The organism is Arthrobacter sp. 10N410 (assembly GCF_056394945.1).
The window spans coordinates 56,863-155,920 of the sequence record NZ_JBFTIP010000006.1; the positions used below are offsets into that span (position 1 = coordinate 56,863).

Here is a 99,058-nt window from a genome sequence, read left to right on the forward strand (position 1 = left end):
GTCCTCCTCGTAGATGGTGGGGATGGCTGCTTCGCCGCGCTGGAGCCGGTTGACCACGGCCGGGAGCTCCTTCATGCTGTCGGCGTGACGCTGCCGCGCCCGAACGACGCCTTCGGGCCCGGTCCAGCCGGGCAGCAGCTCGCCGTTCTTGATGAACTGCTGCAACAGCTGCCGGTCGTTGCCGTCGTCGTCCGGGTGGTGCCCGATGCCGACGATTTCCTGGCTGGCGGTGCCGCGCTCGTTGAGCCTGCGCAGCGCGTATTTGCGGCCGCCCTTGCTGGTCTTGTTCTTGGCCGCCTTGGCTACCGGAACGAACGCGCCGGAGTCGTCGGTGCGGCTGACCAGCTTGTAGACCATGCTCGCCGTCGGCGCGCCGGAGCCGGTCACCAGCGAGGTGCCGACGCCGTAGGAGTCCACCGGGGCGGACTGGAGTGCGGCAATGGCGAATTCGTCGAGGTCCGAGGTGACGATGATCCGGGTGTTCTCGTTGCCCAGCTGGTCGAGGAGTTGCCGGACCCACTGCGCCTGCGCCACGAGGTCGCCGGAATCCAGCCGGACCGCGCCCAGCTTGTCGCCGGCCAGTTCGACGGCGGTCCGGACGGCCGCTTCGACGTCGTAGGTGTCCACGAGCAGCGCGGTGCCGGCACCCATCGAGGCGATCTGCGCCTCAAAAGCCTCGCGCTCGGTGTCGTGCAGCAGGGTGAAGGAGTGGGCGGCGGTGCCCACCGTCTTGATCCCGTAGCGCCGGCCGGCCTCGAGGTTTGAGGTGCTGTCGAAGCCGGCGATCACGGCGGCGCGTGCGGCCGCGACGGCGGATTCCTCCTGCGTCCGGCGGGAGCCCATTTCGACGCAGGGCCGGGTGCCAGCGGCCGTGATCATGCGGGAGGCCGCGGACGCGATGGCGCTGTCGTGGTTGAGGATCGAGAGGATGTACGTTTCGAGGATGCAGGCCTCGGCGAAGGTGGATTCGACGATCAGGATGGGGGAGTTGGGGAAATATGCTTCGCCCTCGGCGTAGCCCCAGATGTCGCCCGAGAAGGAGAAATTGGCCAGGTACTCCAGGGTTTCCTCGTTGACCACCTTGGTCCGGCGCAGGAAGTCGATCTCGGCGTCGCCGAAGCGGAAGTCCGCGATCCCCTCCAGCAGCCGGCCGGTGCCCGCCACGATCCCGTAGCGCCGGCCGTCCGGCAGTCGCCGCGCAAAGGCTTCGAACACCGACTTGCGGTGGGCGGCGCCGGAATGCAGGGCGGCCTGCAGCATGGTCAGCTCGTAGTGGTCGGTGTACAGGGACGTGCGGGGATGGTCCCAGCCAGCTGAGGTGCTCACAAATTCACTCTAGTGCGCCTCCCCATAGAATAGACAGATGACCCTCAGTGTTGCGCTCGGCCCTGACACCCAGGAGAGCACCCAGACCGGAACGGCGTCGTCGACCGACGTCCTGACCGCCCCGGACATCCCTTGGAACCTCGTGATCTGGAATGATCCGGTAAACCTGATGAGCTACGTGAGCTACGTCTTCCGCAGCTACTTCGGCTATTCCGAGGCGAAGGCCAACAAACTCATGCTGGAGGTCCATAAGAAGGGCCGCTCCATCGTGGCGCACGGCAGCAAGGAGCAGGTCGAGCAGCACGCGGTGGCGATGCACGGCTACGGCCTGTGGGCCACCGTGGAGAAGGCAAGCAGCGGCCACGGCGGCAACGGATCAGGCAAGGGCAAGGGAAAACGTGGCTAAGGCGTTCAAGTACGGACTCAAGGGCATCACGGGCTACCTGGAGCCGGCCGAGCGGGATCTGCTGCGCAGTCTTTTCGACGACGTCGTTTCCATGCTGGAGCCGGAGGAACGGGCCAACCAGGATCCGCTGGCCGCGCTCGTCGGGCTGGACACAGAGGCCCGCGAGCCGTCGGACCGCGCCCTGCGCCGGCTGCTGCCCAATGTCATGAAGGACGACGACAAGGCCTCCCTGGAGTTCCGCCGGTACACCGAGCGTTCGCTGCGGGAGAGCAAGATCGGCGCGTTGAAGGCTGCAGCCCTTGGCCTGGACAAGGACGAGCTGGTGCTGACGCCCGCGGACGCCCGGCACTGGTCCACCGCGCTCAACGACGTACGGCTGGTGCTCGCCGAGCGGCTCGACATCCGGGACGACGCTGACGCCGAGCACGTCCACCGGATGCAGGACTGGTCGCAGGCTGAGGACGTCGAAAGCTACCTGGCCCTGGTCTACAACTTCACTACCTGGCTGCAGGAGTCCCTGGTCCAGGCGATGCTGGCCTCGCTCGAAGCCTAGGCCCGTGTGACCCATTAGACACGAGTCGCTCGACACAATGTGATGGCCGCGCCTATGGCGAAGCCCTATCCTCGAATAATCATGACTTCAGCATCGAGCACGGATCCGGCAGCGGAAGCTGCGGCGGAGACCGCAGCGGGCAGCACCGGGGATGCCCGGCCGGGGGAGCGCCCGATCGGCGTCTTCGATTCCGGCGTCGGCGGCCTCACGGTGGCACGGTCCATCATCGACCAGCTGCCCAACGAATCCATCCTGTACGTCGGTGACACCGCCCACGGGCCGTACGGTCCGCTGCCCATCGCCGAGGTCCGCGCCAATGCGCTCGGCGTGATGGACGAACTGGTCGATTCCGGCGTCAAGCTGCTCACCATCGCCTGCAACTCGGCGTCCGCCGCCGTGCTCCGCGACGCGCGAGAACGGTACACCGCCCGCTACGGGATCCCGGTGATCGAAGTGATCCAGCCGGCCGTCCGTCGTGCGGTCGCGGCCACCCGCAACGGCCGGATCGGCGTGATCGGCACCTCGGCCACGGTGGGCTCCCGCGCCTACGAGGACACCTTTGCGGCAGCACCGGACCTGGACATCACCTCGGTGGCCTGCCCGGCCTTCGTCTCCTACGTGGAGGCCGGCATCACCACCGGGCCGGAACTGCTCGCCGTCGCCCGCGAATACCTGGCCCCGCTCACGGCGGCAGGCGTGGACACCGTGGTGCTGGGCTGCACCCACTACCCGCTGCTTACCGGTGTGATCTCCTTCGTCCTCGGTGAGGACGTCACGCTCGTCTCCAGCGCGGAAGAAACCGCCAAAGACGTGTACCGTGCGCTCGCGTCGCGCGGCCTCGAGCGCACCGGCACGACCGCCCCGGAGTACAACTTCATCGCCACCGGCGACGCCGCGCAGTTCGAGCACCTCGCCCGCCGTTTCCTCGGCCCCGAGGTCCTCAGCGTCCGCCACGTGGACCACGTGGCCGCGCAGTACCCCACCGGCAGCCTCGCCCGGATCACCCCGGAAATGATCGCCGCCGCGCAGGCCGGCGCCGGCCGGCCGCGGATCTCCAACTTCGTCTCCACCGATTTTGTCGCCTCCGACGCGCCGCCGCTGACCGGCCTCCGGAGGTCCGGCCTGTGAAGCTGACCATCGTGGGCTGCACCGGGTCCTTTCCCGGACCCGGCTCGCCGGCGTCGTGCTACCTGCTGACCGCGCACGACGGCGAGCGGAGCTGGAAGATTGTGCTGGACCTGGGCAGCGGAGCACTTGGCGCCATCCAGCGGTACACCGACCTTGAGGACATCGACGGGATCTTCCTGACGCACCTGCACCCGGACCACTGCATGGACCTGTGCGGGCTGCACGTCGCGGTTCGCTGGAAGCCGGGCGGCTGGGGACGCGGCCGGATCCCCGTCTGGGGGCCCGCCGCCACTGCGGACCGGATGGCCACGGCCTACGGCCTGGATCTGGAGCCGGGCATGCACGAGGAGTTCGACTTCAGCAACTGGTCCGAGCGCAAGCCCGTGACCATGGGCCCGTTCACCGTGACCCCGTTCGCGGTGAACCACCCGGTCGAGGAGGCCTACGCCCTGCGGGTGGAGGTCACCGAACCGGACAAGGACGGCACCCCGGTTACCCGGGTGCTGGGCTACTCGGGGGACACCGACTCCTGCGGCGGCCTCGAGGACGCGGCACGGGACGCGGACCTGTTCCTCTGTGAGGCAGCGTTCGAGGAAGGCCGCGACGACGGCATCAAGGATGTGCACCTGACCGGCAAGCGAGCCGGCGAAGCGGCCGTGGCTGCCGGGGCGCGCAGGCTACTGCTGACCCACATCCCGGTCTGGACCTCCCCGACAAAGGTGATGGCGGAGGCCAAGGAGGTCTTCGGCCAGCACGTGGCCGTCGCCGTCGCGGGCGTGCACTACACCGTCTGAACTGACGCCGTGGGCGGCGCGCACCGCCAAGTAGATATGCTGGAAGGCATGACTTCCGAAGCCCTTACTGCCCCCGTCATCCGCGCCGATGGCCGCACGCCCGACCAGCTCCGCCCGATCAGCATCACCCGTGGCTGGTCCAAGCAGGCCGAAGGTTCCGCCCTGATCGAGTTCGGCAACACCCGGGTGCTCTGCACGGCGTCGCTGACCGAGGGCGTGCCGCGCTGGCTCAAGGGCGAGGGCCGCGGCTGGGTCACCGCCGAATACGCCATGCTGCCGCGGGCCACCAACACCCGCTCCGCCCGCGAGTCCGTCAAGGGCAAGATCGGCGGCCGCACGCACGAGATTTCCCGCCTGATCGGCCGCTCGCTGCGCTCCATCATCGACACCAAGGCCCTCGGCGAAAACACCATCGTGCTGGACTGCGATGTCCTGCAGGCGGACGGCGGCACCCGCACGGCCGCCATCACCGGCGCATACGTCGCCCTCGCCGAAGCCATCCGCTACGCACGCGAGAACAAGCTGATCGCCCGCAACGCCCAGCCGCTGGTGGACACCATCGCGGCCGTCTCGGTGGGCATCATTGACGGCGTGCCGATGCTGGACCTGCCGTACGTGGAGGATGTCCGCGCCGAGACCGACATGAACGTCGTGGTCACGGGATCGGGCAAGTTCGTCGAGGTCCAAGGCACCGCCGAGGGCGCGCCATTCGACCGCGACGAGCTCAACAAGCTGCTGGACCTGGCCCTGCTCGGCACGGAGCAGCTCGCCGCCATCCAGCGCGAAACCCTGGCCGAGGCCCCGTGAGCGGCGCCCCGTCAGGCAACCAGCCGAACCCGCCGGTCCTGGTCCTCGCGACCCACAACCAGGGCAAACTGCGGGAACTGCGCGAACTGCTGCGCGGCCAGCTTCCCGGACTCGACGTCGACACGCAGGTGGTGGACGCGGGCGCCGTCGGTGCCCCCGACGTCGTCGAGACCGGCGTGACCTTCGCGGAGAATTCGCTGCTCAAGGCCCGGGCGGTGGCGGAGGCCACGGGCCTCGTCGCGATCGCCGATGACTCAGGCCTGGCGGTCGACGTCCTGGGCGGCGCCCCGGGCATCTTCTCCGCCCGCTGGGCAGGCCGGCACGGGGACGACGCCGCGAACCTGCAGCTGCTGCTGGACCAGCTTTCCGACGTGCCTGACGAATACCGCGGCGCGGCCTTTGTCTGCGCGGCGGCACTCGCCGTGCCTGGCCTGGCCGGCGAGGAAGCGCGCGAAGTGGTGGAGTACGGCCAGCTGGAAGGCACGCTGCTGCGGGAACCGCGCGGGGCGGGCGGCTTCGGCTACGATCCGGTGCTCCAGCCAAGCGGCCTGGACCGCAGCTGTGCTGAACTCAGCCCGGCGGAGAAAAACGCGATCAGCCACCGCGGCCATGCGTTCCGGGCGCTGCTGCCGGCGATCGTGGAGGCCCTGGCCGGCCGGTAGCGTCTCTGCGCTGGATAGCGTCTGCGCTGGACAACGTAAAAGGATGGCGCCCCACAGTGTGGGGCGCCATCCTTTTGGGCAAAGGCGGGGAGCGCAGCGGCCGGGGAGAACCGGGGGCTACGGGGTCTTGCGCTCTTCCTCGGGCTCGTGCTCCTCGATGAATTCCTCGACCAGCCCGGTGCCGTACTTTTCGGCCTGGCGCTTGGCGATGAGGCCACGGATCACTTCAATGCCGATCGGGATGACCGAGAGCAGCACGATCGCGATGAAGATGATGTCCAGGTTGTCCCGGACCCACGGCACCTTGTCGCCCAGCAGGTAGCCCAGCAGGGTCACGCCGCCGCCCCACAGCACGGCGCCGATCACGTTGTAGATGAAGAACTTGCGCTTGCTCATCTGGGCCACGCCGACGATCACCGGGACAAAGGTCCGGATGATGGGGACGAAACGGGCCAGGATGAGCGCCTTGCCGCCGTGCTTCTCGAAGAATGCGTGGGCGCTCTCGACGTTCTCGCGCTTGAACAGCTTGGAATCTGGCTTGTTGAAGATGGCCGGACCGGCCTTGGAACCGATCAGGTAACCGGCCTGGTTGCCGATGATCGCGGCAACGACGATCAGCGCGACAAACGCCCAGATGTTGAACTTGATGGTGTCCGTCGCGACGAGCAGCCCGGCGGTGAACAACATCGAGTCACCGGGCAGGAAGAAGCCGATCAGCAGCCCGGTTTCGGCGAAGATGATGCCGCAGACCAGGACCACGACCCACGGCGCGAGGGCAGGGTCGGCCAGGAAAACCTGGGGGTTAAGCCAGTCGGGCAGGAACGAGGCCAGGTGCGGCTGGACCGGTCCGGCGCCTCCGAAGGTGGTCACGGCGAAGTCGTGCAGGGTGTAAGGGTTCACCTATCTAGGGTACTTGACCGGGTGCAGCCGGTTCCGGCGCTAAAGTTGGAGCGTGGGTTTGGACTTTACAGCGATCGACTTCGAGACTGCGAACGGCTTCCGCGGTTCGCCGTGCGCCGTCGGCCTGAGCAAGGTGCGCGGCGGCGTCGTCGTCGAAGAGGCCTCCTGGCTGATGCGGCCGCCCGCGAACCACGACGCCTTCGACCACCACAACGTCCGCATCCACGGCATCCGGCCCGAGCAGGTCGCCGGCCTGCCGCGCTTCGGTGAACTGTTCCCCGAGATCGGTGCCTTCATTGGCGACGACGTGCTGGCCGCCCACAACGCCGCCTTCGACCTGGGCGTGATCCGTTCCGGCCTGGAGGTCTCCGGCCTGCCCGGCCCCGCCTACGACTACGTCTGCACCGTGATGCTGTCCCGGCGCTGCTACTCGCTGGTGTCGAACTCGCTGCCGTACGCCGCGGAGGAGGCCGGCGTGCCGTTGCTCAACCACCACGACGCCGCCGAGGACGCCCGGGCCTGCGCCGGCATCCTGATCGACATCGCGGCCCGCAACGGCGCCGCCAGCATCGCGGAACTGTACCTCTCGCTGGGGCTGGCCGTGTCCCGCCAGCCTGCCTTCGATCCGCGGCGCGACCCGCTCTCCAAGGCCACTAGGTCCGCCCTCGAGGCGCTCGCCGCCGGACAGGGCGCGGCTCCGGCCACCCGGCCGTTCCGTCCCGGCTGGCCGGACGAGGGCGCCAACCCCGTGCCCAACGCCGGGGCCGAACCGGACCACCCGCTGTTCGGACAGACCGTGGTGTTCACCGGAGAACTCGCGATTCCGCGGCCCGAGGCAAAACTGCGCTCCGCCGAACTGGGGGCCCGGCCCGAGAGCCGCGTCACCGCCCGCACCACGGTGCTGGTGGTGGGGGACGGCTTCGTCGCGGCCGACCTGCGTTCGGGCCGGCTGACCGGCAAGGCGCGTCGGGTCCTGGAACTGCATGACCGCGGCCAGCGGATCGAGGTGCTCTCGGAGGGGGAGTTCCTGCAGATGGTGGGCGGCCACGTTCACTCCCTGACGTAGGCGCTAGGTCATACGGCGCAACAATCATTTCGCCCGGGATCGGTCCGCTCCTAGCCTTGAACGATGAGCAAACTGATCTCTTCACCCGCCCGCGCAGCAGAGGCTCCCGCCGCTGACCCGCGCGGCGAAATCGACTGGGCCAAGGTCTTTGCCTTCCCCAATCCGGTGAACGAGTACTCCGCGCGGATTACCGCGGCTCTCGTGGTGCTGCTGTCCCTCGTGACGCTCCTGACCGGCTCCGGCTGGGGGCTGGCGGTCATCGCCGCCGGATTCTGGCTGCGGGTGCTGTTCGGGCCGCGGATTTCGCCCTTCGGCGTGCTCTCGGTCAAGGTCCTGACTCCGCTGCTGGGCAAGAAGCGGCTGGTTCCCGGGCCACCGAAGCGCTTCGCCCAAGGCATCGGAGCGGCCCTGTCCACCGCGGCTGCCATCCTTTTCGCCGCGGGCCTGGCGCCGGTGGCCTGGGTCCTGCTCGTGGCCCTGATCGCCGCCGCCTCGCTGGAGGCCTTCGCCGGCTTCTGCCTCGGCTGTGCGATCTTCGGGCTGCTGCAGCGCCGCGGACTCATCCCCGAGGATGTCTGCGAAGCCTGCAACAACATTTCGCTCAGGCGCCCGTAACCGCCGCCAGCCGTGCGGCCATGCCCCGAATGACGTCGGGGGCCTCGAGGGCCGCCAGCCAGTCCGCCGGCAGGCATTCCTCTCCGTAGTGCGCGCCCAGGATGTTCCCGGCGATCGAGGCGGTCGAATCGCTGTCGCCGCTGTGGTTCACCGCCACAGCGATCGCTGCCCGGAAGTGCTCCTCGGGGCTGGCGGCCGCCGCCGTCGTCGCCGGTGCGGTGGCCAGCACGGCATACACGCCGACGGCGAGTGCCTCCTCGGCAGCCCAGCCTTCGCCCAGTTCCCGCACCAGTTCCTCCGCGCCGAGCAGGCCCCCGGAACCTCCGCTTCCGGCCCCGGGCGCTGCCGCCGCGGCCAGGCGCAGGGACGCCGTCAAGCGGTCGACCAGGGCCGGATCGGGCTCCTCACCCTTCGGCAGCGGGCCGTCCTGGAGCTGCGAGAGCGCGGCGCCAGCCGCCTCATGCAGGTCCTTGCCGCTGACCAGCGCATGGATCAGCAGGCTGAACACGCCGGCGCTCTGCCGGGCCGCGGGGTGCCCGTGGGTCAGCGACGCCGCGTCCGCACTCATCTTGTAGACCGCGTCCGCCGGGACGTAGGGGATGAGTCCGAACGGCGCCGAGCGCATCACCGTGCCGCAACCCTTGGACTCCGGGTTGACCGGCCGGTACACGGTTCCCATTTCCCCGGTGGCGAGGCCGCTGAGGCAGGCATTGCCCGGGGCGCGGCGGTGCCGGAGCACAGCGTGGCTGTCTATCCAGCGCGGCGGCTGGAAGGGGGCGGAGTCCGGGAGTGCCTCGCCCTGGCTGCCGAGCCAGCGCAGGTAGGCAAGCCAGAGGCAGGCATTCGTGTCCGCCGCCACGCCCGAGTTGGCCCACTCGAGTGCCTCCAGCAGGCCGTCCACCGTGTACAGCGTCATCTGGGTGTCGTCGGAGAAGTGGCTGACGCCGTCGAGCCCGGTGAAGTCCCGCAGTCCTTCCGGGCCGTAGGTGGCGCGGATCTCGTCGATTTTCGCGAATTCGACGGCGTAGCCCAGCGAATCCCCGAGCGCGCCGCCCAGCAGGCAGCCGTGGATGCGGGACTCATGGGACGGCGCCGGGGCGGCCGCCGGGGTGCTGCCGGGCTCAATGCTCATACCTCCAAATTTACCCCGGTGCCCGGCCCGCACGGGAACGCGGCGCCCGGCTGAGCCGGGTAGGGTGCTGGTGGTGCCAGGTTCGTCATGGCCGCGGCCCCGGACAAAGGACGGACAAGGGAGAGTGATGCGCGAACCAGCGTGGCGGAAGACCGGCAGCACGCCCGACTACAGGTTTACGCTGGCCAACGAGCGGACCTTCCTGGCCTGGGTCCGGACCTCGCTGGCCCTGATCGCCGGCGCGCTCGCCATCGATCAGCTGGCGCCCAACATCGCCCCGGGGCCGGTGCGCATCGCCATCTGCGTCGTGCTGGCGGTCCTCGGCGCCGGACTGGCCGCGCTGGCCTACCACCGCTGGGGCCGAATGGAAGCCGCGATGCGCAACAACCGGGAGTTGCCCTACTCCGGGCTGATGCTGGTCATGACCGTCGGCGTCGCCATCGCCGCGCTCACCATCGCCATCCTGATCTTGATCGCACGGTGACCGTTCCGCCGCAGGGCCCCGGGCTGCAGCCGGAACGCACGACTTTGGCCTGGGGCCGGACGCTGCTGGCCCTCGTCGTCGCGGATTTGTTCATCTGGCGCACCTGGGCGCTGTCCGGCCCGGGGGACCAGGCCGCCGGCCGCTTCGACTCCCTCGGCCTGTGTGCCGCAGCGGCGCTCGGGTCCACGGTGGTCCTCTTTGTCTGCGTCCGGGTGCGCTCCCGGCAGCTGCGCAGCTCCACCGACGCGGCCCCGGCGGCGCTGATGATCAGCGCGACGGCGGCTGTCCTGGCGCTCGCCGCGAGTACGGTGGCGGCGATTGCGCTCGGGACGTAGCCGCCGCCCGGCACGGCGGGGCTCCAGCGAACACCCAGCCCCCGCTGGCAGACTCCAAGCAGACCATGACCCCCAGCCAAAGGAACTCCGCGCCATGACCAAGCCAGTGCACGCCTCCGAGCCGGACGTCGCCCAGCCGGCCCTCGTACCCGATGACCGACAGCCGGGCCTCATCGCCCGGCTGTCCGCCGAGGCACTGGGGACCCTGTTCGTCGTGGTGGTGGGCCTGGGTGTGCCGCTGTTCGCCGTTCCGCAGTACAACCCGATGTCCGCCTCGCTGGCGGCGGGCCTGGCCCTCACGGCGGCCATGCTGGCCTTCGGCTACCTGTCCGGCGGCCATTTCAACCCCGCGGTCACGGTGGGCAACGCGATCGCCGGCCGGATCAGGCCGCTCGACGCCGCGGCCTACCTTGGCGCGCAGCTGGTGGGCGCCGTGCTCGGGGCGCTGACGCTGTTCGGCGTGCTGCGCACGGTTCCCAAACTCAACGGCACGCAGACGGCCTTCGACACGGTCGCGGCGGGTTTTGACAGCCGCTCGGTCATCCAGGCTCCGATGGCCGGTGTACTGCTGGTCGAGGTGCTCGGTGCCGCCCTGCTGGTGGCGGTCTATCTCGGCACCACCGCGGGACGCAACCCGGCCAAGGCCGCTGCGCCTTTCGCCGTCGGCCTGAGCATGGCCGTGCTGCTGCAGCTGGGCCAGAGCATCGGGAACGCCCCGTTCAACCCGGCGCGTGCCACGGCTTCCGCGCTCTTCAGCAGCCCGGACGCCCTGGGCCAGCTGTGGCTCTTCTGGGTGGCCCCGCTGGTCGGCGCCGCGGTTGCCGGGCTGGTGTTCCGGGGGTTCGCGAGCACCTCGGTGCGGGCCGGCGCGGTATCCGGCGGCCCGGAGCGGACCAGCGGGTATGCCGACGTCGACGACGACAGTCTTGACGAGCCCGGCGAGCCCAACAACGCGGCCGACGCGGGGGACGCCGTACCCGCAGCGCCGGCGACTTCCGCGACGCCCGCGGATGAGGCCCGCGACTTCTTCGACAAGCGCACCCTGTAACGTCTGTCACCCCTGGCGCCGGGCCGGTGCGCAATAGTGTCGGTGGCAGCCGATAGCGTAGTGGCATGCGGTTATTGCACACCTCGGACTGGCACCTGGGCCGGTCGTTCCACGGCGTCGGGATGCTTGACGCCCAGCGCGCCTTTATCGACCAACTCGTCGGCGTCGTCCGCGAAGAGTCGGTCGACGTCGTCCTCATCGCCGGCGATGTGTACGACCGTGCGCTGCCCGGCGTCGACGTCGTGGGCCTGCTCGACGACGCACTCGTGCGGCTGAGCGGCGCCGGGGCGAAGGTGGTTTTGACCAGCGGCAACCACGACTCGGCCATCCGGCTCGGCTTTGCCTCCCGCCTGCTCGAACGCGGGGGAGTGCACCTGCGCACCCGGCTTGCCGAGCTGGACACCCCGCTGCTGCTGCCGCTCTCGAACGACGCCGGGGCGAACGGCGCCGGCGCGGACGAGGACAACGGACCGGTGCTGGCGATCTACGGCATCCCCTGGCTGGAGCCGCGGCTGGTCGCCGCGCAGCTGGGCGTCGAGACCGCCAGCCACTTCGAGGTGACGCGTGCCGCCACCGGGCTGGTCCGCGCCGACATCGCGGCCAGGTCCAAGACCCGGACCGTCCATTCGGTGGTGCTCGCCCACACCTTCGCCAGCGGCGGCATCAGCTCCGACAGTGAACGGGACCTGAGCATCGGCGGGGTCGGCGCGGTGCCGCTGGACCTCTTCGACGGCTTCAGCTACACCGCGCTGGGGCACCTGCACGGCCGGCAGTCACTCTCGTCCGCGGTCCGCTATTCGGGCTCACCGCTGGCCTACTCGTTCTCCGAAGCGAAGCACCAGAAGGGCGGCTGGCTGATCGACGTCGACGCCACCGGCGTCACCGCCGTCACGGAAGTCCTGTGGGAAGCGCCCCGCCGCCTCGCCACGTTGCGCGGCAAACTGGAGGAGCTGCTCACCGACGAGGCGTTCGCCTGGGCCGAGGGCGCCTACTGCCAGATCACGCTGACCGACGCGCAACGCCCGAACCAGGCCATGGAGCGGCTGCGGGCGCGTTTTCCCGACACCCTCGTCCTGGGCTTCGACCCCGAGGGCGCCGAAGCCTCGGCCAAGACCAGCTACAGCAGCCGGCTGGCCCAGGCCGGGGACGACCTCTCGATCTGCTGCGGGTTCCTGGAACATGTCCGCGGCCGCGCCGCCGACGAGGCCGAGTCCGGAGTCCTGGCCGAAGCCCTCGAAGCCGTCCGACTGGAAGGGGTTTCCCGGTGAGGATCCACCGCTTGGAACTTTCCGCGTTCGGCCCCTTCGCGGGCACGGAGCACATCGACTTCGACCGGCTCAGCACGCACGGTCTCTTCCTGCTCAACGGCGCCACCGGCGCGGGAAAGACCAGCGTCCTGGACGCCATCTGCTTTGCCCTCTACGGCTCCGTGCCCGGCGCCCGGCAGGAGGGCAAGCGGCTGCGCAGCGACCACGCGGACCCCGCCGCCGAGCCGCGAGTCACCTGCGAGTTCTCCGCCCAGGGCAGGCACTTCGAAGTTTCCCGGACGCCCGCCTGGAACAAGCCCAGCGCCCGGGGCAAGAACGGGTTCACCGAGCAGAAGGCCAACACCCTGCTGCGGGAACGGATCGACGGCGAGTGGCTGGAAAAGTCCGGCCGCAACGACGACGCAGGTGCGGAAATCACCGCCCTGCTGGGCATGGACCGGGAGCAGTTCACCCGGGTGGTGATGCTGCCCCAGGGCGACTTCGCTGCCTTCCTGCGCTCCAAGGCCTCCGACCGGCTGGTGCTGCTCCAAAGCCTCTTCGGCACCCAGCGCTTCGAAGCGGTGGAACAGGAACTGGGCCGGCGCGCCGCCGCGGCCCGCACCGAGGTGGAAAGCCTCAACAACAAGCTCGAACTGCTGCTGGCCCAGGCCGAAGCGGAAACCGCGGGCCTGGGCGTCGAGCTGGACGGGGCACCCGGCCGCGACGACGCCGACCAGCTGCTGGCCTGGCTTGAGGCCAGCGCCGGCTCGGCCGCCGGGGAACGCCAGGCCGCCGCGGTCGAGTCCGAGCGGGTCGGCGCCGAGTTGGCCGCCCTTCTCGAGGGCACGGCGGCGCGCGCCGCGCGGCAGGCAAAACTTGCGGCGGCCGAGCGCCGCCGCGCCGCCGCCGAAGCGGCGGCCCCGGAGCTGCGGAAGAAGACCGCATTACTGGAACAGCACCGGAAAGCCGAAGTGCTTGGCGGCCAGCTGCAGGCGGTAGACAGTGCCGAGGCGGCCGAGGAACGCGCGGCCGCGGCCGCCGCCGGCGCGGCTGCGGAACTGCGGGCCGCGGCGCTCACCGACCCGGAGCTGGCCGCGCTGCCTGCCGCGCCTCCGGGTTCCGACGGACCGGCCGGCGAGTCGCTTCTCGAAGGATCAGTGCTGCGGAGCGAGCTCGGCCGGCTGCGCTCCCTCCGTGCCGTCCTGGAGGAACGGCTGCCGGACGAGGACCGTCTTGCCGTCCTGATCGGCCGCAGCGCCGAACTGCAGCTCACCCTGGACGGACTGCACACGGCCAGCCGATCCGGCGCCGCAACCCTCGACGCCCTGCGCGCCGAAACCGCCGAACTCCTTGCCGCTCTGGCTCCGCTCGAAGAACTTGCCGCCGAAGTCCAGTTGCGCACCAAGGAAGCCGCCGCCGCGGAAGAGCTGGTCGCCATCGTGGCCCGCCACGCTTCCGCCGCGGAGAACTGCGCACGGATCACCGACCGCCACCGCGTGGCCCGCGACAGCCACCAGGACCGCCGGCAGCGCTGGCTGGACCTCCGGGAGGAGCGGCTCGCCAATGCCGCCGCGGAACTCGCGGCCCAGCTGCTCCCGGACCAGCCGTGCCCGGTCTGCGGCAGCGCCGAGCACCCCGCCCCCGCTCCGGCCGCGGCGTCCGCGCTGGCCATCGCCGAGGCTGAAAAGACTGCGCAGGAGGACGCCGAGGCGGCCGAGGCTGTGCTGTCGGCGCTGGAGCGTGAACTCGGCGAAGCCCAGCAGGACCTCGCCGTGCTGGCAGCCCAGGGCGGCGACACCGAGCCTGACGTGGCCCGCAGAGAGGCCACACTGGCGAAAGAGCGGTCGGCCGAAGCCACCCGCGCCGCCGCAGAGCTGGCGGCCAACCGGGCCCGGCGTTCGGAGCTGGACGAGGAGATCCTGGCCGCGGAACAGGCCCGGACGGCGGCCGCTTCCGGGATCGCCCAGACCGAATCCACCATCAGCGAGGTCCTCGGACAGGTCGAGGGCCTTGAGGCCGCCTTGGCGGGCCTGCGCGCCGGGCACGCGAACCTCGGCAAGCGCCTCGTCTCTGTTCGCGAAACGACGGCCCTGCTCGAACGCGCCGACGCGGCCGCCGGCAGCCTTGAACAGGCCCGCGCGCGGACCACCGATGCGCGTGCCCAGCTTGAGCGGGCCCTCCCGGACGCCGGCTTCGAGTCGGCGGACGCGGCCCGATCGGTACTCCTGCCGGCACCGGATGCGGCCGGGTTGGAAGCCGCCGTCCGTGCCGGGCAGGACGAAGCCGCCCGGCTTACGGAACTCTTTGCCGGTGAGGAACTCGCCTTGGCCGCCCGGGAGCTGGCCGCGGACGGCCCCGTGGACGGCGCCGTTCTCGATCAGCTCCGGGCCGAGTGTGCGTCGGCGGAACGCAAGGCCCGGGAGGCTGTACTGGCCTCCGGGCTCGCCGGGAAGTCGGTGCAGACCCTGGGCCGGATCTCCGCCGAGTATGCAGAGCACGCGGCTGCCGGCCGGGAGCCCCGGGAACGGGCAGCGCTGTGGACCGCCGTGGCCGAGGCGGCCCGCGGCGGCGGAGACAACAACTACCGGATGAGCCTGAACAGCTACGTGCTCGCGGCCAGGTTGGAACAGGTGGCGGCTGCGGCCTCGGAGCGGCTGATCGGCATGAGCGACGGCCGCTACACCCTGCAACACACCGACGCCAAGGCAGCCCGCGGGCAAAAATCCGGGCTGGGCCTCGAAGTCGTGGACCAGTGGACCGGCCAGCGCCGCGACACCGCCACGCTCTCCGGGGGCGAGTCCTTTATGGCGTCGCTCGCCCTGGCCCTCGGCCTCGCGGACGTGGTGCAAATGGAATCCGGCGGGGTGGACATTGAGACCCTCTTCGTGGACGAGGGCTTCGGCAGCCTCGACGAACAGTCCCTCGAACAGGTCATGGACGCGCTCGAAGGGCTCCGCGACGGCGGCCGGGTCGTGGGCCTCGTGAGCCACGTCGCGGAAATGAAGCAGCGGATCACCACCCAGCTCCAGGTGGTCAAGGGCCGGAACGGATCCACCCTGCACATCTCCGACGACACCCCGGCCTGAGGCCCGCCGGCTCGGGTACAATCGGAGGGTTACCGGGTCGCGCGCATCGGGAGGAGGGACGATGCGCACTATCGAACGAACCCGGAATCATGAACCCTTCACCGTCTTCCACGACGTCCCTTTCCGCTGCGCCCGCGGCAGCCCGCAGCGGCGGCCGCTTTGCCCGGCTGCCCCTGCTCGCCGGCCGGAGTTTCATCCCGCTTGGGCTTTTCGCCCGTCTCCCGCTGGCCATGCTGACCGTCGGCGCCCTCACCCTCGTCACCGCAGTCACCGACTCCTATGCCGTGGGCGGCGCCGCGGCCGGCGCCGTCGGCATCGGCTCGGCACTCGGGGCCCCGGTGCTGGGCGCCCTCGCCGACCGGCTGGGCCAGCGCCCCGTCCTGCTCTTCTCCGCCGTCTTCAACGCGGTCGCCGTGACCGCCCTGATCCTCGCCGCATACCTGGTCCCGGGCGGCCGGGAGCTGGCCGCCGCCGTGCCGGTGCTTGCCGCGGCTTTCGTGGCGGGCGCCAGCTGCCCGCAGGTCGGCCCGCTGGCACGGGTCCGCTGGATGGCGCTGAGCTCCCGCGGCGGCGGACACGCGGAAGACCTGGACACGGCCCTGTCCTATGAGAGCACCGCCGACGAGCTGACCTTTGTGCTGGGCCCGGCGCTGGTGGGCATCCTCGCCAGCCTCCTCAGCCCCTGGTTGCCGATCGCGCTGGCCGCCGCGCTCACCCTCACCCTGGTTCCCGCGTTCGCCGTGCACCCGACGCACCGCGCGGTGCCGCGCACCCCGGCCCGGAGCCGCGCGGCCGCGGCCGCCGCACGACAGCAACGGAGAGCCCTCACCACCGGGCAGCGCGCGGCAACCTTCGCCGCCGTCGGGTTGCCGGTCCTGGCCATGGTCTGCATGGGCACCTTCTTCGGCTCGACCCAGACCTCCCTCAGTTCCTTCGCGGCGAGCTTCGCCACCTCCGAGCTGGCCGGACTGCTCTACGCGGTGATGGGCCTGAGCTCCGCCGCCGCGGCGCTCTCCGTGGCGTACTGGCCGCGGCGGTTCAGCGTCAACGCCCGCTGGCTGGCCTGCGCGGCGCTGATGACCGGGCTCGCGGCCCTGTTGCTCCTGCCCTCGACGGCGCTGCCGATGATCCTGGTGCTGCTGGTCCTGGGCCTGCCGGTGGGTCCGCTGATGGTCACCGTGTTCGCGATCGGCGGCGTCGTGGCCCCGGAGGGGAAACTTGGCACGGTGATGACGGCGCTGGCCAGCGGCATTGTCGCCGGCACAGCGCTGGGCTCGTCCATCGCCGGCCAGCTGGCACAGAACTCCGGCTATTCGGCCGCGTTCCTGGTTCCGGTCTGCGCCGCGGCGGCGCTGTTCCTGCTCGGCGCGGCAGCCGCCGTCGTCCTCCAGCGCCGAAACCGGGCGGCCGCATGACCCCAACTGACTCGCAGTTGTTGTCGTTTTGCGGGCTGAAACGACAACGACTGCGAGTCAGTTAGGTGATCTAGAGCTGGGAGCCGAGTTTGAAGCCGCGCTCCTCGCCTGGTTCACGGGTGTAGGCGAAACCGTCGGCGCCGACGGTGACGGCCATCTCGCTGCTGTCGGTGCGGATCACGAGCGGCTGCGGCTTGCCGTCGAGGTCCAGGACCAGGGAGGCCTCGGTGTACCAGCTCGGGACCACGGGGTTGCCCCACCAGTCGCGGCGCTGGTTGTCGTGCACGTCCCAGGTCACCGTGGGGTTGTCCGGATCGCCGGTGTAGTAGTCCTGGGTGTAGATCTCCACGCGGTGGCCGTCGGGGTCCAGGATGTAGAGGTAGAAGGCGTTGGACACGCCGTGCCGCCCGGGTCCGCGCTCGATCCGGTCCGAGATCCGCAGCGCGCCCATCTTGTCGCAGATCTGGATGATGTTGTGCTTCTCGTGGGTGGAGAAGGCGATGTGGTGCATCCGCGGCCCGTCGCCGCCGGTGAGGGCGGTGTCGTGCACGGTCTGCTTGCGGTGCATCCAGGCCGCGTAGGTGACGCCGTCGGAGTCCTTGATGTCCTCGGAGACCCGGAAGCCCAGGTCCTCCAGGTACTTCCGGCCGCGCGGGACGTCGGGGGTGACCTGGTTGAAGTGGTCCAGCCGGACCAGTTCGCCGGCGCTGTAGAGGTCGTAGCGCTGGGTGAGGCGTTCCACGTGCTCCACCTCGTAGAAGAACTCATAGGGGAAGCCCAGCGGGTCCTCCACCCGGACCGCGTCGCCGATCCCGCGGGCGAAGCCGTCCTTGCGGCGTTCCGTGCGGCAGCCCATTTCGGCAAAGTAGGCCTCGGCCTTGTCCACATCCTCGGGGGAGCGGACCCGGTAGGCGAATGCGGCGGCTGCGGCCACGGGGCCCTTGCGCAGCACCAGGTTGTGGTGGATGAACTCCTCGAAGGAACGCAGGTAGATCGCGTCCTCGTCCTCATAGGTGACGTGCAGGCCCAGCAGGTCCACGTAGAACGCCCGGGATTTTTCCAGGTCGGTGACCACGAGGTCCATGTAGGCGCAGCGGACAATGTCCGGCGCGGGGACCGTGGGGGTGATGATGTCGTTGGCCATGATGTGACTCCTCTTTGAGCTGGCGGGTGCGGTGGCGGGTGGCAGACAGGCGGTGGGCCGTCAGCGGGCCGTGGCACCAAACTTCGGGGTGTGGACGCTGCCCAGGGTGATGTGGACGGCCTGCTGGTCGGTATAGAAATCGATGGAGCGGTAGCCGCCCTCGTGGCCCAGGCCGGAGGCCTTGACGCCGCCGAAGGGGGTGCGCAGGTCCCGGACGTTGTGGCTGTTGAGCCAGACCATGCCGGCCTCCAGGTTCTGCGAGAAGTTGTGCGCCCGGGTCAGGTCGTTGGTCCAGACGTAGCCGGCCAGCCCGTACTTCGTGTTGTTCGCCAGGGCCAGCGCCTCGGGGTCGTCCTCGAACGGGGTGATTGCCACGACCGGGCCGAAGATCTCCTCCTGGAAGATCCTGGCGTCCGCGGCGACGTCGGCGAACACCGTCGGGGCAATGTAGTTGCCGGTCGGAAGTCCCTCCGGACGCCCGCCGCCGGCCAGCAGCCGGCCCTCGGACTTGCCGATTTCCACGTACCGGGCGACCTTCTCGTAGTGCTCCGGGTGCACCAGCGCGCCGACCTCGGTTTTCGGGTCGTGCGGGTCACCGACCACGATGTTCTTCGCGCGGGCGGCGTACTTCTCGCAGAACTCCTCGTAGATGCCGCGCTGGACCAGGATCCGGGAGCCGGCCGTGCAGCGCTCGCCGTTGAGCGAGAAGACGCCGAAGAGGGTGGAGTCGATCGCGGCGTCGAGGTCGGCGTCGTCGAAGATGATCGCCGGGCTCTTGCCGCCGAGTTCCATCGACAGGCCCTTGAGGTTCTCCGCGGCGTTGCGGAAGATCGTCTTGCCGGTGGTGGTTTCGCCGGTAAAGGAAATCAGCGGCACGTCCGGGTGCTTGACCAGGGCGTCGCCGGCTTCCTCGCCGAGGCCGTTGACCAGGTTGAAGACGCCGTCGGGCAGGCCTGCGTCCTTGAAGATCTTTGCCCAGAGGGAGGCGGAGAGCGGTGTGAATTCGGCCGGCTTGAGCACCACGCAGTTGCCGGTGGCCAGCGCCGGTGCGAGCTTCCAGGACTCGAGCATGAACGGCGTGTTCCACGGCGTGATCAGGCCGGCGACGCCGATCGGCTTGCGGTTGACGTAGTTGATCTGCGCGCCGGGGACCTTCATGGCGTCGTCGAACTGGGCCACGATCAGGTCGGCGAAGAAGCGGAAGTTCTCTGCGGCCCGCAGCGCCTGGCCCTTGGCCTGGGTGATCGGCAGGCCGGTGTCGAAGGTCTCCAGCTGCGCCAGCCGGGTCTCCTGGGCCTCGACGGCGTCGGCGATCTTGTTCAGGACGCGGGCGCGTTCGCGCGGCTTCATCCGGGGCCAGGGACCCTGGGTGAAGGCCGTGCGGGCGGCGGCGACGGCGAGGTCGACGTCCTCCTTCTGCCCGGCGGCCGCGGTGGCATAGGTTTCGTTCGACACCGGGTCCAGGACATCGAAGGTCTTGCCGCTGACGGAGTCGACGAACTCGCCGTTGATGTAGTGCTGGATGCGGGTGGGCAAATCGTCCGGGATGTAGTGCTCGGCCATGGGTCAATCCTTTGCTTCGGCGTTGAAGTGGCGGGGAGGTGTTATTTGGCGATCCGGAAGCCGTCCACCGGGGTGAGGTACTCCCGGCCGGCCTCCATCAGTTCGGTGATTTTCTTCAGCCCGGCGTCGGTGGGCGTGATCAGCGGCGGGCGGACGTAGTCGGAGGAGATCAGCCCCGCCTCGGCCATCAGCCACTTGCTGGGCGCCGGGTTGGTCTCGACGAACAACAGGTCCACGAGCGGGTGGACGCCGTAGTGGATCTTCCGGGCGGTCTCGAAGTCACCCTCGACCCAGGCGTTGTACATGTCCGCGGAGGCCTTCGGGGCGATGTTTGCCAGCGCCGAGATGAAACCGACGCCGCCGATCGCCATCAGCGGCAGGCACAGCAGTTCGATGCCGGACCAGACCAGCAGGTCCTTGCCGGCCAGGTGCATGACACGGGAGAAGTGCTCGAAGTCCTTCGTGGTCTCCTTGATCCCGACGATGTTGTCGAAGTCACGGAACAGCCGCGCCACGGTTTCGGGGGCCATGTCCACCGCGGTGCGGGACGGCACGTTGTAGATCACGAACGGCATCTGCGGGAACTCGGTGGCGATCGTGGCGTACCAGCGGTAGAGGGCCTCCTGCGTGGGCCGGGAGTAGTAGGGCGTGATGATCATCGACGCGTCCGCGCCGGCGTCGACGGCGGCCTGGGTCAGCTCCAGCGTCTCCTGCAGTTTTGCGGTGCCGGTGCCGGCCATGAACGGCACGCGGTCGCCGATCGCCTCGGCGGTCGCGCGGATGGCGGCGGCGCGTTCCTCGACGGACTGGGCGCTGGGCTCGCCGGTGGACCCGCCGATCGTGATGCCGGAGGATCCGCTGGCGATCTGCCACTGGACCATGTTCCGCAGGCTGTCGTGGTCGACGTCGCCGGACGCCGTGAACGGGGTGAACATCGCGGCGAGGGAGCCTTTGAGGTGCTGCTGGGGATCGGAACGGAACTTCATTGTTTTTTCCTTATCGTTCGAGGGAGGGGCGGCCGGGGCCGGCCCGCTGGGGTCAGGGGGACGGAGCCCGGTGGGCGAGGTAGGCATCGAGGGTGGCGGCGCGGTGCGCGCGGGCCGCGCGTTCGACGTCGTCCGCCGGGGCGCCCGCCTCCAGCAGCCCCAGCAGCGCCTCGTGTTCCTCGACCGACTGCCGGGCCCGGCCGGGCACGTAGCTGAAGGTGGAGGAACGCAGCGCCTGCAGCCGGTTCCAGCCGCGGTGCACCAGGTCGAGGATGTGCGGGTTGGGGCAGCGCTCGAACAGGACGCTGTGGAAGTCGCGGTTCAGGCTGGTGAAACGGACCGGGTCGAAGTTTTCCAGGCACTCGCGCATCAGTTCGTTCACCGCGCGGGCCCGGGCGATGTCCGCGGCGGAGATCAGCGGCGCGGACAACGCCGTCGCGGCGCCTTCGACGATCCCCAGGGTCTGCATTGTGTAGAGGTATTCGGTGGGATCGATGCCGGCCACGGTGGCGCCGACGTTGCGTTCGAACACCACGAGGTTTTCCGCCTCGAGCCGGCGGATGGCTTCGCGGACCGGGACGACGCTGAAGCCCAGCTCCTCGGCGATCTTGGCCAGCACCAGCCGGTAGCCGGGGGAGTATTCGCCGCTGAGGATGCTGGCCTTGACCGCCGCGTACGCCTGCTCCGACTTGCTCGAGGTGGCGCCAGCCGGGCCGGCCGTGCTCACGGTGCTGGTCATGGCCGGGACTGCCCGCGGTCCGCGGCCCACGCCTTGTACTTTTCCTGCCACTGGGCGTTCATCGGGTACAGGCCGTCCACGCTGTGCCCGGCGGCGACCATCTCGGCGATGAACGTCTCTTCGGACTCCTGGACCAGGGCGTCGTCGGCCACTTCCTCGGCGAGTGCCGGCGGGATCACAAGGATGCCGTCCGCGTCGCCCACGATGATGTCCCCGGGCTGAACCGTGGCGCCGCCGCAGGAAATGGTGAGGTCCACGTCCCACGGGATATGGCGCCGGCCCAGGACTGCGGGGTGCGCGTTCGCGAAGAACGTGGGCATCTCCAGGGCGCCGACGGCGGTGACGTCGCGGACGCCGCCGTCGGTGATGACGGCCACGGCACCGTTGACCTGGGCGCGCAGGGCCAGGATGTCCCCGACCGTCCCGGTGCCCTTTTCGCCGCGGGCCTCCATAACGAGGACCTCGCCTTCCCGGAGCGAGTCGATGGCGCGTTTCTGGGCGTTGAAGCCGCCGCCGTGGGTCTTGAAGAGGTCCTCGCGGTTGGGCACGTAGCGCAGGGTCCGGGCCACCCCGACGACGGTGCGGTCCGGCCGGGTCGAATGCAGGCCGTCGATGCTGACGTTGTTCAGGCCGCGCTTGCGCAGCTGGGAGCTCAAGGTGGCGGTGGCGACGGACTCGAGCTTCGCCTTCAGCTCGGGGGTCAGAGCATTCTTCGGCGCGGCCGGTTCCGCCGCTGCCGTAGGTTCGGCGGCGGCGGCTGCCGGCGTGCCGTACGCCTCGGCGCGCTGGGCCTCGTCGCTGCGCGGCTGCGCGCCGTAGTCGGCGAGGGGCACGGTGCCCTGGGCCGCCGTCGTCGTCAGCCGGCCGGTGGTGAGCCCCGACGCCGGGGCGTCCACCTCGACCTCCATCACGTCGCCCGGTTGGGCCACGGAGGCGCCGGCGGGCGTCCCGGTCAGGATGATGTCGCCCGGCTCCAGGGTGAGGAGCTGGGAGAGGTCCGCGACGAGCCGGGCGAAGGGGAACAGCAGCGTGCCGGTGGTGTCCTCCTGCACCAGTTCGCCGTTGAGCCAGGTGCGGATGCGGAGGCCTGCCGGGTCGACCTCGGCGGCCGGGAGGAGGCCCGGGCCCACGGGGGTGAAACCGTCCCCGCCCTTGGAACGCAGGTTGGAGCCCTTGTCCGCATAGCGCAGGTCGTAGACGCCGAGGTCGTTGGAGGCCGTGACGAAGCCGACGTGGCGCCAGGCCTCGTCCGGGGCAACGCGGCGGGCCCGGCTGCCGATCACCAGCGCCACCTCGCCCTCAAAGGCCAGGAGTTCGCAGCCGGCGGGGCGTTCGACGGTGCCGCCGGAGAGGCTCAGCGAGGAGGACGGCTTCAGGAAGTAGGAGGGCTGCTCCGGGGTGCGGCCGCGCTGGGCGGCGCGGCTCGGGTAGTTGATGTGCACCGCGATGACCTTGCCGGTGGCGGCCAGGGCGTCCTGCGAAAGCTGCTCCATCGCATCTCCTCATTGAGTATGAAATCGTATACGATACAAAACTGCCCGAACTGGACCGCCTTGTCAAGAGAGAACCCGGGCCGGGGGCCTCAGGCCAGCTGCGCCTCGATCCGCGCGGCGCTCGCCGACAGGGCGGCCGCAACCTCATCCGGGTCCTGTGCGGCGCGGATGTAGACCACCGCCAGGGCGGCCGGGCGCCCGCCGGGAACCCTGACCGGCACGGCCAGCGAGGAGACGCCGGGGATGACCTCGTCATGGCTGGCCGCGAAGCCGCGGCGGCGCGCCTCGGCCGCCTCCGACCGGTAGGGGATGCCCGGGGCGAGACGGTGCCATTCCTGCTCCGAAAGCGCCGACTGGATTGCGATGCCGGGCGCTCCGGCACTGACCGGGTGCCGGGAGCCCGGGTGCTGGACCACGGCCGCCCCCGTGTGGCGCGGATCGACGGTGACGAGGGTGACGCAGTCCTCGCGGTCCCAGACGGCCACGAAGGCGCTCATGGTCAGGGCGTTGGCCAGTTGGGTCAGCTCAGGCAGCGCGGCGGTCTGGAGATTGCGGGCGACGCCGCGGGCGAGGACGGCCAGGCCGGGGCCGGGCTGGACCCTGCCGGCGTCGTCCCGGACCAGCAGCGAGTGGTCCTCGAGGGTGCGCAGGATGCGGTAGGCGACCGAACGGTGGACACCCATGGCGTCGGCGAGCTCGGCGATGGTGAGCGGCTCCGGGGCGTCGGCCAGGATCTCCAGGGCCCGGATGCCCCGGGACAGCGTCTGGGACGGCGGGGCCTGGGTGCTGCCGGCGTTCGGGGTCATGGAGTCCATCCTAGAGGCGGGCGGGGGAGTCTTGTGTTCCGGCTCACAGTGAAGTAGCGTTCTATAAGTGAACTGCTTGTTCGATTATAGAACACGCGGTGAGGGCTAACAAGCGCCTTCCCGGGCGACAAGCGCCTTCCCGGGCCCGCGGCCGGGAGTCGCCGGCCGACGCCGACCGGGAGTTCTGCCAGCGGGTTTCCCCGTCACTTTCCGGGGCGGCGAAGCTTTTTGGCGGAAATGTGTGCCTGATCACACATTTCATAGTAGTATCACAGTTACTAACTGACCGTTCGATCAGTAATTCTGTAGGCATTTAGTTTTTCACTTGCACCCACCCGGGCAGCACCTCTGCCCCCAGCAACGGAGTTCCAATGACCGCAACTTCAACCGTCGATTCAGAGACGGGCCCCAGCAGCAAGCATGAGGAACGCAAGGTCCTCGCCGGGACGCTGGTCGGTACCACGATCGAGTGGTACGACTTCTTCATCTTCGCCCAACTGACAGCAACGCTGCTGTCCCCGCTCTTCCTCGCGCCGCTGAATGCCTCCAACCCGGGCCTGGCGCAGATCCTGTCCTTCGCCCTGATCGGCATCAGCTTCCTGTTCCGCCCGCTGGGCGCCATCGTTGCCGGCCACCTCGGCGACCGCCTGGGCCGCAAGGCCATGCTTGTCTTCACCCTGGTCATGATGGGCGCCGCGACGGCACTGATCGGCATGCTGCCGACCTACGCGCAGATCGGCGTCTGGGCCCCGATCCTCCTGATCCTGCTCCGCATCATCCAGGGCTTCTCCGCCGGCGGTGAATGGGGCGGCGCTGCCCTGATGGCCGTCGAGCACGCACCGATGAGCAAGCGCGGCCTGTTTGGCGCCTACCCGCAGATCGGCGTCCCGGTGGGCATGATCCTCGCCACCGGCCTGCTCTACTTCCTCAACACGTCGATGTCCAAGGAAGACTTCGGCAGCTGGGGCTGGCGGGTGCCGTTCCTGCTCTCGATCGTCCTGATCGTGGTCGGTTACCTCATCCGGCGCGCCGTGGCTGAGAGCCCGGTCTTCAAGGAAATGCAGGAGCGCAAGGAAGAAAGCAGGGCGCCCCTGGGCGAGCTGATCCGCAAGCACAAGAAGGCTGTCCTCTACTCGACGATGATCTTCATCGGCAACAACGCTGCCGGCTACCTGCTGATCGCCTTCTTCATCTCCTACGCCACCAAGACGCTGAAGATGCCCACCCCGCAGATCCTGCTGGCCACCACACTGGCGTCCTTCGGCTGGCTCATCTTCACCCTGGTCGGCGGCTGGCTCTCGGACAAGATTGGCCGCGTCAAGACCTTCCTGATCGGCTACGGGATCGTCTTCGCCTGGATGATCCCGATGTTCGCCCTGATCGACACCAAGGACATCGTTCTCTACGGCACGGCGCTGTTCGTCCTGACCATCGGCCTGGGCTTGTCCTACGGCCCGATGTCCGCGATGTACGCCGAGATGTTCCCGGCGAACGTACGCTACTCGGGCATCTCCATCGGCTACGCCTTCGGCGCCATCCTGGGCGGCGCCTTCGCGGCGACCATCGCCGAGGCCCTGCTGCAGGGCACGCACTGGACCGGCTCCATCGGCATCTACATCATGATCCTCTGCGTCATCTCCGCCGTCGGCGTCATCCTGGCCAAGGAAACCCGCGGCCGTCCGCTGGGCGTCAGCCGCCACCACTAGGCAGCCAAAAACAACGCGGGGTCACTTACGGCCCATCCGGAACCCCCGGATGGGCCGAAAGTGACCCCGCGTTGCTGTTTAAGCGAGTGCTTAGACGCCCAGGAAGCTGATGGCACCCTGCTTGAAGGCCCGGCTGGTCACGGCGTTCGTGTGGTTCCGCGCCGGCAGGATGAGCTGTTCCACCATCGCCCCGGCCTTGGCGCCGAGAGCGGCGAGCTCGGGCATGGACGCGGCCCGTTCGTCCTTCTCCCCGGCCACCAGCAGCACCGGCATTTGCGGGACCGCCTCGGCGGGGTCGAACGGCTCGTCCTTGATCGCCTCGATCAGGGACAGCAGGGCAAAGATGTTGTTGCTGGGCAGCAGTTGCGCCATCTTCAGCAGCCCGGCGGTGGACGCGTCCGCGATCGGCGTTCCGTCCGCCAGGTAGCGCTGCGCGGCGACCAGGTCGAAGTCCGCCAACGGGTCCGCCACGTTGGGCCCGCCGAGCACCAGCCGGTGGACCAGTTCGTGCTGGGTGGCGCCGAATTCCCAGGCCAGCCGGGACCCCAGCGAGTAGCCGATCACGTCCAGGCCGCTGGCCGGATCGCCGTCGCGCAGCGGACGTGCGCCGGCGTCGAACGCAATCTGGAGCAGATCCGCGCGGATCTTGCTGGGGGAGTAGGAATCCCGGTCCTCCGGGGCGCCGCTGCGGCCGTGGCCGGGCAGGTCCACGGCGATGACGCGGCGGCCGGCGTCGGTGAGGGCGGTGATCCAGCCGGTGTCCTTCCAGTTGAGCTTGGAGGAGGAGGAGAAGCCGTGCAGCAGCAGGACCGGACGCAGCCCGGCGTCGTCCTTCGGATCGTGCACCCCGACGTAAAGCTGGGGGTCGGTGCCTTCGACCGTGTGGGAATGCTGCTCGCCGGTGTGCCTGCCGCTCATGGTGTCAGTCCTCATCAAGTACGGCGCTCAGGCGAACCCGGCGCTTCGGTGCCTCTTCCTTCGGGACCGTGCCCACGATGCCGGCGGTGTTGTCCGGCACCTCGAACACGATCAGGGGCTCGCCGACATTGATCTTGTCGCCGGGCCCGCCGTAGATACGCACTACCTTACCTGCCTGCGGGCTGGGCAATTCGACGGCCGACTTGGTGGTTTCGACCTCCACCAGCGGCTGGTTCCGCTCCACCTGCTCGCCCGGCGAGACCAGCCATTCCAGCACGGTCGCCTCGATCAGGCCCTCGCCAAGATCCGGCAGCGGGAAGGAAATTTCAGCCACGTTTGTACTCCAATACTCGCTGGATGCCGAAGAGGATCCGGTCAATGTTCGGGATGTATTCATCTTCGAGGTCGCCGGAGGGGTACGGGACGTCGAAGCCGGTCACGCGCTCCACCGGTGCCTTGAGGGTGTCGAAGCAGCTTTGCGTAATCAGCTGCGCCACCTCGGCGCCCAGCCCGGAGGTCAGCGGCGCTTCGTGGACGACGACGGCGCGGCGCGTCTTGCGCACGGAGGCGGCCAGCGCCGCGGCGTCGATCGGCTTGAGCCAGCGTAGATCCAGGACCTCGACGTCGATTCCGTCCTCGGCGGCGAGTTCGGCCACCTGCAGGCAGCGGGCCACCATGGCGCCCCAGGCCACGAGCGTCAGGTGCCTGCCCTCGCGCATGACCTTGGCGCCTTCGGGCGCGCCGCCGGAGGGATCGGCCTTGCCGGGATCGACCTCGCCCTTCTGCCAGTAGCGGGACTTCGGCTCCATGAAGATCACCGGATCCGGCCGCGTGGCGGCGTATTTGAGCAGGTGGTAGGCCTCGTGCGGGTTCGACGGCGAAACCACCTTGAGCCCGGGCACGTGGGCGAAGAGCGCCTCGAGGCTTTCGCCGTGGTGTTCGGGGGCCCGGATGCCGCCGAAGCTGGGCACCCGCAGGGTGATCGGCATCGGCATGGTGCCGCGGCTGCGGTAGTTCATCCGGGCGATCTGGCAGACGATCTGGTTGATGGCCGGGTAGGCGAAGCCGTCGAACTGGACCTCGGGGATGGGGTGGAAGCCGGCCATCGCCAGGCCCACGGACATGCCGAGGATGCCGGACTCCGCCAGCGGGGTGTCGAAGACCCGCTGCGCGCCGTGCTTGGCCTGCAGTCCGTCCGTGATCCGGAAGACGCCGCCAAGCCGGCCGCAGTCCTCGCCGAAGATCACAGCCTTGGGGTTTTCCTCGAGCACCTCGTCGAGGGCGCGGTTGAGCGCCTGCTGCATGGACATCACCGTGGTGGAGGCGGGGGCATCTGCGCTCGTGCTTGCAGCGGCACTGCTTTCGAGAATCGAGTTAGACATGTTCGGACTCCTCGCGCCAGTTGGCGGCCTGGGCCTGCAGGGCAGGGGTGGTTTCCTGGAAGACCAGGTCAAACATTTCGTTTCCGGGGCGCGGGCCAAGGGCCTGGATGCCGGTCCGGATCTGCTCCTCTTCGGCCTTGGCGGCGGCCAGCGCCTCGGCGAAGAACGCCGCGTCGGCGGATCCGTCCGCCAGCAGCCGCTGCTTGAGCCGCTCCAGCGGATCCTCGCCGGCGCCGTCGCGCTCCTCGTCAAGGGAGCGGTAGCGGCCCGGGTCATCGGAGGTCGAGTGCGGCCCGCGCCGGTAGGTCATCGCCTCGATCAGCACGGGGCCGTTGCCGGAGCGGGCGTGCGCGAAGGCGCGGCGGGTCGCCTCGACGACGGCGACGACGTCGTTGCCGTCGATCTGCAGCGCCGGCATGCCGTAGCCGGCCGCGCGGGCGGCGACGGAGCCGCCGGCCACCTGGCGGCCGGTCGGGACCGAGATGGCCCAGCCGTTGTTCTGCACGAAAAAGACCACGGGTGCCTTCATCACGGCGGCGAAGTTCATCGCCTCGTGGACGTCGCCCTGCGAGGAGGCTCCGTCGCCGAAGTACGTCAGCGCCACGCCGTCTTTTTGGTCCAGGGTCTGGCCGTGGGCCCAGCCGACCGCGTGCAGCACGGATCCGGCGACGACGGCCTGGATCGGGGCGAGCCGGGACTCCATCGGGTCGTACAGGCCGCCGTGCCAGGTGGCCTTGTGGGTGGACATGTAGCCCACCATGTCCACGCCCATGGTCCGGGCGACGCCCATCTCGCGGTAGGTGGGGAAGACGAAGTCGCGGGTGGTGTCGACGGCGTAGCCGCTCCCGACCTGGGCAGCCTCCTGGCCGAGCTCCGGGGCGTAGCCGGGGATGATGCCCTGCCGCTGCCAGGCGATCGCGGAGGTGTCGAGGTGCCGGACCGCGACCATCAGCGAGTAGAGCTCGCGCAGCTGGGCGGGGGTGAGGGGACCGGCGTCGTCGCCGGTAACCGCGAGGGGGAGTGTGTCCATGCCTGTGACCCTAGTCACGGGCCGAGCTCTAGGCAATCAGCTCAGGTAACACTGACCATTCTGTCAAAAGCTGCCGTTCCCGGCCTCATCCCGCTTGGCAGTTTGTACAGTGTATTTACTCGGCCCTGGTCCGTGCGCGGGAGGCCTGCCGGACAAGGTGGTCGCGTTCGGCGACGTTCGTCGCCCGGCGGGCAGCTTCGGCGTAGGCGGCAGCAGCGGCGGAGAAACAGCCGCCCAACTCGTGCAGATAGCCCAGGACTGCATGCCAGCGGTGCCGCTCGCCGATCACGTCCCGTAGCAGGTAGGTCTCTTGCAGCCCTGCAGATGCGCCGTGAACGTGGCCGACTGCGACCGCGCGCCCGAGTGCTGCGGCCGGGTTATGACGCGCCGGGTCGTCGGTGAGCGCGACGAGGTCGTCGTACCAGGCAAGAATTTGCGGCCAATCGGTCTCTTCGGCGGTCGCGGCATCGTCATGAAGTGCTGCGATCGCAGCCTCGATCTGGTATCTGCCGAAGCGCTGAGCGGCCAGCGCTGATTGCAGGACGCGAACGCCCTCCGCGATCTCTCGTCCGTCCCACAGGCCGCGGTCCTGCCGGTCGAGGGTGACAATCCGGCTTTCGGGATCGAGCCGTGCCGGGAGCCGAGCGTGGTTGAGGAGCATGAGGGCCAGCAACCCGCGCGCCTCCGGTTCTTCAGTCACGAGGGTGAGCTGGCGAGCGAGTCGGATGGCTTCCTGTGCCAGGTCGAGGCGGCCAGCGTGGCCGCGCGTGTAGACCAGGTAGAGCACATGCAGTACGACGCTGAGGTCGCCGGGCTGGTCCAGGCGGCGCCCCTGCAGGGAGCGCTTGGCGCGGCTGATCCGTTGCGCCATTGTCGCTTCCGGAACGAAGAAGGCGTCGGCGATCTCGCGGGTAGTGAGGCCGCAGACAGCGCGGAGGGTCAGAGCCACTTGGGAGGCAGGTGCAAGGCTACGGTGGCAGCAGCAGAAAAGTAGAAAGAGCGTGTCATCGCCCTCGTCTGTCAGAGGGGACTGCGGCTCGTCGCGAGTGGCCTCTTCTCGTCTGTGACGGGCTGCCTGGCTGCGTCGGGCGTCGACAAGCCGGCGGATGGCGACAGTGGTCAGCCAGGCATGCGGTTCGCGCGGTGGGTGTTCCGGCCAGACCCGCAGCGCTTCGAGCAGCGCCTCCTGGACCGCATCCTCAGCTTCGTCGAAGTCCTCGCCCCGCCGGACCAGACCTGCGAGCACCCGCCGGACGAGGGCACGCAGGGCGCCCTCGTCCAGTGTTCGCATCGGATCGATGATCACGCCCGGTTAGTCGTGCGAGGGTGCCCCGGACATGACTTCACGGATGTCGATCCACTCGTAGAGGGGCTCGCCGCCCGGGCCCGGCTCGGAGGAGACGAAGGCTGCGAGTTCGACTGCCCGTTCGCGTGACTCGACGTCGATCATGTACCACCCGGCAACCAGATCGCTGGTCTCAGGAAGCGGGCCATCTGTGGTGACGGGTGCGGCGCCCGGGCCTCCGTAGCGAACCCAGGTGCGCTCCGGGGTGAGCGCCTGCGCATCGACGTACTCGCCGTTCTCCTCAAGCACCTCGCTGACCCGCCTGAGGAAAGCCATATGTGCCTCTACGTCCGCCGGGGCCCACTGGTCCATCGGGGGCACTGGACGGTGCGGCACGGGGCCGCCGCGGTAATGCTTGAGGAGCAGATACTTCGGCATGATGATCTCCTATTTTGGGGCCACGCCTGTCGTGGTCTTCCACTTAGTGAGCGGAGCCGGTCAAGACTTCTCGACATGCATCCCCAAATTTAGTCCCGAAAGGCTGCAGCGGGGAGCCTCAGTCGGCGCGGCGTGCACGGCCGAGCCGGGCCCCGATCCAGCAGGCGGCGGCGATGCCGGCGATCAGCGCCATGGTGCTGAAGAGCTGTCTGCTGCTCTCCGGGCTGCTGAAGCCGACGGCGAAGATCAGGGCCAGGAGAACCAGACCGAACACCGTGAGCCCCGGGAAGCCCTTCATGCGCAGCGGAAGGGCGGTGCCCGCACGGTCCGCCCGGCGCCGCAGGATCAGCTGGGATACCAGGGCCGAGCCCCACACCACGAGGCAGGTCGAGCCCACCAGCTGGAAGAGCGCCGGGAGGATCCTTTCCGGGAACAGCAGTTCGAGCACGGCCGCCAGGAAGCCGAAGGCCACCGAGATGCTGACGGCGATGACCGGGACCCGGGCCGTGTTGAGCCGCGAAAGGAAGGCGGGAGCTTCGCCGCGCACGGACAGCGAGTAGGCCATCCGGGAGGCGCCGTAAAGGTTCGCGTTGAGGGCCGAGAGCAGGGCGACGACGGCGACCAGGGTGATTGCCGCGCCGGCGCCGGGGATGCGGGCCAGATCCAGGACGCCTGCGAACGGCGACTTCAGTGCTGCCGACGTCGAAGGCAGCACGGCGGCGATGACGAACACGGAGCCGATGTAGAACACCAGGATGCGCCAGACGACGGTGCGGATCGCGTGGCCCACGCTGCGTTCGGGGTTCTCCGTCTCTGCCGCGGCGACGCTGACGATTTCCGTGCCGCCGAAGGCGAAGATGACCACGAACAAGGCCGCCGCGATTCCGCCCAGGCCCGCCGGGGCGAAGTTGGAGGTGATGTTGCTCAGTCCCGGGCTGGGAACCTCCGGCAGCCAGCCGAACAGCAGCGCGGCGCCGATGGCCAGGAACAGCAGGATGGCGGCGACCTTGAGGATCGCGAACCAGAATTCGAACTCGCCGAAGTTTTTCACCCCGGCGAGGTTGATGGCCGTGAAGACGGCCATGAAAATCAGGGCGAGTCCCCACACCGGAACAACAGGCCAGATCGTGAAGAGCAGCCCGGCCGCACCGAGCGCCTCGGCCGCGATGACGACGACGAGCTGCAGCCACCAGAGCCAGCCCACGGTGGCGCCGGCGGTCTTTCCCATGGCTTTCTCGGCGTAGACGGAGAACGCGCCGCTGTTCGGGTTTGCGGCGGCCATCTCGCCGAGGGCCCACATCACGATGATGATCAGGGTGCCCGCGACCAGGTAGGAGATCAGGACGGCCGGACCGGCGGCCTGGATTCCGGCCCCCGATCCGAGGAACAAACCTGCGCCGATGGCGCTGCCGAGTCCCATCATGGTGAGCTGGCGGGGTTTCATGCTGTGGCCGAGCTTCACGGCCGGGCGCTCCGCGGTGGACTTCGTTGTCATGCTGGCGAACCTTCTTACGGTGGTGGATGCGTCCTTTTGGGACCATTCGAATTTACCGTCCCCGGGGTGCCCTCGCGCGCGGGCGGCGTGAGAGCATGGTTGCAGTTTGTTGAATAGCCGGCCCGAATCACGACGATTTGTGCGGTTGAATCCCTGCAGGCAAGGAAACTGACGTGAACGTGGACCCGCTGGACGCCAAGATTGTCCGATTCTTCACGGACGCCCCTCGGGCCTCCGTGCTGGAGGCGTCCCGGGTGCTGAAGGTCGCCCGGGCCACCGTGCAGTCGCGGCTGGACCGGATGCAGGACAGCGGCGTCATCGGCTCCTGGGTGCCGCAACCGGATCCCGCCCGCTTCGGCTACCCGGTGGTCGCCTTCTGCTCCCTGACCATCAACCAGGACCTGGGCCATGACGCCGTCGTGGAGGCACTGGCGCGCATTCCGGAGCTGATCGAGATCCACACCGTGTCCGGCAGCTCGGACCTGATGGCCCGGATTGCGGCCGGCTCCAACCCGGACCTGCAGCGGGTGCTGGACGCGATGATCGCCACCCGGACCGTGCTCCGTTCCTCCTCGGTGATCGTGCTCAACACCCACTTCGAGGGCCGGACCCTGCCGCTGCTGGAAGCCGCCGCGCAGCGGGAGTAGCCGCGCGGCCAGCCCGGGGGACCGCAACATTTTGCGCCGGACCGGCGTCGTCGTAGAATTAGTTCTAGTCACTTTGACTATAACTATTCCGGCGGTAGGGCCGGAACCGTCCGGGCAGTCTCCACGGGACCGGTCCGGACCCCGGAATGCGGGGGTTGATCACCGTCTACACCTCTCCAGCCAACGTCTCGGAGCGCCAGCTCGCGCCGCCGTCGCTGGCCATCTCCACGGTAATCTTCGCCTTGCGCCCGAGTGAGCGCTCGGGCCGCCCCACGCTGTGGATCCCGCTGGTGCGCCGGATCAGGGAGCCATTCAAGGGGCTGTGGGCGCTGCCGGGCGGGCCGCTGACCCATGCTGAGTCGCTGCAGGACGCCGCCTCCCGGAACCTGCGCGAAACCACCGGACTGGCGCCAAGCTACCTCGAGCAGCTTTACGCCTTTGGCGGCCTGCACCGCTCGCCTACCCAGCGGGTGGTCTCGATCGTCTACTGGGCCCTGGTCCAGCCCACCGAGGCCGCGCTCGCGGACGAATCCGAAAACGTCCGCTGGTTCCGGGCCGACCGGCTCGGCGAACTGGCGTTCGACCACAACACCATCATCGAGTACGCGCTCTGGCGGCTGCGGAACAAGATGGCCTACGGCTCCATCGCCTACCACCTGCTGGGCGAGTACTTCACCCTCGCCCAGGTCCGGGAAGTCTACGAGGCAGTCCTGGACCGCGAGCTGGATCCGGCCAACTTCCGCCGCCAGATCAAAGCCGCCCCCGAAATCGAAGAAACCGACGAATACCTCCAAGGCGGCAAGCACCGCCCGCCCCGCCTCTACCGCTTTACCGGCCGCCCAGGCCTCGATCCAGACAACAGGAGCACACCATGAGCAGCGTCAACACGGCGATCCAGCTGATCACGCGCGAACAGGCTGAAGGCAGCACCGCGGGGTCCACCTGCAGCCCCGCGCTCGCCCGGGGTCCCTGGGACTACGACCTCGCCGAGGCCCTTGCCGGTGTGCCCGCCTACGGCCCCGGAGCTTCTGTGGCCGACGTGGCCCCGCCGTCCACCCCCCGCCAGGGCCAGCTCCCGGAGGAGTACCGCCTGGCCGGCGACGCCGAACTGGACGCCCGCATCAGGGCCGCCAAGGCAGCGCTGGGGGACCGGGCCGTCATCCTGGGGCACTTCTACCAGCGCGACGAGGTGGTGGAATACGCCGACTTCGTGGGCGACTCCTTCCAGCTCGCCAATGCGGCCCTGACCCGGCCCGACGCCGAGGCGATCATTTTCTGCGGTGTGCACTTCATGGCCGAAACCGCGGACATCCTGTCCCGGCCGGAGCAGGCCGTGATCCTGCCCAACCTCGCCGCGGGCTGCTCGATGGCGGACATGGCGGACATCGACTCGGTCACCGAGTGCTGGGAACAGCTGGAGGAGCTGTTCGGCACCGACCCCGACGCCGACGGCCGGGTGCCCGTCATCCCGGTCACTTACATGAACTCCTCGGCAGCGCTCAAGGGCTTCTGCGGCGAGCACGGCGGCATTGTCTGCACTTCCTCGAACGCCGCCACCGTGCTGGAGTGGGCGTTCGAGCGGGGCCAGCGCGTGCTGTTCTTCCCGGACCAGCACCTGGGCCGCAACACCGCCAAGGCCATGGGTGTGCCGCTGGAGCAGATGCCGATGTGGAATCCGCGCAAGGAGCTCGGCGGCAACGACGAACAGTCGCTGCAGGATTCCCGCGTGATCCTCTGGCACGGCTTCTGCTCCGTCCACAAGCGCTTCAACGTGGCCCAGATCGAGAAGGCGCGCGCCGAGTTCCCGGGCGTGCAGGTCATTGTGCACCCGGAGTGCCCCATGGAGGTGGTCGACGCTGCCGATGCTGCCGGATCCACCGACTTCATCCGCAAGGCCATTGCCGCCGCCACCGAGCCCACCGTCTTCGCGGTCGGCACCGAGATCAACCTGGTCAACCGGCTGGCCGCCGAAAACCCGCAGCACACCATTTCCTGCCTGGACCCGGTGATCTGCCCCTGCTCCACCATGTACCGCATCCACCCGGGCTACCTGGCCTGGGTGCTGGAGTCCCTGGTCCGCGGCGAGGTGGTCAACCGCATCACGGTGGCGGACGACGTCGCGGCTCCGGCCCGCGTGGCGCTCGAACGCATGCTGGCGGCCCGGCCGTGACCAGGCGGCTCATCGTCGTCGGCAGCGGGATCGCCGGGCTGTACGCGGCGCTGCTCGCCTCGGAAGCGTCCGCCTCTGAGGTGGTGCTCCTGACCAAGGGCGCGCTCGAGGAGAGCAACACCTTTTACGCCCAGGGCGGCGTGTCCGCCGTGCTGGCGCCGGGGGAGGCCGCACCGGGTGACTCCGTGGCGGCGCATATCGCCGATACCCTCGCCGCCGGGGCCGGGCTGAACAATCCCGAGGCGGTGCGGATCCTGTGCACGGAGGCCGTCCGGGACATCGCCGGGCTGCGCCGCTTCGGTGTGGACTTCGACGTCCGTGCCGACGGCGCCCCGGCGCTGGGGCTCGAGGCTGCGCATTCGGCCGCCCGCATCCTTCACGCCGGCGGCGATGCGACCGGGGCCCGCATCGCGCGTGCGCTCGTGGCCGCTGTGCTCGAGCGCGCCGTCCAGGGTGGAGTCCGGGTCGAAACCGGCGCCTTGGTGACCGAGCTCCTCACCGAGGGCGGCGGTCCGTCAGGAGCAAATCCGGGCGCCGTCACCGGTGTCGCCTACCTGGCCGGCGCGGAGCCGAAGCGACTCGACGCCGACGCCGTGCTGCTCGCCACCGGCGGCGCCGGGCGGCTGTTCGCCCGCACCAGCAACCCATCCGTCGCCACCGCCGACGGCCTCGCCCTGGCCTGGCGCGCGGGGGGCGCGGTCCGCGATCTGGAGTTCTTCCAGTTCCACCCGACCACGCTGGCCGCAGCCGAGGTGCCGGGCGGGCCGCCCGCACTGCTGATCTCCGAGGCGGTGCGCGGCGAGGGTGCCGTGCTGCTGGATGCCGCCGGCTACCGCTTCATGCCCGACTACCACCCGGACGCGGAGCTGGCCCCGCGCGACGTCGTCTCCCGCAGTATCGCGCTGCACCTTGCGGCCGCCGGGCTCCCGGCGGACAGCCCGGTCTACCTGGATGCCCGGGGAATTGAAGCCAGCCGCGGGCCGGGCTTCCTGGCCCGGCGGTTCCCCTCCATCACGGCAGCGACGCGCGCCGCCGGGTACGACTGGACCGCCGAACCGCTGCCCGTGTCCCCGGCGGCGCACTACTGGATGGGCGGGGTCACCACCGACCTGCGCGGGCGCACCTCGGTACCGGGGCTCTACGCTGCAGGGGAGGTCGCGTGCACGGGGGCCCAGGGCGCCAACCGGCTTGCCAGCAATTCGCTGCTCGAAGGGCTGGTGTTCGGGCGACGGGCCGTGGAGGACTTCCTTGGTGCGGGACATGGCTGTGCGTCAGCTTGGGCGTCGTACGACGCCGTTCCTCCGCGTGCTGTCTCGGCCGCGGGCGGCCTCGCCTTGACGCACGCTTCCGGAACACCGTCGAACGACGGTGGGCAGCCGGCCCCGGGTGCCGCTCGGGAGTATCACCCGGCCAGCCTGCCCGATGGTTTTTTGGAGTCTGGGCCTGGTCCGGGGTTGTTTTCGCGGCAGGCTTTGGGGCGGTTGATGACTGGGGCTGCCGGGGTGCTGCGTACGGGGGCCGACCTCAATGCTGCGGCTGCGCAGCTTGCTGCCTGGGCTGGCGTGGTCCGGCCCGAGAGGGTGACGGACGCAGGCCTGGATCAGTCCGGGCACGAGGATCGGAATCTGCTGCTGGCCGCACGCCTGCTGGTGGAAGCCGCGCGGGCCAGGACCGGCTCGGTGGGCGCCCACTTCCGGGCGGACGCAGACCCCGCCTCCCGTGACGGCGACGCCGTCGTCCCCGCAATGCTCGCAGCCCCGGCCCGTTCCGCCCCGGCCGCCCTATCCCACGGCCACCGGTATGCCGCCGCATCCCGCCCGAAACAAAGGATTTCGTCATGACAGCACCCGCCACGGCCCGACCGGGCGCCCTCCCGGTGACTGCCCTCGCCGGCACCCTCCCCGCGGCCGCCGTGGAGGCCGTGCTGCGCGCCGCCCTGCAGGAGGACTCCCCGTACGGCGACATCACCTCGCAGACCCTCATCCCCGCCGACGCCCGCGCCACTGCGGTGCTGGCAGCCCGGGTGCCGGGGGTGCTCAGCGGCGGGGAGGTGTTCGCCGCGGCGATGAAGCTGGCGGACCCGGCCGCCGTCGTCGAACTGCTCGTGGCCGACGGCGATGCCTTCGAGGCCGGCGCGGCGCTGGCCAGGGTGACCGGCAACGCCCGCGGCGTGCTGCTGGCCGAACGGGTGGCGCTGAACCTGGTGCAGCGGATGAGCGCGATCGCTACCCGGACCGCGGAGTTCGTCGCGTTGGTTGCCGGCACCCGCGCGCGGATCACCGACACCCGGAAGACGACGCCGGGGCTTCGCGTGCTGGAGCGCTACGCGGTGCGCTGCGGCGGCGGAGCAAACCACCGCTTCAGCCTCTCGGACGCGGTCCTGGCCAAGGACAACCACCTGGCGGTGCTCACCGGTGGTGACCCGGCAAAGCTCACCGCGGTGCTGCGCGACGCCAAGGCGCGGCTGGGGCACACCACGCATTTCGAGGTGGAGGTGGACAGCATGGAGCAGATCGAGCCCGTGCTGGCCGCCGGCGTGGACACCATCATGCTGGACAACTTCTCACTGATCGAACTCGCCGACGGCGTCGAACTCGTCGCGGGGCGGGCACGGGTCGAGGCCAGCGGCAACGTCAGCCTCGCGACCGTGGCCGGCATCGCCGCCACCGGGGTGGACGTCATCTCGATCGGTGCGCTCACCCACAGTGTCAGCGCCCTAGACCTGGGCCTCGACATCGAATTGGAACCTGCCGCCGGGGCTATGGCCCAGGCCGCCGGGCCGGCGCTCGACTGAGGAATGCCGTGATCTTCCTGGATGCCGCCGCCACCACGCCGGTCCGCCGCGAGGTGCTCGAGGCCATGTGGCCGTATCTCAGCGGCGAGTTCGGCAACCCCTCAAGCCACCATTCGCTCGGCGACGCCGCCGCCGCGGCGCTCGCGGGAGCCCGGGAAACGACGGCCAAGGCCCTGGGCTGCCGGACCGGCGAGGTCGTCTTCACCTCCGGCGGCACGGAAGCGGACAACCTCGCCGTCAAGGGCATCGCCCTGGCCCGCCGCGCTGCGGACCCGCACCTGGACCGGGTGGCGATCAGCGCCGTCGAACATCCCGCGGTGGAGGAATCCGCCAGGTACCTCGAACGTGTCCACGGCTTCGCGGTCGACGTGGTCCCGGTGGACCGCTACGGGCAGGTGACCGAGGAAGCGTTCGCGGCCGTGCTCCGGCCGGAAACCGCGCTCGCCAGCGTCATGTACGCCAACAACGAGGTCGGCACCATCCAGCCCGTAGCCCGGCTGGCGGCACTGGCCCGCGGTCGCGGCATCCCGTTCCACAGCGACGCCGTGCAGGCCGCGGGCTGGCTGCCGCTCGACACTCGTGGCCTGGGCGTCGATGCCCTGAGCCTTTCCGGCCACAAGCTGGGCGCCCCGAAGGGCTGCGGAGCTTTGTTCGTGCGCGGCCGGACCCGGCTGGAACCGCTGGTCCACGGTGGCGGCCAGGAACGCGGCCGCCGCTCGGGCACCGAGAACGTTGCCGGCGCGGTGGCCCTCGCAACGGCGCTGAGCCTGGCCGGGACCTCGCAGCAGGACGCCTCCCCGCGGGTTGCTGCCCTGCGTGATGACTTCATCGGCGCCGTCCTGGCCGGAGTGCCCGGCGCCGTGCTGACCGGCCATCCGGTCGAGCGGCTGCCCTCGGTGGCCTCGTTCTGCTTCCCGGGAACCAGCGGCGAGTCTGTGCTGCTGGAACTCGAGCGGCAGGGTGTGGTCTGCTCCAGCGGTTCGGCCTGCGCCGCGGGCTCCGACGAGCCGTCGCCCGTGTTGCTGGCGATGGGAATCAGCGCCGAAGTGGCCCAGACCGCCGTGCGCTTCAGCTTCGATTCGTCCATTACCGCCCCCGAGCTGCGGGAAGCAGCAGCCGCGGTGCGCACCGCCGTCGGCAGCATCCGCGCCCTCGGCTAGGCGGCCCGCTGGATGCTAGCGGTGCCGGGCGCGGCGGAAGATCCAGTGCCGCAGCATCGTGAACCTTACGGCCGTGGCCAGGAAGCCGGACAGGGTGGTGGTCCAGAGCTCATCGGCCACGGTGGCGTCCGGGTTGATCCAGTGCAGGATGCCGAGGCTGCCGCCCGTGATCAGCAGGGCGACGGCGATTACGATCAGCCCGTTGAGATGGTCGCGCTTCATCCGGTGGCGCTCGGTGATCTTGAACGTCAGCCGCCGGTTCAGCGCGGTGTTCATCAGTGACGTGAGGATCAACGCGGCCGCGTTGGCCGGCTGGGGTCCGATCCACGGCCGCAGGAAGGCATACAGTGCCAGCGAAGACACGGTGCAAACGACGCCGACGCCGGTGAAGCGCAGCAGCTGACGGACCACCGGATAGCGGAGCACGCCCCGGTGGCGGCGGCGCGGTGAAACAGAGGGGGACGAAGTTGGGGAGGCCGCGGTGGTGTCCGGCGGGTACTGCCGGGAGGGCTGCGCTTGTTGTAGCTGCGACTCCATCCGTCTAGTGCAGCTCGCCGACCGGGATGTCCACGGCGAGGCGGTTCGACGGCCCGGCCAGCGGGCAGGCCCACGCCTCGTTGTAGGCGCAGGACGGGTTGTAGGCGAAGTTGAAGTCCAGCACGAACTCGGCGTCCGGCCCCGAGCCCGTCACGCCGTGGAAGGCGCCCTTGATGGTGTCCAGCAGGTAGCGGCCCGCGCCGTAGCTGCCGCCGGGCTGGCCGGCGGTGGCGTCGCGGAACGGCACGAAGATGCCGCCGCCGTAGCCGTTGAGCTTCCAGACGGCGAGCTGGCCCATCTCCGGCAGGTCGAAGGTACCCAGCCGGACAAAACGAACGAGGCCGTCGGTACCGGTTTCGACGTTCATCTCCCGTCCGGCGCCTTCTTTCGTGATGGGGACGTGGAAGCGATAGATCGGATCGTAGTCCGCGGTCTTCAGGCCGCCGAAGTTCGCCTTGGCGTCGTCGGTCAGCGGCGAGGCGGGGTGCGTGCCGAACATCCGGTCGCGCTCCTGCCGCCAGTAGGAGTGGGCTTCGGCCGGGTTATCCGCGGCGATCTTACGCACGGCGGCGTAGAGCGCAAAGGTCCGAAGCCGCCAGTCCGCGATGTCGACGGCGGACATTCGCGAGACGCCGTCCGGGCCGTCAACGTCCGCTCCATCAAAATGCTGTTCAGCCATCCCCCCAGCCTAGCCTTGTTTCGCCGCCGGAAACGCGGCGGGCCGTGCCCTCGGAGCGCCGCTGGGGGACCGTAGACTTCGCGCATGCACAACTCCGCCCCCGCCGGGTCCGCCAACCGCGCCGCCGCCTCGCTGGCCGAACTCGTCCGGTTCCGCACCGTCTCCTCCCGGGTTCCGGCCGAGGTGGACGCCGAAGAGTTCGAGGCCTTCCTGGCGGCCCTGCCCCGGCTCTACCCCTCGGTCCACGCAGGCCTCGAGGTGGAACGCGTCAACGGGGCGGCCCTGCTGTTCCGCTGGCCCGGTACCTTGGAGGATCCCGGCAGCCGCCCTACGGTGCTGATGGCCCACTACGACGTCGTCCCGGCGGGGGACGAACAGGCGTGGACCCACCCGCCGTTCTCCGGCCACAGCGACGCAACCCATCTCTGGGGCCGCGGCACGCTGGACGACAAGGGCCAGCTGGTCGCCATCCTGGAGGCCGCGGAGGCCCTGCTGGGCGAGGGTTTTGCCCCGGCGCACGACGTCTACTTCTCCTTCGGCAACAACGAGGAGACTGCCGGAGACAGTGCCGCAGCGGCCGTGGAGCTGCTGGCCGGCCGTGGGGTGCGGCCCTGGCTGGTGCTGGACGAGGGCGGAGCCGTGGCGGGCGGGGCGTTCCCCGGCGTGAGCCGGCCGGCCGCCGTCGTCGGCGTGGCCGAAAAGGGGATCCTGGACGTGGAGCTGCTGACCCGGGATCCGGGGGGACACGCCTCGACGCCGCCCCGGATGGGAGCGACGGCGCGGCTGGCGCGGGCGATCACCAGGATCGAGCAAAATCCCTTCCCGCAGCGACTCCCGGAGGTGACCGCGGAGATGCTCCGGCGCTTCGGACCGCACGCCCCGGCCCCGCTGCGGGTAGCTTTCGCGAACCTGTCCCTGCTCAGGGTCCCAATGACGTGGCTCTTCGGCCGGCTGGGGAACGAAACCAACGCGATGACCCGGACCACCGTGGCCATCACCACCCTGGAAGGTAGCGCGGGCGCCAACGTGCTCGCCGCCACGGCCAAGGCGAACGCCAACGTCCGGGTGGCCGTGGGAGATACCGTGGCCGCAACCGTGGAGCGGCTGCGGAAAGTCATCCGGGATCCGATGGTGGAACTGCGGGTGGTGGAGGGCAACGAGCCCACGCCGGTGTCCGCCTCCACCGGTCCGCAGTGGCAGCTGCTGGAGGACTGTATCTCAGAGACCTTCCCGGAGGCGATCATCACGCCGTACATCATGATGGGTGGCACGGACTCGCGCCGTTTCACCCGGATCTGCGACTCCGTGTACCGGTTCGCGCCCTTCGCGATGGACGCCGCGGACCGCGGCTCGATCCACGCCGTCGACGAAAAAATCTCGCTCGAGACCCTGTGCCACGGCGTCCGCTTCTACGAAACGCTGCTCCGGAGGCTCTGAACCGCGCGGGTGCCCGGCTACGCTGGCAGCATGACTGGCACGGTTCTTACCCGCGGACTCCGGATAGCCGCCGCGCTGGCGCTCACCGCCGGGGCGCTCGCCGGTTGCAGCAGCGAAGGCAAGGGCACGCCGGCCTGGACGGCAGGGAGTCCGGGTGCCGGCTCGACGGCTTCCTCCACCGGTGCGTCGTCCCCGGCCGCCGCGTCAGGCGGCTCGGCCTCCGCGGGCGCCTCTGGTTCCGCAACCGCCTCCGCTGGTGCCACGGCGGCGGCCTGGAAAACGTACTCCGATCCCGGCAAGAACGTGAGTTTCGACCTGCCGCAGGAGTGGATTGCCCAGTCCGTCACCCCGGCGCAGGGCTCACTGCCGGGGGCGCTCAAGATCGAGGTCAAGGACGCGGACGGCCGGTACCTGGCCACGCTGCAGACCGGACTCCGGCCGCAGGCGGCGGCCGTCTGCAAGCCGGGGACGGCCAAGCCGTACGTGGTGGTCAGCAGCGTTCCGGTGGAACTGCCGCACCTCGGCGGGGAAGGAACCATCGACCCGCATGTGGTGTTCCGCGTGATCCAGGGCTACAAGTACTTCGGCTCGTACGGCATCACCAACGTGGTCGGCGGGGCGGGCGGCAAAGCCTGCGCCCTGCGGAACGTCGTGCGCGGCCCCGAAGGCAAGGGCGATTACTCCTTCGGCGACCTGCTTGAGCTCAAGGCGTTCGCTCCGGACCAGAAAGTCGCCCCGGCCCAGTCCTTTGACACTCTGGGCGAGGCGGACAAATACGTCAACGAGGGCTCGGAATTCGCCAATGTCCAGCGGATGCTAATGTCGCTGAAGATCAAAAACTAGTCCCCCCGCCGGCACCATGGCGGCCCGGGGACATTGCCCTCCCGCTGACAATCCAGCGGCTTCGCTCGCACCCTCCGGAGATTCATGGAACGCATCGTGTCCGCACGCCTGGCCTTCAAGACCGTGGCCGATACCAAGGTCGCGATGGCGGTCGCTGTAGCCCGCAACCCGGGCTACAGCGGATTCGAGGAGTCGCTGTCCGTGACGGCCGGAGGCGAAGACGTGCCCCTGACCGAGCTCTCGGACCACCACGGCGGTCGCTTCCACTACATGGAGTTCGCCGAACCCACCGAGGTGCTGGTGGAGTATGGCGCCACCGTCACCGGATCCGCCGTTCCGGAGGAACCCGGACTGATGGAGCTCATCCGCTACGTCCGGCCCAGCCGCTACGCCGAATCCGACCGGCTCCTCCCGACGGCGTACGCCGAGTTTGGCGGCCTCGACGGCGGGGAGCTCCTGCACGCCGTGCGGAACTGGGTCTTCAGCGAACTGCGCTATGTCAGCGGGTCCTCGCGCGGGACGGACGGCGCCGTCGAGACCCTGCTGCACCGGCGCGGTGTTTGCCGGGACTTTGCCCACCTGGCCATCTCGCTGCTGCGGTCCAAGAACGTCCCGGCGCGGCTGGCCGCGGTCTATGCTCCGGGGCTGAGCCCGATGGATTTCCATGCCGTGGCCGAAGCCCACGTCAACGGCGCCTGGCACGTCATCGATCCGACCGGCCTGGCGCCGCGGGAGAGCATGCTCCGGATTACGGCCGGCCGGGACTCCTCGGACACGGCCTTCCTGTCCACGGTGGGCGGCAGCCTCCTGCTGAAGGAACTGAAGGTCACCGCCACCGTCACCGGCGAGCTGCCGGTCGAGGACCCGGCGGCGCTGCTCGCCATCCGCTAGCAGCCGTTCCGCTGGGCTCGCCCAGGGGCCGACGGCGGAGCAGGACAGCTAGCGCGACGCCACCGAGGCCCGCAGCTTCTCCGTCAGGCGCAGCAGCTCGCGCTGTTCCTCGGCGGTGAGCGCCGGGCCCACCAGGGAGGCGATGTCGCGGACATGCTCCCGCCCGATCGCCTTTTGCAGTTCCCGCCCGGCTTCGGTGAGCCGGATGAGGACGCCGCGGCCGTCGTCGGGGGCGGGCCTGCGCTCCACGAGGCCGCGCTTTTCCAGCCGCTCCACCAGCCGGCTCAGGCTCGACTGGCTCAGCAGCACATGGTCGTTGAGCTCATTCTGGCGGAGCCAGCCGGACGGGCAGCGTGAGAGCGTGAACAGCACGTCGTACTCGTTGAGGGCCAGGGACTTGAAGGCAGGTCCTGCCTGCAGCCGGCGCATCACCGCGACCTGGGCCCGGAACAGGGACTCCCAGGTCTGCGCGGCGAGCCGCACCGGGGAGGCCGGGCTGGTGCCCGGTTCCGCCGGTGCCCCGGCCCGGCCGGCTTCCGCCGGCGCAGCCTTCGCGGACATCAGGCGTCCTGCGGGGCGGCCTCACGGACCGCCAGCGAGGCGGCCACGCGACCGGCGTGGGTGGGCGGCTCGGGAACGTGGGCCGGAGTCTTCTCGGCGTATTCCTTGCGGAGCACCGGCAGGACTTCCTCGCCGAACAGGTCCAGTTGCTCCAGGACGGTCTTCAGCGGCAGGCCGGCGTGGTCGATCAGGAACAGCTGGCGCTGGTAGTCGCCGAAGTACTCGCGGAAGGTCAGGGTCTTCTCGATGACTTCCTGCGGGCTGCCGACCGTCAGCGGGGTCTGCGAGGTGAAGTCTTCGAGCGAGGGGCCGTGGCCGTAGACGGGGGCGTTGTCGAAGTACGGGCGGAACTCCTTCACGGCGTCCTGCGAGTTCTTCCGCATGAAGAACTGTCCGCCGAGGCCCACAATCGCCTGGTCCGCCTTGCCGTGGCCGTAGTGCTCGTAGCGTTCGCGGTAGAGGCCGATCAGCTGCTGGTAGTGCTCCTTGGGCCAGAAGATGTTGTTGGCGAAGAAGCCGTCGCCGTAGTACGCCGCCACCTCAGCGATCTGCGGCGTGCGGATGGAGCCGTGCCAGACGAAGGGGGCAACGCCGTCGAGCGGGCGCGGCGTGGACGTGAAGTTCTGCAGCGGGGTGCGGTGCTTGCCGGACCAGTTGACCGTGTCCTCGTCCCAGAGCCGGCGCAGCAGCGAGTAGTTCTCGATCGCGAGTTCGATCCCGTCCTGGATGTTCTTGCCGAACCAGGGGTAGACCGGGGCGGTGTTGCCGCGGCCCAGGACCAGGTCCACCCGGCCGTCGGCGAGGTGCTGGAGCATCGCGAAGTCCTCGGCGATCTTCACCGGGTCATTGGTGGTGATCAGCGTGGTGGCCGTGGAGAGGATGATCCGCTCGGTCTGCGCCGCGATGTAGGCGAGCGTGGTGGTGGGGGAGGAGGAGAAGAACGGCCGGTTGTGGTGCTCGCCGATGGCGTAGACATCCATGCCGATTTCTTCGACCTTCTTGGCGATCGCAACCGAGGCCTTGATGCGCTCGTGTTCCGTGGGGGTGCGCCCCGTGGTGGGGTCGGTGGTGATATCGCTGACGCTGAATACGCCGATCTGCATGATGTGCCTTTCCGTGACCGGAGACTTCCGGGAGCTGTTTCTACTATAACCGATTTACATGCATTTGCATCTATCACCCTCTATAACGTCCGCCACGCCGGGATATTCCACGTCCTGCGGGGAGCGCGCGGGGCCCGGCTCTAGGATGCAATCAATCGGCTGGCCGCCAGATGCCCAGCCCGCCCGGAAGGTCGCGCCATGCGCCGCGTTGTCGCTTTTCTGTGCCTGGTGGAACTCACCAGCGGGATCCTGCAGGGCTACTACACCCCCATCCTCACCGACATCGCCCGGCACCTGGGGATCCACGACGCCGACGTCAACTGGTTCGAGGCCGCCCAGCTGACGGTCAGTGCCCTGGCCGTGCCGGTGCTCGCGAAACTGGGAGACCTGTACGGACATCGCAGGATCCTGCTCGTCTCCACCGTGCTCACCGCCGCCGCTTCTTGGGGCGTTGCGCTGGCGCCGGATTTCTGGACGTTCCTCGCGGCGTGGTCGTTGCAGGGCTTCTATGTGGTCTGGCTGCCGCTGGAAATCGCCCTCGTCTTCAGCCGGGTGCACGGGCTGCCCGACGGCGCCGCCCGCACCCGACGCGCGGCCGGGGCCCTTGTCGGCGCGCTGGAATTCGGCGTCATCGCCGGTGCCCTCGCGGCCGGTGCCCTCGTGGAAGCCTTCGCAGGGCAACTGCAGTTGGTGCTGATGCTTCCTGCCCTGGCAGTGACGGCGTGCTGGTTCGCGATCCGCTTCGGGGTGCCGGAATCCACCGAGCGCAGCGGCGGCCGGGTGGATACCCGCGGCTTCGCGTTGCTCGCCGTCGGGCTCCTGCTGATCACGTCCGGACTGACCTTCATGCGGCTGGGCGGCCCCGGGGCCTGGTGGGCCTGGGCGCTGGTCGCGGCCGGCCTGCTGGTCTTCGTTCCGTTCACCCGCGTCGAGCTGGGCCGCGGGGATCCGCTGGTGGACATCCGGATGCTGCGGTCCAAGTCCATGTGGCCGGTGCAGCTGACCGCGGGGCTGTTCGGGGTATCCGTGCTGGGCGCCCAGGCCCCGCTTTCCACCTTCGCCCGGACCGATCCTGCACTACACAGCTACGGGCTGGGGCTGCGCGCCGGCCAGGTCTCGATCATCATCGGCGTGTACGTGCTGGCGTTGCTGGTGGGGGCTTTGCTGTACCCCGTGGTGACGCGCCGGCTGACCCCGCGCTGGACCCTGGTGGGCGCGGCGACCTTGGTGGGGCTGGGCTACCTGCTCTTCCTGCCCTTCCACGGCAGCCTGGCCGAGGCCCTGGTCAACATGGCGGTGGCCGGCGTCGGCTCCGGGGCGCTCGTGGCGGCGCTGCCCTCGGCGGCGGCCGCTGCGGCGCCGCTGAACCGGACGGCGATGGCCACGGGCCTGACCAACACGACCAAGACCATCGGCGGGGCCTTCGCGTCGGCGGTGTTCGGCATTGCCCTACTCAACCACGTCCTGGCCGACGCTGGTTCTGCCGCCGCCGGGCAGACCGCGGCGCCGCTGGCGGGCTACCTCACGGTGTGGACCATCTGCGGGGTCACCGGACTGGCTGCGGCCGCAGCCCTGATGCTGGTACCCAAGCTGGCATTCTCCGACCCGGACCCCGCCCCCGCACACACCGCCGAATCGGCTTCCGCCCCCAACTAGCTCGCAGTTGTTGTCGTTTTGAGGGCCCAAAACGACAACAACTGCCAGCCAGTTGGGAAGGTCAACGCGGCCTCCAGCCCCGGTCCAGGAGCGCGGCGCGGACCTTCGACACCGCAGAGCGGGCGTCGTTGGCCATGTGGCGTTTGGACAACCGGACCAGCGTCCAGCCGCCCCGGCTGAAGTCTTCCTCGCGGGTGATGTCCCGGATCACCTGCCAGGCCTCGGAGTGCCCGTCGCCTTCGTATTCCACCGCCACCAGAAATTCCGGATACGCCAGATCGGGTTGACGCACGACGCCGTTGAGCAACTCCGTGCGCGGGTTCACCTCGGGTTCGGGCAGACCGGCCCGCGTCAGTGCAAGCCGCAGCCGGGTCTCTGGAGCCGAGTCCGCGCCGACCCGGGCCTGCTCCAAGGCGAGCCGGGCCTTCCGGATTCCGGGAGTGCCCTTGTGCCGGTCCAGCATCTCGGCCAGGTCCGCGATGCTGGCGTGGGGATCACTGCGGCCCTCCAGGTCAGCCCGCGGCACACGGATCAGATGGTCGGCCACCACGGTGAGTTCGTCCACCCCCATCAACCGGGACACATCGAGCCAGGTACGGACCCGCGTCGTCACGAGGAGGCCGCCGATACTCACGATCTCATCGGGGAAGAACTGACCGACGTGGCCGATCACGCCAGTCCGCCGGGGGATGGCCATGGAGTCAGGCCGCGACAGGTGGATGCCCGGATCATCCGCCCCCGGTAGGAATCCAGGCATCTCCCAGAGCCGGAATGCCGTGGCGTGCGAGGCGGCCGTGAATTCCGTAATCCGGGTGAAGGGCCGCACCAGTGGCTCCAGGTCGGGCGGCGTTTCCGCGGCGCAAGGAATCCGGATGCCACGGCTCGGCGATGCTAGCCCGCGGTGCCGGAGCCGGCGGTAGCTGACCCCGGCGTCGAGCGCCTCCTGGAAGGTGAAGGGCGCACGGGCAACCGGGTCCGGCAGGGGCTGCGGCGTCTTCATGGCCCCATGCTGGCAAATTCCGGCGGCACCCAGACGGTTATCCACAGGCCCGGGCCGCACGAACCCAACTAGCTCGCAGTAGTTGTCGTTTTGAGCGGGCAAAACGACAACTATTGCGAGCTAGTTGGGGAGGGGCGGGGGCGGGGCGGAATTTAGTTGCGGAGCGCCGGTGCCTCGTTCGGCTCGTCCGCCTCGTCCTGCTCATCGAGCCGGTCGACGGCGTCCGCGGCGTCCGACGGCGCGGGCTGGGCCCGGCGCCCGTGGGTGGCCTTGCCGCCGTTGGCCTTCTGCAGCGCCTTCCGTTCGCGCCGGCCCTCCACCAAGCGGTACAGCACGGGCACCAGGACCAGCGTCAGGGCGGTGGAGGAAATGAGGCCGCCGATCACCACAATGGCCAGCGGCTGCGAGATGAAGCCCCCGCCGCCGGTCAGTCCCAGAGCCATCGGGGTCAGCGCGAACACGGTGGCCAGCGCGGTCATCAGGATCGGCCGGAGGCGCTGGCGTGCGCCGTGCGTGATCGCGTCCGCCACGCTCATGCCGGGCTCGCCGTTGCGCGGCTGGCGGTACTGGTTGATCAGGTCGATCAGCACAATCGCGTTGGTCACCACAATTCCCACCAGCATCAGCATGCCGATCAGCGAAGGCAGCCCCAGCGGGACGCCCGTCACCAGCAGCAGCGCGATGGCGCCGGTGGCTGCGAACGGGATGGAGACCAGCAGGATCAGCGGCTGCACGAGGGATTTGAACGCGGCGACCATGATCACGTAAACGATCGCGATGGCGGCCAGCAGTGCCAGCCCCAGTTGGCCGAAGGACTCGGCCTGCTGCGTGGTGGCGCCGCCGATCTCTGCCGTGACGCCCGGCGGCAGCTGGACCGACTTGAGCCGGTCCTGCACCTCGGTGCTTACCGCACCCAGGTTTCCGCCCGACGGCGTGACGGAGACGCGAGCGGTCCGCTGGCCGTTGCTGGCCGTAATCGAGACCGGAACCTCCACCTGTTCCACGGAAGCGATCGAGGACAGCGGGACCGGGCCCCGCGCCGTCGGCAGCGGGAGGTCGCGCACGGCGCCGATGCTGGTGAAACGGGTGCCTTCGCCGATCCGGACCGGGAAGTCGTTTGTGCCGATGCGGACGGTGCCGGCCGGGACCGGACTGATCGTGGCGGCCAGGACGCCGGCGACCTGCTGTTCGTTCAGGCCCGCCGCAACGGCCTTGGCGCGGTCCACCTTGACCTGGACCACGGGCTGGCTCGCGGCCAGGTTGGTGCTGACCTCGGACGAGCCGGGAACCCCGTCCATGGCCTTGACCATGGCGTCGCTGGCGGTCTTGAGGTCGGCGGAACTGGCGGCCTTGAGCGTGATGTCGACAGTCGACGTCGTGCCGAATCCGCCCTGCTGCGAACCCACCGTGATCTTGCCGGCGTCGGAGATCTTGGCGAGCTCCTTGCGGACAGTGTCCTGCAGCTTGCCCTGGTTGGCTTTCTCCTCGGTCACGACGGTGAAGCTGGAATTCGCCGCCCCGGTGGACTGCAGGGCTGAGAAGCCGGACTGGGCGTTGCCGGTGGTGACCTGGACGTCCTTGATTCCGTCGATGCCGCGCAGGGCCTTCTCGACCTTGACGGCCGCGGCGCTGCCCTCCGCCAGGCTGGTGCCGGCCGGAAGGGCCTGCCGCACGCTCATGCTGTTTTCGCCGGAACGGCCCAGCAGGTCGGTTGCGAGCAGCGGCGACATCGCTGCGGTGCCGCCGAGGACCAAAACGGCCGCTACCAGGGTGATGACGGGGTGCCGCTGGGTCTTGGTCAGGATCGGGAGGTAGCCGCGCTGCAGGAAGCTGCGCTGCTCGGCCTCGTGGGCCTTCGCGGCGGTCTCGCGGGCTGAGGCTTCGGAAACGTAGGCGCCGGCCTTGTCCGCCGGGGTCCGCAGGAACCAGTACGCCAGCACCGGAACGATGGTCAGCGAGACCAGCAGCGAGGAGACCAAAGCAATCGTGACGGTGAGGGCGAAGGGCCGGAACAGCTCACCGGCGAGTCCGGCGACGAACGCGATCGGCAGGAAGACCGCCACCGTGGTAAGCGTGGACGCGGTGATTGCGCCGGCGACCTCGCGGATGGAGGTCAGGATGGCGGTGATTTTCTGCTCGCCGTAACTGAGGTGGCGCTTGATGTTCTCGATCACCACGATCGAGTCGTCCACCACGCGGCCAATCGCGATCGTCAGCGCGCCGAGGGTCAGGATGTTCAGCGAGTAGCCGGTCGCGGAGAGCCCGATGAAGGTGATCAGGAGGGACAGCGGGATGGACACGGCCGTGACCAGCGTGGAGCGCACCGAGAGCAGGAACAGCAAGATGACGGCGACGGCGAAGCCCAGACCCAGCAGGCCCTCCGTGGTGAGGTCCTTGATGGACTTCTCGATGAACGGCGCCTGGTCGAACACCGGGGTGAACTTGGCGTTGGACCCCAGTTCGGCCTCAAGCTGCGGGATGGCGTCCTTGACCGCGTGGGAGATGCCCACCGTGTCGCCCTCGGGCTTCTTGGTGACCGAGACGGCCAGCGTTTCCTTGCCGTTGGTGCGGGTGATCGAGGTGCGGGCGTCCTCGGTGATGCTGACGTCCGCCACGCTGCCGATTGTCGCGGCGTCGCGGGCGCCCCCCAGCGGCAGGGCCTTGATCGCGTCAAGGGAATCCACCGGGCTGCCGATCTGCAGCGAGAGCGTCTTGCCCTGCTCCTCGATACTGCCGGCCGGAACCAGGCTGCCGTTGTTCTTCAGCGCCTCGGAGATGGACGCGATGGTGGTGCCGGAGGCGGCCATGGCCGCCGGCCGCGGCAGGATCTTGATGTGCTGGGTGGCCCCGCCGGTTACTTCGGCGCCGCGCACGCCGTCGAGCTTCTGCAGCCGCGGCACACTCAGGCGGGCCAGGTCCGCGTTGAGTTCGCTCAACGGCTTGTCCGAGGAGACCGCAAGATAGACGATCGGGAAGTCGCTGATGCTGCCGGCGATCGCCTGCGGCTGGACGTCCTTCGGCAGCGCCTGCTTCGCGTTGGAGATGGCGCGGTCGATCTGGTTCCGGGCACGGTCCAGGTTGGAGCCGTAGGTGAACGCCAGGGTGATCTGCGAAACGCCGTTGCGCGACGTCGACGACGTCGACTCCAGCCCCTCGACGCCGTTGAGCGCCGTCTCCAGCGGCCCGCTGACCTGCTTGTCTACGACTTCCGGAGAGGCCCCGGGCATCGAGGTGATGACCGTGATCTGCGGGAACTCGATGGACGGGATGAGCTCCTGCTTGAGCGAGGTCATCGTGATTACGCCGAAGACCGACGCGAAGACGGTGATCAGCGCGATCAGCGCCCGGTTTCCTAGCGAAAGCTTGGCCAGCCGGAACATCTCATGGTCTCCTGATGGGTCGACGGAGGTACGTCACAGCGTGACGTCACAGGGATTGAACGTGCCGCAACCCGGAAGAGTTTCAGCGGGTGGCGCTGATCGGCTCCAGCTGGAGTGCCGCGGCCGTCTCGGCCTCGAGCTTGGCGGCGAGGTCCGGGTTCTCGTTGAGCTTGATGCCGTAGCCCGGCATCATCTCCTTGAGCTTGGACTGCCAGCCCTTGAAGTTCTTGGGGAAGGACTTCTGGAGCAGCTCGATCATGATCGGCACGGCCGTGGAGGCACCCGGGGAGGCGCCAAGCAGGGCGCCGATGGTGCCGTCGCGGCCGGCGATGACCTCGGTGCCGAACTGCAGCACGCCGCCCTTCTTCGGATCCTTCTTGATGATCTGCACCCGCTGGCCGGCGGTGATGAGCTCCCAGTCGCCGTCCTTGGCCTCCGGGTAGTACTCCCGCAGGGCCTCGACCTTGGCTCCGTGCCGCTTGGCGACTTCCTTAACCAGGTATGCGGTGAGATCCATGTTGTCCTTGGCCACGGCAAGCATCGGAATGATGTTGGAGGGCCGGATGGACAGCGGCAGGTCCATGTAGGAGCCGTTCTTCAGGAAGTTCGTGGAGAAACCGGCGTACGGGCCGAACAGCAGTGAGCGCTTGCCGTTGACGAACCGGGTGTCCAAGTGCGGGACGGACATGGGCGGGGCGCCGACGGAGGCCTGGCCGTAAACCTTGGCGCTGTGCTGGCCGGCGAGGGTCTCGTCCGTGCAGCGGAAGAACTGGCCCGAGACCGGGAAGCCGCCGAAGCCCTTGCTTTCCGGGATGCCGGAGGCCTGCAACAGGTGCAGCGCACCGCCGCCGGCGCCGACAAAGACGAACTTCGCGTGGATCGAGCCGTGCTCGCCGGAGCGCGGGTGCTTGAGTGCAAGGTCCCAGCCGCCGTCGGAGGCACGCTTGATGCCGGTGACGTCGTGGCCGTAGTTGGTTTCCACACCGTTGTTGGCGAGGTAGCCGGTCAGTTCGCGGGTCAGGGCGCCGAAGTCGACGTCGGTGCCTTCGGCGGCGCGGGTGGCGGCGATGTGCTGCTTCGGATCGCGGCCCTTGACGATCAACGGTGCCCACTTGGCGATCTGGGCGTGGTCCTCGGAGTACTCCATCGAGCGGAACAGGGGGTTCGGCTTGAGCGCCTCGTAGCGGGTGCGCAGGAACTTGACGTTGGCGTCGCCGACCACGAAGCTCATGTGCGGCACGGTGTTGATGAAGCCCTTGGGGGAACCGATCAGGTTGTTGGTGACCAGGTGGGACCAGAACTGGCGGGAAAGCTGGAACTGCTCGTTGATGTGCAGGGCCTTCGCTGGGTCCACCGAGCCGTCTTTGGCTGCGGGGGAGTAGTTAAGCTCACACAGGGCGGCGTGGCCGGTGCCGGCGTTGTTCCACGGATCGGAGCTTTCAAGCCCCGGCTGGTCCAGGCGCTCGAAGAGCGAAATGGTCCAGTTCGGCTCAAGCTGCTTCAGGAAGGCGCCCAGCGTGGCGCTCATGATGCCGCCGCCAATCAGGACGACGTCGGCATGTTGGGTCTTGGAAATGAAAGTCACAATCAGTCTCCGATAGCAGCGGCTCTGGCTGTCACAGAATATCCCCGCACGGCCCACTAACTGAAATTGGGCCGTCCCGTCAAGGCTTTAGTTCGACGTTCGTGAAAACTTCGTTCAGGACCGGCGACGCTGGGTACTTCAGCACCCGGTCTGACAGAGCCAGTGCCGAGATTGGGAACGCAATCGGCACGGCGGGCACGGTCGCGGCAATCTGCGCATTGATGGTCTGGTACTGCTCTGTCCGGTCCTTGCCGTCCGGCAGGCCCCGGGCGCGGGAGATTTTCGAGAACACCTGGGGGTCCTGGTAGCCGAACTCACCGGTATTTTCACCAAAAAGCGGGCCCACGAAGTTATCGGGATCCGCGTAGGACCCGTTCCAGCCGAGCAGATGCAGTGCGTGGTCGCCGGGGGAGGTCACCTTCTGGAGGTAGCCGTCGGACCATTCGACCGGAACGGGTTTGATGTTGAGCCCGACGGCGGTGAGCTGGCGGCTGATCTCCGCGTAGACCTTTTCCGGGGTCGGCAGGTAGGGCCGGGTGACGTTGAGCGGGTAGTAGAACTTCAGTTCCTCACCCTTGTAGCCGGACTCGGCGAGGAGCTCCTTGGCCTTGTTCTGGTCGTAGCCCAGGGAGGGTGCGTTGTTGTTGAAGCCGCTCAGCTTCGGCGGGACGAATTGCGAGGCCGCGGCGGTGTTGTCAATGAAGAACTTCCGGATCAAGGTGTCCTTGTCCAGGGCCATCTCGATCGCCTGGCGGACCTTGAGCTTCCGCAGCACCGGGACTTCCTGGTTCATGCCCAGGTACATGACGGAGAAGGGATCGCGCTGGATGATCTGTTTGCCGCGCTTGACCAGCTGGTCGAAGTTGCCCACGGTCACGGAATCGTAGGCATCGATTTTCCCGTCAAGCAGGGCCTGAAGCCGGGCCTGCGGGTGGTCGTAGGTGACGAAGTTGATGGTCCCGATCTGGCCCTTGTCGCCCCAGTAGCGCCTGTTGCTGTTCAGGGTGACGGTGTTGTTGTCCCAGGAGTCGAAGACGTAGGGGCCGGTGCCTACAGGGTGCAGGGCGTAGGCGGACACCGGCTGGCCTTCGCGCTTTTGGTTCAGCACGTCGGCCGACTGTGCGGCCAGGGCGTGCGGCGAGGAGATCGCGAAGGCGGGCAGGGTGAGCGCCTGGAGGAACCCGGTGAAGGGCTGGGTGAGATCGATCCGGACGCTGTTTGCCGCCAGCGCGGTGCAGCCCTTGTAGATGGACAGCGACGCCTGGTCCGCGTGCGCCATAAACACACCCTTGAAGGTGCTGCCGGGTGCCTGCTTGCGGAGGGCGGCGGGGAAGTTGAACCAGCGCTTGAAATTTGTGCACACGGCCGCCGCATTAAAGGCCGTGCCGTCCTGGAACTTCACGTTCTCGCGGAGCTTGAAGGTGTAGGCGCGGCCGTCGTCGCTGGTCGTCCATTCGGTAGCCAGCAGGGGTGTTGGCTTGCCGCTGGTCTGGTCGACGCCGATCAGGCCCTCGAGGATCTGGCGGGTGATGCGGTAGGAGTCGACGTCGGACACCAGGGCCGGATCCAGGCCGAGCGGGCGCGAGGCGGTGCCAAAGGTGAAAGTGGCGGTGGGCCCGGCGTCGGACGCGCTGGCGGAGGTGGGCGAGGGTGCGGGGCCCGGCGCTCCGGTGCACGAGGCCAGCGGCAGCAGGAGCAGGACCGCGCCGAAGCCGGCCGCGATGCGGCGCAACGCCCTGCGGGGGCCGGTGCTGATGGGCGCGGTACTGCTGGGCACTGAAGGAATCACCTCTGGGAACTTGTTGGCCGCCGGCTGCGGAACAGCCCCAGTCTAGTTGACCCGCCCGGAGGGAACAGGCGAAGGCCCGCACCGTCCGGTGCGGGCCTTCGTTTCTCCAGGTGGATCCAGGGAGTCAGGCTGGATCCGGGTCAGGAGGTCTTGGTGATGCCTACTTGGGCATCAGGACCGAGTCGACCATGTAGACCGTGGCGTTGGCGGTCTTGACGCCACCGCAGACCACGTTGGCGCCGTCGACCTTGAGAGCGTCCTTGCTGCCGGTGACGGTCACGGAACCGCCCTGGACGGTCTTGTGGGTGCCCACGATTTCAGACGGGCTGATCTTGCCGGGCACTACGTGGTAGGTGAGGATCTTGCTCAGCAGGGCATCGTCCGTCTTGAGCTTGTTGATGGTGGCGGCGTCGATCTTCTTGAACGCGTCATCCGTCGGAGCGAAGACAGTGAATTCGCTGCCGTTCAGGGTGTCCACCAGGTTGACCTTGGGGTTGAGCTTGCCCGAGACGGCGGCCGTCAGGGTGGTCAGAATCGGGTTGTTGGAGGCGGCTACGGCCACCGGGTCCAGCGCCATGCCGGCGACGGAACCCTTACCGTCGGGAACCTGCGAGGCGTAGGCGGCGCAACCGGAGCCGACGAGGTCCGCTGCCGGGTCCATCGCTGCGGCGGAGGAGCTCATGGACGGTGACGGGGCCATGCTGGAAGACATGGCGGACTCCGACGGCGTGGAAGCGGGAGCCGAGGAGCTGGATCCCGTGCTGGAACCGCCGCAGGCAGTGAGGCTGAGCATGGCTGCAGCAGCGATACCTGCAACGGCGAAAGTCGTGCGCTTGATGGTCTGCATTTCGATTCTCCTTTGTTGTGCCGATTTCATTGCCTGCAGCGACGTTTTTGCCGCTGTGGCCTTTCTCCGACTGTCGGGCACCGACCCTTGGTTGGTGTCTCAATGGGTATTCGCGGGCTTGGCGGAAAGAGATGGGTGGGAATCGAAATTCTTTTTCGGAACCGGTTCAGGGCGGCGGGGCGGGCGGGCGGCTTCGCCGGGATTCCGGGCTTTTTGGCGGGTGCGGGAGGGGCGGTCCCCGGTTTAGTTCCAGAGTTAAACAGCAAAACCCCGGTCCGACGACCGGGGTTTTGCATTGTGCGCAAGGGGGGACTTGAACCCCCACGCCCGAAGGCACAGGAACCTAAATCCTGCGTGTCTGCCAATTTCACCACTCGCGCGCGGCGCCGTCGTTCGCGGGCCCGAAAGACCCTCGACGGCGGATGCCAGGCACCAGTCTACAGTTCTGCCCCGCAGCCCGGCGCCGGGGCCGAACTGCGGGGCAGGGCAGCTAGGCGTCCAGCTTCAGGTCGCGGAGCAGCTTGGCGACGTGGCCGGTAGCGCGCACGTTGTACTGCGCCAGGGTGACTTTGCCGTCCGGACCGACCACCACGGTGGAACGGATCAGGCCCTCATAGGTGCGGCCGTAGTTTTTCTTCTCACCCCATGCCGCGTACGCCTCGGCCACCGCGTGGTCCGGATCGGAGAGCAGCGGGAAGCTGAGTCCTTCGGCCGCCGCGAAGCCCGCGAGCTTCGCGACCGGATCGGGGGAGATGCCGACGACGTCATAGCCCGCACCCTGCAGGGCCGCCAGTGAGTCTCGGAAGTCGCAGGCCTGCTTGGTGCAGCCCGGCGTGGCAGCCGCCGGATAGAAGTAGACCACCGTGTTCCGGCCGCGGAAGTCCTGCAGGCCGACCTCGCGTCCGGCCGAGTCCAACAGCTGGAAGTCCGGCGCGTCGTCTCCGGGAACGAGTCGTTCAGGCATGTTTATCTCCTTGACAATTTTAGGGAATTCCAGCCTAGTGAGCCCGGGCGCGGCCCACGAATCGCACAATCGCTATACTCTTTGGTATGCCTGATATGGATCGCTGGCCCACGGGCCGCCTATTGTCCACGGCAGCACGCCTTGTAGAACACTCCTGGAACGAGAAGCTGGGGGCCATTGGCCTGACCCATGCCGGGGTCATTGCGATGGAAGTGCTCTCCGCTCAAGGACCCATGACCCAAGCGCAATTGGCGCAATTGGTCCGCGTCCAAGCCCAGACCATGGGCAAAACCCTGAGCCGGCTTGAAGCCCACGGTCACATCTCCAGGGAGCGCAGCGCCTCGGACCGCCGCAGCCACGTCGTCACCCTGACGGACCGCGGCCGCGAAGCCGTCGTTGCGGCCGCGGACATGGAGCGCTCGGTGCTCGCCGCCGCTTCGATCGATCCCGACTCCCTGCGGCACGAGCTGCAGTCCGTGGTCCGGGAACTGGCCAACCGCATGACCACGACGGAAGCGAAGGCGATCGTCACAGCGGTGGAGCCTACTGTGTCCGCCGAAGCCAACTAGGCCGCGGTCGCCCACTGGCGCCGACTAGTTAGGGCACTGCCGGCGCTTGCTCCGGACCCCGATAGCCCGGCGCGGGAAACAAGTAGCCACTACTGGGTTCAAGCCGGCCCTGCTGGGCGAGCATGAGGTCATGACAAGGTACGTCCTCGAAGCCAGGTCCCTGGAACATCACTGCCAGTGCTGCGGCGAATACGCCACAACTGTGTTCTGTGAGGGCTGCGACCCTCACGAAGAGGCGCCGGCGAAATCCTAGCCGCTGTTCGCCGGCAGCCGGTCCCGCCGCAACGTGAGTCCCGCGTTTGACGCGGGGCTGCATAGGGCTGTTCCCTGATCCAGCCCACCCCGTGTCCTGACCCCTCCCCGGGTGGAGGCTCGCATAAGGTTTTCCTATGGAAACGGTGCCACCGCCTGAGCTGGAAGGGCAGACCTCGATCAACGAGCTGCTCGACGAGCCGCTCGGCACTGAACCGATCCAGCTCGCGTTGCCCATCCATTTCCAGCTGGCGGCAGCCGGTCGGCGCTAGGCCCGGGCCAGCGCCGTAAGGGCGCGAGCTGTCCGGAAATCCCGAGGCGCCGATCCGTGGAACGTAGGATGTCTAGGATGCGAACGCGTAAGAGTGCCTCTTGGGCTGTCACGGCCCTGGCTGTCCTTGCCCTGGTTGCCTCCACTGCCCTCGCTATCGCCGCCCCGGCCGACGCCGAACCCTGCGGTCCGGTCGTGTTGATCCCCCTGGGCCGATGCGAGCCCTCGGCCACCCCCACCCCCACCCCGACGCCGTCGAGCACCGTCAAGCCCCCGGCTACGGCTCCGGCAGCACCGTCGGCACCGCCGGCCGCTCCGGCCGCTCCGGCACCCTCGTCCGCCGCACCCTCCAGCCCGACACCGGCCCCCTCCGCGAAAACCGCCGTCCGGGCGGCGCCCTCCAAGGCCCCGGTCCAGGGATCGGGCGCGGCCTCGGTCCCGGCCGGGGCCACTGCTACGCCCTCTGCGGCGGAGGGAACGCCGTCGTCGCCGCAATCCGCCGTTTCGGAGGCCCCCGCGGTCGTTGCGCAGGTTTCACAGGGCCGCGGTCCTGAACTGCGCGCGGGGGCGTTCCTGCTGGCGGCCGGAGGCCTGCTCCTGTCAGCCTGGGCACTTTTGGGGCTCAGGCGCCGCGGGGACCGGGCTCCCTAGTAAGGTCCCGGACAGCGTCGCGCGCCCCGCTCACAGGTTAGGAAGTTGCTGTCTGCACCGGCAGGAAACGCGCAGGAAAGACCAAGGGCTCCCGCAATTTGCGGCGAGACCCGATGCTTCTGGGTTAAAGTTCTTTCGGAGACCCGGGGCTGGTTGAGCGCGTACGTTTCCCGCTCTCGCCCGTCCGCCGGCCGACGCCGGCCATGCCCTGAGGACCCGCATGACCACAAGGCGTCTTTCCACGGCCGTCGCATCACTGGGCGCGGGCGCCGTCCTGCTCGGCACCCTCTTCGCCTTCCCGGCCGCAGCGGCTACGGATCCAGCCATCGATTCACGCCAGGTCGCCTCCCCCTTGACTGCCTCGGCGCCCCCCGCGGGGGCCAGCGGCCGCTTCGTCGTGAAGTTCAAGACCGGAACCGCCGGAACGGTCAACGCCCGGGCCAAGGCTTACGGTCAGGCGGCCAGGAGCTCGGGCGTCTCCGTCAAGGAGCTGCACGCCACGGCACGCGGGGCGGCCGTCGTCCAGGCCGACGGCGCGCTGACCCCTCGGGGGAGCGACAAAGTCCTCGCCTCCCTGCGCGTCCAGTCCAACGTCGAATACGCCGAGCCAGACACCTTCGTCCGCCCGGCATCAACCCCGAACGATCCGCTGTACCCGCAGCAATGGGACCTGTCCGAAGACACTGCAGGGATGCGCGTGCCCGCGGCCTGGGACACCACTTCCGGCCTGGGCGCCGTTGTGGCCGTCATCGATACCGGCATCACGCCCCACAGCGACCTGACGAACGTCCTCCCGGGCTACGACTTCATCTCCGACAGCACTAAGTCGAACGACGGGGACGGCCGCGACGGCGATGCCAGCGACGCAGGGGACTCCTGCAACGGCTCATCGTCGTCCTGGCACGGAACCCACGTCGCCGGGACGATCGGGGCGGCGGCCAACAACGGCCTCGGCATCGCCGGCGTCGCCTACTCCGCCAAGATCCTCCCGGTCCGGGCCCTCGGCACTTGTGGCGGCTACCTTAGCGACATCGCCGACGCCGTCGTCTGGGCCGCCGGGGGAACCGTTACGGGAGTCCCGGCCAACGCGAACCCCGCCAGGGTCATCAACATGTCCCTGGGCGGATCCGGCCAGTGCGGCAGCTACTTCCAGTCCGCACTCGACTACGCCGCCGCGCAGGGCGTCACCGTCGTCGCTGCCGCCGGCAACGAGAATTCACCCGCCTCCGGCTCCACCCCGGCCAACTGCAACAACATCATCACCGTCGGCGCGACCGGACGTGAAGGCAACAAGGCCTACTACTCCAACTACGGTCCCGAGGTCGACGTCAGCGCCCCCGGCGGCGACAGCTCCACCGGCCGGGCCAACACCATCCTCTCGACCTGGAACAATGGCACCACCGTGCAGGGCTCCGAAACGTACGGCTACATGCAGGGCACGTCGATGGCCGCGCCGCACGTGGCCGGCGTCGCGGCCCTCATGCTGTCCGCGGACCCGGCCCTCACCCCGGCCCAGGTCGAGACAATCCTCAAGGAGACGGCCAGGCCGCTGCCGGGCACCTGCAGCACAGGAGGCTGCGGCAACGGTCTAGTGGACGCGGCCGCCGCCGTCGGCTCCGTACTGCCAAGTGCCGTCCCCTACATCACGGCCGGCGTGCCGCGGATCGACGGGGACGCCGTCGTCGGACACGCGCTTACGGTTTCGGCGGGAACGTGGTCGCCCGAAGGAGCCTCACTGAGCTACCAGTGGAGGCGCGACGGCGTCGCGATCCCCGGCGCCACGGCCGTGACCTACCCGGCCGCGGCCACGGACGCAGGCGCCCTGTTGAGCGTCACGGTGACCGGCTCCGCCGACGGCTACAACCCGAGTGCGGCCACCACCAGTCCCGTCGTAGTGGTCCCGCAGCCCTCCCTCTCGGGGACGGCCAGGGTCGGCTCGACGCTGGCGGCCGGCCCCCAGGACTGGCCGGCCGACGTGGCACGCCAGTACCAATGGGTCCGGTCCGGCGTAGCGGTCAGCGGGGCTACCGGGACCCATTACACCCTCGGAGCCGGCGACCTTGGCCAGACCCTGAAGGTCCGGGTGACGGCATCGTGGCCCGACCAGAGATCGGCCACCCTTGACTCGCCTTCGTCGGCTGCCGTGGCGCGCGGTACCCTTACCGGCCCGACACCAATGATCAGCGGCACCCGCAAGGTGGGCTACACGCTCACAGCGGTGACGGGCACCTGGACTGCCGGCACGTTCCTGAAGTACCAGTGGTACCGCTCCGGTCTTCCCATCAGCCGGGCCACCGGGCCCAAGTACACCCTCGGGGCCGCCGATCAGGGGAAAATCATGCGGCTGCGGGTCGGCGGGATCAAGGCGGGGTACACCACCATCGTGAAGGATTCCGCCACGACCGGTGCCATCGCGGCGGGAACACTTGTTTCCACGCGGCCCTGGATCTCCGGTTCCGCCCGCTACGGGTACACGCTGACCGCCAACACGGGCACCTGGACCGCCGGCACTGCTTTCCGCTACCAGTGGTACCGGTCCGGCGCGGCAATCTCCGGTGCCACCGGCCGCTACTACCGGATCATCTGGGCTGACCGCTACGACGTCATGAGTGTGCGCGTTGTGGGCTCGAAGGCCGGCTACACCAGCCTGGCCCGGTACTCGGGGTACAGCGCCCCCGTCCCGTAAACCCCCGCGTGCCGCAAGAACCCGCGGCAGAGGAAATGCAGAAAACGGCGCCTGAATCCCGCGCAGGCGGCACCCCCGCATGTTTACTGGTAGCGGGGGCGGTGAGTTGTGTGCTGGCTCCGAACGGAACGTCAGCCGCCAGACTCGCCGAGAAGAAAGCTGGACCATGATCGAGGCATTCGGCCTTACCAAGACCTACGGGAAGCGCACCGCCGTTGACGGCGTCACGTTCACCGTCCGGCCAGGGCAGGTGACCGGCTTCCTGGGCCCGAACGGGGCCGGCAAGACCACCACCATGCGCATGATCCTGGGACTGGACCGGCCCACCGCGGGGCGGGTGCTGGTGAACGGACGGCCGTATGCCGGGCACGCGGCGCCGCTGCACGAAGTCGGTGCCCTCCTGGATGCCAAGTCTGTTCACCCGGCCCGCAGCGCTTTCAAACACCTGTCCGTTCTGGCAGCCACACACGGCATAAGCCGCAGCCGCGTCGAGGAAGTCATGGCGATGACCGGGATCTCGGAGACGGCCCGCAAGCGCGTCAAAGGGTTCTCGCTCGGCATGGGCCAGCGCCTCGGCATTGCTGCCGCACTGCTAGGGGATCCCCGGACGGTCATCTTCGACGAGCCTGTCAACGGACTCGATCCGGAAGGCGTCCAGTGGGTCCGCAACCTGGCCAAAGGCCTCGCCGCCGAGGGCCGGACGGTCTTCCTTTCCTCGCACCTGATGAGCGAGATGGCGCAGACTGCCGACCACCTGATCGTCATCGGCCGGGGCCGGATCATCGCGGACGCGCCCGTAGCCGAGATCCTTGCCCAGGGGCAGGACAGGGCGCTGGTGCGCAGCGACCAATCAACCCGGTTGCAGGCGGGGCTGGCAGCCAGCGGGATCCTCTTTCGCGAACTTGAACCGGGCCTCCTGGAAGTCTCCGGTGCCGAACCGCGGAAGGTCGCCTGGATAGCGCGGGAATGCGATGCACTGATTCACGAGTTGACCCCGGTCCGGGCGACGCTCGAAGAGGCCTTCATGGAACTGACCCGCGACGACGTCGAATACCGCTCCGCCGCATTGGCCGGGGCCGGAGAGGGAACCCGATGAGCACCACAGTAACCCCGAGCAACGGTGCCACTGCCGTCCCTCGCCGGGACAACGGGACCAGGCTCACCTTCCTCCGGGCCGTGCACGCCGAGTGGATCAAGCTGACCTCGCTGCGTTCCAGCTACGTCATCCTCGCCGTCGCGCTGCTCGGCATGGTCGGGGTCGGCATGCTCAAAGCGTTCTCGGTGGCAGACATGGCTGCCTCGTTCGCCGTCTACGGCGGGCCCGCTGGAGCTGAGCGGGAGGGCATCCTGAAGGAATTCAGCATATTTGCCCGCGAGGTCCCCGCAACCGGGATCATGGTCGCCCAGTTCCTGATCGCCTCCTTGGCCGTCATCCAGATCGGCTCCGAATACAGCACCGGCATGATCACCACGACGCTCACCGCCGTGCCACGCCGGATGACCGCCGTGCTGTCGAAAACGCTCGTCATCGCCGCAACCGCCTTCGCCACCGGCATCCTCGGAGCTCTCATCTCGTACGCTGTGGCCCAGCCGATACTGCAGCCGCAGGGTCTGGACTACGCACTTACCGCCGACGGTGTGGTCCGGAGCATTCTCAACGCCGCCGTCTTCCTGGCTCTGATCGCCGTCCTGGGCCTTGGCATTGGTGCCATGCTGCGCAACAGCGTCGGCGGCCTTGTCGCCACGCTGGGCATCCTCATGATTCTTCCGGTCATCGTTGCCATCTTGTCGGGCCTGGGGGACGCCTTCCAGGACGTCGGCCTGTTCCTGCCCGCGTCCGCCGGGGGCGACATGGTCGCCATCCGGACCTCGCCCGAGCGGCTAACCCCGGTCCAGGGCGGCCTTGTTGTGCTTGCCTGGACGGCAGCCGCAGTGGGCGGCGGACTCGCGTCGGTGAAGTACCGCGATGCCTGACAGCAACGCCTGACAGCAACGCCTGACCGGGTCGCCGCCGGCGTCGCATGTGTGTACGCTCCCGGCGGCCCTGGATGTCAGGGCCGCCGATCCATGCAAAACAAAAAACCCCGTCTTTCCGGTCAGACCGAAAAGACGGGGTTTTGGCTTGTGCACCCCCCGGGACTCGAACCCGGAACCCATTGATTAAGAGTCAATTGCTCTGCCAGTTGAGCTAGAGGTGCAGCTGTTGTTTTCGTTCGCCCCGGGCTTTTTATTTCCCGCGGTGTTCTCCGCAACGACATGAAACTCTACACGAGTTTTAGTGCAGTGTGAAATCGAGCGGCCGACGGGGCTCCCCGGCTAGTTGGTTAGCCCCAAAACCAGCACAAAATCAGGGTTTTGGCCGTTGCTGAGCGCCCAGAGGCGTCCGTCCGGGGCGAGCGAAACGTCGCGGATCCGACCATATTTGCCTGTGAAATAGGCCACAGGATCGCCGGCAAATTCGCCGCGCAGCGGTACCGCCCAAAGCCGCTGGCCACGCAGGGCGCCGAGGTAGGCCGTGTCGCCAACGATTTCGAGCCCGCTGGGCGAGGAATCCGCCGTCGAGGGCCACACCACTTTGGCGTCAAGGAACCCTTCGCGGTGCGGGGCTCCCGTCACCTCGGGCCAGCCGTAGTTGCCGCCGGGGACGATCAGGTTCAGTTCATCGTCTCTGTCCGGTCCGAATTCGCTCGCCCACAGCCGGCCCGCGCTGTCCCAGTCGAGCCCTTGGACGTTGCGGTGCCCGAGGCTGTAGACGGGGTTCGAGCCGAAGGGGTTGCCGGGAGCGGGTCTCCCGTCCGGGGTGAGGCGCAGGATCTTGCCGCCGAGGGCGTTGCGGTCCTGGGGTTGGTCGCGGCGCTGGGAGTCGCCGGTTCCGACGTAGAGGTACCCGTCGGGGCCGAACCGGATGCGGCCTCCGTTGTGTGTGGAGGCCTTGGGAATTCCGGTGAAGATGGTTTCGGGGGCGCCCAGATCCGGGAGGCCGTTCCCAGCGAGCCGGAAGCGGGCGATCCGGTTGTCCGGCCCGGCCGTGAAATACGCGTATAGATACCGGCCGGCCGCAAGCTGAGGAGAAAGGGCCAGCCCCAGCAGTCCGCCCTCGCCGCCGGGGATGACGCCGGGCACTTTGCCGACCGTCGCTGCGGGACCGCCGCCTGGCGGCACGGACTTTAGCAGCGCGCTGTCCCGTTCCGAGATAAGGGCAGTGCCGTCCGGCAGGAAGACAGCAGACCAGGGCAGCGTCAGCCCGGCGTCGATGCGGCCGGCAACTCTCAGGACGCCAGCAGCCGGCTCGCTGCTGGCGGGCGGGCTGCTGGCGGGCGGCGGGGGAGCGGGTGGACTGCCGGTGCAGCCGGCCGCGGCCAGGGACGCAGCCAGTACCGCCACCGCCGCTGCCCGGGCCGCTCGCCGCTGCGACCGCCGCTGCATTGCTACAGCCGGGAGCGGCGGGGCGGCCGGAAGCCCGCTGCTTCCGCATGGGCGGCGGAAAGGAACCAGACTTCTGCCCGGGTCTCCTCGTAGGAGGGGCTGGTCTCGTCGTGGTAGATCATCGAGGAGGCGTTGCCCTTGACGGTGAAGCCCTCCGGGCCACTTCCATCCGCGGCCGGCGCGGCAGATCCCTCGCCGTACGGCTGTTCAACGGCCAGATGCCCGGAGGGCGCCGCGGTGTGGCTGGCTGAGCCCTCGGTGAGTGCGGCCGATGATGCTGCCTGCACCGTCTCCAGCTCCGCAGCCTCGGCCGCGGCGGACTCCGCGCCGGGGAGGGTGGGGGCGTGTGGCTCGGTGTATTCGGCGTGGTGCACGGGGGTGTGTGCTTCCGGCGCTTCGGCGTGGGCGCCGTGGGCCAGGTGTTCGCCGTGGCCCCCGTGCGAAAGGTCGTGGTGCGTGGCGGCATGTGCCTCGGCCGGCGGCGTCTCCGACCACTGGGTCTCCCACTCGGAGCTGCCCGCTGCAGTGCCGCCCGTTGCGGTGCTGGCCGTTGCAGCGACGCCCGCTGCAGTGCCGCCCGTTGCGGTGCTGGCCGTTGCAGCGACGCCCGCTGCGGTGCCGCCCTCGGCGGGCGCGTCCTCCTTGGGAGCTCCCTCGGCTGTGGTGCTCCCCGCCTGTGCACCCGCCGCGTCGTCGTCGTCGGCGGTGGTTGGCGGCTGCGGCTCGGCGTTGCCAAATCCGGCGGCGGAAGGCATCCCCGTGGTCGCGGCCGCGGCGGCCGACGCGGCGGCGGTCCCGCCGGACAGGGCGCCGTCGTGGCTTGCCCGGTCCCCGGCAGCCCTCGACGAGGCTCCGGACCCGGTGGACGTCGGGGTTCCAGCGCCACTGCGGGCATTGTTGCGGTTCAGCTGCCACCACACGACGCCGACAATCACCACGATGACGATGAGCCAGATAATCCAATCCATAGCCGAATCCTTCTGTCCAGGCGGCAAGGTTGCCGCTGTTTGACGTTACGTCCGGCCCGACGCGGCTGTCCAGCGTTCCCGACGCGGCTGTCCAGCGTTCCGGACCGGCCCCGTGTAGCCTCGCATCATGGACTTCAAGCGACTGCGGATTCTTCGCGAGCTGGCGGACCGCGGCACCGTGGGGGCCACCGCCGAGGCCATGCGGGTAACGCCTTCCGCAGTCTCACAACAGCTCAAGACCCTGCAGGACGAACTCGGTGTAGTGCTTGTGGAGAAGTCCGGCAGGGGAGTGCGGCTGACTGAGGCGGGGCTGGCCATGGCCGGCGCCGCTGCGGAGGTCTCCACGGCCATGGCCCGCGCCGAGGCAACCATCGACACCTACCGCCTCGGCTGGCAGACGCACATCAAGGCGGCGTTCTTTCCGAGTGCCGCGGAAATGTTCCTGCCGGGACTGTTGCACCGCGTGAAGGAGATCGACGGACTGCGCTTCGAGGCGCATTTCGAGGACCCCGGCGTCGCCGGCTTCGCCGCGCTGGCCGCGGACTACGACATTGTCCTGGCCCACAGCGTGGACGGACCCGAGGTCTTCGCCCGCCAGGGCCTCCAGGTGATCCCCCTGATAGAGGAACCGCTGGACGTGGCGGTGCCGGCGGACCACGAACTGGCCGGCAAGGCGACGCTCAGCGCCGAGGACGTCGTCGGGTTCCCCTGGATGGGCGTGCCCGACGGTTTTCCCTTTGATACCGTCCTGCGGCAAATCGAGATGCAGGCCGATTCCCCGGCCCTGCGGGCGCAGCTCTTCCCGGACCTGCGGGTGCTGGAGGCGCTGGTCAGTGCCGGGCACGGGCTGAGCCTCCTGCCGCGCTACACCGCCCTGAAGAACCAAGGGCGAGGCTTTGTGCTCCGCCCGCTCCGCGGCGTCAAGGCCAGCCGAAGCATCGTGGCCCTGGCTCGTCCCGAGGCCGCCGCCCGGACCACCATCCAGCAGGTACTCATGCTGCTGAAGGCGGAGGCCCAGGCGGTCGCCGAAGCACCCGAGCTGCGTGACGCGGCTCACAGCATTTGAGTCGAACGAGCCGCGGAGTCCAATGGGTGAGACAAGCGTCCACTATTTGGGCGAAATATTCCCGGTTTTACGCTTAATGAGCCAGTCCGGCTCGTTGCTGCCGACGGCGGAGCCCTAGACTTTGAGCCATGAGTGAGGACACCCAAACAGCGACAGAGACCAAGCCGGACATCAAGCCCCGCAGCCGGGTCGTTACCGACGGAATCCACGCCGCGCCCGCGCGCGGCATGTTCCGGGCGGTCGGCATGGGCGACGACGACTTCGCAAAGCCCCAGGTGGGCGTGGCGAGTTCGTGGAACGAAATCACTCCCTGCAACCTTTCGCTGAACCGGCTCGCCCAGGGCGCCAAGGAAGGCGTCTTCGCCGGCGGCGGGTTCCCGATGCAGTTCGGCACCATCTCCGTCTCCGACGGCATCTCCATGGGCCACGAGGGCATGCACTTCTCCTTGGTGTCCCGCGAAGTCATTGCGGACTCGGTCGAGACCGTCATGCAGGCCGAACGGATCGACGGCTCGGTACTGCTGGCCGGCTGCGACAAGTCCCTGCCGGGCATGCTGATGGCGGCCGCCCGCCTGGACCTGTCCAGCGTCTTTCTGTACGCCGGCTCGATCATGCCCGGCTGGGTCAAGCTCGAAGACGGCTCCGAGAAGGAAGTCACGCTGATTGACGCCTTCGAGGCTGTGGGCGCCTGCGCCGCGGGCAAGATGAGCCGCGAGGACCTCGACCGCATCGAAAAGGCCATCTGCCCGGGCGAAGGCGCCTGTGGCGGCATGTACACCGCCAACACCATGGCCTGCATCGGCGAGGCCCTGGGCATGTCCCTTCCGGGTTCCGCCGCCCCGCCCTCGGCCGACCGCCGCCGCGACGTCTTCGCGCACAAGTCCGGCGAGGCCGTCGTCAACCTGTTGCGCCTTGGCATCACCGCCCGCGACATCATGACCAAGAAGGCGTTCGAGAACGCGATCGCCGTGACCATGGCCTTCGGCGGCTCCACAAACGCGGTGCTGCACCTGCTGGCCATCGCCCGCGAGGCCGAGGTCGAGCTGAGCCTTGAGGACTTCAACCGGATCGGCGACAGGATCCCGCACCTGGGCGACCTCAAGCCCTTTGGCCGCTACGTGATGACCGACGTCGACAAGATCGGCGGCGTCCCGGTCATCATGAAGGCCCTGCTCGACGCCGGCCTGCTGCACGGCGACTGCCTCACCGTGACCGGCAAGACCGTCGCCGAGAACCTCGCCTCGATCAACCCGCCGGACCCGGACGGCAAGGTGCTCCGCGCCATGGACAACCCGATCCACAAGACCGGCGGCATCACCATCCTGCACGGTTCGATGGCTCCGGAAGGCGCCGTCGTGAAGAGCGCCGGCTTCGACGCCGACGTCTTCGAAGGCACCGCCCGCGTTTTCGAGCGCGAACAGGGCGCCCTGGACGCACTGGACAAGGGCCAGATCAAGGCCGGCGACGTCGTCGTGATCCGCTACGAGGGCCCCAAGGGCGGCCCGGGCATGCGCGAGATGCTCGCCATCACGGGCGCGATCAAGGGCGCAGGCCTCGGCAAGGATGTCCTGCTGCTCACGGACGGCCGCTTCTCCGGCGGAACCACGGGCCTGTGCATCGGCCACGTCGCACCGGAAGCGGTCGACGGCGGCCCCATCGCCTTCGTCAAGGACGGCGACCGGATCCGGGTGGACATCGGGGCCCGGACGTTCGACCTCCTGGTGGACGACGCCGAGCTCGAAGCGCGCAAGGTGGGCTGGGAGCCGCTGCCGGCCAAGTTCACCAAGGGCGTGCTTGCCAAGTACGCCAAGCTCGTCCACAGCGCCTCCACGGGCGCCTACTGCGGGTAATACCTGCCCAACTGGCTCGCATTAGTTGTCGTTATGGGGCCCCATAACGACAACTAATGCGAGCTACTTGGGAGAGGCGTTCAAAAAGTGGACAATGGAGTCCACATCGTGAGACAGGGGCTTGGCTCGTTGACACCTGTCTTGCTCAGAGGGAAAACTGAACTCATGATCGAGATCGTTACCGCGGGCGTCACTTCAGGTGTCTCCGTCGTACTTACCAAGCGCGTGGCTCCATAGCCCGACTGGTAACGAACCGTCACGCGCAAACCCCTCGAAGAGCCGCCAAGGCTGAGGGGTTTTTTTATTACCCGTAGTTCCACGATCACAGTAGATCCACCAAAGGAAGAGTCCGATGAGCAAAGGATCGCCGATCAGCCCCTCGCTGATGGCCACAAAGTCCGCTGGAGCCCACAAGGCTCCGGAACGCATCGAACGCCCGGCAGACGCCGGCGTCGAGCATGCTGCTGCCTCTCCCGTCCTTGGGCCGAACAACGTCGTACCCCCGACGGTGATGACCGGCTCGCAAGCAATCGTCCGCTCGCTCGAAGAACTCGGCGTCCAGGACATTTTCGGTTTGCCCGGTGGCGCGATCCTGCCCACCTATGACCCCTTGATGGCCTCCAAAATGAACCACATTCTGGTCCGTCACGAACAGGGAGCCGGCCACGCCGCGCAAGGCTATGCCATGGTCACCGGGCGGGTTGGCGTCTGCATCGCCACCTCGGGCCCCGGTGCCACCAACCTCGTTACCGCCATCATGGACGCCCACATGGACTCCGTGCCGATGGTGGCCATCACCGGGCAGGTCTCCAGCGGAGTCATCGGCACCGATGCCTTCCAGGAGGCGGACATCGTCGGCATCACCATGCCGATCACCAAGCACTCCTTCCTGGTGACCGACCCCAACGACATCCCGCACGTGATGGCCGAGGCGTTCCACCTCGCCTCGACCGGCCGTCCCGGCCCCGTCCTCGTGGACGTGGCCAAGGACGCCCAGCAGGGCCAGATGACCTTCTCCTGGCCGCCCAAGATCGACCTGCCCGGCTACCGGCCGGTGGTCCGCGGCCACAGCAAGCAGGTCCGTGAAGCGGCCAGGCTGATCGCGGCCGCCAAAAAGCCGGTGCTGTACGTTGGCGGCGGCGTGGTCAAGGCCCACGCGTCCGCGGAACTGCGGGAACTCGCCGAACTCTCCGGCGCCCCCGTGGTTACGACGCTGATGGCCAGAGGCGTCTTCCCGGACTCACACCCGCAGCACGTCGGCATGCCAGGCATGCACGGCACGGTGTCCGCCGTGACCGCGCTGCAGCAATCCGATCTGCTGATCACGCTCGGTGCGCGCTTCGATGACCGGGTCACCGGCATCCTGAAGTCCTTCGCCCCGAACGCCAAGGTCATCCACGCGGACATCGACCCGGCGGAGATCTCCAAGAACCGCACCGCCGACGTGCCGATCGTGGGCTCAGTCAAGGAGATCATCCCGGAGCTCAGTGATGCCCTGCGCCTCCAGTTCGAAGCCTCCGGCACCCCGGACCTCGGCAACTGGTGGGCCTTCCTGAACAACCTCAAGGAGACCTACCCGCTCGGCTGGACCGAACCCGAGGACGGCCTCAGCGCACCGCAGCGCGTGATCGAGCGGATCGGTGCCCTCACCGGCCCCGAGGGCGTCTATGTCGCCGGCGTCGGCCAGCACCAGATGTGGGCCTCGCAGTTCATCAAGTACGAACGCCCGCACGCCTGGCTGAACTCCGGCGGCGCCGGCACCATGGGCTACGCCGTGCCGGCCGCGATGGGCGCCAAGGTGGGGGAGCCGGACCGCGTGGTCTGGGCGATCGACGGCGACGGCTGCTTCCAGATGACCAACCAGGAACTCGCCACCTGCGCCATCAACAAGATCCCGATCAAGGTGGCGGTCATCAACAACTCCTCGCTGGGCATGGTGCGCCAGTGGCAGACCCTCTTTTATGAGGGCCGCTACTCCAACACCGACCTGAACACCGGCCATGACACCGTCCGGATCCCGGACTTCGTCAAGCTGGCGGACGCCTACGGCTGCGCCTCCTTCCGCTGCGAACGGGACGAGGACATCGACGCCACCATCCAGAAGGCACTGGCAATCAATGACCGCCCGGTCGTGATCGACTTCGTCGTCAGCCCCAACTCCATGGTGTGGCCGATGGTTCCCGCCGGAGTCAGCAACGACCAGATCCAGGTTGCCCGCAACATGACCCCGGACTGGGAAGAAGAGGACTGAACATGACCCGCCACACACTCTCCGTTCTGGTCGAAGACAAACCCGGTGTGCTGACCCGCGTCGCCAGCCTCTTCGCCCGGCGCGCCTTCAACATCAACTCCCTGGCCGTCGGCCCGACCGAGGTTCCGGGCATCTCCCGGATGACGGTCGTCGTCGACGCCGACGGCGAGCTGATCGAACAGGTCACCAAGCAGCTGAACAAGCTGATCAACGTGATTAAGATCGTCGAGCTCACCCCCGAATCTTCCGTACAGCGCGACCACATCCTGGTCAAGGTACGTGCGGATGCCGCAACCCGGCTGCAGGTAACCCAGGCAGCCGACTTGTTCCGTGCCTCAGTGGTCGACGTCTCCACAGAGTCGGTGGTCATTGAGGCGACGGGCCACCCCGACAAGCTCACCGCACTGCTTTCGGTGCTGGAGCCCTTCGGCGTCCGCGAAATCGTGCAGTCCGGCACCCTGGCCGTCGGCCGAGGGTCCCGTTCCATGAGCGACCGGGCCCTGCGCTCCGCCTAGGCGGCCGTGCCAAGCCTGCAGCAACACAGCAATACCCTGAATTTCCCCAGACAACACCAAAGAATCCATTCAAAGGAGACACCCCAGTGACTGAAATGTTCTACGACGACGACGCCGACCTGTCGATCATCCAGGGCCGCACCGTCGCCGTTATCGGTTACGGCTCCCAGGGCCACGCCCACGCCCTCAGCCTGCGCGATTCCGGTGTTGACGTCCGCGTCGGCCTGAAGGAAGACTCCAAGTCCCGCGCCAAGGCCGAGGCCGAGGGCCTGCGCGTTCTCAACGTCGCCGACGCCGTCGCCGAGGCAGACCTCATCATGATCCTCACCCCGGACCAGGTCCAGCGCCACGTCTACGCCGAGGACATCGCCCCGAACCTGCAGGCCGGCGACGCCCTGTTCTTCGGACACGGCTTCAACATCCGCTACGGCTACATCAAGCCGCCGGCCGACGTCGACGTCGCCCTCGTCGCACCCAAGGGACCGGGCCACATCGTGCGCCGCGAGTTCGAAGCCGGCCGCGGCGTGCCGGACCTGATCGCCGTCGAGCAGAACGCGTCCGGCAAGGCCAAGGAACTGGCCCTGTCCTACGCCAAGGCGATCGGCGGCACCCGCGCCGGCGTCATCGAGACCACCTTCACCGAAGAGACCGAAACCGATCTCTTCGGCGAGCAGGCTGTGCTCTGCGGCGGCGCCTCGCAGCTGATCATGTACGGCTTCGAGACCCTCACCGAGGCCGGCTACAAGCCCGAGGTTGCCTACTTCGAGGTGCTGCACGAGCTCAAGCTGATCGTCGACCTGATGGTCGAGGGCGGTATCGCCAAGCAGCGCTGGAGCGTCTCTGACACCGCGGAATACGGCGACTACGTCTCCGGCCCGCGCGTTATCACCCCCGAGGTGAAGGAAAACATGAAGGCCGTCCTCAAGGACATCCAGGACGGCACCTTCGCCAAGCGCTTCATCGACGACCAGGACGCCGGAGCCCCCGAGTTCAAGGCCCTGCGCAAGAAGGGTGAAGACCACCCGATCGAGGCCACCGGCCGCGAACTGCGCAAGCTGTTCTCCTGGATCAAGAACGAAGACGACTACACCGAAGGATCAGTGGCCCGCTAAGGCAACTGGCCGGCAGGGGAGCCGGACACCCGCACCGGGGTCCGGCTCCCCTGCGTTCAGCACCACCCGCAACATCTGCACCACCGACGTTTCACCAAAATCCCCACCTGAATACAAGAGAGCTAAAGAGGTCACCGGTGACAAGCACCAAACCTGTCGTACTCCTCGCTGAGGAACTTTCGCCCGCCACAGTCGAGGCCCTCGGCCCGGACTTTGAAATCCGCCAGACCGACGGAGCCGACCGTTCCCAGCTGCTCTCCGCGATCGCCGACGTCGACGCGATCCTGATCCGCTCCGCCACCCAGGTGGACGCCGAGGCCATCGCCGCCGCGAAGAACCTCAAGGTGATCGCCCGCGCCGGCGTGGGCCTGGACAACGTCGACATCAAGGCCGCCACCCAGGCCGGCGTCATGGTGGTCAACGCCCCGACGTCGAACATCGTCTCTGCCGCCGAACTCACCGTCGGCCACATCCTCAGCCTCGCCCGCCACATCCCGCAGGCCTCCGCCGCGCTCAAGGACGGCGAGTGGAAGCGCTCCAAGTACACCGGCACGGAGCTCTTCGAGAAGAAGATTGGCATCATCGGCCTCGGCCGGATCGGCGCCCTCGTCGCGGCCCGCCTGAAGGGCTTCGACACGAAGATCCTCGCGTACGACCCCTACATCACCTCCGCCCGCGCCGCCCAGCTCGGCGTGCAGCTGGTGACCCTGGACGAGCTCCTGGCCCAGTCGGACTTCATCACCATCCACATGCCCAAGACGCCCGAGACCGTCGGCATGCTCGGCGCGGAGGCCTTCAAGAAGATGAAGAGCAGCGCGTACGTCGTCAACGTCGCCCGCGGCGGCCTGGTGGATGAGGAAGCCCTGTACGCGGCACTGGAGTCCGGCGAGATCGCCGGCGCCGGCGTCGACGTGTTCGTCAAGGAGCCCAGCACCGACCTGCCGTTCTTCAAGCTCGACAACGTCGTGGTGACCCCGCACCTGGGCGCGTCCACCGACGAGGCCCAGGAAAAGGCAGGCGTCTCCGTTGCCAAGTCCGTCCGCCAGGCCCTCGCCGGCGAATTGGTGCCAGACGCCGTGAACGTAGCCGGCGGCGTCATTGCCCCGGACGTGCGCCCCGGGATCCCGCTGATCGAGAAGCTGGGCCGGATCTTCACCGCAATGACCCACGCTTCGCTGACCCAGTTCGACGTGGAGGTGGCCGGCGAAATCTCCTCGCTGGACGTCAAGGTCCTCGAACTCGCGGCCCTCAAGGGCATCTTCGCCGACGTCGTGACCGAACAGGTCTCGTACGTCAACGCGCCCGTCATCGCCGAGCAGCGGGGGATCAACGTCCGGCTCATCACCACCCCGGACACGGAGTCCTACCGCAACGTCCTGACCCTGCGGGGGGCCCTGAGCGACGGCAGCCAGATCTCGGTGGCCGGCACGCTGACCGGGCCCAAGCAGATCCAGAAGCTCGTCGGAATCAACGGTTTCGAGGTCGAAATCCCGATCAGCGAACACCTCGTGGTGGTGGCTTATTCGGACCGTCCGGGCGTGATCGGCACGATCGGGCACATCCTCGGCATGAACAACATCAACATCGCCGGCATGCAGGTGGCGCGGCAGGCGGAGGGCGGCCAGGTGCTTGCGCTCCTGACCATCGACAGCTCCGTGCCGCAGCAGGTGCTGGAAGCGATCAAGGCCGGAATCGGCGCCGATATGGTCCGCGAGGTCGACCTCGAGGACTAGGTCCCCAGCGTGGGCGCCTGCGGCGGCAACACCGTCGCAGGCGGCCACGAATGAGCGGCCGGTCTGCGTACAATGGCTAGGTCCGAATTTCGGATTTGGCCGGCAGACCGGCCTTTACTTTTGCACACCCGGCCGGGGACGCCTTCATTTCCGCGCGGAATGAACAGCGGTGTGCGCACGCAATCCAGCTTTCAGGAGCCCAATGAACGCCGTCCAGAGGTTCATCAGAAGCAGAGTGCTTTTGCTGACCGCGTCCATTTTGATCGTGGCCATGTGCCTGTCCGTGCTGGTGCAGGGCCAGTCGCAGGCCGCGCTGAACCGCACCGTTGACCAGAACTCCCGGGGGCTCTACGACGTCCTCGTCCAGGCCAAGGCCGACGACAACGGCGGGCTCATGCAGCCCGAAATCGCCACCGGCCAGGGCGGCATCAGCTTCGAACAGCTGGACTCCATCCGCAAGCTTTCCGGCACCTCGGTCGCGGCTCCGATCAGCCTCGTTTCCCGGGTCTCGCAGAACCTCGAAACCCCGCGCCTCGACGCTACCGACTACCTCGGCTACAACGCCGGACTGGCCGGCACCGCCGGTGACCCCAGCGCCACCGATCCGTCCAAGTGGCCCGCCGCCGAGTCTGTCCTGAGCGACACGGCCAAGAAATACCGCCTCACCGCCAGTGCCGTGAAGTCGGACGGCACGTCCGATCAGACCCTGTTCAAGACGACCGCCGAGGGCTCCCTCGGCAAGGCCAAGCTCATCGAAGAGGAAGTGGCCGGCGGCAAGAACGTCCGGATCGCGGGCCCGGAAGGCGAGACCGGAATCAAGTTCCCCGCCCCGGCCGGCGGCTCGGAGCACAACCTGTTCAACCTCTCGGTTTCGCTGCCGCTGGCCCCGCAGGTGACCGAGTCCGTCGTCGCCGTCGATCCGGTCTCGGAGCGCGCGCTCCTGGGCGGCTCCGGCGACTTCCTCGCGCCGCTGGAGAAGGCGCCCCCGGCCGACGCCCGCAATGCCGGCGCGATCGGCCGCCACTTCGAAAGCCTCTTCACCAGCGGCATCAGCATGGAACAGCTCAAGGAAGGCCCCGACTTCCTTGGCGTCAAGCTGAAGTACTGGGCCCCGCTGATGACGCAGTACCAGCAGGCCAAGCGCGCCGGTCAGCTGACCGACGATTCGCAGGCGATTCCGCTGATCGTCCGGTCCGGCACCTCCCTTGACCTCAAGTACTCCGTCAAGATCGAGGAAATCGACGACGCCGGCAACGTCACCAAGGACGTCGGCACCGTGACCCGCTCACTGGACAAGGACTACCTTCCCTTCGTCTCCAAGTCCCCGTTCGCCCTGGAGTGGCCCGGATCCAAGGACCTCTCCAAGCTGCTCGGCGACACCGGCAGCTTCGGCCAGGGCCTCTACAACCCCGCGACCTGGAGCACCGACTTCGCCGCCGCGCCCAAGTACAAGGACGGAAAGACGGCCGGCAACGGCGCCGTCGACAAGTCCGCGGTCCCGGGCGACTGGGTCACCGTCAACCGGCTGCCGGAGAAGGGCGCCAACGACGCCCCGGTGGACCAGACGCAGCGCACCCCGGTCGACGAGCGCTCCTACCGCGAAAACCTTGCGACCGGGAAGAAGCCCGCCACCCCGCTGGCCATGGTCTACGGCACCTTCGATCCAGCCAAGGTCCAGGAAGCGGCCGGCGACGTCAACCGGCTTCCGCTCGGCGGCTATGACCCGACCCCGTTCACCCTGACCAAGGACGCCGACGGCAAGGACGTCGAAAAGACCGCCCTCAAGCCTTCACTCAGCGGTACCGGCCTGGTCAGCCAGTCGGCCGGCGCCATCACCGACTACTACGGCCTGGCCGCGGCCCGCGGCTACGAGAAGAACGCCTCCGTGATCGACGCCGTGCGCGTCCGTGCCAAGGTCGACGGCAGCTGGAAGCAGGCCCAGCCCGAGGTCGAGAAGCTTGCCAGCGAGATCCGCGACATGGGCCTGCAGGCGACCGTGGTTGCAGGCTCGGCCCGCGAGGACGCCAGCATCTTCGTGCCCGGCTACTCCAAGGACGACGCCGGCAAGGAGTCGCCGCTGGGCACCGTGCAGCAGTCCTGGGTTCGCCAGGACGCCGCCGACGCGGTCTCCGGCTCGCTGACCGGCACCAACCTCACCCTGCTCTTCCTGACCCTGTGCGGGGCCGCCCTGCTCACCGGCGCCTCCACCGTCAGCTATGTCCGCAAGCGCCGCCGCGAGGCCGGAACGCTCCGGGCCATGGGCTGGACGCAACGCAAGATCCGGTCCTGGGTGCTCGCCGAGTTCGGCGTCGGCGCGGCACTGCTGGCCGTCGCCGGGATCGCCCTGAGCCTGCTCAGCTGGAACCCTGCCACCGCGGTCGTCTCCGCTTCGGTCCTGGTCCTCTACTGCGGCGCCGCCTACTTCGCGGCGCAGCAGCTGCGGCACCGGGAGGTCATCGACCAGGAACCGCAGCACGATGAACGGCTCATCCCCGTCGATTCGCCGCTGACCTTCGCCAGCCGGCAGCTGAGCACCAACAAGTTCAACACCGGCTCCCTCGCCGTCGCCGTCGGCGTCTTCGGTGCCGCGGTGGGCGGACTCGCCGCGCTGCTGATCGACATTCCGCGTGCCGCGGGCGCCAGCGCCCTCAGCGGACTGGCCGCGGCCAGTATCGCGATGCCGAGCATCATCCTGGGCGTGTCCGGCGTCGCCGTGGGCCTGCTGTTGACCATGGTCACCGGACGCTTCGAACTGGGGGCCAAGCGCCAGTATCTCGGGATCCTGCAGGCGATGGGCTGGAACCCGGACATGCTGGGCCAGGTCCGCTTCTTCGAAAATGCCATGGTGGGAGCCATCGCCGTGCCGCTGGGTGTCCTTGGCGCCCTGGGCATTGGCTTGCTCCTCGCCCCCTATGCCGCACTCTGGGCCGGAATCGCCGGACTCGTGGCTGTACTTTGCTGGATTCCGATTGCAACGAAAGTGGTCCAATGACTAACGAGCTGAACCTGACCAGGGCGGCCCGGAACCGGATGCCGGAGAGCACCGGGAACGGCGGCCACCAGACCCGCGCCAACACGATCGTGAAGGCCACGGACCACGCCACACCGCTGGAACTGAGCAACATCACCATCCACTACGGCGGCGGCAAGGGCGGCGCGGAGGCGGTCAACGTCGTCGACGACTTCAACATGACGCTGCACGCCGGCGAAATGCACTGTGTCGCCGGCCGCTCCGGCTCGGGCAAGACCAGCATCCTGACCGTCGGCGCGGGCCTGACCCTGCCGACGTCGGGCCGGGTGTTCTGGGAAGGCGACTCGCTCGAAACCATGGGCGACGACGAAATCGCCGACCGCCGCCGTGCGCTGATCGGGTACGTCGACCAGGGCGGCGCCCTGATTGACGGCATGAGCGCGCTGGAGAACGTGCTGCTTCCGGCCGTCCCCGACGGCGAAGTGGAACAGCGCCGCGACATGGCCAAGGACCTCCTGGACCTCGTCGGCCTGGGCCGGCGCATGCGCCACCGTCCCGCCCAGCTCTCCGGCGGCGAACGCCAGCGCGTCGCAATCGCCCGGGCCTTGATCCTCGGCACCCGCGTGCTGGTGGTCGACGAGCCCACCGCGAGCCTGGACCGCACCTCGGCCAACCGCATCATCAGCATCCTCAAGGACACGACGTCGGACGGCATCGCCGTCCTGGTCGCTTCACACGACCACGAACTTGTCCGCCAGAGCGATACCCTGACCGAACTGATCTAGGTTAATAACGTGACGCCTTCCGAAAAAACCCCGTTCTACATCACCACGGCCATCAGCTACCCCAACGGCGTGCCGCACATCGGCCACGCCTACGAGGTCATCGCCACCGACGCGATGGCGCGGTTCAAGCGGCTGGACGGCTATGACGTGTTCTTCATGACCGGCACCGACGAGCACGGCCTGAAGATGCAGCAGACGGCGGAAAAGGAAGGCATCCCGGTCAAGGAGCTTGCCGACCGCAACTCGGCCGCGTTCCGCCAGATGAGCGATGATCTGGGCATCTCGCTCAGCCGCTTCATCCGTACCACGGACCCGGACCACTACGAGGCGGCCAAGGCGCTCTGGCAGCGGATGGAAGCCAACGGAGACATCTACCTCTCCAAGTACGCCGGCTGGTACTCGGTCCGCGACGAGCGCTACTTCGTCGAGGACGAGACCGAGGTCCGTGAAGACGGCCTCCGCTACGCCTCCGAAACCGGCACCGAGGTGACCTGGACCGAGGAGGAGAGCTACTTCTTCAAGCTCTCGGCCTATCAGGACAGGCTGCTGGCCCTCTACGCGGACCACCCGGACTTCGGCGCCCCGCACAGCCGCTTCAACGAGGTCATCAGTTTCGTCAAGGGCGGCCTCGAGGACCTCTCGATCAGCCGGACGTCCTTCAAATGGGGTGTGCCGGTGCCGGGCAACCCGGACCACGTCATGTACGTCTGGGTCGACGCGCTGACCAATTACCTGACCGGCGTCGGCTTCCCGGACACGGGTTCGGAGAGCTTCCGGAAGTACTGGCCCGCCGACGTCCACGTGATCGGCAAGGACATCTCCCGGTTCCACGCCGTGTACTGGCCGGCATTCCTGATGTCCGCCGGGCTGGAACTGCCCAAGCGTGTGATGATCCATGGCCACCTGCACAACCAGGGCATCAAGATGTCCAAGTCGCTGGGCAACGTGGTGGCGCCCGCTGACTGGGTGGCGCAGTACGGACTGGACCAGGTCCGCTTCTTCCTGCTCCGCGAGGTGCCGTTCGGCGCTGACGGCAACTACAGCCACGACGCGATTGTCGGTCGGATGAACTCGGACCTGGCGAACAACTTCGGCAACCTGGCGCAGCGTTCCCTGTCCATGGTGGCGAAGAACTGCGAGGGCCGCGTCCCGGTCCCGGCCGGCTTCAGCGCAGAGGACGCCGCACTGCTGGGCCAGGCCATGGGCCTGCTGGGCATCGCCCGCGCAGCGTTCGAGAAGCAGGAATTCAGCCGCGCGCTCGAAGCCATCTGGAACGTGCTCGGCGACACCAACGCCTACTTCGCCGAGCAGGCTCCGTGGGTGCTGCGGAAGACCGACGTCGAACGCATGAACACCGTTCTGTACGTCACCCTCGAAGTGTTGCGGATCGTCGCCATCCTCGCCCAGCCGGTCATGCCGACGGCGGCCGCGGCCATCCTTGACAGCCTCGGCCAGTCCGAAGGGGAAGCCCGCGACTTCGCTGCGCTGGAGACCCCGATCGAGGCCGGGACGCCGTTGCCTGCCCCGGCCCCGGTGTTTCCCAAGTACGAGGAGCCCGCAGAGGCGTAGCCCCAACTGATCCCCCGCACCACCCCGCGAGGTGACAGTTCACGGCAGTGTTCGCCCGGAACACCGCGGTGAACTGTCACCTCGCTTTTTTGCGCCCAAGTAGTTTCCCTTTCGTAACGGGTGCTCCGGGAGTGAAAGCGGGCAGAGATTACTCGGGACTCTCCGAGTTGCCCCGGCATACGGTTACGGCGTTAGCGGTCTGATGAAGCCCTTGGGGGAGTAACTCATCACTCACCCTCAATGTTCCAGGCCGGGGACTCGCACACCCGGTCGCCGATGTTGCTCCGCTGGGTGCCGTCAGGTCGAAAGTCGACTCGTGATGGAGCAACCAAAAATGAGACGAACTATCGCAACAATGGGGATTTTAGGTCTGGCACTGCTGGGTTCAGCGGGCACGGCCAACGCCGCTGCTGTCGGCGGCGGTGACACCGGGAGCGGGGAAGTGACATCCTCGCCCGGCACGGGCGGCCCTGGCCAGGCGCCTGGCTCCGGCCAGCCCGGCAACCCGGGCGCACCGGACATCGCGGGGGCACCGGACAACGCGGGGGCGCCGGATGCGCTGCCGGGTCCGGTGACCATCCCGCCCGTGGCCTCGGGTACGCCGGACAACTCGGAGAAGCCGGACCCCCTGCCGGGGCCCGTGACGATCCCGCCAGTGGCCGATCCGCCGGCCAACGGCGGGACTCCAGAGACTCCGACCGTTCCGGTGACCAACCCGCCGGCAAACGGCGGAACGCCAGACAATTCGCACCAGCCGGGTGACAAGCCGGACGGCTCGCACCAGCCGGGTGACAAGCCGGGTGACAAGCCGGACGGCTCGCACAAGCCGGGTGACAAGCCGGGTGACAAGCCGGACGGCTCGCACAAGCCGGGCGACAAGGGCGACCATGGCGAGCACGGCGACCACGGCGACAAGGGCGACCATGGCGACCACGCAAACTGGCCCGGCAAGGACGATAAGTGCGAGCCGGGTGACCGTGGCGACAAGGGAAACCACGCCGGCTGGCCGGGCAGGTGGGATAGGGGCGACCATGGCGACACGGCCGACCGCGCCGACTGGCAGAACAAGTGGGACAAGGGCGACCGCGGTGACAAGAGCGACCATGGAGACAGGGGAGACCGCGCCGACTGGCCGAACAAGTGGGACAAGGGCGACAAGGGTCATCACCACGGCGATGACTGCGACTGGCCGGGCAAGTGGGACAAGGACGAGTGTGAGGATCCGCCGGCACACGAGCCCAAGAACCCGCCGGCTGTGAAGCCCGCAGCGCCGCCCGCAGCGAAGCCTGTGGCACCGCCGACCGGCGCGGCCCAGGGTGCTCCCGTGGTCAACATGGGCTTCAACGTCCAGACGGCGGTGGCCGGCACTCCCAGTGCCGGAATTCCGCTTTGGCTCTCCGTGCTGACCGGACTCCTGACAGCGGGGGCCGCAACGGCCCTGCTCCGGGGCATGGTCCGGAGCGGTAACGCCAACAGCTAAGGAAAGATGCGGGCCGGTTGCCGTTGTGCAGCCGGCCCGCACAGCTACTGCCCTCGAGCAAGCACTGCACCAGGAGCTCTCATGGCCCTTCGCCGTAATGCCGATCATTCCGTCGAGACGGCACCGCGTGGACTGCTGCTGGGTGGCCGGGACAAACTGGTGCTGGTCGCCTGCATCGTTGGGCTGCTGGCGGCGTGGCTCGTCTACGCGGCCTTCGGTCTCAATGCCGGAGGTAGCGGCGCCGCCGGGCCCGCAGCGGGACCCATTCCTACGGCCACCGCAGCAGCGCAAAGCCCGGTTCCGTCCGCCCCTGGACCCACCTCGTCTGCTCCACAAAAAGCAGCCCCCAAGGCGGCCGTCCGACGCACCGCCCCGCCGGCGCCGGGCCCGGCTGCGGCCGCCCCGCAGCGCATTTCCTATCCCGCAGCGCGGATGGACGTGGTGATTCATCCCCTGCAGCCCAGCCAGAGTGAAGCTGCAAGCCAGAGCATCGTTCCTCCCGAAACCATGGACGGCTACTGGCTCACCCCCTTCGGCGTGCCAGGTGTCGGGTCGACAAACACCACCTACGTCGTCGGCCACAGCTGGCAGGGCGTCGACGCGCCCTTCAACCACCTGAGCACGATGGCCGCACCCGGCGACAAATTGACGGTACAGACGGCCACCGGCGTCATCACCTACAAGGTGGATTCCGTGACCACCTACCTCAAATCGGGCCTGAAGGACAGCCCCATCTGGTCCGTCGTCCCCAATCGACTGGTCCTGATTTCCTGCTATACCGGGGACCTCTGGGGAAAGAACGTGACCGTGGTCGCGTCCCCGGTTGCGGCCGGCTGAGGATTCCCCGCCGCTCTTCCGAATATTGAGACAATTTGACCAGCATGTGGATGCCTTGGCTACCCTGAAAACATGAGCGCATCCACGATTGATCTCGCAGTCATCCCCGGCGACGGCATTGGCCCGGAAGTTACCGCCGAGGCACTAAAGGTCCTGGAGAAGGCCGCCGCCGCCGAAGGCATCGACCTGAAGCAGACCCACTACCAGCTCGGCGCCCAGCACTGGCTGGAGACGGGGGAGACGCTGCCGGCGGAAACCCTCGCCGACCTCCGTACCCGGGACGCCATTCTCTTCGGCGCCGTGGGAGCCGCCCCCGGCGACACCCGGATCCCCTCCGGGATCATCGAACGCGAACTGCTGCTCAAGCTGCGCTTCAGCCTGGACCACTTCGTGAATCTGCGCCCCTCCAGGCTGTATGCCGGCGTCGGCAGCCCGCTCGCGAACCCGGGCAACATCGACTTCATCGTGGTCCGTGAAGGCACCGAGGGGCCCTACGTCGGCAACGGCGGGACTTTGCGGGCCGGCACCCCGCACGAGGTCGCCACCGAGGTCTCGCTGAACACCGCCCACGGTGTGGAGCGTGTGGTCCGGGATGCCTTCCGCCGCGCCAACGAGCGCCCGCGCAAGAAGCTGACCCTGGTGCACAAGCACAACGTCCTGGTCTTCGCCGGGCACCTCTGGAAGCGGACCGTGGAAGCAGTGGCGCAGGAATTCCCCGAGGTCAGCCACGACTACCTGCACGTGGATGCTGCCACGATCTTCATGGTCACCGACCCGGCGCGCTTCGACGTCATCGTCACGGACAACCTCTTCGGTGACATCCTCACCGACCTTGCCGCCGCTATCACCGGCGGCATCGGCCTCGCAGCCTCGGGCAACATCAACATGGACCGCACCGCGCCGTCCATGTTCGAGCCGGTCCACGGATCGGCGCCGGACATTGCCGGCCAGCAGAAGGCCGACCCCAGCGCGGCCATCCTGTCCGCAGCGCTGTTGCTGGACCACCTGGGCTACGCAACTGCGGCACGGAAGATCGAGGCGGCCGTGGCCGCCGACGTCGAAAGCCGGGACGGCAGTTACCGGAGCACCGCCGCCATCGGCGACGCGATCGCCGCCGCCCTCTGACACCCGGGCGTAAGCTTGTTGCGAATCACCAAAATGCTGCCGTGGTCCGAGGATGAACCACGTTCATACACCAGGCAGCCGACCGTGGAGGAACCATGACCCAGACTGCCCATGGCGTCGAATTCAGCCAGCGGCTCTCGGCAACCCCGAAGTCCGCTGAAGAGCGTGCAGCCATCCTGGCCAACCCGGGATTCGGCGACCATTTCACCGACCACACCGCGATCGTCGACTACAGCGTCGACGCCGAGGGCAAAGGCGGCTGGCACGATCCGCGGATCGAACCCTACGGTCCCATCATGCTTGATCCTTCCGCAGCGGTCCTTCACTACGGCCAGGAGATCTTCGAAGGGCTCAAGGCCTACCGCCACGCCGACGGCTCCATCTGGACGTTCCGGCCCGAAGCAAACGCCGCGCGCCTGAACAAGTCTGCGCGCCGGCTCGCCCTCCCGGAGCTTCCGGAGGAATACTTCCTTACCGCCATCCGCGAGCTCGTGTCCGTGGACCGGGAATGGGTCCCTTCCGGCGACGGCGAGGCCCTCTACCTGCGCCCCTTCATGATCGCTACCGAGGCCTTCCTGGGCGTCCGGGCTGCCCGCGAAGTGTCGTTCCGCGTCATCGCCTCTCCGGCCGGCAACTACTTCGGCGGCGAACTGAAGCCGGTTTCCATCTGGATCTCCCGCGAATACGCCCGTGCCGGCCGCGGCGGCACCGGCGCCGCCAAGTGCGGCGGCAACTATGCAGCCTCCCTCATTGCGCAGCAGGAAGCCGAGGCGCACGGCTGCAAGCAGGTCCTGTTCCTGGACCAGTTCAACGACAACGCCGTCGAGGAACTCGGCGGAATGAACGTCTTCTTCGTGATGAAGGACGGCTCGCTGGTGACCCCCGCGCTGTCCGGGACCATCCTGGAGGGCGTCACCCGCTCCTCCGTGATGCAGGTCGCCCGGGACATGGGCCGCGAGGTCACCGAGCGCAAGATCACCCTGGATGAGTGGCGCGACGGCGTCGCCTCCGGCGAGATCACCGAGGTCTTCGCCTGCGGCACCGCAGCCGTCATCACCCCGATCGGCGTGCTCAAGGACGATACCGAGTTCATCGGCTCCGAGGACGCCAAGGCCGGCGAGACCACCATGGCCATCCGCCAGCAGCTGCTCGGCATCCAGACCGGGACCGTGGAGGACACGCACGGCTGGCTGACCCGCCTGGCGTAGCCCGCAGCAACAAGTACGACGGCGGTCCGCACCTTCGGGTGCGGGCCGCCGCAGTTTGCGGCCGCCAGCCAACACACCCTTAAGGTCCGGAAGTCCCTGTTTTCCTGCCGGCCGCAGCGCCACACTGGAGCCATGACTGGGCTGATACAGGTTCTGGGCATCGTTTTCGGGATCGTCCTGATCGCCGTCGGCATCCTGGAGTCGTTTTTCTTCCGTGAACAGCGGTTCTACCGGCTCTTCCTGATCGAACCGGAAGACGTCGCGGCGGTGCGGATGTGGACCTTCAACCTCGGCTTCTACAACATGATCTGGGGCGTGGGCGCGATTATCGGTGCGCTCATGCTGACCGGTGCGGAGCCGGCGGCCGGCCGAACCCTCCTGTTATTCACCGCCGTCGGCCACGTCCTGCTGGGCATCATTCTGGTCCTGTCCGAGCGCCGGCTCTGGGCCAGCGCCCTCGCCGAGGCCCTTCTGCCCGCCGTCATTGTCGTCCTGCTGCTCCTTTGAGCGTCCCCGGTGGGAAGATGGAAGAGTGATTCCCGATGATGCCCGCGCCCTGGTCCGCAGCACCGAGCTGACGCGGTTCCGCCTTGCCCCGAACCCGGGTCCGATGAGCCTGCACGGCACCAACTCCTACGTCGTGGCCGCCCCCGGCTCGGCCGGCGTCGTGGTGGTGGATCCGGGACCCCTCGACGAAGACCACCTGCGCGAACTGACCCAGTACGGCGCCGTCGAACTGATCCTCATTACGCACCGCCACGCCGACCACACCGCGGCCGCGGCACGCTTCGCCGAACTCACCGGAGCCCCCGTCCGCGCCGCAGACCCCGCACACTGCCACGGGGGAGAGCCGCTTCGGGAGGGCGAGGTGCTGCATGCCGCCGGGGTGGAAATCCGTGTGCTGGCGACACCTGGCCACACCTCCGACTCGGTTTGCTTCCACCTGCCCCAGGACGGAGCCCACGGCGCCGTCCTCACCGGGGACACGATCTTAGGCGTCGGCACCACCGTCCTGGATTACCCCGACGGCAAGCTGGGGGACTACCTCGAGTCCCTGGACCGGCTGGAAAGCCTGGGTCCGGCCACCGTCCTGCCCGCCCACGGCCCCATGCTTCCGGCGCTGGACAGCATCGTCCGCGCCTACCGGGACCACCGGCAGGACCGCTTGGCCCAGATCCGCGCCGCCCTCGCCGGGCTCGGAGCGGAGGCGGGCGTCGAAGAAGTGGCCGACGCCGTCTACGCCGCCGTCGACCCGGCTGTCCGGCCCGCGGCGGAACTGTCCGTCGCCGCCCAACTCGATTACCTGCGCTCACGTGGCCCCTCCTGAATCGCGCAGCCCGGGGCTTGCCGCCTGAGACGGTACGCTAGGAACCATGCGTATCGCCCGGTTTGTAGTCGATTCTGATCCCATGTACGGCATTGTTGAGGGCCAGCCCGGCAGTGAGGAAGTCACTGTCATCAATGGTGACCCCTTCTTCCACGGTGTGGAGCGGACCGCCGTCAAGCACAAGCTGGAGGACGTCCGCCTCCTCGCCCCGATCATCCCGCGCAGCAAGGTCATCGGCGTCGGGCGCAACTTTGTGGAACACGCCCGCGAGCTCGGCAACGAGGTGCCGGCGCAGCCGCTGCTCTTCCTCAAGCCCAACACCTCGGTGATCGGGCCCAACGATCCAATCATCCTGCCGGAGTTCTCCGAGGAGGTCTCCTTCGAAGCCGAGCTCTGCGTCGTGATCGGCCGGATCTGCAAGGACGTCCCGGAGGAGCGCGTCGACGACGTCGTCTTCGGCTACACCTGCGGCAACGACCTCACCGCCCGGGACGTCCAGAAGACCGACCTGCAGTGGGCACGGGCGAAGGGCTTTGACACCTCGGCGCCGCTGGGGCCGTGGATCGAGACCGAACTGGACACCGAGGACCTGCAGATCCAGGGCCGGCTTAACGGCGAGCTCCGCCAGGACGGCAGCACCAGCCAGATGATCCGCGGCGTCCGCGAACTCGTTTCCATCGTCTCGCAGGCCTTCACCCTGCTCCCCGGCGACGTCATCATGACCGGCACCCCGGCCGGCGTCGGCCTGGTCAAGGCAGGAGACCGGTTCGAGGTCGAGATCGAGGGCATCGGCCGCCTCTCCAACCCGGTAGTCCGCCGCTAACCGCCCAGCGCGGAACAAAACCGCGCCGATTTCGGACAGCCGCACCGTGGACCCACGGTGCGGCTGTCCGTTTCCGCAGCGGAATCCGACGGCGGGCACGCGGTAAAGTTGGTACCACTATGACTACTCCTTCTGCGCCCGACGCCGCCTCCAGCACCGCCACCACGGAAATGACCCGTGAAGTCACCGCCGAAACCCCGGTCCGCGTCCGGTTCTGCCCGTCGCCGACCGGCACCCCGCACGTCGGCTTGATCCGCACGGCCCTCTTCAACTGGGCCCACGCGAAGCACACCAAGGGCACCTTCGTGTTCCGCATCGAGGACACGGACGCGGCACGCGACTCGGAGGAGAGCTACCAGCAGCTGCTCGAGGCGCTCAAGTGGCTCGGCATCAGCTGGGAAGAGGGCGTGGAAGTGGGCGGCCCGCACGAGCCGTACCGCCAGTCCCAGCGCCTGGACCTCTACAAGGACGTCGTGGCCAAGCTCCTGGAGGCCGGCTACGCCTACGAGTGCTACTCGTCCCCGGAGGAAGTCGAAGCCCGCCACCGCGCCGCCGGCCGCGACCCCAAGCTGGGCTACGACAACTTCGACCGGAACCTGTCCGAGGAACAGCTCGCTGCGTTCAAGGCCGAGGGCCGCAAGCCCGTACTGCGCGTGCGGATGCCCGACGAGGACGTCACCTTCACCGACATGGTCCGTGGCGAGATCACCTTCAAGGCCGGCAGCATCCCCGACTACGTGATCGTCCGTGCCGACGGCTCGCCGCTCTACACCCTGGTCAACCCGGTCGACGACGCCCTGATGGGTATCACGCACGTGCTGCGCGGCGAGGACCTGCTCTCCTCCACGCCCCGCCAGGTCGTCCTGATCCGCGCGCTCATGGAGATCGGCGTCGCCAGCTACCTGCCGGTCTTCGGGCACCTGCCGTACGTCATGGGCGAGGGCAACAAGAAGCTCTCCAAGCGCGACCCACAGTCCAACCTCTTCCTGCTCCGGGACCGCGGCTTCATTCCCGAAGGCCTGCTGAACTACCTGTCCCTGCTGGGCTGGAGCCTCTCCGCGGACGAGGACATCTTCACCGTTGAACAGCTGATCGAAAACTTCGACGTCAATGACGTGCTGGCCAACCCGGCCCGCTTCGACATCAAGAAGGCCGAAGCGATTAACGGCACGCACATCCGCATGCTGGACCCGGAGGACTTCCGCGGCCGCCTGGTTCCCTACCTGCAGTCCGCCGGCCTGGTCGGGGAGCAGCTGAGCGCCCGTGAGGAGGAGATCCTCGCGGAAGCAGCGCCGCTGATCCAGGAGCGCATCTCGCTGCTCGGCGAAGCGCCTGAGATGCTGGCCTTCCTGTTCAAGGCCGACGACGCGATCGACGTCGCCGACGACGCCCGCAAGGGCCTCCCGGAGAACCTGACCGAGGTGCTCGACGCGGCCCTGGCAGCGCTGGAACCCGTGGCCGACTGGACCGCGGACAACATCCAGGCCGCCCTCAAGGAGGCCCTGGTGGAAGGCCTGGGCGTGAAACCGCGCCTGGCGTTCGGCCCGGTCCGCACGGCCATCTCCGGGCGCCGGATCTCGCCGCCGCTGTTCGAGTCCATGGTCATCCTGGGCAAGGATTCGTCCCTGGCCCGCCTGCGCGCGTTCCGCGGCTGATGAACGGCGGGTCCGGGTCCGGGAGCGGGATCCTCGCCGCCGGTCTGGACGGCATCCGCGGGGTGCTATTCGACATCGACGACACCCTCGTGGACCTCGAGTTCGCGATGACGACCGCCCTGCGGGATGTCAGCGAGCACCTCCTTCCCGGTCTCGACGAGGCCGGCTGGGAGCGGTTCGGGCGGATCTTCACGCGGGAGACGACCCATTTCTACGACCGCTACCTGGCCGGCGAACTGAGCTTCAACGAACAACGGCTGCTGCGCGGCCGGGCCGCGCTGGGGCACTTCGGCGTCGAACTCGAGGAGGGCGAGCAGGCCCACCACTGGGTGAGCTCCTACGCCAGCCGCCAGCACAGCTACATCCGTGCCTTTGACGACGTGGCACCGCTGCTGGACGCGCTCGACGCCGCCGGAGTTCCGTACGGGGCGGTGAGCAACAATGTGCACGACTACCAGCGGGTGAAGCTGGACGCCGCCGGGCTGGGGCGCATCGGCGTCCTCGTGGGCACGGACACGGTCGGCGTGCCCAAGCCGGATCCCGCGATCTACCTCGAAGGGGTGCGCCGGCTCGGAACCGGGGCCGGCGAAACGCTGTATGTCGGCGACAACCGGCTTCTCGACGCGGAAGGCTCGACGGCGGCGGGCCTGCTGGGCGTGTGGCTGAACCGCGGCGGGGAGCCCGCCGCAGGCTTCTCCGGGCGCGAGATCGGTTCGCTGCTGGAGCTGCTGGCGTGAGCTTGCCGGCGCCTGTCGCCACAACAAAACGGCCCCGCCGGAGGATCCAATCCTCCGGCGGGGCCGTCTGCGTGACGGGCTAAGCCGCTTCCTGCGCGAGACGCCGTTCCTGTGCCAGTCGCCGGTTCCGCAGCGCCAGGTAGGCGCCCACAGCGCCCAGTCCGAGGAGCGCCACGAGACCCAGGGCCACTGCCACGTCAGCCTTGATCATGTTCGACGGCGACACCGCAGCTGCGCTGGAGTACAGCGTTCCGGTGCCTGCCGCCAGCCGGGCGTTCCCGTCGGCGAGCTTGCCGGCGCCGGTGGACAGCTGGGTGGAGCCCGAGGCCAGCTTGGTGCTGCCCTCGGAGAGCTGCGATGCTCCGCTGGCGAGGGCCGTGGAGCCCTTCAGCAGGCCGGGGTTGGCCGGATCCGCGGGGTCCCCGGCAATTCCGGTGTGCAGCGCCTGCGTGCCGTCCGCCAGCCGGGAGGTTCCATCAGTCATCCTGGCGGTGGCCTTGAGCAGGCCGGGGTGTTCGGGATCGCCCGGAACGCCGTCCATGCCGACCCGGATCTTGGCTGTGCCGGCGGCCAGCAGTTCGGTGCCCAGGACGACGCCGGGGCTGTTGGGATCGCGGCTGTTGAGTTTGCCGGCCAGGGTGGCGAATCCGGCCGTCAGCTTCCCGGTTCCGGCGTGGAGCTGGCCCGCTCCGGTGTTCAACTGGGCGCTCCCGGCCTCCAGCTGGCCGGCGCCGGACTGGAGCCGGCCCGCGCCGCCTTGGAGCTGGGACGCGCCGGCATCCAGCCGCTGGGCGCCGGCGAGGATCTTCGCAATCTTGTCCTTGACCACTGCCAGCGGCACGAGCCCCTGGACCGGGTCGTTGGCGGCCGCCTGCAGCAGCTCAAGCGCCTGGGCCAGCGCGGCGGTTCCGGTGCCGGCTTCAGGATTGTTGTTCGCTCCGCGGTAGCCCTTCAGCTGGTTGGTACCCGCCTTCAGCTGGTCGGTCCCGGCTTTCAACTGAGTGGCGCCGGCAGCGAGGCGGCCGGTCCCGTCGGCCAGTTTGGCCGCCCCGGCGTCGAGCTGGGTGGCGCCGTCGGCGAGGTTGTTCGGCGCCGTGCCGGAAGCGGTGGGCGTCAGGGCGGCGGAGAGCTGCACCGCCCCGGCGGCAAGCTTCTGCGCGCCGTCGTCCACCTTGTAGACGCCGGGTGCCAGTTTGTTGTTGACGTCCGTCTGGATCTTGACGGCCCCGGTGGCGAGGCTTTGGGCTCCGGCCTGCAGCTTCTCCGCGCCGGGGGCGAGCTTGTCCGCGATCCCGACCTGGATCTTCGCGGCGCCCTCCGAGAGTTTGCCGGCGCCAACGTCGGCCTGTCCGGCGCCGGTGGCAAGTTTGCCTGCGCCATCCTTCAACTGCTGTGCCCCGGCAGAGGCCAGTCCGGCCCCGTCATTGAGCCTCGCGGATCCGTCCGTGATGCGTCCGGTTACCAGGGTGTAGAACCCCAGTAGCGCGATCAGCAGGAGGGCCAGGATGGCGATGGCGATCTGTTGCGCCCGGGTGCGGGTTGGGACGGTAGCGGCACGACTCTGTGACACGGGTTGTTCCTCTCGACGATCTCGCCGGCAACGGCTCTGCTGCCGGCCCCCCGCAACTGTGATGCAGCTAACATCCAAAATTGGCCGTTATTCTGCCCGCAATTGAGTGGGGGAGGGGGTTGTTACTCGTTGGTAACTTACCGAGCGTAAACTTGGCGGAGCCGGATTGGCAAGGGTTTTTGCGGAGGAATCCCAAAAAGCGACGCTTGGAAGGGTCGGGAGGGGGTGCTGGCGGCGGTGCGGGCCGAGGCGGCGCCACCGATTTGTGCAAGGGAAAACTCTCGGGTAAAGTAATTACTCGTGCTGAGGCGCTGGGAGCGCGGGTTTCGACCTGCGGAACCGGCCCGAAGGTTCCATTGGGATATGGTGTAATTGGCAACACTACGGTTTCTGGTACCGTCATTCTAGGTTCGAGTCCTGGTATCCCAGCTCTGAATAATCCGCGGTTTTCCGCGGTGAATCAGGGGTTCCAAAGCGGCCTGGCCGATTTGGAACCCGCGCCGAGTTTATGAAATACTGACTTGGCTTGAACGGCAGAGATGCTGTTTGGAAAGTACCTGGCCCCATCGTATAGCGGCCTAGTACGCTGCCCTCTCACGGCGGTAACGCGGGTTCGAATCCCGCTGGGGTCACCATCGAAACGGTCCCGGGCATCAGCCCGGGGCCGTTTTCCGTTGCCGCGACCAACCTCCTGGACGCCGGCGGCCGTGCCCCGCCCGGCCCAACTGGCATGATGATGCAGTGAGCTCCAACGAAAGCACCGGCCTCCCCGGACCGCAGACCCCCGCCGCAAGCCAGGGCGCCGCCGTCGAGTTGCTTGAGGCTGTGCGGCGGGAACTGTCCACGGTGTCGTTGCCCCTGGCGTTGCCCGGGGCCGATACCGCGCGGCTCGACATCCGCCAGGTCCTGGCCCAGCTGGATGACTACATCCTGCCCCGCTACCGCAGCCTGGATGCGCCGTTGCTCGCCGTCGTCGGCGGTTCAACCGGCGCGGGCAAGTCCACGCTGGTTAACGGCCTGGTGGGCCACCCGGTGACCCGGGCAGGGGCGATCCGCCCGACCACCCGCCAGCCCATTTTGTTGCACCACCCCGGCGACGCCGAATGGTTCGAGGACCAGCGCGTGCTGCCGAGCCTGAGCCGAATCCGCGGAACGGTGGTCGCCGCGCCGCTGCCCGCACATCAGGCGGGCCCCACCCCGGACGCCGCCGCCGTCACCTCCCTGGTGCTCGCCGCGGACCCGGCCGTCCCGCAAGGCATCGCTCTGCTGGATGCCCCCGACGTCGACTCCATCTCGGATGACAACCGCCGGCTCGCCGGTCAGCTCCTCGCGGCCGCCGACCTGTGGGTGTTCGTCACCACTGCCAACCGCTACGCCGACGCCGTCCCTTGGCGCCTGCTGCTGGACGCCGCCTCTCGCGACATCATGGTGGCCATCGTTCTTGACCGCGTGCCGGCGGCGGCAGAGGAGGAGGTCAGCGCGGATCTCCAGGCCATGCTCAGCCGCGAAGGCCTGGGTTCCGCGCGGCTCTTCGTCGTGCCCGAGGTGGCGCTGGACGCCATGGGGATGCTGCCCGTCGACGCCGTCGCGCCGCTGCGCAGCTGGCTCCAGGAACTTGCCGCCGACGCGGCCGGCCGCGCGGCGATTGCCCGCCGGACGCTCAACGGCACGGTCAAGGCGCTGGGCGGCCGGGTCGAGGCCGTCGCGGACGCTGTGGCCGCCCAGCACCGCGCTGCCGGGCTGCTGGCCACGGACGCCAGCAGCGCGTACGAGGACGCCGTCGGCCGGATCCTCGACGCAACCCGCGACGGCGCCCTGCTGCGCGGTGAAGTCCTTGCCCGCTGGCAGGACTTTGTGGGCACCGGCGAGTTCTTCCGCGTCATGGAGCAGAACATAGGCCGGCTGCGGGACCGGATGGGCGCCTTCTTCCGGGGCGAACCCACCCCGGCCGTGCGGGTGGAAACTGCGATCGAAACAGGCCTGCAGGCTGTCATCCTTGACGAGGCCGCCAACGCCGCCGAAGACGCCGACCAGCGCTGGCGCTCCGACCCGGCCGGCCGCCAACTTCTGGGCACCGACGACCTCTCCGGCACCAGCGAGGGCTTCGCCGACGCCGTGGCCGCCGAGATCCGGGCCTGGCAAGGCAGCCTGATGGAGCTGATCCGGACCGAAGGCCAAGGCAAACGGAGCCAGGCACGCTGGCTCTCCTTTGGCATCAACGGTCTCGGCGCGGCACTGATGATCGTGGTCTTCTCGATGACCGCGGGCCTGACCGGCCTGGAGATCGGTGTGGCCGGCGGAACCGCCGTCGTGGGCCAGCGCGTGCTTGAAGCCGTCTTCGGCGAGGATGCGGTACGCCGGCTGGCTAAGACGGCGCGCGAGGATCTGCAGGTGCGCTGCCGGCGGCTGTTGCAGGCAGAGCAGCAGCGCTTCCTGGCACGGCTGGAGGTGCCCGACGGAGTGCCTCCGGCGATCCTCGCGGAGCAGGCCGCTGCGCTCGGCCGGCTGGCGGCCTCGGCATGAACCGCCACACCGCCGCCAAGCAGGCCTCGCAGCTGCACCGCCGGCTGGAGGCCCTCAACGAGGCCCGGGAGCTCGCCGCGGGCGCCCTGCCCGAGGAGACCCTGGCCGAGGTGCTCGGGGTCCTGGAACGGGCGAGTTCCCGCCGCTCGCTCTCGGCTGACCACACCGTGGTGGGCTTCTTCGGCGCGACCGGCAGCGGCAAATCATCGCTCTTCAACGCTGTCAGCGGCGAAGAAATCGCGACCGCAGCGGCACGGCGCCCCACCACCTCCGAGCCGTTGGCCGGCATCTGGGGTGCCGAGGGCAGCGACGGACTTCTCGACTGGCTGGACGTCCGTACCCGGCACCACGCCGCGGCGGTCCCCGGATTCGCCGACGAGACCACCGGGCTGATTCTGCTGGACCTGCCGGACTTCGACTCGACCCGCGCCGAAAACCGGGAGATCGTGCAGCGCATGGTGGGCCTCGTGGACGTCCTGGTGTGGGTGCTGGATCCACAAAAGTACGCCGACGCCGCGGTGCACATTGACTTCCTGGCCCCGCTGGCCTCGCACGCGGCCGTCACACTCGTGGTGCTCAACCAGGTGGACCGCCTGCCCGAACATGAGGTCCGGCCGGTGCTGGAATCCCTGAAGGGCATCCTGGCGCGGGACGGCCTGGGCAAAGTCCAGGTGCTGGGCGCCTCGGCCGTTGTCGGCACCGGCGTGGACAAGGTCCGGGCCGCCATCCGCCAGGTGGTCATGCAGCGGCTGGCGCTCTCGCAAAGGCTCGCCGCGGATGTCGACAGGGCCTCCGCGCGGCTTGCCGAGGCTTCGGGTGCGGGCGAGGCTGCGGGCGTCAAGGGAACCACCCGGGAGCGGCTGGCCGGGGAGTTGGCCGTCGCCGCGAACGTGCCGCTGGTGGTAGATGCCGTGGCACGGTCCTACCGGCAGGAGGCAACGCGCCGCACCGGTTGGCCGGTGACGCGCTGGCTGGTCCGGTTCCGGCCCGATCCGCTGCGGCGGCTGAACCTGCGACGGACCCAGGCGCGCCCGGAGCTGAACCGTACCTCGCTGCCGCCGGCCGGGGCCCCGGAGCGGGCCCGCACCGACGCCGCCGTGCGGGAGTTTGCCGACGCCGCGTCCGACGGCGCGCCGGGGCCCTGGCGCGCGGTCATCCGCGGTGCCGCCCGCGAGGGGAGAGAGCAGCTACCGGACGCTCTGGACCAGGCGATCGCCGGCACTGATCTTAAAGCCGGGCGCAGTTCCTGGTGGTGGACCGCCTTCAACGTGGTCCAGTGGCTGGGGCTGCTCGTTGCGCTCGGCGGCCTGGGCTGGCTGGGGGTGCTGGCCGCGCTGGGCTACTTCCAGCTGCCCGTGCCGGAGATTCCGCGAATCGAGGGCTGGCCCGTCCCCACCATCATGGTGGCCGGGGGAGTGCTGCTGGGCATCGTGCTGGCCCTCGCAGCAAGATTCATTGCCGGCGCCGCGGCGCGCGCCCGTGCGGCGGCCGCCAGGAAGCGGCTCCAGGCCGCGGTCGCCGCCGTCGCGGAGGAACTGGTGGTGGATCCGGTGGAACTGGAGATCAGCAGGCTCAAGTCCTTCAATGCCGCCTTGAAATCCGCGGCAGGCTGACGCCGCTCAGACAGTCAGCCGCCCAGCCAGTCGCCAGGAGTTCAGCGGCGTCGCGGACCTTGACCAGGGTCCTCAGGTTGCGCGTCGTGGTGCTGGCCTTGTACTTGGCCTTGGCGGAGAGCTTGCTGAAGGGGCTGTCGAGGGTGCCGCCGGCGGGAGCCAGCCACGCCACGGCCTCGGGCCCCAGCCGCGTCAGCTCCACCCCCTCGAGGGCGCTGCCGGCGTCGAACAGCTCGGAAAGTATCCCGGTATCAGAGGAGAGGGTGACATAGCTGTGCGTCGCGGTGTCGTCCGCCGGGTAGGGGCAGGCGTCGACGAGTTCGGCAACCCGGGAGGCTTCCAGCACCACCACCCAGGCGTCGTAGCCGAAAGTCTCCCGGAGGCAGGCCTCGAACTCGGCTTTCACGCCGGCCGCCGGAAGCTCACTGGCCAGCACCACGTTGCCGCTGGCCAAAAGCGTTTTCACGGCCGAAAACGGACGTGACTTGAGGGCCTCTTTGAGCTCGGCCATCTTGATATTGATTCCGCCCACGTTGACGCCGCGGAGGAAGACCGCATAGCTGTTCATGGCCACAGCCTAACTGCGATGTCCAGCGTTCCCCCGCGCAGGGGGCGTTAGTCGTTGGTCTTGCGCAGCGCCTCGGTCAGGACCCGGGCGGCGTTGCAGACCACCTCGGCGTGCAGGCGGCCGGGCTGGCGGGTCAGGCGTTCGATCGGGCCGGAAATAGAGACGGCGGCGATCACCCGTCCGGACGGGCCCCGGACCGGCGCCGAAACGGAGGCGACCCCCGGCTCGCGTTCGCCGAGGCTCTGTGCCCAGCCCCGGCGTCGTACTCCGGCCAGGACGGTGGGCGTGAAGCGGGCGGCCTGGAGGCCTTCGAGCAGGCGGTCGTGGTCTTCCCAAGCCAGCAGTACCTGGGCGGCGGAGCCTGCCTTCATGGAGAGCTGGGTGCCGACCGGGATGGTGTCCCTGAGGCCGATGGGCCGCTCGGCGGAGGCGACGCAGACGCGCCAGTCGCCCTGGCGGCGGAAGATCTGGGCGCTCTCGCCGGTGGCGTCGCGCAGCTGCATCAGCACCGGACCGGCGGAAGCGATCAGCCGGTCTTCGCCGGCTGCGGAGGCGAGTTCGACCAGCCGGCTGCCGAGCACGAAGCGGCCCTGGATGTCGCGGCTCACCAGGCGGTGGTGGACGAGCGCCAGCGCGAGGCGGTGCACCGTAGGCCGCGCGAGCCCGGTGGCCGCAACGAGCTGCGCCAGGGTGGTGGGGCCGGCCTCGAGCGCGTCGAGTACATGGGCCGCTTTATCGATGACGCCGACGCCACTAGAATTGTCCATGTAATGATATTGCCGTCTCAATATCTGAGATGCAAATCATTGCGCTGGCATATTTGACGGCAGTGCTGATTCAGTGGAGATCAACAACCAGCCGGAACGGGACCGTCGCGAAGCGATAGAGACAGTCACGCGGCAAAACAGCAGTGAAGGGAGCAGGCCGTGGCAAAGACATTGGCCGAGAAAGTCTGGGACGCACACGTGGTGCGCAAGGGGGACGGCGAAGGCGCCAACGCCCAGCCGGATCTCCTCTTCATTGACCTCCACCTCGTGCATGAGGTGACGTCCCCGCAGGCTTTCGAGGGCCTGCGGCTCGCCGGCCGCAAGCTGCGCCGGCCGGACCTCACCATCGCCACCGAGGACCACAACACTCCCACGCTGGCCATCGACAAGCCAATCGCGGACCTCACCAGCCGGACCCAAATCGAGACCCTGCGGAACAACTGCAAGGAGTTCGGCGTCCGCCTGCACTCCCTGGGTGACGCCGAGCAGGGGATCGTGCACGTGGTCGGCCCGCAGCTGGGCCTCACCCAGCCCGGCATGACCGTGGTCTGCGGCGACTCGCACACGTCAACCCATGGGGCTTTCGGGGCGCTCGCCATGGGCATCGGCACCTCCGAGGTGGAGCACGTCATGGCCACCCAGACGCTCTCGCTCAAGCCCTTCAAGACCATGGCAATTAACGTTGAGGGCACGCTGCGCCCCGGTGTGAGCGCCAAGGACATCATCCTGGCCGTCATCGCCAAGATCGGCACCGGCGGCGGGCAGGGCTACGTACTGGAATACCGTGGTTCCGCGATCCGGGCATTGTCGATGGAAGCCCGGATGACCATCTGCAACATGTCCATCGAGGCCGGCGCCCGCGCCGGACTGGTCGCCCCGGACCAGACCACCTACGACTACATGCACGGCCGCCCGCACGCGCCCCAGGGCGCGGACTGGGACGCCGCCGTCGAATACTGGAACACGCTGCGGACCGACGACGACGCGACGTTCGACGCCGAGGTGGACCTCGACGCCGACACGCTGGAACCGTTCGTGACGTGGGGGACCAACCCGGGCCAGGGTGTTTCCCTGTCCGCCAAGGTGCCCTCGCCCGCTGACTTCGGCGACGAGAACGCCAAGGCCGCCGCGGAACGCGCGCTGCAGTACATGGGCCTTGAAGCCGGCACGCCAATGAAGGACATCCGGGTCGATACCGTATTCCTGGGCTCCTGCACCAACTCCCGGATGGAGGACCTCCGGGCGGCGGCGGACATCATCCGCGGCCGGACCAAGGACCCGGACATCCGGATGCTGGTGGTGCCCGGTTCCGCCCGCGTCCGGCTCGAGGCAGAGGCCGAGGGACTGGACAAAGTCTTCACCGACTTCGGTGCGGAGTGGCGCTTTGCCGGCTGCTCAATGTGCCTGGGCATGAACCCGGACCAGCTGGAGGTGGGGGAGCGTTGCGCCTCCACATCCAACCGCAACTTCGAAGGACGCCAGGGCAAGGGCGGACGCACCCACCTCGTCTCGCCCGTCGTGGCAGCGGCGACGGCGGTCCGCGGCACGCTGAGCTCGCCGTCGGACCTGGACCCTGTGTCCGCATCCGCTGGCCGCCGTTCCGCCTCGGTGTAGCGCCCACCCCGACTGCACCGATCCACACAGCCACGAAGGATCCGCCATGGAAAAGTTCACCACCCACACCGGAATCGGTGTCCCGCTGCGCCAGAGCAACGTCGACACTGACCAGATCATCCCCGCCGTCTACCTCAAGCGCATCACCCGGACAGGGTTCGAGGACGCACTGTTCTCGGCCTGGCGCAAGGACCCGGCGTTCATCCTGAACCAGGAACCGTTCAGCGCCGGCTCCGTTCTGGTCGCCGGACCGGACTTCGGCACGGGCTCCTCACGCGAGCACGCCGTCTGGGCGCTGAAGGACTATGGCTTCAAGGCCGTGCTGTCCTCCCGCTTCGCGGACATCTTCCGCGGCAACTCGGGCAAGCAGGGATTACTGGCCGCCGAACTGGCGCAGGACGACATCGAACTGATCTGGAAAGTGCTGGAAAACGCTCCCGGCACCGAGGTCAGGGTTGACCTGGTCTCCAAAACGGTCGAATGCGGCAACGTGGTCGCGCCGTTCGAAATCGACGACTACACCCGCTGGCGCCTGCTTGAGGGGCTCGACGACATCGGCCTGACCCTGCAGCACGAGGAAGACATCACCGCTTACGAGGCCACGAGGCCGTCGTTCAAGCCCACGACGCTGCCAGCCAAGCTGTCCTAGGGGCGGTTGCTGCAGTTGTACGAGTGCCGCCGTCGGGTTGTGAGACCCGACGGCGGCACTTTTGCGTTGCTGTAAGCGGCCCAGGGCTCACTCACGATTCCTCAGTCTTCGACGTCCTGGACTGTTCTGGACAGCAGGCAGAACTCGTTGCCCTCGGGATCAGCCAGTACCACCCAGCTCACGTCCGGGCCCTGGCCCACGTCCGTGCGCCGCGCCCCGAGGGCGAGCAGGCGTTCCAGCTCCTCGGCGGTGGATACACCGTCAGCCCGCAGGTCGAAGTGCAGCCGGTTCTTGACCTTCTTGCTCTCGGGCACTGCGATCACATCGATGGAAGGCCGGGACTTGTCCCGGGGCGCGATGCTGATGATGTCGCTATCGTCTTCGACAACATGCCAGTCGAGGACGGCGCACCAGAAGTCGGCCACCACCTTTGGCCGGACGGCGTCGATTGCAATGGCGGCTAGTTGGCTTGGCATGGCCCCACGATAGCCCAGCACCCCCTGCCGTGGACAAGGGGGCCTTCGACCAACCACGGACGCAAATGTCCATACAACGCCGTGGCCGGGCGGCATGTTTATGCAGCCAGTCGCGTCGCAAGGCGGACGACCATGATGGCCTTGGCCCGGTGCCTGAGCATTCTGTTCTGGAGTGGAGGCTTTGGAGGGTCGTTGGTGTCCCTGTCCTCTCCGGAGTGCGGTTGCGGCCGGCAGGTGGCGTCGGTTCCCGGTAGTGGCGGGGCGGTGGAGTGGTAGCTGTGGCCGGTGGGGGTGGTGAGTTGGAGGGTGTGCCGGGGTCCGGGGCGGGGTTGTGCGTTCCAGCCGGGGGTTTCTTTGGTGTGGTTGCAGGCTTCGCAGAGTCCGGCGCCGTTGGCTGCTGTGGTTGCGCCGCCGGTGTGCCAGGGGATGATGTGGTCCAGGTGGCGGATCGGGGCGTCGCAGTACGGGGTCCGGCAGGTGTCGTCCCGGGCCTGGATTAACCGGCGCAGCCCGGGCGGGAAGATCCGGGCGCGGGAGTCCATGGCCACGAGTTCGCCGGTGGCCGGCGCGGTGTAGAGCCGGCGGACCCAGAGGGCGAAGGCGCGTTCGCCGGCCGAGCCGCCGGCCGCGTCCGCAGTGCCGGTGCCCGCGTCCCTCAGCAGGGCCCGGGCCCACCCTGCTGGGACGATGCCGTAGCCGGGGAGGCTGGCGGGTTCGCTGTCGGCCTGGAACAGGGTGCGGTCGGTCATGATGAGCTGGATGTCGATGCCGCTGATCCCGCCGGCTTTGCCGGTGGTGCGTTCGACCAGGGCATCGGCCATCAGCTGGCCCCGGGAACGGGGATCCCCGGCGGCGCGGGCAGCGTCTGCGTGCCGGGTGAGCGCGGCGTGCACGGCCACTCCCTCCGCGACGGGCAGCAGGGCGGTGAGGTAGCACATGGTGTCGGGGGCCGGGCGGAGGCTGACGTGGCGTTCGGTTTCGGCGCGGCCGGCGCGCCCGGTGATGGAGCGCGGGTCCCGCCGGTGCGCGGCGGCACGGGCCGCGGCGATGATGGCGCGGTCCCCGGCGCCGTCGAAGGTCCCGGCGTCGGGGGCGAGTTCATCGTCGACGGCGGCCCGGTCCGCGGGGGACAGGCAGGCGGTTTCGCGGACCAGGAGGGTGGCGCGCCATTCGTTGAGCTGGCCGGTTTCCAGGGCGGCGAGGGTGTGCGGCATTTCGGTGACGAGGGCGTTGGCCAGGCCCAGGAGTCTCCCGCCTTTGGCGGGGGATTCGCGCCGGGCGAGGGCGAGCTGCGCGCCGACGCCGGCGCCAAGCTGGTCGGCGGGAACCCCGGCCAGGGATTGTTCGCGGCGCTGGGACAGGTCGAAGGCGACGGCGTT

General features: G+C 68.6%; 86 protein-coding genes and 4 tRNA genes (1 of these 90 cut by a window edge). 55 read left to right on the forward strand and 35 right to left on the reverse strand.

The genetic code is table 11. The features are described 5' to 3' along the window. On the reverse strand, window positions 1–1,326 hold the 5' portion of the coding sequence (locus AC1DB8_RS13625; RefSeq protein WP_441417375.1) for a nicotinate phosphoribosyltransferase. Its footprint begins 3 nt before the window's first position; the window shows 1,326 of its 1,329 coding nt (coding positions 1–1,326); its start codon is at window positions 1,324–1,326; its stop codon lies off the left edge, out of view. A 37-nt stretch (window positions 1,327–1,363) separates the two neighbouring features. Here AC1DB8_RS13625 and clpS point away from each other — a divergent pair, with 37 nt between their 5' ends. The 6 genes from clpS to rdgB are packed head-to-tail and all read left to right on the forward strand — an operon-like array spanning window position 1,364 to window position 5,676. Beyond that, the gene (clpS, locus tag AC1DB8_RS13630; protein ID WP_175322893.1) at window positions 1,364–1,732 is read left to right on the forward strand and encodes an ATP-dependent Clp protease adapter ClpS; all 369 of its coding nucleotides are present in this window, start codon (window positions 1,364–1,366) and stop codon (window positions 1,730–1,732) included. Next, entirely contained in the window at window positions 1,725–2,285 is a 561-nt protein-coding gene (locus tag AC1DB8_RS13635) for a DUF2017 domain-containing protein (RefSeq protein ID WP_441417376.1), read from the forward strand. The genes clpS and AC1DB8_RS13635 overlap by 8 nt, the downstream gene beginning before the upstream one ends. A gap of 42 nt (window positions 2,286–2,327) precedes the next feature. Next, complete coding sequence (gene murI / locus AC1DB8_RS13640) at window positions 2,328–3,413, forward strand: glutamate racemase (protein WP_441417377.1); 1,086 nt, start codon at window positions 2,328–2,330, stop codon at window positions 3,411–3,413. Next, window positions 3,410–4,207: an MBL fold metallo-hydrolase gene (locus tag AC1DB8_RS13645; RefSeq protein ID WP_476893322.1), complete on the forward strand. Its 798-nt coding sequence runs from the start codon at window positions 3,410–3,412 to the stop codon at window positions 4,205–4,207. The genes murI and AC1DB8_RS13645 overlap by 4 nt, the downstream gene beginning before the upstream one ends. Before the next feature lie 48 nt (window positions 4,208–4,255). Beyond that, complete coding sequence (gene rph / locus AC1DB8_RS13650; protein ID WP_138768925.1) at window positions 4,256–5,014, forward strand: ribonuclease PH; 759 nt, start codon at window positions 4,256–4,258, stop codon at window positions 5,012–5,014. After that, a complete protein-coding gene (gene rdgB / locus AC1DB8_RS13655) occupies window positions 5,011–5,676 on the forward strand; it encodes an RdgB/HAM1 family non-canonical purine NTP pyrophosphatase (RefSeq protein ID WP_441417379.1) in 666 nt (221 codons plus the stop codon). The genes rph and rdgB overlap by 4 nt, the downstream gene beginning before the upstream one ends. Window positions 5,677–5,793: 117 nt before the next feature. Here rdgB and AC1DB8_RS13660 read toward each other — a convergent pair whose 3' ends face one another. Beyond that, on the reverse strand, window positions 5,794–6,561 hold the full coding sequence (locus AC1DB8_RS13660; RefSeq protein WP_476893373.1) for a VTT domain-containing protein: 768 nt from the start codon (window positions 6,559–6,561) through the stop codon (window positions 5,794–5,796). Between the two features lie 67 nt (window positions 6,562–6,628). Here AC1DB8_RS13660 and AC1DB8_RS13665 point away from each other — a divergent pair, with 67 nt between their 5' ends. Next, window positions 6,629–7,642 (forward strand): 3'-5' exonuclease, encoded by a 1,014-nt coding sequence (locus tag AC1DB8_RS13665; protein ID WP_441417380.1) that lies wholly within the window; start codon window positions 6,629–6,631, stop codon window positions 7,640–7,642. A 63-nt stretch (window positions 7,643–7,705) separates the two neighbouring features. Then, on the forward strand, window positions 7,706–8,257 hold the full coding sequence (locus tag AC1DB8_RS13670; RefSeq protein ID WP_476893323.1) for a DUF4395 domain-containing protein: 552 nt from the start codon (window positions 7,706–7,708) through the stop codon (window positions 8,255–8,257). Here AC1DB8_RS13670 and AC1DB8_RS13675 read toward each other — a convergent pair. Then, window positions 8,244–9,389, reverse strand: coding sequence for an ADP-ribosylglycohydrolase family protein (locus AC1DB8_RS13675; RefSeq protein WP_476893324.1), 1,146 nt, complete (start codon window positions 9,387–9,389; stop codon window positions 8,244–8,246). The two genes, AC1DB8_RS13670 and AC1DB8_RS13675, sit on opposite strands and share 14 nt — an antisense overlap. 127 nt (window positions 9,390–9,516) lie before the next feature. Between AC1DB8_RS13675 and AC1DB8_RS13680 the strand changes: the two genes are divergently transcribed. The 6 genes from AC1DB8_RS13680 (at window position 9,517) to AC1DB8_RS13705 (ending at window position 17,004) form a co-directional block, all read left to right on the forward strand. Then, complete coding sequence (locus tag AC1DB8_RS13680; RefSeq protein WP_441417383.1) at window positions 9,517–9,873, forward strand: YidH family protein; 357 nt, start codon at window positions 9,517–9,519, stop codon at window positions 9,871–9,873. Further along, window positions 9,870–10,208, forward strand: coding sequence for a DUF202 domain-containing protein (locus AC1DB8_RS13685; RefSeq protein ID WP_476893325.1), 339 nt, complete (start codon window positions 9,870–9,872; stop codon window positions 10,206–10,208). Before AC1DB8_RS13680 ends, AC1DB8_RS13685 begins: the two co-directional genes overlap by 4 nt. 94 nt (window positions 10,209–10,302) lie before the next feature. Further along, window positions 10,303–11,256: an MIP/aquaporin family protein gene (locus tag AC1DB8_RS13690; protein ID WP_476893326.1), complete on the forward strand. Its 954-nt coding sequence runs from the start codon at window positions 10,303–10,305 to the stop codon at window positions 11,254–11,256. 65 nt (window positions 11,257–11,321) lie between these two features. Further along, on the forward strand, window positions 11,322–12,524 hold the full coding sequence (locus AC1DB8_RS13695) for an exonuclease SbcCD subunit D (protein ID WP_476893327.1): 1,203 nt from the start codon (window positions 11,322–11,324) through the stop codon (window positions 12,522–12,524). After that, entirely contained in the window at window positions 12,521–15,589 is a 3,069-nt protein-coding gene (locus AC1DB8_RS13700; RefSeq protein ID WP_476893328.1) for an AAA family ATPase, read from the forward strand. Before AC1DB8_RS13695 ends, AC1DB8_RS13700 begins: the two co-directional genes overlap by 4 nt. A gap of 89 nt (window positions 15,590–15,678) precedes the next feature. Then, on the forward strand, window positions 15,679–17,004 hold the full coding sequence (locus AC1DB8_RS13705) for an MFS transporter (RefSeq protein ID WP_476893329.1): 1,326 nt from the start codon (window positions 15,679–15,681) through the stop codon (window positions 17,002–17,004). 70 nt (window positions 17,005–17,074) lie between these two features. On the opposite strand, the gene hpaD is transcribed toward AC1DB8_RS13705, so the two are convergent. The 6 genes from hpaD to AC1DB8_RS13735 all read right to left on the reverse strand — a co-directional run bounded on the left by hpaD (window position 17,075) and on the right by AC1DB8_RS13735 (window position 23,735). Then, a complete protein-coding gene (gene hpaD, locus AC1DB8_RS13710) occupies window positions 17,075–18,148 on the reverse strand; it encodes a 3,4-dihydroxyphenylacetate 2,3-dioxygenase (protein WP_476893330.1) in 1,074 nt (357 codons plus the stop codon). Between the two features lie 60 nt (window positions 18,149–18,208). Next, on the reverse strand, window positions 18,209–19,711 hold the full coding sequence (hpaE, locus tag AC1DB8_RS13715) for a 5-carboxymethyl-2-hydroxymuconate semialdehyde dehydrogenase (RefSeq protein ID WP_476893331.1): 1,503 nt from the start codon (window positions 19,709–19,711) through the stop codon (window positions 18,209–18,211). 41 nt (window positions 19,712–19,752) lie between these two features. After that, complete coding sequence (dapA, locus tag AC1DB8_RS13720) at window positions 19,753–20,697, reverse strand: 4-hydroxy-tetrahydrodipicolinate synthase (RefSeq protein WP_441417391.1); 945 nt, start codon at window positions 20,695–20,697, stop codon at window positions 19,753–19,755. Window positions 20,698–20,749: 52 nt separating this feature from the next. Continuing rightward, window positions 20,750–21,436: a GntR family transcriptional regulator gene (locus tag AC1DB8_RS13725; protein ID WP_476893332.1), complete on the reverse strand. Its 687-nt coding sequence runs from the start codon at window positions 21,434–21,436 to the stop codon at window positions 20,750–20,752. Further along, window positions 21,433–22,929 (reverse strand): fumarylacetoacetate hydrolase family protein, encoded by a 1,497-nt coding sequence (locus tag AC1DB8_RS13730; RefSeq protein WP_476893333.1) that lies wholly within the window; start codon window positions 22,927–22,929, stop codon window positions 21,433–21,435. The genes AC1DB8_RS13725 and AC1DB8_RS13730 overlap by 4 nt, the downstream gene beginning before the upstream one ends. 89 nt (window positions 22,930–23,018) lie before the next feature. Continuing rightward, window positions 23,019–23,735: an IclR family transcriptional regulator gene (locus tag AC1DB8_RS13735; protein ID WP_441417394.1), complete on the reverse strand. Its 717-nt coding sequence runs from the start codon at window positions 23,733–23,735 to the stop codon at window positions 23,019–23,021. Window positions 23,736–24,106: 371 nt separating this feature from the next. On the opposite strand from AC1DB8_RS13735, the gene AC1DB8_RS13740 reads away from it, so the two are divergent. Further along, a complete protein-coding gene (locus AC1DB8_RS13740; RefSeq protein ID WP_441417395.1) occupies window positions 24,107–25,441 on the forward strand; it encodes an MFS transporter in 1,335 nt (444 codons plus the stop codon). Between the two features lie 90 nt (window positions 25,442–25,531). Here AC1DB8_RS13740 and AC1DB8_RS13745 read toward each other — a convergent pair whose 3' ends face one another. The 7 genes from AC1DB8_RS13745 to AC1DB8_RS13775 all read right to left on the reverse strand — a co-directional run bounded on the left by AC1DB8_RS13745 (window position 25,532) and on the right by AC1DB8_RS13775 (window position 31,989). Then, complete coding sequence (locus AC1DB8_RS13745; protein WP_476893334.1) at window positions 25,532–26,359, reverse strand: alpha/beta fold hydrolase; 828 nt, start codon at window positions 26,357–26,359, stop codon at window positions 25,532–25,534. Between the two features lie 4 nt (window positions 26,360–26,363). After that, the gene (locus tag AC1DB8_RS13750; protein ID WP_018775751.1) at window positions 26,364–26,693 is read right to left on the reverse strand and encodes a biotin/lipoyl-containing protein; all 330 of its coding nucleotides are present in this window, start codon (window positions 26,691–26,693) and stop codon (window positions 26,364–26,366) included. Then, window positions 26,686–27,741 carry an alpha-ketoacid dehydrogenase subunit beta gene (locus AC1DB8_RS13755; RefSeq protein ID WP_476893335.1) on the reverse strand — a complete coding sequence of 352 codons (1,056 nt, stop codon included), beginning with the start codon at window positions 27,739–27,741 and terminating at the stop codon, window positions 26,686–26,688. The genes AC1DB8_RS13750 and AC1DB8_RS13755 overlap by 8 nt, the downstream gene beginning before the upstream one ends. Then, on the reverse strand, window positions 27,734–28,771 hold the full coding sequence (locus AC1DB8_RS13760; RefSeq protein ID WP_476893336.1) for a thiamine pyrophosphate-dependent enzyme: 1,038 nt from the start codon (window positions 28,769–28,771) through the stop codon (window positions 27,734–27,736). Before AC1DB8_RS13760 ends, AC1DB8_RS13755 begins: the two co-directional genes overlap by 8 nt. Before the next feature lie 115 nt (window positions 28,772–28,886). Then, window positions 28,887–30,077, reverse strand: coding sequence for an RNA polymerase sigma factor (locus tag AC1DB8_RS13765; protein WP_476893337.1), 1,191 nt, complete (start codon window positions 30,075–30,077; stop codon window positions 28,887–28,889). A gap of 6 nt (window positions 30,078–30,083) precedes the next feature. Further along, the gene (locus AC1DB8_RS13770) at window positions 30,084–30,494 is read right to left on the reverse strand and encodes a YciI family protein (protein ID WP_476893338.1); all 411 of its coding nucleotides are present in this window, start codon (window positions 30,492–30,494) and stop codon (window positions 30,084–30,086) included. A 118-nt stretch (window positions 30,495–30,612) separates the two neighbouring features. Beyond that, entirely contained in the window at window positions 30,613–31,989 is a 1,377-nt protein-coding gene (locus tag AC1DB8_RS13775; protein WP_476893339.1) for an amino acid permease, read from the reverse strand. 173 nt (window positions 31,990–32,162) lie between these two features. Here AC1DB8_RS13775 and AC1DB8_RS13780 point away from each other — a divergent pair, with 173 nt between their 5' ends. The 6 genes from AC1DB8_RS13780 (at window position 32,163) to AC1DB8_RS13805 (ending at window position 38,760) form a co-directional block, all read left to right on the forward strand. Next, window positions 32,163–32,636, forward strand: a complete 474-nt coding sequence (locus AC1DB8_RS13780) for an Lrp/AsnC family transcriptional regulator (RefSeq protein ID WP_476893340.1) — start codon at window positions 32,163–32,165, stop codon at window positions 32,634–32,636. Between the two features lie 146 nt (window positions 32,637–32,782). Next, complete coding sequence (locus tag AC1DB8_RS13785; protein ID WP_441417403.1) at window positions 32,783–33,511, forward strand: NUDIX hydrolase; 729 nt, start codon at window positions 32,783–32,785, stop codon at window positions 33,509–33,511. Next, window positions 33,508–34,806, forward strand: coding sequence for a quinolinate synthase NadA (gene nadA, locus AC1DB8_RS13790; RefSeq protein ID WP_476893341.1), 1,299 nt, complete (start codon window positions 33,508–33,510; stop codon window positions 34,804–34,806). The genes AC1DB8_RS13785 and nadA overlap by 4 nt, the downstream gene beginning before the upstream one ends. Continuing rightward, on the forward strand, window positions 34,803–36,647 hold the full coding sequence (locus tag AC1DB8_RS13795) for an L-aspartate oxidase (RefSeq protein WP_476893342.1): 1,845 nt from the start codon (window positions 34,803–34,805) through the stop codon (window positions 36,645–36,647). Before nadA ends, AC1DB8_RS13795 begins: the two co-directional genes overlap by 4 nt. Then, window positions 36,644–37,600, forward strand: coding sequence for a carboxylating nicotinate-nucleotide diphosphorylase (gene nadC, locus AC1DB8_RS13800; protein WP_476893343.1), 957 nt, complete (start codon window positions 36,644–36,646; stop codon window positions 37,598–37,600). The genes AC1DB8_RS13795 and nadC overlap by 4 nt, the downstream gene beginning before the upstream one ends. Window positions 37,601–37,608: 8 nt before the next feature. Next, complete coding sequence (locus AC1DB8_RS13805; RefSeq protein ID WP_476893344.1) at window positions 37,609–38,760, forward strand: cysteine desulfurase family protein; 1,152 nt, start codon at window positions 37,609–37,611, stop codon at window positions 38,758–38,760. 15 nt (window positions 38,761–38,775) lie between these two features. Here the strand turns inward: AC1DB8_RS13805 and AC1DB8_RS13810 are convergent, their stop codons facing one another. Then, window positions 38,776–39,297, reverse strand: coding sequence for a GtrA family protein (locus AC1DB8_RS13810; protein WP_476893345.1), 522 nt, complete (start codon window positions 39,295–39,297; stop codon window positions 38,776–38,778). A gap of 4 nt (window positions 39,298–39,301) precedes the next feature. Further along, window positions 39,302–39,976 (reverse strand): DUF1684 domain-containing protein, encoded by a 675-nt coding sequence (locus tag AC1DB8_RS13815; protein WP_476893346.1) that lies wholly within the window; start codon window positions 39,974–39,976, stop codon window positions 39,302–39,304. 84 nt (window positions 39,977–40,060) lie between these two features. On the opposite strand from AC1DB8_RS13815, the gene AC1DB8_RS13820 reads away from it, so the two are divergent. From AC1DB8_RS13820 to AC1DB8_RS13830, 3 genes are all read left to right on the forward strand, one after another. Next, window positions 40,061–41,413: a M20/M25/M40 family metallo-hydrolase gene (locus AC1DB8_RS13820; protein WP_476893347.1), complete on the forward strand. Its 1,353-nt coding sequence runs from the start codon at window positions 40,061–40,063 to the stop codon at window positions 41,411–41,413. 30 nt (window positions 41,414–41,443) lie between these two features. Then, window positions 41,444–42,256 carry a hypothetical protein gene (locus tag AC1DB8_RS13825; RefSeq protein ID WP_476893348.1) on the forward strand — a complete coding sequence of 271 codons (813 nt, stop codon included), beginning with the start codon at window positions 41,444–41,446 and terminating at the stop codon, window positions 42,254–42,256. An 84-nt stretch (window positions 42,257–42,340) separates the two neighbouring features. Continuing rightward, complete coding sequence (locus AC1DB8_RS13830; protein WP_441417412.1) at window positions 42,341–43,147, forward strand: transglutaminase-like domain-containing protein; 807 nt, start codon at window positions 42,341–42,343, stop codon at window positions 43,145–43,147. Window positions 43,148–43,195: 48 nt separating this feature from the next. On the opposite strand, the gene AC1DB8_RS13835 is transcribed toward AC1DB8_RS13830, so the two are convergent. After that, the gene (locus AC1DB8_RS13835) at window positions 43,196–43,708 is read right to left on the reverse strand and encodes a MarR family winged helix-turn-helix transcriptional regulator (RefSeq protein ID WP_476893349.1); all 513 of its coding nucleotides are present in this window, start codon (window positions 43,706–43,708) and stop codon (window positions 43,196–43,198) included. After that, window positions 43,708–44,811 (reverse strand): LLM class flavin-dependent oxidoreductase, encoded by a 1,104-nt coding sequence (locus AC1DB8_RS13840; RefSeq protein WP_476893350.1) that lies wholly within the window; start codon window positions 44,809–44,811, stop codon window positions 43,708–43,710. Before AC1DB8_RS13840 ends, AC1DB8_RS13835 begins: the two co-directional genes overlap by 1 nt. A 198-nt stretch (window positions 44,812–45,009) precedes the next feature. Between AC1DB8_RS13840 and AC1DB8_RS13845 the strand changes: the two genes are divergently transcribed. Further along, window positions 45,010–46,467: an MFS transporter gene (locus AC1DB8_RS13845; protein WP_441417415.1), complete on the forward strand. Its 1,458-nt coding sequence runs from the start codon at window positions 45,010–45,012 to the stop codon at window positions 46,465–46,467. Window positions 46,468–46,528: 61 nt separating this feature from the next. Here the strand turns inward: AC1DB8_RS13845 and AC1DB8_RS13850 are convergent, their stop codons facing one another. The 7 genes from AC1DB8_RS13850 to bcp all read right to left on the reverse strand — a co-directional run bounded on the left by AC1DB8_RS13850 (window position 46,529) and on the right by bcp (window position 56,032). Further along, window positions 46,529–47,467: an endonuclease domain-containing protein gene (locus tag AC1DB8_RS13850; RefSeq protein WP_476893351.1), complete on the reverse strand. Its 939-nt coding sequence runs from the start codon at window positions 47,465–47,467 to the stop codon at window positions 46,529–46,531. Window positions 47,468–47,619: 152 nt separating this feature from the next. Next, window positions 47,620–50,847 (reverse strand): efflux RND transporter permease subunit, encoded by a 3,228-nt coding sequence (locus tag AC1DB8_RS13855; protein WP_476893352.1) that lies wholly within the window; start codon window positions 50,845–50,847, stop codon window positions 47,620–47,622. Between the two features lie 82 nt (window positions 50,848–50,929). Beyond that, on the reverse strand, window positions 50,930–52,432 hold the full coding sequence (locus AC1DB8_RS13860) for a malate:quinone oxidoreductase (protein WP_476893353.1): 1,503 nt from the start codon (window positions 52,430–52,432) through the stop codon (window positions 50,930–50,932). Window positions 52,433–52,511: 79 nt separating this feature from the next. Next, on the reverse strand, window positions 52,512–54,164 hold the full coding sequence (locus AC1DB8_RS13865) for an ABC transporter substrate-binding protein (RefSeq protein WP_476893374.1): 1,653 nt from the start codon (window positions 54,162–54,164) through the stop codon (window positions 52,512–52,514). 217 nt (window positions 54,165–54,381) lie between these two features. Next, complete coding sequence (locus AC1DB8_RS13870; protein WP_441417419.1) at window positions 54,382–55,068, reverse strand: fasciclin domain-containing protein; 687 nt, start codon at window positions 55,066–55,068, stop codon at window positions 54,382–54,384. 298 nt (window positions 55,069–55,366) lie between these two features. Further along, window positions 55,367–55,448 (reverse strand) — tRNA-Leu (locus AC1DB8_RS13875). Window positions 55,449–55,558: 110 nt separating this feature from the next. Next, a complete protein-coding gene (gene bcp / locus AC1DB8_RS13880) occupies window positions 55,559–56,032 on the reverse strand; it encodes a thioredoxin-dependent thiol peroxidase (RefSeq protein WP_441417420.1) in 474 nt (157 codons plus the stop codon). A gap of 95 nt (window positions 56,033–56,127) precedes the next feature. Here bcp and AC1DB8_RS13885 point away from each other — a divergent pair, with 95 nt between their 5' ends. The 6 genes from AC1DB8_RS13885 to AC1DB8_RS13910 all read left to right on the forward strand — a co-directional run bounded on the left by AC1DB8_RS13885 (window position 56,128) and on the right by AC1DB8_RS13910 (window position 62,435). After that, the gene (locus AC1DB8_RS13885; protein WP_476893375.1) at window positions 56,128–56,601 is read left to right on the forward strand and encodes a MarR family winged helix-turn-helix transcriptional regulator; all 474 of its coding nucleotides are present in this window, start codon (window positions 56,128–56,130) and stop codon (window positions 56,599–56,601) included. Between the two features lie 389 nt (window positions 56,602–56,990). Then, on the forward strand, window positions 56,991–57,125 hold the full coding sequence (locus tag AC1DB8_RS13890) for a hypothetical protein (RefSeq protein WP_441417421.1): 135 nt from the start codon (window positions 56,991–56,993) through the stop codon (window positions 57,123–57,125). Window positions 57,126–57,202: 77 nt separating this feature from the next. After that, window positions 57,203–57,775, forward strand: a complete 573-nt coding sequence (locus tag AC1DB8_RS13895) for a hypothetical protein (protein WP_476893354.1) — start codon at window positions 57,203–57,205, stop codon at window positions 57,773–57,775. Window positions 57,776–57,995: 220 nt separating this feature from the next. Further along, a complete protein-coding gene (locus AC1DB8_RS13900; RefSeq protein ID WP_476893355.1) occupies window positions 57,996–60,461 on the forward strand; it encodes a S8 family serine peptidase in 2,466 nt (821 codons plus the stop codon). Between the two features lie 166 nt (window positions 60,462–60,627). Beyond that, the gene (locus AC1DB8_RS13905) at window positions 60,628–61,557 is read left to right on the forward strand and encodes an ABC transporter ATP-binding protein (protein WP_476893356.1); all 930 of its coding nucleotides are present in this window, start codon (window positions 60,628–60,630) and stop codon (window positions 61,555–61,557) included. Next, a complete protein-coding gene (locus AC1DB8_RS13910) occupies window positions 61,554–62,435 on the forward strand; it encodes an ABC transporter permease (RefSeq protein ID WP_476893357.1) in 882 nt (293 codons plus the stop codon). Before AC1DB8_RS13905 ends, AC1DB8_RS13910 begins: the two co-directional genes overlap by 4 nt. A gap of 151 nt (window positions 62,436–62,586) precedes the next feature. On the opposite strand, the gene AC1DB8_RS13915 is transcribed toward AC1DB8_RS13910, so the two are convergent. From AC1DB8_RS13915 to AC1DB8_RS13925, 3 genes are all read right to left on the reverse strand, one after another. After that, window positions 62,587–62,659 (reverse strand) — tRNA-Lys (locus AC1DB8_RS13915). A 118-nt stretch (window positions 62,660–62,777) separates the two neighbouring features. Continuing rightward, on the reverse strand, window positions 62,778–63,887 hold the full coding sequence (locus AC1DB8_RS13920; protein WP_476893358.1) for a PQQ-dependent sugar dehydrogenase: 1,110 nt from the start codon (window positions 63,885–63,887) through the stop codon (window positions 62,778–62,780). A gap of 2 nt (window positions 63,888–63,889) precedes the next feature. Then, window positions 63,890–64,855, reverse strand: a complete 966-nt coding sequence (locus AC1DB8_RS13925; protein WP_476893359.1) for a sunset domain-containing protein — start codon at window positions 64,853–64,855, stop codon at window positions 63,890–63,892. A gap of 127 nt (window positions 64,856–64,982) precedes the next feature. Here AC1DB8_RS13925 and AC1DB8_RS13930 point away from each other — a divergent pair, with 127 nt between their 5' ends. The 18 genes from AC1DB8_RS13930 to AC1DB8_RS14015 all read left to right on the forward strand — a co-directional run bounded on the left by AC1DB8_RS13930 (window position 64,983) and on the right by AC1DB8_RS14015 (window position 87,899). Further along, a complete protein-coding gene (locus AC1DB8_RS13930) occupies window positions 64,983–65,921 on the forward strand; it encodes a LysR family transcriptional regulator (RefSeq protein ID WP_441417428.1) in 939 nt (312 codons plus the stop codon). Between the two features lie 128 nt (window positions 65,922–66,049). Next, window positions 66,050–67,771, forward strand: a complete 1,722-nt coding sequence (gene ilvD, locus AC1DB8_RS13935) for a dihydroxy-acid dehydratase (RefSeq protein WP_476893360.1) — start codon at window positions 66,050–66,052, stop codon at window positions 67,769–67,771. A gap of 352 nt (window positions 67,772–68,123) precedes the next feature. Then, window positions 68,124–70,022: an acetolactate synthase large subunit gene (locus AC1DB8_RS13940; RefSeq protein ID WP_441417430.1), complete on the forward strand. Its 1,899-nt coding sequence runs from the start codon at window positions 68,124–68,126 to the stop codon at window positions 70,020–70,022. 2 nt (window positions 70,023–70,024) lie between these two features. After that, window positions 70,025–70,537 (forward strand): acetolactate synthase small subunit, encoded by a 513-nt coding sequence (gene ilvN / locus AC1DB8_RS13945; protein WP_138768975.1) that lies wholly within the window; start codon window positions 70,025–70,027, stop codon window positions 70,535–70,537. Window positions 70,538–70,623: 86 nt separating this feature from the next. Next, window positions 70,624–71,649, forward strand: coding sequence for a ketol-acid reductoisomerase (gene ilvC, locus AC1DB8_RS13950; RefSeq protein ID WP_441417431.1), 1,026 nt, complete (start codon window positions 70,624–70,626; stop codon window positions 71,647–71,649). 137 nt (window positions 71,650–71,786) lie between these two features. Next, window positions 71,787–73,382 carry a phosphoglycerate dehydrogenase gene (gene serA / locus AC1DB8_RS13955; RefSeq protein ID WP_441417432.1) on the forward strand — a complete coding sequence of 532 codons (1,596 nt, stop codon included), beginning with the start codon at window positions 71,787–71,789 and terminating at the stop codon, window positions 73,380–73,382. A gap of 202 nt (window positions 73,383–73,584) precedes the next feature. Next, window positions 73,585–76,374: an ABC transporter permease gene (locus tag AC1DB8_RS13960; RefSeq protein WP_441417433.1), complete on the forward strand. Its 2,790-nt coding sequence runs from the start codon at window positions 73,585–73,587 to the stop codon at window positions 76,372–76,374. After that, entirely contained in the window at window positions 76,371–77,138 is a 768-nt protein-coding gene (locus AC1DB8_RS13965; protein ID WP_346960862.1) for an ABC transporter ATP-binding protein, read from the forward strand. Before AC1DB8_RS13960 ends, AC1DB8_RS13965 begins: the two co-directional genes overlap by 4 nt. Window positions 77,139–77,147: 9 nt before the next feature. Beyond that, the gene (metG, locus tag AC1DB8_RS13970) at window positions 77,148–78,707 is read left to right on the forward strand and encodes a methionine--tRNA ligase (RefSeq protein ID WP_441417434.1); all 1,560 of its coding nucleotides are present in this window, start codon (window positions 77,148–77,150) and stop codon (window positions 78,705–78,707) included. A gap of 355 nt (window positions 78,708–79,062) precedes the next feature. Continuing rightward, on the forward strand, window positions 79,063–80,187 hold the full coding sequence (locus AC1DB8_RS13975) for a hypothetical protein (RefSeq protein ID WP_476893361.1): 1,125 nt from the start codon (window positions 79,063–79,065) through the stop codon (window positions 80,185–80,187). An 81-nt stretch (window positions 80,188–80,268) separates the two neighbouring features. After that, window positions 80,269–81,024 (forward strand): class F sortase, encoded by a 756-nt coding sequence (locus AC1DB8_RS13980; RefSeq protein ID WP_476893362.1) that lies wholly within the window; start codon window positions 80,269–80,271, stop codon window positions 81,022–81,024. Between the two features lie 72 nt (window positions 81,025–81,096). Then, complete coding sequence (locus AC1DB8_RS13985) at window positions 81,097–82,149, forward strand: 3-isopropylmalate dehydrogenase (RefSeq protein WP_476893363.1); 1,053 nt, start codon at window positions 81,097–81,099, stop codon at window positions 82,147–82,149. 95 nt (window positions 82,150–82,244) lie between these two features. Continuing rightward, window positions 82,245–83,357: a branched-chain amino acid aminotransferase gene (locus tag AC1DB8_RS13990; RefSeq protein WP_441417438.1), complete on the forward strand. Its 1,113-nt coding sequence runs from the start codon at window positions 82,245–82,247 to the stop codon at window positions 83,355–83,357. Between the two features lie 132 nt (window positions 83,358–83,489). After that, the gene (locus tag AC1DB8_RS13995) at window positions 83,490–83,864 is read left to right on the forward strand and encodes a DUF1304 family protein (protein WP_441417439.1); all 375 of its coding nucleotides are present in this window, start codon (window positions 83,490–83,492) and stop codon (window positions 83,862–83,864) included. A gap of 25 nt (window positions 83,865–83,889) precedes the next feature. Beyond that, window positions 83,890–84,684, forward strand: coding sequence for an MBL fold metallo-hydrolase (locus tag AC1DB8_RS14000; RefSeq protein WP_441417440.1), 795 nt, complete (start codon window positions 83,890–83,892; stop codon window positions 84,682–84,684). A gap of 46 nt (window positions 84,685–84,730) precedes the next feature. Further along, entirely contained in the window at window positions 84,731–85,507 is a 777-nt protein-coding gene (locus AC1DB8_RS14005) for a fumarylacetoacetate hydrolase family protein (RefSeq protein WP_441417441.1), read from the forward strand. A 119-nt stretch (window positions 85,508–85,626) separates the two neighbouring features. Next, on the forward strand, window positions 85,627–87,162 hold the full coding sequence (gene gltX, locus AC1DB8_RS14010) for a glutamate--tRNA ligase (RefSeq protein ID WP_476893364.1): 1,536 nt from the start codon (window positions 85,627–85,629) through the stop codon (window positions 87,160–87,162). Then, window positions 87,162–87,899 carry an HAD family hydrolase gene (locus AC1DB8_RS14015; RefSeq protein WP_441417443.1) on the forward strand — a complete coding sequence of 246 codons (738 nt, stop codon included), beginning with the start codon at window positions 87,162–87,164 and terminating at the stop codon, window positions 87,897–87,899. Before gltX ends, AC1DB8_RS14015 begins: the two co-directional genes overlap by 1 nt. Window positions 87,900–87,978: 79 nt before the next feature. Here the strand turns inward: AC1DB8_RS14015 and AC1DB8_RS14020 are convergent, their stop codons facing one another. Next, the gene (locus AC1DB8_RS14020; protein WP_476893365.1) at window positions 87,979–89,469 is read right to left on the reverse strand and encodes a hypothetical protein; all 1,491 of its coding nucleotides are present in this window, start codon (window positions 89,467–89,469) and stop codon (window positions 87,979–87,981) included. A 357-nt stretch (window positions 89,470–89,826) separates the two neighbouring features. Between AC1DB8_RS14020 and AC1DB8_RS14025 the strand changes: the two genes are divergently transcribed. The 4 genes from AC1DB8_RS14025 to AC1DB8_RS14040 all read left to right on the forward strand — a co-directional run bounded on the left by AC1DB8_RS14025 (window position 89,827) and on the right by AC1DB8_RS14040 (window position 93,605). Next, a tRNA-Gln gene (locus tag AC1DB8_RS14025) sits at window positions 89,827–89,898 on the forward strand. Window positions 89,899–90,028: 130 nt separating this feature from the next. Then, window positions 90,029–90,104 (forward strand) — tRNA-Glu (locus AC1DB8_RS14030). 106 nt (window positions 90,105–90,210) lie between these two features. Beyond that, window positions 90,211–91,992, forward strand: a complete 1,782-nt coding sequence (locus tag AC1DB8_RS14035) for a dynamin family protein (protein WP_476893366.1) — start codon at window positions 90,211–90,213, stop codon at window positions 91,990–91,992. Beyond that, window positions 91,989–93,605 (forward strand): GTPase, encoded by a 1,617-nt coding sequence (locus AC1DB8_RS14040; protein ID WP_476893367.1) that lies wholly within the window; start codon window positions 91,989–91,991, stop codon window positions 93,603–93,605. The genes AC1DB8_RS14035 and AC1DB8_RS14040 overlap by 4 nt, the downstream gene beginning before the upstream one ends. Here the strand turns inward: AC1DB8_RS14040 and AC1DB8_RS14045 are convergent. Further along, entirely contained in the window at window positions 93,574–94,173 is a 600-nt protein-coding gene (locus AC1DB8_RS14045; protein ID WP_476893368.1) for a DUF1697 domain-containing protein, read from the reverse strand. The genes AC1DB8_RS14040 and AC1DB8_RS14045 overlap by 32 nt on opposite strands. Before the next feature lie 47 nt (window positions 94,174–94,220). Further along, complete coding sequence (locus tag AC1DB8_RS14050) at window positions 94,221–94,940, reverse strand: IclR family transcriptional regulator (protein WP_175322958.1); 720 nt, start codon at window positions 94,938–94,940, stop codon at window positions 94,221–94,223. 159 nt (window positions 94,941–95,099) lie between these two features. Here AC1DB8_RS14050 and leuC point away from each other — a divergent pair, with 159 nt between their 5' ends. Both leuC and leuD read left to right on the forward strand, forming a co-directional pair. After that, window positions 95,100–96,554, forward strand: coding sequence for a 3-isopropylmalate dehydratase large subunit (gene leuC / locus AC1DB8_RS14055; RefSeq protein WP_476893369.1), 1,455 nt, complete (start codon window positions 95,100–95,102; stop codon window positions 96,552–96,554). A 46-nt stretch (window positions 96,555–96,600) separates the two neighbouring features. Then, window positions 96,601–97,203, forward strand: a complete 603-nt coding sequence (leuD, locus tag AC1DB8_RS14060; RefSeq protein ID WP_441417450.1) for a 3-isopropylmalate dehydratase small subunit — start codon at window positions 96,601–96,603, stop codon at window positions 97,201–97,203. 101 nt (window positions 97,204–97,304) lie between these two features. On the opposite strand, the gene AC1DB8_RS14065 is transcribed toward leuD, so the two are convergent. Further along, on the reverse strand, window positions 97,305–97,679 hold the full coding sequence (locus AC1DB8_RS14065; protein WP_476893370.1) for a VOC family protein: 375 nt from the start codon (window positions 97,677–97,679) through the stop codon (window positions 97,305–97,307). A gap of 98 nt (window positions 97,680–97,777) precedes the next feature. Beyond that, the coding region (locus AC1DB8_RS14070; protein WP_476893371.1) for an HNH endonuclease at window positions 97,778–99,058 on the reverse strand (1,281 nt) is incomplete at its 5' end.

What these genes read in the sequence shown, in the direction of transcription:
- bcp (WP_441417420.1), bottom strand. Translation starts at nt 56,032, where the DNA reads ATGCCTGAACGACTCGTTCCCGGAGACGACGCGCCGGACTTCCAGCTG.
- AC1DB8_RS14050 (WP_175322958.1), bottom strand. Translation starts at nt 94,940, where the DNA reads ATGGACAATTCTAGTGGCGTCGGCGTCATCGATAAAGCGGCCCATGTA.
- clpS (WP_175322893.1), top strand. Translation starts at nt 1,364, where the DNA reads ATGACCCTCAGTGTTGCGCTCGGCCCTGACACCCAGGAGAGCACCCAG.
- AC1DB8_RS13895 (WP_476893354.1), top strand. Translation starts at nt 57,203, where the DNA reads ATGCGAACGCGTAAGAGTGCCTCTTGGGCTGTCACGGCCCTGGCTGTC.
- AC1DB8_RS13840 (WP_476893350.1), bottom strand. Translation starts at nt 44,811, where the DNA reads ATGCAGATCGGCGTATTCAGCGTCAGCGATATCACCACCGACCCCACC.
- AC1DB8_RS13975 (WP_476893361.1), top strand. Translation starts at nt 79,063, where the DNA reads ATGGGGATTTTAGGTCTGGCACTGCTGGGTTCAGCGGGCACGGCCAAC.
- AC1DB8_RS14015 (WP_441417443.1), top strand. Translation starts at nt 87,162, where the DNA reads ATGAACGGCGGGTCCGGGTCCGGGAGCGGGATCCTCGCCGCCGGTCTG.
- AC1DB8_RS13965 (WP_346960862.1), top strand. Translation starts at nt 76,371, where the DNA reads ATGACTAACGAGCTGAACCTGACCAGGGCGGCCCGGAACCGGATGCCG.
- AC1DB8_RS13930 (WP_441417428.1), top strand. Translation starts at nt 64,983, where the DNA reads ATGGACTTCAAGCGACTGCGGATTCTTCGCGAGCTGGCGGACCGCGGC.
- AC1DB8_RS14005 (WP_441417441.1), top strand. Translation starts at nt 84,731, where the DNA reads ATGCGTATCGCCCGGTTTGTAGTCGATTCTGATCCCATGTACGGCATT.
- hpaD (WP_476893330.1), bottom strand. Translation starts at nt 18,148, where the DNA reads ATGGCCAACGACATCATCACCCCCACGGTCCCCGCGCCGGACATTGTC.
- dapA (WP_441417391.1), bottom strand. Translation starts at nt 20,697, where the DNA reads ATGAAGTTCCGTTCCGATCCCCAGCAGCACCTCAAAGGCTCCCTCGCC.
- AC1DB8_RS13770 (WP_476893338.1), bottom strand. Translation starts at nt 30,494, where the DNA reads ATGCCGAAGTATCTGCTCCTCAAGCATTACCGCGGCGGCCCCGTGCCG.
- AC1DB8_RS13730 (WP_476893333.1), bottom strand. Translation starts at nt 22,929, where the DNA reads ATGGAGCAGCTTTCGCAGGACGCCCTGGCCGCCACCGGCAAGGTCATC.
- AC1DB8_RS13855 (WP_476893352.1), bottom strand. Translation starts at nt 50,847, where the DNA reads ATGTTCCGGCTGGCCAAGCTTTCGCTAGGAAACCGGGCGCTGATCGCG.
- AC1DB8_RS13890 (WP_441417421.1), top strand. Translation starts at nt 56,991, where the DNA reads ATGGAAACGGTGCCACCGCCTGAGCTGGAAGGGCAGACCTCGATCAAC.
- AC1DB8_RS13810 (WP_476893345.1), bottom strand. Translation starts at nt 39,297, where the DNA reads ATGGAGTCGCAGCTACAACAAGCGCAGCCCTCCCGGCAGTACCCGCCG.
- AC1DB8_RS13680 (WP_441417383.1), top strand. Translation starts at nt 9,517, where the DNA reads ATGCGCGAACCAGCGTGGCGGAAGACCGGCAGCACGCCCGACTACAGG.
- AC1DB8_RS13845 (WP_441417415.1), top strand. Translation starts at nt 45,010, where the DNA reads ATGCGCCGCGTTGTCGCTTTTCTGTGCCTGGTGGAACTCACCAGCGGG.
- AC1DB8_RS13870 (WP_441417419.1), bottom strand. Translation starts at nt 55,068, where the DNA reads ATGCAGACCATCAAGCGCACGACTTTCGCCGTTGCAGGTATCGCTGCT.
- AC1DB8_RS13675 (WP_476893324.1), bottom strand. Translation starts at nt 9,389, where the DNA reads ATGAGCATTGAGCCCGGCAGCACCCCGGCGGCCGCCCCGGCGCCGTCC.
- AC1DB8_RS13740 (WP_441417395.1), top strand. Translation starts at nt 24,107, where the DNA reads ATGACCGCAACTTCAACCGTCGATTCAGAGACGGGCCCCAGCAGCAAG.
- AC1DB8_RS13695 (WP_476893327.1), top strand. Translation starts at nt 11,322, where the DNA reads ATGCGGTTATTGCACACCTCGGACTGGCACCTGGGCCGGTCGTTCCAC.
- AC1DB8_RS14040 (WP_476893367.1), top strand. Translation starts at nt 91,989, where the DNA reads ATGAACCGCCACACCGCCGCCAAGCAGGCCTCGCAGCTGCACCGCCGG.
- AC1DB8_RS13775 (WP_476893339.1), bottom strand. Translation starts at nt 31,989, where the DNA reads ATGACAACGAAGTCCACCGCGGAGCGCCCGGCCGTGAAGCTCGGCCAC.
- AC1DB8_RS13990 (WP_441417438.1), top strand. Translation starts at nt 82,245, where the DNA reads ATGACCCAGACTGCCCATGGCGTCGAATTCAGCCAGCGGCTCTCGGCA.
- AC1DB8_RS13725 (WP_476893332.1), bottom strand. Translation starts at nt 21,436, where the DNA reads ATGACCAGCACCGTGAGCACGGCCGGCCCGGCTGGCGCCACCTCGAGC.
- AC1DB8_RS13835 (WP_476893349.1), bottom strand. Translation starts at nt 43,708, where the DNA reads ATGTCCGCGAAGGCTGCGCCGGCGGAAGCCGGCCGGGCCGGGGCACCG.
- AC1DB8_RS13690 (WP_476893326.1), top strand. Translation starts at nt 10,303, where the DNA reads ATGACCAAGCCAGTGCACGCCTCCGAGCCGGACGTCGCCCAGCCGGCC.
- hpaE (WP_476893331.1), bottom strand. Translation starts at nt 19,711, where the DNA reads ATGGCCGAGCACTACATCCCGGACGATTTGCCCACCCGCATCCAGCAC.
- AC1DB8_RS13910 (WP_476893357.1), top strand. Translation starts at nt 61,554, where the DNA reads ATGAGCACCACAGTAACCCCGAGCAACGGTGCCACTGCCGTCCCTCGC.
- murI (WP_441417377.1), top strand. Translation starts at nt 2,328, where the DNA reads ATGGCCGCGCCTATGGCGAAGCCCTATCCTCGAATAATCATGACTTCA.
- ilvD (WP_476893360.1), top strand. Translation starts at nt 66,050, where the DNA reads ATGAGTGAGGACACCCAAACAGCGACAGAGACCAAGCCGGACATCAAG.
- ilvN (WP_138768975.1), top strand. Translation starts at nt 70,025, where the DNA reads ATGACCCGCCACACACTCTCCGTTCTGGTCGAAGACAAACCCGGTGTG.
- AC1DB8_RS13885 (WP_476893375.1), top strand. Translation starts at nt 56,128, where the DNA reads ATGGATCGCTGGCCCACGGGCCGCCTATTGTCCACGGCAGCACGCCTT.
- AC1DB8_RS13925 (WP_476893359.1), bottom strand. Translation starts at nt 64,855, where the DNA reads ATGGATTGGATTATCTGGCTCATCGTCATCGTGGTGATTGTCGGCGTC.
- AC1DB8_RS13735 (WP_441417394.1), bottom strand. Translation starts at nt 23,735, where the DNA reads ATGACCCCGAACGCCGGCAGCACCCAGGCCCCGCCGTCCCAGACGCTG.
- AC1DB8_RS13760 (WP_476893336.1), bottom strand. Translation starts at nt 28,771, where the DNA reads ATGGACACACTCCCCCTCGCGGTTACCGGCGACGACGCCGGTCCCCTC.
- AC1DB8_RS13745 (WP_476893334.1), bottom strand. Translation starts at nt 26,359, where the DNA reads ATGAGCGGCAGGCACACCGGCGAGCAGCATTCCCACACGGTCGAAGGC.
- AC1DB8_RS14045 (WP_476893368.1), bottom strand. Translation starts at nt 94,173, where the DNA reads ATGAACAGCTATGCGGTCTTCCTCCGCGGCGTCAACGTGGGCGGAATC.
- gltX (WP_476893364.1), top strand. Translation starts at nt 85,627, where the DNA reads ATGACTACTCCTTCTGCGCCCGACGCCGCCTCCAGCACCGCCACCACG.
- AC1DB8_RS13785 (WP_441417403.1), top strand. Translation starts at nt 32,783, where the DNA reads ATGCGGGGGTTGATCACCGTCTACACCTCTCCAGCCAACGTCTCGGAG.
- AC1DB8_RS13670 (WP_476893323.1), top strand. Translation starts at nt 7,706, where the DNA reads ATGAGCAAACTGATCTCTTCACCCGCCCGCGCAGCAGAGGCTCCCGCC.
- AC1DB8_RS13755 (WP_476893335.1), bottom strand. Translation starts at nt 27,741, where the DNA reads ATGTCTAACTCGATTCTCGAAAGCAGTGCCGCTGCAAGCACGAGCGCA.
- AC1DB8_RS13960 (WP_441417433.1), top strand. Translation starts at nt 73,585, where the DNA reads ATGAACGCCGTCCAGAGGTTCATCAGAAGCAGAGTGCTTTTGCTGACC.
- AC1DB8_RS13905 (WP_476893356.1), top strand. Translation starts at nt 60,628, where the DNA reads ATGATCGAGGCATTCGGCCTTACCAAGACCTACGGGAAGCGCACCGCC.
- rph (WP_138768925.1), top strand. Translation starts at nt 4,256, where the DNA reads ATGACTTCCGAAGCCCTTACTGCCCCCGTCATCCGCGCCGATGGCCGC.
- nadC (WP_476893343.1), top strand. Translation starts at nt 36,644, where the DNA reads ATGACAGCACCCGCCACGGCCCGACCGGGCGCCCTCCCGGTGACTGCC.
- AC1DB8_RS13920 (WP_476893358.1), bottom strand. Translation starts at nt 63,887, where the DNA reads ATGCAGCGGCGGTCGCAGCGGCGAGCGGCCCGGGCAGCGGCGGTGGCG.
- AC1DB8_RS13900 (WP_476893355.1), top strand. Translation starts at nt 57,996, where the DNA reads ATGACCACAAGGCGTCTTTCCACGGCCGTCGCATCACTGGGCGCGGGC.
- AC1DB8_RS14065 (WP_476893370.1), bottom strand. Translation starts at nt 97,679, where the DNA reads ATGCCAAGCCAACTAGCCGCCATTGCAATCGACGCCGTCCGGCCAAAG.
- AC1DB8_RS13995 (WP_441417439.1), top strand. Translation starts at nt 83,490, where the DNA reads ATGACTGGGCTGATACAGGTTCTGGGCATCGTTTTCGGGATCGTCCTG.
- AC1DB8_RS13815 (WP_476893346.1), bottom strand. Translation starts at nt 39,976, where the DNA reads ATGGCTGAACAGCATTTTGATGGAGCGGACGTTGACGGCCCGGACGGC.
- AC1DB8_RS13820 (WP_476893347.1), top strand. Translation starts at nt 40,061, where the DNA reads ATGCACAACTCCGCCCCCGCCGGGTCCGCCAACCGCGCCGCCGCCTCG.
- AC1DB8_RS13980 (WP_476893362.1), top strand. Translation starts at nt 80,269, where the DNA reads ATGGCCCTTCGCCGTAATGCCGATCATTCCGTCGAGACGGCACCGCGT.
- AC1DB8_RS13985 (WP_476893363.1), top strand. Translation starts at nt 81,097, where the DNA reads ATGAGCGCATCCACGATTGATCTCGCAGTCATCCCCGGCGACGGCATT.
- AC1DB8_RS13940 (WP_441417430.1), top strand. Translation starts at nt 68,124, where the DNA reads ATGAGCAAAGGATCGCCGATCAGCCCCTCGCTGATGGCCACAAAGTCC.
- AC1DB8_RS13705 (WP_476893329.1), top strand. Translation starts at nt 15,679, where the DNA reads ATGAACCCTTCACCGTCTTCCACGACGTCCCTTTCCGCTGCGCCCGCG.
- AC1DB8_RS13850 (WP_476893351.1), bottom strand. Translation starts at nt 47,467, where the DNA reads ATGAAGACGCCGCAGCCCCTGCCGGACCCGGTTGCCCGTGCGCCCTTC.
- nadA (WP_476893341.1), top strand. Translation starts at nt 33,508, where the DNA reads ATGAGCAGCGTCAACACGGCGATCCAGCTGATCACGCGCGAACAGGCT.
- AC1DB8_RS13825 (WP_476893348.1), top strand. Translation starts at nt 41,444, where the DNA reads ATGACTGGCACGGTTCTTACCCGCGGACTCCGGATAGCCGCCGCGCTG.
- AC1DB8_RS13830 (WP_441417412.1), top strand. Translation starts at nt 42,341, where the DNA reads ATGGAACGCATCGTGTCCGCACGCCTGGCCTTCAAGACCGTGGCCGAT.
- leuD (WP_441417450.1), top strand. Translation starts at nt 96,601, where the DNA reads ATGGAAAAGTTCACCACCCACACCGGAATCGGTGTCCCGCTGCGCCAG.